Source organism: Streptomyces sp. NPDC054786, from assembly GCF_053611685.1.
Genome location: NZ_JBSHAW010000008.1, coordinates 101,617 through 197,829 on the forward strand (window position 1 = coordinate 101,617; position 96,213 = coordinate 197,829).

Sequence of the window (96,213 nt, forward strand, 5' to 3'; positions counted from 1 at the left end):
GGCGCCGCGGTCGTCTTTGGGGGCGCCCCCGGGGCGCGGGGGCCCGCCGCCGCCCCCCGCCCCCCCCGGCGGGGGGGCGCCCGGGGGGCGCCGCCCCCCCCCCCCCCCACTTCCGTGCCGTGCGCCGGGTCGGCGCGGCGGCATCCACAGGCTGTGGACAGAGCACAGGAACCCGTCGCCCGCCAGTCACTCCTCGCCATTTCACCTGGCCGCGCATTAACCCGTAGTAACTATGGAGCAATGGGTGACGTTCCCGTTACTTTCCGCATGCACGGTCGTGACCACGACCCGCGGCACCGGAGGGGTTCATGCGACGTATCACCACCAAGATCGGCATGCTCGCGGCGGCGGCACTGCTCGCCGTCGCGGCGGCCGGGCCCGCCCAGGGCAAGCAGGCGAGCGACGCCGCGCACCGCACCCAGGCCGAGACGGCGGCCTACTTCGTGATGACCGACATCACCCACGAGGAATTCGTCATCAAGCTCACCGACCCCCGCAAGATCCAGCACGCCCGGGACCTGCTGAGCGGCGCGTCCCACTCGGAGCCGCATGTCATCGGCAGGATCGACAAGCGCCCCGCCCCGTACAACTGGCGCTGGAGCTTCCACCTCCGCCCGGAGACGATCGACTTCTTCGACTTCGCCATCGAGGTCTGTGACGCCACCACGCCCTACGTCGAAGACCATCTGGACGAGGCCGGCGGCCCGTTCCTGCCCGGGCTGATCTGGTGCCCATGGACCTCGAAGCTGGTGCGGGAGGTGCCCCAGCCGTAAGGCCGGGGGTTTTGGGCCGCCGGCCGGGCCTCGCCCGCCGGCGGCCGCCCCGCATCCCTCCGGGAGCAGCGGCCCTCAGCCCCCCGGCGTCACCAGCCGCGCCTCGTACGCAAACACCGCCGCCTGGGTGCGGTCGCGCAGCCCCAGCTTCACCAGAATGCGGCTGACATGGGTCTTCACCGTGGATTCGGCGACGACGAGATGCTCGGCGATCTCGCCGTTCGAAAGGCCCTGGGCGACCAGCACGAGGACCTCGGTCTCGCGCTCGGTGAGGTCGGCAATGCGTTCCTGGGCGGGGGCACGAGGGGTGCCCAGCCGGGAGAACTCGGAGATCAGGCGCTTGGTGACGGTGGGGGCGAGCAGGGCCTCGCCGGAGGCGACGATGCGGACGCCCTCGGCGAGCTGGCCGGCCGAGGCGTCCTTGAGCAGGAAGCCGCTGGCCCCGGAGCGCAGCGCTTGGTAGACGTACTCGTCCAGGTCGAAGGTGGTCAGCACCAGGACCTTGGCGTCCGCGTCGGCGGCCACGATCTCGCGGGTCGCCTCCAGGCCGTTCATCTCCGGCATCCGGATGTCCATCAGGACGACATCGGGCTTGAGGACCGCGACCTTGCGCACCGCCTGGCGGCCGTCGACCGCCTCCCCGACCACCTCGATGTCCGGCATGGCGTTGAGCAGGACGGAGAAGCCCTCTCGGACCATCACCTGGTCGTCGACGATCAGTACCCGGATCACGCCTTGCCCCCCGCCCTGGTCTCGCCCGCCGTGTGCGACACCGGAATGAACGCGGCGACCTCGAAGCCACCGTCCTCGGTGCGGTCGGCCGTCATCTCGCCGCCCAGCATTTGTACCCGCTCCCGCATCCCCAGGACACCGTGCCCCGCGCCCGGGGATGGTTTGGCCAGCCGGCTCGGCGGACCATTGACGATGCGCACGCCCAGCCCGCCCAGCACATAGGAGACCTCCACCCGCGCCTCGGCGCCCGGCGAGTGCCGCAGCGCATTGCTCAGCCCCTCCTGCACGATCCGGTAGGCGGACAGCTCGACGCCCTGCGGCAGCGGCCGGGGCGCACCGGTGGTCACCGCCTCGACGGTCAGCCCGGCGCTGCGGACGCTGGCGAGCAGCGCGTCGAGGCTGCCGAGCGTCGGCTGCGGGGCCTCCGGATCGCTCTCGGCGAAGGCGTCCGGGTCCGCGGAGCGGACCACACCGAGGATGCGGCGCAGCTCGGCGAGCGCGGCAACGGCGTTCTCACGGATCGTCGAGAAGGACGTGGCGAGCTCGGGCGGGGTGTCCTTGACGCGGTAGGGAGCCGCCTCGGCCTGGATGGCGATCACGGACATGTGGTGGGCGACCACATCGTGCAGCTCACGGGCGATGAGGGCGCGCTCCTCCAGGAGCGTGCGCCGGGAGCGCTCCTCCGCGGTGGCGGTCCGGTTCTCGACGACCTGCCGGCGCTCCTCGCGCCAGGCGCGGATCGCGGCGGCGGAGACCAGCACCACTCCGCAGAAGATCGCCACCGGCGGCAGATCGCCGGTGTCCTTCCCCACGAGCGCCGTCACCACGGCCGACAGGGCAAAGGTGACCAGCCACATCTCGATGGCCAGCCGGGGCCGGGTGCGCAGCACCACGAGGACCATCACCGCGAGATGGGTGGCAAAGGCGGCGCCGAAGAGGCTGGCGAACGGAGAGGAGAAGCCCGCATAGACGAACGCCGACACCACGAAGGCGGACAGCGACAGCCAGTAGGCGCCCACCGGGCGGAAGAGCGTGAGCATCGGCCCCGCGGCGACCAGCGCGCTGAAGCCGGTGACCAGGACGGAGCGCACCGACCCGGGCTCGGAGCTGCTGGTCAGGTTCGCCAGGAAGACGCACATCGAGAAGAAGCCGACGGCGAAGTGCGGCAGCCAGCGCATCCAGTGCCGCAGCCGCTGCGGCAGGAACGGCACCCACCGGGACACCTTGGCGTCCTCCAGCGGCGGCATCGGGCGGAAGGCGAAGGCATCGACGAACAGGTCCTGGCGCAGCCGGTGCAGTGCGCCATGGGCTATCCGGGCCTCGGAACGCAGACTGCTCTGCGACTGGGTCGTGTCGTTCACGCTGACAACGGTAAGCAACGACGGGCCCCCGGGCGTCCCCACCAGTGGGGATCTGCCCGGATCCGCCTCAAGTACTACATGGTCGGTGCAGGAGAGCGACAAGTGTGTGACAGCTGGGACTGCCGGGGGTGACGGGGCCGTAGTGGCCGACGCCGGGCAGCTCGCGCAGGTCCGTGGTGCCGGGGCTGTGGGCGGCGTAGCGGCGGGAGAGGTCGAGGGGGACGTCGGGGTCGTCGGTGCCGTGCAGGATCGTGACCGGGACACCGGCGGGCGGATGGCACGCCGGGTCGGCCGCGGCCATGCGCGCCGCGAGGCCGGGCCCGGCACCGAGCAGCTCGGCGACCGCGCCGTTGCTCAGGCCCAGCGCATGGGCGCGGGCGAGGTCGGCGACCGGTGAGACGGCGAGGACGCGGGACACGGGGGTGCCCGGGCGGCCGGCGGCGAGCAGCGCGAGGTGGCCGCCCGCGGAGTGGCCGACCAGGACCGGAGCTTCGCCCCCGGGCACCTCGCGCACCGCCGCCGCGATGCCCGCCGTGACGTCCTCGAAGGTCTGCGGCGCCCCGCCGCCCGCACCGACCCTGCGGTATTCGGCGAGCGCGACCGGCAGCCCCCGCCCGGCGAGTTCGGCGGCGAGCGGCGACAGATGGCGGCGGTCGTAGGCCGCGCGCCAGAAGCCGCCGTGCAGGAGGACGACCGGCGGGCCGCCCGCCGTCCGGGCCCGCCCGCCGTCGGCCGCCCGCGGCAGGTACAGGTCGACGATCTGGTCCGGATGCGGCCCGTACGCCACGGTCCGGTCCGGCGCCACCGGGGCGAGCCCCAGCAGCGCCGCCTCCTCGTCCGCCACGCTCACCCGTCGGCCCCGGCCGCCCCGGACTCGACATCGGGCAGCGCCCGCAACACCTCGCCGAGCACCCACGCCGCCCGCTCCGCGTCCGCGAAGGAGGTGTAGAGCGGGGTGAAGCCGAAGCGCAGCACGTCGGGTGGGCGGAAGTCGCCGACCACCCCGCGCCGTATCAGCTCGTCCATCACCTCTCTCGCCGTGGGGACAGCTCCCTGCTCGACCGAAGCGGAGAGCTTGGAGGAGCACTCCAGCGACACCTGGCTGCCGCGCCGCTGATGGTCGTACGGCGTGACGGAGCGGGCCCGGCCCGGCGGCACGTAGGAGGTCACGCACTCCAGGAAGAAGTCGGTCAGGGCGAGGCTCTTGGTGCGTACGGCCTCGATGGACACCCCGTCCCAAACCTCCAGCGCCGCCTCCAGCGCGAGCAGCGACAGGATGTCGGGGGTACCGACCCGGGCGCGCGAGATGCCCTCGGCGGGGGTGTAGGCGGGATCCATGGCGAACGGATCGGCGTGCGAGTTCCAGCCCGGCAGCGGCGATTCGAACCGCTCCTGGAGGCTTTCGCGGACGTAGAGGTAGGCGGGCGAACCCGGGCCGCCGTTGAGGTACTTGTACGTACAGCCGACGGCGAGGTCGACGTGGTGCGCATCGAGGCCGACCGGCAGCGCGCCGGCGCTGTGGCACAGGTCCCAGACGGCGAGCGCGCCCGCGGAGTGCAGGGCGTTGGTGATGCCGGGCAGGTCGTTGAGCCGGCCGGTGCGGTAGTCGACGTGGTTGACCAGCGCCAGCGCGGTCCGCTCGGTGACCTCGTCGGCGATCCGCGCGGGCTCGACCGGGCGTACCGCGAGGCCGGTCATCCGGGCTGCGGACCGGGCGATATAGCCGTCGGTCGGGAAGGTGGTGGCATCGACGAGGATCTCCGTACAGCCCTTGCCGGCCATCCGGACACCGCCGACCACGGCCTTGAAGAGGTTGACGCTGGTCGAGTCGCCGACCACCACCCGGCCCGGTGCCGCCCCGATCAGCGGCGCGATCTTGTCGCCGACCCGCTCGGGCGCGGTCCACCAGCCGGACTCGGTCCAGGACCGGATGCGCAGCTCGCCCCACTCGCGGGCGATGACATCGGCGAGACGGCCGGGCACCGTACGGGGCAGCGCTCCGAGGGAGTTGCCGTCCAGGTAGACCCCGGCATCGCCGGAGGCATGATCAGGCGCGGAGTCGAGGACGAACCGGTCGCGGACCGCGGCGAGCGGGTCGGCGGCGTCCCACTCCGCGGCGCGCGCGGCCATGTCACGGGAGGGCGCGTGAAGGCCGTCGTCGCCGGGGAGTTCCGGGGTCTCAGACATGGCTGCGCGCCGTCCACAGCTCGGGGAAGACGTTCTTGCGGGCCCGCTTCTCCAGCCAGGCCACGCCCGCGGAACCGCCGGTCCCCATCTTCGCTCCCATGGCCCGCCGGGTCGCGACCAGATGGTCGTTGCGCCAGCGCCAGACCAGCTCGGCGACATCGGTGAGCGCCTCGCCGAGCCCGACGAGGTCGGACTCCTGCGACCCGGCGTAGATCCCGGCCCAGACGGCCTCGACGTCCGGGTCCGCCTCGTAGCGCTGTGCGGGGTCCCGCCGGAGCACGGCCTCGGGCACGGCGTGGCCGCGGCGGGCGAGCAGCCGCAGCACCTCGTCCCACAGGCTCGGCTCCTGGAGGGCCTTCTCCAGCTCGGCGTGCTCCCGCGAGGCGCCGCGGTGCGGCACCAGCATCGACGCGGACTTCTCGCCGAGCAGGAACTCCATCCGCCGGTACATGGCGGACTGGAAGCCGGAGCCCTCGCCGAGCGCGCTGCGGTAGGCGTTGAACTGCGCCGGGGTCAGCCGGGCGAGCGGCTTCCAGGCGGCGTTCAGCGCCTCCAGCTCGTAGGTGGAGCGGCGCAGCGCCTCCATCACCACCGGCAGATCGTCGCGGCGCAGCGCCTCGGCGGCGGTGTGCCATTCATGGACGATGACCGTGAACCACAGCTCCATGACCTGGGTGGTGACCAGGAAGACCATCTCGCCGGGGTCGTCGGAGAGCGGGTGCTGCAGGTGGGTCAGGACATCCGCCTGGACATAGTCCTCGTACGGGGTGGTACTGCTGCTGCCGATGCTGAGATCCGGGGCGAACGGCGGGTCGGACTCGGCGGCGCCGGCCGGTGCGGAACCCGCTGCGGGTGCGGTCGACGCGCTCTCCACGGAATCGATGGGAGACGGCTGCGACATGAGGGACTCCTCAAGTGCGAACTACCGGGTAGCGGTCCGCCCCTTCCTCGTCGGCTCGGGAGCCCCGGTCCCCTCGGGCGCGGGATGACCCGGCCCACTGGAAATCATCCGTGCTGGACAGCGACCGCGCAAGGGCCGACCGCGAGCACGCGGCCGGCCCGTTGATCTTGCCCGGCGCTCCCCGGCGGGGGAGCTGTGGTTCCCCAGGGGAACCGGCGGCGGCCCTCAGGTGAGGGTGTCGGCCGCGGTCGGCGAGGAGTCCCGCAGGAAGGTCGAGCAGCGCTCGTACTCCTCCTGCTCGCCGATCGCCTGGGCGGCGCGGGCGAGGGCGTGCAGCGCCCGCAGGAAGCCGCGGTTGGGCTCGTGCTCGAAGGGCACCGGCCCGTGGCCCTTCCAGCCGGCCCGGCGCAGCGAGTCCAGGCCGCGGTGGTAGCCGGTGCGGGCGTAGGCGTACGACTCGACGACCCGGCCTTGTTCGAAGGCGTCGTCCGCGAGCTGGGCCCAGGCCAGGGAGGAGGTCGGGTACTTCGCGGCGACGTCGGACGGTGCCGTGCCCGCGGCGAGCAGCTCGCGCGGCTCCGGGTCGTCGGGCAGATGGGTCGGGGGCGGTCCCCCGAGGAGGTTCTCGTGAATGGCCATGCTTCCCAGTCTGCCTGGTTGCCGGGGCGGGGTGGAGAGCGGCCGGGATCTTGCGCCCCGGCTTGTGCAACGGGACGGAAGGCGGATACTGGCCGGAGGCCGGCCCTCCGGGCGCCCGGGCCCGGTCCGTCGGCCAGGCCCTAAGAGCCCTCGGCCGGTCGCCCCGGTCCCCCGGTACCCGGCAGCCGCTTCACCTCCCGGGCCGTGACCTCACCCGGGTCCAGCGGCGGTGCACTCACCCCGCAGTGGTAGGTCGTCTCCGCCCGGCACGGCTCCGCGGCGCCCGGTTCGGCGCGCAGAACGTTGGTGCGCACGGTCAGCAGGCCGATCAGCCCGCCGGCCACCAGGATGCCCGCACACAGCGGCATCGCGCGCTGGAAGGCCGCACCGAATTCGTCCGCCGAGCGGTAGGCCTCCGGGCCGATGCCCGCCAGCAGCGGCAGTGCGGCCACCGCCATCAGGCTCGCGGCCCGCGCCGCCGCATTGTTGATACCGCTGGCCAGGCCCGCCCGGTCCACGTCCACCGACGCCAGCACCGTCGCGGTGAGCGGTGCGACCAGCGTCACCATCCCCGCGCCCAGCACCACCAGCGCGGGCAGCACATCGGTGAAGTACGAGGCGCCCTGGCCCACCCGCATCATCAGCAGCATGCCCGCCGCACACAGCAGCGGTCCGACGGTGAGCGGAATGCGCGGCCCGATGCGCTGCCCCAGCTGTCCGGAGCGGGCGGACAGCAGCAGCATCAGCACGGTGGTGGGCAGCAGCGCGGTACCGGCCTGCAGCGCCGAGTACCCCACCACGACCTGGAGCTGGAGCACGGCCAGGAAGAAGAAGCCGCCGAAGGCGGCGTAGACGCACACCGTCACCGCATTGACGGCCGAGAACAGCCGGATGCCGAAGATGGCCGGGGGCAGCATGGGATCCGCCCGCCGCCGCTCGACATGGACGAAGAGCACCCCGAGCAGCACCCCGGCCACCGCCGGAATGATCACGCCGGGCCCGGCGCCCCCGCCCGGTGCGGCGATCAGCGCATACGTCACCCCGGCCAGCGCCAGCGCCCCCAGCACCGCGCCCTGCACATCGAAGCCGCGGCGCTCGCGGGCGTCCCGCTCCCGGGTCTCGGGTACGTGCCGCAGCGCCACCGGTACGCACACCATCGCCAGCGGCACGTTCAGAAAGAACACCCAGCGCCAGCCGGCCCCGTCCACCAGCCAGCCGCCGATGAACGGGCCGATCGCCGCGGCCACGCCGCCGAGCCCCGACCAGGCGCCGACCGCCCGCGCCCGGTCGTCGGGGTGGAAGACGGCCTGGATCAGGGCCAGTGAGCCGGGGGTGAGCAGCGCTCCGCCAACGCCCTGCAGCGCCCGGGCCGCGACCAGCACCCCGGCGTCCGGCGCCAGCCCGCACAGCAGCGAGGCCGCGGCGAACCACACCACGCCGATCACGAACACCCGGCGCCGGCCGAAGCGGTCGCCGAGGGCTCCGCCCAGCAGGATCAGCGAGGAGAGGGTGAGCATGTAGGCGGTGACGGTCCACTGGAGGACCGCCAGATCCGCGTTGAGGTCCTCGCCGATCCTGGGCAGTGCGACATTGACGACGGTGCTGTCGAGCATCGCCATGCCGGACCCCAGCACGGCCGTCGCCAGCACCCATCGGCCCTGTGCCGTGGTCAGCCGGACCGCGCCGGGCGCGCTCGGTTCGCTCATACCGCGAGCATGCCCGTATCCGCGCCCGCTCGACCGCCCTGTGCACAAGGCGGTCAGCGCGTCCGGACACACAGCAGGCTCCGCATCCCGGCGGATGCGGAGCCTGGTGCGCAGCGAGCCGGCCGTGCGGCCGCCCCGCGCTTACTTGATCTTGGTGCCGGTGGAGCGCAGGTTGTCGCAGGCCTGGGTGACGCGCTGGGCCATGCCGGCCTCGGCCAGCTTGCCCCAGCTGCGCGGGTCGTAGTGCTTCTTGTTGCCGACCTCGCCGTCGACCTTCAGCACACCGTCGTAGTTACGGAACATGTGGTCCGCGATCGGGCGGGTGAAGGCGTACTGGGTGTCGGTGTCCAGGTTCATCTTGACCACACCGTTCTCCAGCGCGGTGGCGATCTCCTCCGGGGTGGAGCCGGAGCCGCCGTGGAAGACGAAGTCGAAGGGGGCGGTCTTGCCGTACTTGGCGCCGACGCCCTCCTGGAGGTCCTTCAGCAGCTCGGGGCGGAGCACCACATTGCCCGGCTTGTAGACGCCGTGGACATTGCCGAAGGAGGCGGCGAGCAGGTAGCGGCCCTTCTCGCCCAGGCCCAGCGCCTCGGCGGTGCGCAGCGCGTCGTCGACCGTGGTGTAGAGCTCGTCGTTGATCTCGTGGGTGACGCCGTCCTCCTCGCCGCCGGTCGGGGTGATCTCGACCTCAAGGATGATCTTGGCGGCGGCGGCCTTGGCGAGCAGCTCCTGGCCGATGGCCAGGTTGTCGGCCAGGTTCTCGGCCGAGCCGTCCCACATGTGGGACTGGAACAGCGGGTTCTGGCCCTTGGCGACGCGCTCCGCGGAGATGTCCAGCAGCGGGCGTACGTAGCCGTCGAGCTTGTCCTTCGGGCAGTGGTCGGTGTGCAGCGCGACGGTGACGTCGTACTTCTCGGCCACGATGTGCGCGAACTCGGCGAGCGCGACCGCGCCGGTCACCATGTCCTTCTTGTACTGGCCGCCCAGGAACTCCGCACCACCGGTGGAGATCTGGATGATGCCGTCGCTCTCGGCCTCGGCGAACCCGCGCAGCGCGGCGTGCAGCGTCTGCGTCGACGTGACGTTGATGGCCGGGTAGGCGAACTTTCCTGCCTTCGCCCGGTCCAGCATCTCGTTGTAGACCTCGGGAGTTGCGATGGGCATCTGTCCGCTCCTTGTGTATGCGGGTTGCGTTCTTGGCCCTGACCAGGGGGCGAGGACTTCGCCGAGCACATCTTCCCAGACTCGGCGAATTGCTCCACATTCCGCGCCCGGCCGTCCCGCAGTGTGGGCGGCCGGTTTCACGTGAAACCAGCCGCCCGTCGACAAAGCCGCAGTTCAGCGCGGCTTTCCCGGTTCCGCGTGGCCCCTCGGCCGACGTCAGCTCAGGCCGAGGTCGCCGAGCTGGTAGCCGGTGATGTAGGGGAGTCCGGCCTCCGCGATCGCGGACGCGGCACCCCGGTCGACGATCGTTGCCACCGCAACGACCTCGGCGCCCGCCTCACGCGCCGCCTCGACGGCGGTCAGCGGGGAGCCACCGGTGGTGGAGGTGTCCTCGACGACCAGGACCCGGCGGCCCTTGATGTCCGGACCCTCGATACGGCGCTGCATCCCGTGCGCCTTCTGCGCCTTGCGGACGACGAACGCGTCCAGCCGGCCGCCGCGTGCGGCGGAGGCGTGCAGCATCGAGGTCGCGACCGGGTCGGCACCGAGCGTCAGCCCGCCGACCGCGTCGTAGTCCAGATCGGCGGTGATCTCCAGCATCAGCTGACCGACCAGCGGCGCGGCCTCGCCGTCCAGGGTGATCCGGCGCAGGTCGATGTAGTAGTCGGCCTCCTTGCCGGAGGAAAGCGTCACCTTGCCGTGCACCACGGCCTTGTCCTTGATCTGCTGCAGCAGCTCGCCGCGCGCGTCGTCACTCATGCGCATGAGCTTAGGCGGTGTCCCCCGACAGGCTCCGCCAGCTCCAGGTCGTGGAGATCTCCAGCGGGTCGATGGGCGTGACCAGGCGCGGCAGGGTGTTGAGACCGTTCGGCGGGCCGGACTGCGGCTCGACGCAGACCGCGGCCTCCTGCTCGTCGTAGACCACGGCCCACTCGGCGCGGCTGCTGATCTTCAGCTCCAGCCGGCCCGGCCAGGTGAGGGTGGCCTCGACCCCTTGCGGCATACCGAAGCAGTCGTCCCAGGGCCCCGGCTGCGGCACGATCCGCCGGCCGGTCGGGAGATGGTCGTCGCCCCGCTCCTCCTGCCACCCGGGCGTGAAGTCGAGACGTGCGTCCTCGCCTCCCTCACCGAGATTCCGCCGGAACCACGGGTGCCATCCGGCCTGCGCGGGGAAGGAGTCGCCGGTCGCCTCGACGCCCATGGTGAGGGTGAGCGAGCCGCCGTCCGCGGCGAGCTCGACGAGCTGGGTCACCCGCCCCGGGTACGGCCAGGGTGCCGCCGGATCGGCGAGATCGTAGGTGAAGACCGCCTCCGTGGCGCTCGAACGCGCGGTCCGCCAGCGGAGGTTGCGGCCGGTGCCATGGATGGCGTGCGGCGCGGCGTTGAGCGGCATCTGGTGCAGTTCGGCCCCGTTGCGGAACTGCCCGTGCTCGATCCGGCCGCACCACGGAACCATCGGGAAGCAGCCGTACTTGGCGCCCTGCCGCAGCAGCTCCGTACCGCCGACACGGAGGCCGGCGATCCGGCAGCCGTTGTCCGGATGGACGGTCAGTTCGGTGTCTCCCGCGGCCAGCCGTACGCCTGGTGACGCCTGCGCCGACGCTGCGTTCTGCGTGGTGTTGTCGGTACTCACGGGACCGACCCTAGCGGTGCCCCGGCGCCCGGCGCGGGACGCCGGGACGGGCCCGCAGCCGGTCCGCAGCGCCCGTGAACGCCGGGGTCAGCGCCGCCGGCGCAGCACCCGGCCGACGACCACGGCGGACGCCAGCACCACCGCGGCGGCGGGCGCCGCCCAGCGCAGGGTCGCCGAGGCGGCGCTCTGCTCGGGCGCGGGCACCGGTGCGTACCGCCCGCGCGGCGGGGCGTGGTCGACCTCCTCCGCGCTCCGCCCGATCATCGTCCGGCGGGCGTGCGCGGCCTCGGCGGGCGCGATGCCGTCCGCATCGTGGCCGTAGGCGTGCTCGGGATGCGCATCGTGCACCGCATGGATTGCGTCCTCGGCGTCCCCCGCGTCGAGGTCCTCGGCGGCATCGTCGGGGTCCGCCGCTTCCATGGCGTCCTCGTCGCTGCCCGGATCCAGGGACGGCGGCGGCACCTCGGTATCGAACACCCCCGGCTTGGCCGCCTCGGCGGCGCCCCCGGCCGGACCGTCGTCGTCGGCCGGACCGTCGCCGTCGGCCGGAGCGTCGACGGCCTGCCCCGCCACCGGCCGCTGCCGCAGATCGGCCGCGAGGTTCTCCGCGAAGCGGTCCAGCAGCCGGCGGCCGGCGGTCTCGGCGGAGTGGTCGCTGACCTCGGCGAACCGGCCGTCGCCGTGGACCGTGCCGGAGCAGGCCAGCGTCGTACCGGGGCCGGGCTCGGTGGCCGGGGAGAGCCGTACGGCCAGGGTCAGCGCGACCGACCCGTCGCCCCGGGCCTCGGTGCCCTTCGCCTCGACGGTCACCGTGGGGGCCGCACCGTCGTCGCCGGGTCTGTCGTCCGCGGCGGCGCCGACCGTCAGCGTGCCGCGGTAGGTGATGGTGGAGCTTCCGATACGCAGCCGCAGCCGGCCCACCGGGGACCGGGGGGCCGCATCGGCGTCGAGCTGGACTCCCGGGACACAGCGCGCCACCCGCTCCGGCTCGGTGAGCGCCTGCCGCACGGTCCCGACGGGAAACGGAACGTACACCTCATGCTCCATGACATGGGAGCCTACCCAGCACCCCCGCACCCCGTGCCCGACCGCACAGAACTTTCTGCACAAAGGCCCCGGCCCCACACCGGACCCATGTCGGCCGTGCCCTCCCCCCGCACCGCCCCCGCGTCCGCCGCGCCCCCGGCACCGCTCCCACGTGCACCACGCCCTCCCCGCACCGGCGCCGCGCGGCCCCGGTCCCACCCGCTCAGTCGAGGTAGCGGGGATGCATCAGCGTCGACGCCGGCAGCCCGGACAGCCGGTCGCGGGCCTCGCCGCGCCGCCCGGCCTGCAGCTCCTCGCGGGTGAGGCCGGCCGGCGGCGGCGCATCGGATGCCAGACCGAACCGCGGCCGGTGCCGCGCGGCCAGCACGAAGCCCCAGTACCGGTCCCGGCCCGCCACCGGCGCTGCGGCGGGCACCTCGCCGTCCACCGGCGGGACGGGGTCGGCCGTGCGGTCCGGACCGCCGTAGAACGACGCGGGCCGGCCGGCCAGGCGGTACGGCACGGTCGCCAGGCCCACCGACCGGACCGTGGACTCCACCGTCCAGTACAGGCGCGCGCGCTCGACCGGCGGCCCGGCGTGCACCACCAGCCGCCCGTCGGGCGCCAGCAGCCGTGTCGTCAGGCCGTAGAACTCCTGCGAGTAGAGCTTGGTGCTCGCGGCGATCCCGGGGTCGGGAAGGTCGGAGACGATGACGTCGTACGGCGCCGGCCGCCGGCCGCGGGCGCACAGGCCCTGCTGCCGCAGCCAGTCGAAGGCATCGGCGGTGACCACATGCACCCGCGGATCGCTGAGCGAGTGGTGGTTGAGGCGGGAGAGACCGGGGTCGGTGCGCGCCAGCCGCAGAACACCGGGGTCGAGTTCGACGACGGTCACCGAGCGGACCGAGCGGTGGCGGAGGATCTCGCGCACCGCGAGGCCGTCGCCGCCGCCGAGGACCAGCACCCGCCTGTGCGGGCCGCCCGCCATCGCCGGATGCACCAGCGCTTCGTGGTAGCGGTATTCGGTCTCCGCGCTGACCCGGAGCCGGCCGTCCAGATACAGCGCCAGCGGTCCGCCGGAACCTTTCCTCCCCCGCCCCGCACCGGCTCCGGCGCCCGTGCCGCCGGTCAGCACCACTTCCTGGACGCCGGTCTGCACCGCGACCCGCGCCGAGGAGCCGTACACGGCCTGCCGGGCCGCCCGTTCGAACGGCGTGGCCAGCAGCATGCCCGCGGCCAGCAGCGCGAGGACCAGGGCGTTGGCGGCGAGCAGCGCCCAGCGGGCGCGGGCGCTCAGATCGTGGCGGAAGAGCCACAGCACCAGCACGCCACCGGCCACCGCGTTGACACCGCCGGTGAGCAGCGCGCCGGTCAGCTGGCCGAAGCCCGGCAGCAGCAGAAAGGGGAAGGCCAGGCCGCCGACGAGCGCGCCGACATAGTCCGCGGCGAAGAGGTCGGCGACCGCGCCGCCCGCGTCCTGCCGGCGCACCCGCTGGATCAGCGTCATCAGCAGCGGCACCTCGGCGCCGATCAGGATGCCGATGGCCAGGGAGAAGCCGACGAGCGCGGAGCGGGACTGGCCGAACCAGGCGAAGCAGGCGTAGAGCGCCATCGCGGAGCTGCCGCCGACCAGCGCAAGACCGGCCTCGACCGCGCCGAAGCCGACCGCGGCCCGGCAGCGCAGCCGCTTGGCCAGCAGCGCACCGATGCCCATCGCGAAGACCATGACGGACAGCACGACCGACGCCTGGGTGACGGAGTCGCCGACCAAGTACGTGGCCAGCGCGACCAGTTCGAGTTCGTAGACCAGGCCGCAGGCGGCGCAGACGAAGACGACGGCGAGGACGAGCAGCCGGCCGAGCCCGGTCGGCACGGGCAGCCGCGCCGGCGTCATGGCCTCCGGCGGCCCGGGGACGCCGGTGAGAACGGGCTCTGGCGGGTCGATCATAAAGTGAACGCTACGTGACGAACCTGTGGCTCTCCGTCACCCACACGAGTGCACTCTGCGGGCTACACGCGCCAGTTGGGGCATTTTCATTGCCCGGGGCGCACGTGCCACATCCGCACCACACCGGCGGATGGGACCGCGCACACCACACCGTCCGCGCCCCACCAGACATCCACGCCCCCGGCGCACAGCCCTCGCGCCCTCGCACCGCCCACGCCCCCACGCCCCCCCTGCCGACCGGACCGGCCGCTTTCACCCACGAAGGACGCGGCCTAGACCGCCGCGACCGCCGCCCGTACGCCCACGCGGGTACGGGTGGCCACCAGGCGGCCCTCCTGCGGATATGCGTGCCAGGTCCGCCAGCGGACCTGTCCCTGCTGGCACTGCGCCAGCATCGCGGTGAAGGCGTGCGGCGAGCCGGGGAACGTACCGGCAAGGCCGTGCGGATGCTCGGCCACCAGCGCGAGCAATTCCTGTGCACGCCCCGCGAAAGAGCCGCGTGACAGCGTCTCGACATGGGCGGCGAATTCGTATTCCCAGTCGCCGAGCCGCTTCGCCACACCCAGCGGCAACGGTGTGCTGCTGCCCGGCATGCAGGCGACCGTTTCGGAACAGGTGCCGCGTTCCTCCTGGAGAAGCACCTGGTGAGAGGCGCCGAGCAGTCTCAACTGCAGCGATGCGCCGTGAAGTTGGAGATCGAGTACGGCGAGGGCCGGCAGGGGTTCCCTGCCCAGCGCCCAGGCCAGGTCGGAGGCACGGGTATCGGTGTACGCCGTCTGCAAAGTGGTGAGCATGGGTCGGCTCCGCAAGCACGCAGTGGAATGGTGGGCCGGCCCGCCCGTTGAAGGCCTGGGATGTCCGCATGCCTGCCGGCTCGTGCCCACGTGGGATCGGAGAACGTGGGGGATTCTCCAGGGAGAGGGAATCATGAAAGCCCTGTCGCTCACAGCGCTTTTACCCATCTTCGCCGGGTTTCCATCCGCTCGGGGGCCCTGCAGTTCAGTTGTTCAACAACCAAGCGCCTGGCGGGTGTTGATGAATTCATCAGCACCCGCCAGGCGCATATGCGGAAAGCAACTACCCTTCCGTGCAAGTGGAGTTGAAAGGGCCGCCGTCTCAGGAGCCGCCGCCGCCACCGCAGCCACCGCCACCACCACCGCCACCGCAGCCGCCGCCTCCTCCGCAGGAGGAACCGCCGCCGCACGAGTGGCCACCGTGGTGCCCGCCACCGTGGTGCCCGCCGCCCAGGCCGGAGCCCCCGTCACCGCCGGCCCACCAGCTGCCGCCAGAGCCGCCGGTTCCACGTCCGCCGGCGCCGCCCCGCGAAGCCAGGGCCACCAGGCCGATCACCGCTGCGCAGATCACCAGGAAAATCACGATCCCCATCTGCCTCACACTCCTTTCGCTCCCCCGAAGCGAGGCACCCGCTCCGTCCGGCGCCCGGTGCGCCGCTCCGGCGCCGTCCCGCGCCGGGACCGTCCTCGTCGACGGCCGTCACTGTCTTTCGTGCGGGGCTGATGCCCGGCCCCCGGGATCTCAAAGCACAGTTGAGGAATTTCTGAGGGTTCTCACGGGAGATCGGCCCCTTACCTGCGCAGATGGGCAGTTCAGGGGCCGTCCGCGCCTCACTGGGCCGTCTGTGGGCCGTCATCTCCCGGAAGGGAGGCCCCAAAGATCCCGTCGATGGCACGACGGGCGCGCTCTCGGCTGTCGGGCATCAGATGGGCATACACGCGCAACGTGAGCGCAGGATCGGCATGCCCCATGTACTCGCTCACGGCCTTGATGTTCTCGCCCGCGTCAAGCAAGGCAGATGCGTAGAAGTGCCTGAGCGCGTGCATGCCGTGCTCGCGGGCTCCTACGTAGCGCTCCCCTTCCTCCGCCTCCGGAATGAAGCCCGCCTCAGCGAGCGCGGGCTTCCAGTCCTTGGCGTTGAAGTTGCTCCGCCACACCATGCCGCCTTGCTCAGCGGTGAAGATGAGCCGGGAGGACACCTTCGGCCCCTCCGGCGTGTCCCATGGCAACGTGATCTCTACGGGCTTACGGACATCCATGTGCGCCCGGAGAGCTCCCGCCACCGAGTCAGGCAACGGCACATCCCGCTTCTTGCCGCCCTTTGGGAGAGCGAACACCGGCCGTCCTTCAACGTGCTTGATCTGTCGGACCACATGGAGTGTGTGCCCGTCAGCGTCGATGGCGTCCTCGGCCAGCCCGAACACCTCGCCCTGACGCAAGCCGCACCCTGCTCCGACATCGACCATCGCCCGGTACGGCTCCAGAAGAGCCGCTCGAACGGCGAACACCTGGGCGGACACCCACGGGACTACCGGGTGTGCGTCGGCCTTGGGCAACCGCACGCTCCGCGCACTGCACGGATTGCGCGACAGCAGCGAGTCATCGACAGCAGCAGACAGAACCGACCGAACGTCCGCGAAGATGTTCCGGGTATAAGAGGGGCCCACGCCCGGCTTCGTTTCCAGCACGGCGAGCAACTCCCGGATGTGCTCGGGCCGGAAGGTCCCGACCGGCCGGGAGCCAAGCACCGGGTAGGCATGCAGCCTCAGCCGCCGGCCGAGTTCCTTCCGGGCCGACGGACTGGGCGTCTTACTGTCCAACCACTTCTCCGCGTACTGCCGGAACGTGATCCGTACGGACTTCGGATCGGTGTACTGACCGCGCGTCATGTCCGTCTCAATGGCACTGAGCCACTTCTCGGCACGCCGCTTCTGTCCATCGGGAAAGCTCTTGGACTTCTCGGAGCCGTCGGGGCCGACGTAGCGGGCTCGATAGCGGAGGCCGCTGCCGTGGCGGCCGGTCTTGACGCGGACGGTCTTGCCGTTGGCGTTGGCCTCGGTCTTGAACCAGCGGTCTTGGATATGGCCGGCCATTGGGCACTCCCAGGGCATGGAGGAGGGGCACGACCATCTGGTCGTGCCCCTGGCGTGGTTGTAGGTCAGGCCGCTTCGTCGGCGGCCATGCGCTCGGAGGTCCAGCTGTGGACCGCTGCGGGGTCGTAGCGCAGGTGCTTGCCTACGCGGAATCCGGGCGGCCCGGTGCGCTTCTTGCGCCACTGGTAGACGGTCTCCAGGGGGACGCCGAAGAGGGAGGCGATGTCCTCGGGGGTGAGGTATCGGTCGGGGAGGCCGCCCCGGAGGGCGGCGGTTGCGCTCGCCATAAGAGGTCTCCCTTGATCGCATACGGGACGGCGGTGAGGTCTCGCAGGCTCTGTCACGCCTCAGCCGGGAGCCTGCGTCTGTCCGAGGTGCGGATTTCTGCGTCATTGCGTCATCAGCGTCATGCGGGCTTCTGACCTGTGGTTTTGTGTGACGCAGTGGTTAGGGGGTGCGTCATCGGTGCGTCATGGGCTGCGTCATTGGATGACGCAGATGACGCAGGATGACGCAGAGCCCGCCGTCTGCGTCATGGCTGTAGCCGCAGGTCAGGGGCCGTTTTTCGGTCTGCATGACGCAGATGACGCAGCGTCTTCCCTCTTAGGACAAAAGAGGGGGTGTCTGTTGTGGTGCGGTGCGCCTCAAAGCGTGAAGAAGGAGCCGCTTCGCGGCGCGACCATCTGGCGGCGTTCCGCCGAACAGCAAGAGGAGCACGTCTGCCCGGTGGTGCTCCTCTTGCTTGTACGGGCGTTGCGCGGCTCGCGGGTCAGAACATCCGCTTCTCCTCGTGTGGGGGAGGGGTGGCCGGGCGGGTCATTTCGAGGTAGCGGCCCTCGCTGGTGCGGCCCGAGTCGATGAGGACACCGCGAGCGGCGAGGGTTGGCTGGAGGCGCTTGAGCCGGTCGGAGAGGACTTTGCCCGTGGTCGGCCATCCCTTGGGCAGGGGGCGCAGTTCGTCGCCGCTGTAGAGGCTGCTGAGGCAGTGGAGCCACTCGGTGGATGTCATCCGCTGCTCCGCGCCCGCCTCAAGGGTGTCGGCGTGCCTGAGGACGGTCTGCGCGAGGAGGTCGCCCTCGATCACGTCGTCGTTCAGGTCGTCCAGACTGGCCCGGTAAGAGGTGAGCGCCCCCAGGCCGGTTGCCGCATCGAGCTGCGCGCACAGGTGCGCGAAGTCGGCCATGCGCAGGTCGGTGGGGGTCTCCGCGTCGGCGGCGCGGACCTTGACCGTGAGGTCCAGGAGAGACCCGAGAACGATGGGCAGAACCTCTGCGTACTCCGCCCACAGTTCGGCCTCGGTGCGCCGGACGCGGGGCCGCTCCAAGCGCAGCGGCAGGAGCCGTTCCGCGAGGTCGCCCCGAAGGACGCCCACATCGATACCGGTCAGGAGCAGGGGGCGGCGGTAGCCGACGCGGAACACGTCCCCGTCGGTGAACAGGGCACGCTTGACGTTCTCGGCGCCGGTGACGATGCAGCACATGGCGTCGGACAGGTCCGGCGTCATGTGAGAGAGGTTGTCCAGGGCGGTGACCCACCCAGCCGCCACCGCCGCGATCAGGCTCTCCTCCTCCTTCGGCGCCCGTCGCAGGTCACCGCTCATGCCCTCGATGATCCTCAAGAGCATGCGTCCTGCGGTGGACTTGCCGGCGCCCTGGGGGCCGGTGAGGAAGGGGGCGGGGACGGGCACGGCCGGTCCGAGGCAGCCGATCAGCCAGGAGAGGGCCAGGCATTCGGTCTCCGCGTTGGCGAAGTTGGTCAGCCTCAGTAGCAGGTCGATACCCTTGCCGTCGGTGTCCTTGGCCGGCAGGGGCAGTTCCCCGGTGAGCTGGGTGCGCCGCCAGCACACCTCGCGCGGGTCGGGGACGGCGATGTCCCAGCCGATGGGGTGGATGCGGACGGACTGCCCGTCATCGCGGCCCAGGTCCAGCCACGTCGCTCCGTCGAATCCGGGGGCGACGCGGATGTTCACGGGCTGAACGTCCTCGGTCAGTGCGAGTGCTTCGATCAAGTCCAACGCTTCCTTGAGTGCGGTCCCGTTGAACACGCCGAGCCCGTCCTTGTACAGGCCGACCATGAGTTCCTGGCGGTGGCTGCCCGTCGTGCCCTGCGAGCGGATCGGGCGGGCCACGGGGTGGCCGTTCTTCTGCGCGTACACGGTGCCGTCGGCGGTGCGGAAGTACCGGAAGTGCTGCTGCGCGTAGTCGGTGATGACCTCGCGGGCGGGGTTCTTCTCGTCGTCGGACATGTCACAGTCCCAACCGGGTGCGGGCGTTGGTCCACGCGTCGGTGCAGTGCCGGGCGGATTCGCCCTTGGCCTGCGCGGCGGTGAACAGCCGCGCGGTGTGCGCCTCGGTCAGGCAGCCGCACCGGCCGTGGGTGGACAGCACGGCGAGGAACGTCCGGTACACGGTCGCGTGGACCGCGCTGCGGGCCTCGGTGATGCGCTGCTCGGCCATAGCGATGCCACGGTCCAGGTAGGCAGGCGTGCGGTGAGGGCACTCCCCGCCCCCGACCAATGCGGGCACGGTGACGGCCGCCGGTCGGACTGTGGTCGGCTCCTTCACGGTCAGCGCGCGCACGACGTCCGGCAGTGCCGTGAGGGTGCCGGTGCCGGGGCCGAGCCAACGGGCATAGCCCATAGACGACTTGATGTCGACACCAGGCCGCAAGGCGTTCGCGGACTGCATCGCACCCTGGTAGATCCAGTGCTCTCCCCGCGTGGTGGGCACGGTGCGGGTGGCGGGGAGCGTATGCCGGGCCCATGCGATGGCGTCGGCGTCGTCGAGGTCGACGACGGTCAGCCCTGCCCCACCGGGGTGGTAGGCCATCGCCTGAGTCTGTTGCCACACCGGCGCCCACAGGCGTCCACTCAGCACGTCGGGGTCGGTGGTGGCGGCGGCCCAGGCGTGGCATGGGTACGGGCAGGTGCAGGGGCCGGGAGTCTTCATGTTCGGCCGGCCGCCGCAGGCATTGTCGCGGCAGGCGGGGCAGTTTCCGAATGGGACCTTCCCCGCCCGCAGGGGAAGCACGGGCAGGCCGCCGGCTGCGAGACGGAGGGCGGTGCGCAGGTGTGCGTTCGGTGGCGCGGGCCGGTTGACCTCTCGCCGGATGGCGCTGAGTTGGGTCATGCTGGCGACCTCCAACAGGTCTGTTGTGGACGGTTGGGCAAGGGCGGCCCCGGACTTTGGCGAGACGGGGGCCGCCCTTGGTGTCACTGGTGGTTGTTCGTCTTGGCCCACACGCCGGTCGTGCGGCTGTGGACGTTGCGCTGGTCCTGGTGGACGGGGCCCTGGTAGTGGTGGTGGATGTCCGGGGCGGGCTTGGCGCGCTTGGCGAGTCGTCCGAGGGCGAGTACGAGGGCGGTGGGGGCGCCGAACACGAGACCGCACACCACCGGGTCGGCGAACTGGGACACGTACAGCAGGACGGCCGCTGTGCCGCCGACCATGGCGGTGGTGGCGCCGCCGGCGAGCATGAGCACGCTGGCATCGGTGGCGCCCTGGCTCATCGGGGGCCGTCCGGGCTGAGCGACGGGCGGGGTGTCGCCGTGTGCGGGGGGAGGGGTGTCGTCGCGGTAGGCGGTGGGCCGGTAGGCGTCGGCGATGATCCGCCGGGCCTCGGCATCGGCCTGAAGCTCGCTCAGACCGGCGCCCGTGGAGGCCGTTTGAGGGGTGGTGTCGGGGTGCATGCGGAATCCCTTCCGGCGCGTGACCAGGGAGGCAGAGACACCCCCTTCGGGGTGCCGTGTGGAGGGGTGTTTGAGGGGTCTGACCTGCGTGCCTCCCTGACTCCCTGAACGATCATTTGTCCAGGTCAGGTCCAGGGAGGTGGGTCAGGGAGGTGTTCAGGGAGTTCTCCCTGCCTCCCTGACCCGTCGGCGGCGCGCTCCCTGTCATCCGTCGGCGGAAGCGGAATCCTCGCCGTCGCGGTTGGCGAGGGCGCGGGTGACGCGGTCGCGGGCGACGACCATGACGCCGTCGGACTTGTAGGGCTCGGCGTCGGCGTCGTCCAGGACGCGCTTGAGGTCGATGAACGACCAGCCGCCGTAGGCGTCCGCGTTCCGCGTGGCGAGTCGCGCGAGCACGTCCTTGGTCCGCACGCGGGGTGCGTCGCCGATGACGGCGGCGATGTCGGCGAGCGGGTCGTGCTCTTCTTCTCGTTCGATGGCGTGCAGGGTGGTGACGCCGTCGCGCAGGGCCTTGGCCCGGTCGGTGATGTTCTCGGCTGCGTCGTCGTCGATGTAGTGCGTGCGCACGGTGATGGACGATTGTCCGGCCGGGATGGTGACGCCGTCGGAAGCGACGACCAGGGTTCCCCTATCCAGGCCCGGACGCAGCAGGTTCGGAGCCGCCCCGCCGTCGACGGCCTTGTCTCCCAGGGCCATGCGGGCCTGGGATTCGGTGCCCAGGGCGAGGGAGGCGCGGGTGTGGGCGCCCTCGCGGACCAGCTTGGGCAGGTTCTCGTTGGTGGGGTCCTGGGTGCCCTGCCACATCAGGACGTTCACGGCCCGTCCCTGGTTGTGGATTTTCCGGACGGCCATGAAGTAGCGGGAGTTGGCCTTGGACCCGCCGTAGGGGCGCTTTTCGGCGTCCTTGGCGGGGCACATGAACGCGACCTGCGCTTCGTCGACGAGCACGATCAGCGGCGGGAACACGGTGCCGGGCGGGGCCTGGATGCGTCGGTTCATCTCGCTCACGGCGCCCTCGACCATCTCGGTCACCTGGATCACGTGCTCATCCGTCGGCCCCTGGATCAGGGTCGTGGCGAGACCGTCGAACATGTTCCAGTCGCCCACGCCCTTGAGGTCGCCCATGAGGAACTGCACCGACTTGTCGAGCGCGAGCCACAGGGCCAGGGAGCGCAGGGCAACGGTCTTGCCCTGGTTCGACAGGCCCGTGATGAGCAGGTGGCGCTGGTAGAGGCTCAGCGCGGCGGCGTCGCCGCGCAGGTCCTGGCCCCAGGGGGCGCGGCCCTTGGCGTAGTCGGCGGTCATCGTCTCGTCGGTGACCAGCGGGGACGGGCCGATCGGCTCATCCAGCGCCCCGGAGTCGGCGACCCACAGCCGGACCGTGCGGGCCGCCTGCGGGATGGTGATGAACACTTCGTGTTCGTGCCGGGTGAGGTTCTCGGCAAGCTTGCGGCGCTTGCCCTGCACCTCATTGGTCGACACCCCGGAAGGCAGGGTCACGTCGACCTCGACACCGCATCCGGCGATCCGGATCGGTCCCAGCATGCTCGCGCCGGCGTCGCCCATCTCCTTGATGGCTCGCGCCAGGGCGGGCACTCCGAGGTCGCGCAGGGCCTTGACCACGATGGACGGGGTAATCGGCTCGCCCTCGTCCGACCGCGCGTTCGCCGGGAGCGCCCAGTTCGGTGCGGCCTGCTGCTTGCGGCCCACCGACCACAGGGCCAGCAGAGCCAGGAACGGGCCGATCGCCAGCGCCGGGCCCCACACCACCCGCACGATCCGGATCAGCAGGGCGATGAAGTCGACCGTTGCCGACAGCGGGGTGATGACGTCGCCGACGTGGCCCGTGTTGAGAGCCATGACGACGCCGAGGGCGACCAGGACACCGACGCTCATCCCGGCGCCTACGGCGACACCCTTGGCGGCCTCCACGGGTGAGTGCAGGAGGTCCATGCGGCGGTGGTGGCGGGCGGCGCGGAAGCGCTGCAACCGCTCCTCCCAATCTTCCGCCGCTTCCAGATTTCCCGCGGCTTCCGCCGCCCGGATCATCCGTTCGTAGCGGGCACCGGTACGGCCGTCCCAGGTGCGGCGGGCCACGATCCGGCCGCCGTTGAGGGTGTAGAGGCTGTGACGTGCCGCCGCGCGGACCGTCGCCCTGGTCGACTCGTGCATGGCGGCGGTCTTCACCGCACGTCCGGAGCGGACCCACAGCGGCACGGGCCGGGCCGGCGGCGCGTCGGGCACGACGGTGAGCACGGTGGGGGCGGTGTCGGGGGCCGGGGGGTCGGTGGACTTGTGGAGGTGGACGACGTTCTCAGACATGCTGGAAGTGCTCCTGACTGCCCCTTCGGGGGCGGGAGTAAGGGAGAGAGCCGGGGTGGCCGTGTCCGTGGAAAGAGGCGGCCACCCCGGCGCCGGGAGCGGGCTGGTCACCACCAGCCGGAGAACTTCTTCTGTGCCTTGTTGCGGGCGGCCTCGGTGATGAGCCGCTGACGCTCGCCGTGCAGGGCGGTCAGCTCCGCGTTCAGCCGCATCTCGGCAGCGGAGCCGGTGGAGTCGATCTGCTCCTCGGCACGGCCCGTGCTGCGGCCCCGGGCGGCGCGGTAGGAGCCGCCGGCCAGGGCGCGGGTCATGGCGCGGCGCTCGCGGCCGTTCATCGGCCACCACTCGCCCCGGCGGACCGCTTCCAGCTTCTTCTCGGTGGCCCGGATCTCACGGTCCAGGCGGCGCAGGTCAGAGGTGCCCATCAGGTACTCCTCAGGGATTCGGACGGATCGGGGTAGATGCGGCGGGCGGCACCGGCCGCGCGGATTGCCGGTCAGTCGTCGGTGTCGAACGTGGCGTAGGGGCCGTCGCTCACCTTGGGGGCGTGCATCACGCTGTCGGCCGCGGCGAACAGCGCGGCGCCCGCCGCGGCGGCCACGGCAAGGCCGGGGTGTCCGGCGTCGGTGGCGAGGCGGGCTGCGCCCTGCGCCGCGGCGTTCACCTTCAGCGCGTTCGCCGGGTTGTTGGTGGCGCTCATGATCCGGTCGTACAGGCCCATCTCGGAGGGTCCTTTCAACAGGAAGAGGCAAGTCAGGCAGCACGCTGCGCGTCGTCGGGGTACGCGCAGCGGGTGCACATGCCGAGGGAGCGCGGGATGCAGTACCCGGCATCGCGGCGGCAGTTGGGGCAGATGCGGCGGGCCGCGTTCGCCTTGGAGAGGGCGGCCCGCTTCGCGGGGGTCATCGGGCGGACCGGCTTGGCCAGGTCGACCCGGTAGAGGTAGGCGACCAGCGGCGCACGGCAGCGGCGCGGTCGTTCGAGCTGAGCGGCCACGTCCTGACCGCCAGGGCGTAGCCCCAGGGCCCGTAGTTGGCGGCGGGTGGAGTAGCCGTCCGGGGCGAGGCGCCACCGGAACACCGGCAGCGCCCCCATCACGCGGCCACGCGCTTCCACGCGGCCCGCAGGCGGACCTCGGAGGCGGAGTGGCCGGCCGCGCGGAAGCGCGTGGCCATCTCGCGGTAGGACAAGGCGGGGTACTCGCTGTGACGGATCTCGTCGACCAGCGCGTCCAACTCCGCGTCGGTATACGCGGGCGGCGCGTCCAGCGTGAGCGCCGCGACCGGCTCCGAAGGGCCCCAGACCGGCAGCTCCCACCGGGGCGTGCCGCCAGGTGTGACGGGGGTCGTCACGCTGGTCAGCGCCCTGCCGGTGTCCGCACCGTCCCGCGCTGTCTCCAGCGTCGACCATGCCCGCGAGAGGCTCTGAGCTGTCTTCGCTTGGACGCGTGCGACGCGGGCGCCCGCCGCCGTCACGGCCGTCAGCCGGGTCTCCTCGGTGACTGCCTGCGCCTTCAGCCGGGCGCGGGCCACGGCCGCTTCGTCGCGAGCTTCCTGCTGGATGCCGCGGATCGCGCCGAGCGCGCCTGGGGTGAGCGCGGTCCGCTCCCACAGCCCGTGCACCAGCCACAGCGCCTTGGCTGCGATGGGCAGCCACGCCACGGCCAGCCATGCGCCGGCGGACTCCTCGACCGTGAGCGCGTGCGCCACCAGGACGCCGGCAGCGACCAGGCCGAACAGCCAGCCGACGCCGGTCACCGCGCGGCGGTGGTCGCCCTGTGCAGCAAGCCGGCGTTCGTAGGTGAGGGTGGCCAGCCATCCGCCGTCGATCCCGAGACCGACGACCAGGGCGACGGGCCACGGCACCGCCGCCCCCAGCCACATCACCACCACGGCCAGGGTGAGGACCATGGACACCGTCGTCATCGCGACGGCGGGCAGGACGGTCTTGGTGGTCTTGGCGTTCATGCCGTGTCCCCCGTCCCGGCCTGGTTGGCCAGCTCACGGCGAGCGGCGAGCACCTTGCGCCGGGCCCGGCGGATGCGGCGGGCGTCCAGCTCGTTCGGGAGCCGGTCGAGCGTCATGATCTGCGCGTCCAGCAACTCGACCTCGGCGGAGATGACCGGCATCTCCCGCTCGATCTGGTCGAGTTCGGCGTCGGTCGGCTCCAGGTCGATCGCGGTGGCGGTGGAATGGTCCTGGGCGGGGAGAATGAGCTTCATGGGTCGTGGTTCCTCTCGAAGTGACGGCCCAACAGCGGCTCCGGTGTTCCAGCACCGGAGCCGCGCCGTCGTATGGGGTGGATTCAGACGGTGGCGATGATGAGCGCGGCGACCAGCAGCCAGAGGTGATGGAAGGACTGGTCCAGCGCGTAGGCGCCGGTGCCGAGCTGGGCGGCCGGGCCGCCCTTGGCGGTGACGGGGTGCGCGGGGTGGGCGGCGGTGCCGAGGCTGTAGAACTCGGCCTTGCCGGTGACCTTGGCCAGCCAGGCGAGGGTGGAGCGGCGATCGGCCCACCAGTGCGTCACGGCGTCCACGCCCATGCCGGCCACCAGGCCGACGGCGGTGAGGCTCAGCCCGAGCAGGGTGGCGACCAGGGCGAGTAAGGCGAGCTTGGTGGCGGTCAGGGTGGCGACGTGTCGGATGCCGGCCAGGCGGCCGATCCAGCCGGGCTGGCCCTTGGTGGCCGACTGGCAGGAGGTCTGCACCCAGTGGTCACCCACGCTGTGAGCGACGTAGAGGGCGATGAAGACGGCGGCAAAGGTGGCAACGTGCACGGCGGTGGACTCCTGTCCGAGTGAAGGTGAAGGGGGCGCGGGTGGGTGTTAGCTGATCTGGACGTATCCGCTGGTGACCCGGCGGCGGACGTTCAGCTGCGAGGCGCCCGTGATGCGCGCGCAGCCCGAGGTGACGTTGACGGTGAGGCGGCCGGTGGCCTGCGCCGTCGCGGCCATCCGGACGTTGCCGGAGGTGACGTTGAGCCGGGCGGCGTGGCCGCTGTAGGCGCCGATGCCGAGGTTGCCGGAGGTGAGGTTGGCGTCCAGCGGGCCGGTGACCTCGTTGACGATGACGCTGCCGCTGGTGGCCGTCACGTCCAGGTCGCCGACGCGGTCAGCGACCAGGGCGCCGGAAGTGCCGTCGTACTCCAGCCGCGCGAGCGTGCCCCTGATGGTGGTGTCGGCGCTGTGCGTGCTGATCAGCGCCACGGACTTGGCGGGCAGGTGGACTTCGGCGGTGATCGGGGTGACCGCGTCGCCGGCCGGGCCGGTGGCGGTGACCTCGCGACCGTTGACGAAGACCTTGCCGCCGGCATTGCCGGAGACGTAGACGTTGCCGCCCACAATCTGCACGCCGCTGCCGCCGGAGAACGTCATGGTGTTGCCGCCCATGCGGATGGTGGTGCTGCCGCTCATTCCGCCGGCCACGTCCGGGACGCGGACCGTGAGGTTCTGCCCGGTGAGGCTGACGGCGGTGTCGCGGATCGCGTCGGCGGACGGGCCTGAGGTGGCCTCGGTCTTCAGCACCACCCGGGCCTGCTTCAGCGCCGGGTCGACGACGACGCGGATGCTGCCCGCGTCCATCCTCAAGTCCAGGGCGATCGGGCCGCTGGCGTCCACGGGGATTGTGCGCTCGGCCATGGAAGAACTCCTGTAAAGCGAAGGGATGTTCCGGCTCCCCTCCACCCCGCCCGTACAGCGCTCAAGGCGCCGGACGGGCGGAGGAGGCAACCGGCCCGCTTCGAGGGGAAGCGGGTAGTGGGTCGGTGCTCCGATTCGCAACGGCGCTGCTCGTTCCGGGGAGTTCCGAAAGTCCCGGAAGTTGTCGCAGTTTCAAGGTGTGCCGTGCGGTTCTTTAGAGCCGATTGCGTGTCCCCCTACGCGGGGTGTGGGGCCCGGTTGTGACACCGGGCCCGGTCTCGATCGGCTGGTCTCCACTCGCCTCGGCCGGAGCTGACACGGCCGTCGCACTGCGGTGGATCACGCTGTGGAGTTGTCGTTCACTCAGCCGTTGGTGAAGCCCTTCCGGGTTTCGCGTTCCGGCGTGAGTTCAGATTGACCTAGGTCAATCTGCCTGTCAAGGAGGTTCGCCGAAGGATCTGAGATTGACCTAGGTCCGGTTACCCTCGGGGGCATGGATCTGAGCCCCGAAGCGCCCAAGCAAACGGCCAAGGAGATCGCTGCCGAGTACCGCGCGAAGATTGCGGACCCGAACAACGAGGACTACTCGCCAGGGAAGCGACTGCCAGCCGCTCGCCAGCTCGCCAAGAAGCTCGGCGTGCAGCTCATGACTGTGCAGAGCGCGTACAGCCAACTCCGGGATGAGGGCTTGGTTCTCACCCAGCAGGGGCGCGGGACGTTCGTACGCGACCCATCGGCGCCGCTCGGCACCGAGGCGGGCAGTAGCCCCGCCTTCGCCGCCCTGGCGGGAGAGCTCAGCTCGATCCATGACGCTCTGCGGCTTCTCGGTGAGCGTCTGGACCGGCTTGAGGAGATCGTGAGTAGCGAGACGCCACCTTCGCGGTGAGTACGTCGGCGCGCCTCAGCAGCCCTTCGGTCGTGGCCCGCGCCTCGCCCAAACTCGCTTTGATCAGCGCGAGTTCAGCGGAAGTGAGGCCCGCTAGCGCATTCTTTCGCTCATTGATCCCCGGCATGTGAATGAGCATGGTTCCGCGAACGGCAGAGGACCCGGACAGACTGTCCGGGTCCTCTTTCCTTGCAGGTCAGTGGTGTTGACGGTTCGTCATCGGGTTACTTCATCCACGGCATCCAGTACCGCAGCCCATGGAAGATCCCGTCCGGGCGGCGCATCACGGGGCTCGTACAGCGGCCATACGTCCGGCCCATAGATCAGCCGCACACCGGCTCCCCGCAGGGCTTCGAGGTGGCGCTGCCACGCCGGGTGGCGCGCGTGCGCCGCGTTCACACGGGGGAAGACGACAATCGGCAAGCCGATAGTCCCGATGGCTTCGCCCACCTGCGTCAGAGCCTGGTTGTCCATGAGTCCGCTCGCGAGCTTTGCGACCATGTTGGCCGACGCTGGAGCCACGACGTAGCAGTCAACAGCTGGGTGCGGTCGGGCCTCGCCGGGGAGGCGCGGTTCGTCACGGACGGGTAGGCCGGTCAGCTGCTCCAACCGCTCTGTCTCGCCGTTCATCCGAAGCCAGACTGCCGCCGTCGGCGTCAGCGTCACAGCCGTCTGCCACCCACGTTTCACCGCGGGCTCAACAAGGCCAGTACGGATCGACTCCACACCGCCGGCCGCCGAACCGACGACTCCCAGTACCCCGCGCTTGCTCGAACTCACTGCACCGCCCTGCACCGTTGGGCCATCACGAACACCTCGGACGAGCGAGAGCCGCCGCTCACGGGCGACTGTTTGATCAGGTCCCTCAGCGTCTCGCGCACCCTGGGATTGTTGCGCACGAGCTGCGGCGCCGTACGTTCGGCGGTACGCAGCTCGGTGAACGCCTGATCGCCATGCCCGGCGAGGGAGAGCGCGCGGCTGTAGTCGATGCGGTGCGAGACACTGCGCTCCTGCGGCATGTGGTCGACGTCGATCCGGCCGTTCTCGACCACGTACGACACGTTGTCCAGGTCAAGCTCGATAGACAGCCGGTGGAGGATCACGTTCGTGGGGCCGAAGCCGGTTTGCCAGTAGTTCTCGTCTGAACCGAGATCGTCAGCGAGTTGTTCGGCACGGTCTAGCAGGCGGGTTGCAGTCGGGCGGTCCTGGTGCCGCGCCGCCGCGACCGCGGCCCGTAGGTGGATCATCCCGAGCAAGCTGAGAGCAGACGGATCGCTCTCCGCTACCTGGGAGGCCAACCACGTCGCCGTGGTGTTGCCCAGCTCCATCGCAGCTTCGTACCGACCGTTGGCGAGCAGCGCGTGCGTGCCGGACCGGGCGGCTGAGGCGAGGACCAGAGGATCGTCGGACTCGTCCGCCGCGCGCATCGCCCGTTCAGCGGCCAACCACGAGACGTCAGATTCTCCGACCTTCGCGAGCGTCGTAGCCGCGAGGTGATGCGTGCGGGCCGAGACCGCCCAGCAGTCACGGCGGTCCTCGCCCCGGCGTCCCGCACGGTCCTCTAGCTCTTGCGCCGTCTGGAGAAGCGCCGGAAGGGCCGCGATCACGCTGCCGAGCCGCCCGCCCTGGTAGTCGTTCCAAGCGTGCTCCACACGCACCGCCACAGGGGCAGGAGTAGGGAGCTGAACGTCCGCCTCTGGTCCGAAGAGCAAGCGCGAGAGCCGCCGGGGGCTCATGAGCGCATCACGTACGGCCGGTACGTCGTCCTGGTGCTTCTCGTCCTCCACTAGAAGGGTCTGGCCAAGTAGGTCACCAAGCGGCACGCGCAGGATGCGCGCCAGTTCCGCGAGCATGTCGATTCGCGGCGGCTTCCTGCGGCCGGTCTCCGCCTTCGCGAGCCAGTCAGTGCTACGGCCGACCAGTCCGGCCAGCACCTCTTGCGTGTAGCCGCGACGCTTCCGGTAGAACGCGATGCGCTCGCCGATGCTGAGGTGATCTCCAAGACCACGCATTCGTGCTGCCTCCTGGTCATCGGGGCCTGACTCACGGTACCGAGCCGGATCGTGGAGTGACATGGGTCCCCACAATGGGGCTCAGGTAAAGGGTGGGTGAGCAAACGCCAGGGGACCCAGACAAGATGTCTGGGTCCCCTGGGTTGTTGAGGGGTGCTCGGCGAGGGGCCGCGCGGGCCGCGGTGTGCAGCTCGCGCAAGGTCCCTTCGGCCGCTACGGAGCTGGGGTTGCAGAGGCGAGCGTGTGACGCGCCGCGGTCGTGAACTGGTCACGAGTACGTTCGCGCGCTGCCTGGTTGCGCTTCAGGTCGTCGACGATCACCGCTGCTCGTTCAAGGAACCCTTCGAACTCTTCCAAGTCTGCGTTTCCGCGAGAGATCGCAGCCTCAGCGAGTTCCTCAGCCCGCTCGAAGCTCTCGAACAACGCGGCCGCTCCTTGGGGCACTCGACCGATCTCCTCGGGTTCCGCGACCATCTCTTGCATCTGCCTTGTGGCTTCGTTCATGGCCTCCGCAGCGGCACTCATCGCTGGCCCTGTCTCGTTCGCTATACGTCTGCCAGCCGGAACGTAAGACTCTAGGATTTTCAGCAATTCGGTAGCGATGTCTACGTCACGCCGAATGCTGTCGGCGAGCTCCTCCGCAGCCTGAGCCACCTCTGAGGGGCCCAGGATGTCGATCCTCCGAGCCCGCTCTGTCATGCGCCCAGCAGCTTCCTTCAGCGGGTTGGGCCCCGGCGACTCGGAGTCCCCCGGCAGACCCACGGAGTGAAGGATGCGAAGACACTCGTCCCAGGCCGCTAGGAAGCCTTCGTACGCCTGAAAACGCTGCTCCCGAAGCCAGTGGGCTTGATCGACGTCGGCTTGATCGCGAACTTGCTGCAAGGCAACTTGTGCACTGATCAAGGCCCCCTTCTTTGCGGCCCGCGCGCCAACGACTGTGCCAGCCAGGCCGAACGCCGCAGCCACCAGGGCGAGAACAAGTTCCTTCATGACCAGACATCTTCGCGGCGACGACCACCAGGCGGAACAGAGTGCCGCGCTTCTAGCCAAACCAGAGTCTGTAATCTGCCCTTGCGCACGCTTAGAGAGTGCCTCAGCCTTGCTTTGCCTCCTGGTGAGCAGGAAGGAGCGGGCTCAGACGCCGGGCCGTCTGTGGGCCGTCGAAGGAAGGCCGGCAAGGACCGACAACGACCACCAACGACGACTCCGCCGCAGGTCAGAAGCCCTACCTCGGGCGTCACCGCAGGCCCCCACGCCCGTACGTGAGTTGAGGAATTCCAGAGGTTCGACGGAGGATGGCGCCCATGGACCGACCGCTGCTGAACCGCCGCCTCGCCGAATTCGGCACCACGATCTTTGCCGAAATGTCGGCACTCGCCGTACGGACCGGCTCCATCAACCTCGGCCAGGGCTTCCCCGACGCCGACGGACCGGAAGAGGTCAGGGAGGCAGCGGTGCGCGCCCTGCGCGACGGCCGCGGCAATCAGTACCCACCCGGCCCCGGCATCCCCGAGCTGCGCACCGCCGTCGCCGCCCATCAGCAGCGCTTCTACGGACACCTCGGACTCTCCTACGACCCCGACACCGAGGTCCTGGTCACCGCGGGCGCCACCGAGGCCATCGCCGCCGCCCTGCTGGCGCTGCTGGAGCCGGGCGACGAGGTCATCGCGCTGGAGCCGTACTACGACTCGTACGCGGCCTGCATCGCGCTGGCGGGCGGCCGCCGCGTCCCGGTGACCCTGCGCGCGGACCCCGGGTCCGGTGCCTACCGCCTCGACCTGGACGAACTGCGGGACGCCATCACCGCCGACACCCGCCTGATCCTGCTCAACACTCCGCACAACCCCACCGGCACCGTGCTGTCCCGCGAGGAGCTCGCCGAGATCGCCCGCCTGGCCTGCGAGCACGATCTCCTCGTCATCACCGACGAGGTCTACGAGCACCTCGTGTTCGAGGGCGAGCACCTCCCCCTCGCGTCGTTCCCCGGAATGCGCGAACGCACCGTCACCATCGGCTCGGCCGGCAAGACCTTCTCCTTCACCGGTTGGAAGGTCGGCTGGGTCACCGCAGCTCCGGAGCTGGTCAGCACGGTCCGCTCGGCCAAGCAGTTCCTCACCTATGTCTCCGCCGGGCCCTTCCAGTACGCCGTCGCCGAGGCACTCGCCCTGCCCGACAGCTACTACACCCAGCTGCGGGACGATCTGCGGTCGAAGCGCGATGTCCTGGCCCGCGGGCTGTCCGAGGCCGGCTTCGGCGTCTTCCGCCCCTCCGGCACCTACTTCATCACCACCGACGTCCGCCCCCTCGGCCACGACGACGGCTTCGCCTTCTGCCGCGCCCTGCCCGAACGCGCCGGCGTCGTCGCCATCCCCAACGCCGTCTTCTACGACCACAAGGACCAGGGCGCGCCCTACGTCCGCTTCGCGTTCTGCAAGCAGGTGGAGGTTCTGGAGGAGGCGGTCAGCCGTCTGCAGAAGCTCTGAGGGGCCGCGCGCCCCGCAGACCGCTCCGCCGGACCGCCCCGCACCGTGACACGCAGACGCGGGCCCCCGGAGCCAACCGCTCCAAGGGCCCGCGCAGCGGGGTGGGTGGGGGACGGACGGGGCTCAGGCCTCGTCGTCACCCTGCTTCTTGTCGGAGTCGCCTTCGATCTCGGCCTCCAGGCCGAGCTGCTCGACGATCCACTTGTCGAATTCGATCGAGGCGCGGACCCAGCTGACCGTGCTCGACACAAAGTGTTCGAGCGAGACGCCGGTGCCGATCAGCATCGATGCCTCACCGATCAGACGGACCGTGCCGTCGTCATGGGTGTGGGTATAGGCCTTGGGCCACAGCGTCCGGCGGTTCCAGTCGTCGATCGCCTCCAGCAGCTTCGACTTGTCGTCGATGCCGTGGGCACGGTCGTAGAACGTACGGACGGAGAAGATCTGCTGCTCCTCCTCGCCCCGGAACATGAAGTACGTGCGGAACTGCTCCCACGGAGCGGCGAGGTCACCCTCCTCGTCGACGACGTACTTCAGCTCCATCTGGTCGAGGAGCTGCTTGACCAGGTCCTGGTCAGGCACGACGGGACCCTCAGGCCCCGAGGGCTCGGGTTCGGGCTGGCCCCCGAAATTCGGAATCGAGGACGGGTCGATGCTCACCGTGGAATTCCCTTCGTATGGTCCCTGCCATCCTCCCCCACATCCGCCCCGTCCTGGCAACCCGGGACGGAGCGGATGCGGGCAAGGTGTCGGTCAAGGAAATGATCAGGGACACGGCCGGGCCGCGCAGCCGTATCCCCCGGCACCGGTCAGGCCGCGGCCCGCCCGCCCGGCTCCACCGACAGCTGATCGCCGTCCACGTCCACCCGCACGGTGTCCCCGTCCCGCACGTCGCCCGCCAGGATGGCCCGGGCGAGCGGGTCGCCGATGGCCGTCTGGACCAGACGGCGCAGCGGCCGGGCGCCGTAGGACATGTCCGGGGCGGGGGCGTCGATGACCGGCTCCTGGCCGAGCCAGGCGAGCCAGGTCAGGGCACGGTCGGTGACGTCCAGTGTCAGACGGCGGTCGCCGAGGCGGCGCTGCAGGTGGTCGAGCTGGATCCGGGCGATCCGCTGGAGCTGGTCCGTGCCGAGCGGGTGGAAGACCACCACGTCGTCGAGCCGGTTGAGGAACTCGGGCCGGAAGGAGCTCCGGACCGTCTCCAGCACCTTCTCCTTCTTCTGGTCCTCCTTGAGCAGCGGGTCCATCAGGAAGGTGGAGCCGAGGTTGGAGGTCAGGATGAGGATGGTGTTGCGGAAGTCGACCGTGCGGCCCTGGCCGTCCGTGAGCCGGCCGTCGTCCAGGACCTGCAGCAGGACATCGAAGACGTCGTGGTGGGCCTTCTCGACCTCGTCCAGCAGGACGACGGAGTACGGGCGGCGGCGGACCGCCTCCGTCAGCTGGCCGCCCTCCTCGTAGCCGACATAGCCGGGCGGCGCCCCGACCAGCCGCGCGACGCTGTGCTTCTCGCCGTACTCCGACATGTCGATACGGACCATCGCCCGCTCGTCGTCGAAGAGGAAGTCCGCGAGCGCCTTGGCCAGCTCGGTCTTGCCGACACCGGTCGGGCCGAGGAAGAGGAACGATCCGGTGGGCCGGTCCGGGTCGGCGATGCCGGCGCGGGTACGGCGTACGGCATCCGACACCGACCGGACGGCCTCGGTCTGGCCGATCAGCCGCTTGCCGAGCTCCTCCTCCATCCGCAGGAGCTTCTGGGTCTCGCCCTCCAGCAGACGGCCGGCCGGAATGCCGGTCCAGGCGCCGACCACATCCGCGATGTCGTCGGGACCGACCTCCTCCTTGACCATGGACTCCTTGGAGGCCTCCTGCTCGGCCTCGGCGGCCGCCGCCTCCTCCAGCGCCTGCTCCACGCCCGGGATCTCGCCGTAGAGCAGCTTGGAAGCGGTGTCGAAGTCGCCGTCGCGCTGGGCGCGCTCGGCCTGGCCGCGCAGCTCGTCGAGCTTCTCCTTGAGCCCACCGACCCGGTTGAGGCTCTCCTTCTCCTTCTCCCAGCGGGCGGTCAGACCGCGCAGCTCCTCCTCCTTGTCGGCGAGGTCCTTGCGCAGCTTCTCCAGCCGCTGGAGCGAGCCGGCGTCGGTCTCGTTCCGCAGCGCCAGCTCCTCCATCTTGAGCCGGTCCACGGCGCGCTGGAGCTCGTCGATCTCCACGGGGGAGGAGTCGATCTCCATACGGAGCCGGGAGGCGGCCTCGTCGACCAGGTCGATGGCCTTGTCGGGCAGGAAGCGGGAGGTGATGTAGCGGTCGGAGAGGGAGGCGGCGGCGACCAGTGCGGAGTCCGCGATCTGCACCTTGTGGTGGGCCTCGTAGCGGCCCTTGAGCCCGCGCAGGATCGCCACCGTGTCCTCGACGGTCGGCTCGGCGACCAGCACCTGCTGGAAGCGCCGCTCCAGCGCCGGGTCCTTCTCGATGCGCTCGCGGTACTCGTCCAGCGTCGTCGCGCCGACCATCCGCAGCTCACCACGGGCGAGCATCGGCTTGAGCATGTTGCCGGCGTCCATCGAGGAGTCGCCGCCGGCGCCCGCGCCCACGACGGTGTGCAGCTCGTCGATGAAGGTGATGATCTGGCCCTCGCTGGACTTGATCTCCGCCAGGACGGTCTTCAGCCGCTCCTCGAACTCACCGCGGTACTTGGCGCCCGCGACCATCGCCCCCAGGTCGAGCGCGACCAGCCGCTTGTTGCGCAGCGACTCGGGCACATCGCCCTTGACGATGCGCTGCGCCAGCCCCTCGACGACGGCGGTCTTGCCGACGCCCGGCTCACCGATCAGCACCGGGTTGTTCTTCGTACGGCGGGAGAGCACCTGCACCACGCGCCGGATCTCGTGGTCCCGGCCGATGACCGGGTCGAGCTTGCCCTCGCGGGCGGCCGCCGTGAAGTCCGTACCGAACTTCTCCAGCGCCTTGTACGTGCCCTCCGGATCGGCGTTGGACACCCGCTGCCCGCCGCGGCTCGCCTCGAAGGCGGCCAGCAGCTTCTTGGCGGAGGCGCCCTGCTGTTCCAGCAGGGCGCCGGTGCGCCCGCCCTTGGCGGCGATACCGATGAGGAGGTGCTCGGTGGAGACATAGGCGTCACCGAGCTCCTTGGCGCGCTGGGTGGCGTCCGCGATGGCGGAGAGCAGATCGCGGTCCGGCTGCGGCGGCGCGACGGTCGAGCCCTGCACGCTGGGCAGCGCGGCGAGCTGCCGCTCGGCTCCGTTCCGCAGTGCGGCGGCGTCCGCCTCGACGGCGGACAGCAGGTCCATGATGTTCTCGTTGTCCTGCCCGGCCAGCAGCGCGAGCAGGAGATGGGCGGACGTCATGTCCGCATGCCCGGCGGTGACCGCCCGCTCGTTGGCGGCGCTCAGCGCCTCCCGGCTCTTGTTGGTCAGCTCGGCGTCCACGTCCTCGCGATCCTCCTCGACTCGTCCTGAACAGCCTCTTCGCCCAGTCTGGGCCCCGTCCGTGCAGTGACCGGCACATCCTGCTCATGCCGGCGTGCGATAAGTTGAGTCTATTCCACTCAAGGTTGCTTCAGGGAGCCGCCCACCGGGTCGCCTCGGCTTCCGCTGAATCCCGGGCCCCGAACTACCCTTGCCCCCATGGCCCATGACCTCAGTGCCCTCAGCCCGGAGTACCTCGCCTTCTGGGGCGAGTACCTGATGCCGACGCTCACCACCCTGCGTACGGACGGGACCCCGCATGTGGTTCCCGTAGGCGTCACCTACGACGCCGGGCAGCGGATCGCGCGGATCATCACCCGCAAGGACAGCGCCAAGGTCAAGAACATCCTCGCCGCCGGGGCGGACGGCGCCACCGTCGCCGTGTGCCAGGTCGACAAGGGCCGCTGGGCGACCCTGGAGGGCATCGCGCGGGTGCGTACGGACACCGAGTCGGTGGCCGACGCGGTGGGCCGGTACGCCGAGCGCTACGGCCGGACGCCGGCGCCCAACCCCGATCGCATCATGATCGAGATCTCGGTGACCAAGGCGATGGGGCGGGCCTGAGGGCCGGCCCCCGCCGCCCCCACGTCCGCCGAGCCCACCGGCCCCCTGGCTGAAAACGGACCCTCCCGCTCCGCTGTACGCCGTCCACCTGGTACTCAAGAGCGACGGGAACCGAACAGCTCCGTGCAACGACGGACGGCATCGGGCCTGCCCCAGGCAAAAGACGGCAGCTGGAGGCCTCATGGCGTCGGCATGGCACATCGTGACGACCGTTCCGCGCCGTCCCTCCCCCGCCCGGCCGCACCCGCACGCCGAGCTCTGCCCGCGCTGCGGCGGCCAACTGGCGGTCAACCAGGACGGCTGGAAGATCTGCCACGCCTGCGGTTACGCTTCGCCGCCCGGTACAGCCCCTCCTCCACGAGGCACCCGCGGGGGTATCGTCGCCCCCACAGTCGCCACGCCCCGGAGGACACGATGAACTCGGTCCGAGTGACGGCGATCGCCTGCCTGATGCCGCTGTCCGAGCTGGACGAGGATCCGTTCCTGGTCGATGACCGCAGCCAGCACGACATGTGCACACAGTGGGCGGCAGCCCGTGACTACCACCTGACCTGCCGGCTCAGCCTGCACCACCTGCGCGCCGACCACGGCGCACTGTGGCGCGATGTCGAAGAGGGCCTGGTGGATGTGTTCGTGACGCCCAACCGCCGGGCGCTGGAGAACGCCATCGACGGCACCGCCGAGTTCACCGAGCGGTGCGCCGCTGCCGGGGTACGCCTGGAGACCGCCGACCTCGACGAGCCGGTCTACACCCTGGCGATGAGGTCACATGTGCACCGCAGGCTGTCGATGCCGACGGCGGGGTACAACGGCTGCTGAGCCGGAGCGGCCGCGGACGACGGACGCACGCAGGAGGGACTCCCGCGGCGGCGGCGCACACCGCTGACGCGACAAGGGCCGGGTTTCCCCGGCCCTTTGCCATGTCACGCGCCGGGTGCTCACGCCCCGGCCGGCCGGATCACTCCGACCGCTTGGGCCGCCACACCACCAGCGCGCTGGTCTGCTGCACATCCTGATACGGCACCAGATCACGCCGATAGGAGGCGTGCACCGCCGCCTCCCGCTGCTGCATCGTGCTGGCCGCGCCCTCCAGGGCGCCCTGCAGCTCGATGACCCGCTGCTGCAGGGCCGCGACCTGGTTCTCCAGCTCGATGATGCGCTTGATGCCGGCGAGGTTGATGCCCTCGTCCTGGGACAACTGCTGCACCGTACGGAGCAGTTCGATGTCCCGGGCCGAATAGCGGCGGCCCCGCCCGGCCGTGCGGTCGGGCGAGACCAGCCCCAGCCGGTCGTACTGACGAAGGGTCTGCGGATGCAGGCCGGAGAGCTGAGCCGCGACGGAGATGACATACACCGGCGACTCTTCGGTCAGTTCATAGGGGTTACGACGCTGCCCGCCCCGGCTGTCCATCTCAAGCTCCCTTCGCGGCCTGGAACAGCTCCGCCCGCGGGTCCGGGCCCGCGGTCGCCTCGCGATAGGACTCCAGCGACTCCTTCGCCTTGTCGCTGAGGTCACCGGGGACCAGCACCTCTATGGTGACCAGCAGATCACCTCGGGTGCCGTCCTTACGGGTCGCACCCTTGCCCCGGGCACGCATGGTGCGCCCGTTGGGGGTGCCGGCCGGCAGCTTCAGCGTCACCGGCGGACCGCCCAGCGTCGGCACCTTGATCTCGCCGCCCAGGGCGGCCTCCGGGAAGGTGACCGGCACCGAGACGGTGAGGTTGTCGCCCTTGCGGCCGAAGACCGGGTGGGCGTCGACATGCACGACCACGTACAGATCGCCGGCCGGACCGCCCTGCTCGCCCGGAGCGCCCTTGCCGCGCAGCCGGATGCGCTGCCCGTCCGAGACGCCCGCGGGGATACGGACCTGCATCGTGCGGGCACTGGTCGCGCGACCGCTGCCCTTGCAGACCTCGCAGGGGTCCTGGGCGATCAGGCCCCGGCCCTTGCAGTCGGCGCACGGGTCGGTGAGCGAGAAGCCGCCGCCCGCGCCCCGGCTGACCTGGCCGGTGCCGACACAGGTCGGGCAGACCCGGGGGGTCCCGTTCTTGTCGCCGGTGCCCGAGCACGCCTTGCACGGCGCCTGGCTGGACATCCGCAGCGGGACCGTGGCCCCGTCGACCGCCTCGGTGAAGCTGAGCGTCACCTCGGACTCGATGTCCTGGCCGCGGCGCGCGTGGGTACGCGTACCGGCGCCGCCGCGGTTGAACAGGCCGCCGAAGACGTCCCCGAGCCCGCCGCCGAAGCCCCCGCCCCCGCCACCCTGACCCTGCGTGCCCCCGAAGAGGTCGCCCAGGTCGAAGTTGAAGGAGCCGCCGCCGGCCGGACCCGGCCGGTAGCCGCCGTTGCCGAACAGCGTGCGCGCCTCGTCGTACTCCTTGCGGCGCTTGCTGTCGCCCAGGATGTCGTTGGCCTCAGAGATCTCCTTGAAGCGCTCCTCGGCCTTGGCGTCACCCTTGTTGGCGTCCGGGTGGAACTCGCGGGCGAGCTTGCGGTACGCCTTCTTGATCTCCGCTTCGGTGGCGTCCTTCGGGACGCCGAGGACCTTGTAGTAGTCCTTCTCGACGAAGTCCTTGGTGCTCATCCCCGACGTCCCTCCTTCCGCGCGGATTTCCTGTCTGCCCTCACGTCAGCCCTCGTCCGGGCCACCGTTCTCCTCGTCCGAAGCCTTGACGTCCTCGTCGGAGGGGGACTTGGCGCTCTGCGCGCCCGGCTGCGGCTCGGCGACGGCGACCCGCGCGGGGCGGATCGTTCGTTCACCGATGCGATACCCGGGCTGCAGGATCGCCACGCACGTCGTCTCGGTGACATCCGGTGCGTACGAATGCATCAGCGCCTCGTGGATCGTCGGGTCGAAGGGCTCGCCCTCCTTGCCGAACTGCTGCAGACCCAGCTTGGCGACCACGGTCTCCAGCGATTCGGCCACCGACTTGAAGCCGCCGACCAGTTCGCCGTGCTCACGGGCACGGCCGACGTCGTCGAGGGTGGGAAGGAGCTCGGACAGGAGGTTCGCCGCGGCGATCTCCTTGACCGTGACCCGGTCCCGTTCCACCCGACGGCGGTAGTTCTGGTACTCCGCCTGGAGCCGCTGGAGGTCCGTCGTGCGCTCGTTGAGCGCCGTACGTACCTGGTCCAGCTGCGCCTGGAGCGCTACGTCCGGTACGTCCCCGGCCGGGGCCGAGCCCGCCTTGTCGGCGGACTCGGCCTGCGCCGCGTCTTCGGGAGCGGCGTCGGAGGGGACGTCGGGCTTCTCGTCGAAGCCCGGGGTCTCCTCCGTCACGCGGCACCGTCCTTCTTGGGCTTCTCGTCGTCGACGATCTCGGCGTCCACGACGTCATCGGTGGCGTCCTGGGCCTGCTCACCGGCGGAGGCACCCTCGGCGGCCTGCGCACCCTGGGCGTCGGCGTACATGGCCTGGCCCAGCTTCTGGGAGACGGCCGCGACCTTCTCGGTGGCGGTGCGGATCTCGGCCGAGTCCTCGCCCTTGAGCTTCTCCTTCAGCTCGGTGACGGCTTCCTCGACCTCGGTCTTCACGTCGCCCGGAACCTTGTCCTCGTTGTCCTTGAGGAACTTCTCCGTCTGGTAGACGAGCTGCTCGCCCTGGTTACGGGACTCGGCGGCCTCGCGGCGGGCGTGGTCCTCGTCCGCGTACTTCTCGGCCTCCTGGCGCATCCGGTCGACCTCGTCCTTCGGCAGCGAGGAGCCGCCGGTGACGGTCATCTTCTGCTCCTTGCCCGTGCCCAGGTCCTTCGCGGTCACGTGCATGATGCCGTTGGCGTCGATGTCGAAGGAGACCTCGATCTGCGGGACGCCACGGGGCGCCGGCGGCAGACCGGTCAGCTCGAACATCCCGAGCTTCTTGTTGTACGCCGCGATCTCGCGCTCGCCCTGGTAGACCTGGATCTGCACGGACGGCTGGTTGTCCTCGGCCGTCGTGAAGATCTCGGAGCGCTTGGTCGGGATCGTGGTGTTGCGCTCGATGAGCTTGGTCATGATGCCGCCCTTGGTCTCGATACCGAGGGACAGCGGGGTGACGTCCAGCAGGAGGACGTCCTTGACCTCACCCTTGAGGACACCGGCCTGGAGGGTGGCGCCGATGGCGACGACCTCGTCCGGGTTGACGCCCTTGTTGGCGTCCTTGCCGCCGGTCAGCTCCTTGACGAGCTCGGCGACGGCCGGCATCCGGGTCGAGCCGCCGACCAGGACCACGTGGTCGATCTCGGACAGGTTGATACCCGCGTCCTTGATCACGTTGTGGAACGGCGTCTTGCAGCGGTCCAGGAGGTCCGAGGTGAGCTGCTGGAACTGCGAGCGCGTGAGCTTCTCGTCCAGGTGCAGCGGGCCCTCGGCGGAGGCGGTGATGTAGGGAAGGTTGATCGTCGTCTCGGTGGAGGACGACAGCTCGATCTTCGCCTTCTCGGCGGCCTCGCGCAGGCGCTGGAGCGCCATCTTGTCCTTGCCCAGGTCGACGCCGTGGCCGTTCTGGAACTGCTTGACCAGGTAGTCGACGACGCGCTGGTCCCAGTCGTCACCACCGAGGTGGTTGTCACCGTTGGTGGCCTTCACCTCGACGACGCCGTCGCCGATCTCCAGGAGCGAGACGTCGAAGGTGCCGCCACCGAGGTCGAAGACCAGAATGGTCTGGTCGTCCTTCTCCAGGCCGTAGGCCAGGGCGGCCGCGGTGGGCTCGTTGACGATACGCAGGACGTTGAGGCCCGCGATCTCACCGGCCTCCTTGGTGGCCTGGCGCTCGGAGTCGTTGAAGTAGGCCGGAACGGTGATGACCGCGTCGACGACCTTCTCGCCCAGATACGCCTCGGCGTCCCGCTTGAGCTTCTGCAGGATGAAGGCGCTCATCTGCTGCGGGTTGAAGCCCTTGCTGTCGATGTCGATCTTCCAGTCGGTGCCCATGTGGCGCTTGACCGACCGGATGGTCCTGTCGACGTTGGTGACCGCCTGGCGCTTCGCGACCTCGCCGACCAGCACCTCGCCGTTCTTGGCGAAGGCGACAACGGACGGCGTGGTCCTGGCGCCCTCGGCGTTGGTGATGACGGTGGGCTCACCGCCTTCGAGAACACTGACGACGGAGTTCGTCGTGCCCAGGTCGATGCCGACCGCACGTGCCATTTCAATTCCTCCAGCTGACTTGAGTGGAACAGGCTCAACAGTGCAGTACCGAAGAAATCCTGTCAACAGACCTGAGTCTAGTGCGCTCAAGTTTTATGTCGCGCTTACCGTCACCAGGGTTCCACCCCAAGACGCGGAGGGTCCAATCAGGGTTGCCTTCGCGACGCAGATCACCGGCCGGGCGGCTTCATGGCGCAGCTGAGAATGGGTAACCTCAGCGCAGACCCGAAAAGTTACCGCTTAGTAGTTCCGCTCAGATTTCCGCTCTCGCAGGTTCGAGGAGCCCCCAATGCAACTCGCCGCGATCATTGTGTCGCTGGTCCTAATCGCGGTCGGCGTCGCGCTGTTCGGCCGTGCCATCCTGCAGATCTACCGCTTCGTACGGCTAGGCCAGCCCGTACCGGCAGGTACCCGCACGGACGACCCCGCACAGCGCACCCTCACCGTCGCCAAGGAGTTCCTCGGCCACACGCGGATGAACCGCTGGGGCGTGGTCGGTGTGGCGCACTGGTTCGTGGCGGTGGGCTTCTTCTCGCTGCTGCTGACGATCGTCAACGCCATCGGCCAGCTCTTCCAGTCCGACTGGCTGATCCCGGTCATCGGCGACTGGCTGCCGTACGAGGTCTTCACCGAGTTCCTCGGCCTGACGACGACGCTGGGCATCGTGACCCTGATCGTCATCCGTCAGCTGAGCAAGCCCGGCAAGGCCGGCCGCAAGTCCCGCTTCGCCGGCTCCAACTTCGGCCAGGCGTACTTCGTCGAGGCCGTCATCCTCATCGTCGGCCTCTGCATCATGACGCTGCGCGCGCTGGAGGGTGTGCAGCACGGCGTCGACAGCTACGAGATCGGCTTCTTCGCCTCGTATCCGCTGATCGCGGCCTTCAAGGGACTCAGCCTCGGCACGATCCAGAACCTCACGTACCTCGTGGCGGGGATCAAGATCGCGACGTCCTTCATCTGGATGATCACGGTCGCGCTGAAGACGGACATGGGTGTCGCCTGGCACCGCTTCCTGGCCTTCCCCAACATCTGGTTCAAGCGTGAGGCGGACGGCGATGTGGCGCTCGGCGCGCTGCCGCCGATGACCAGCCGGGGCAAGCCGATCGACTTCGAGGACCCGAGCGAGGACGACCAGTTCGGCGTCTCCCAGATCGAGCACTTCTCCTGGAAGGGCCTGCTCGACTTCTCCACCTGTACCGAGTGCGGCCGCTGCCAGTCGCAGTGCCCCGCCTGGAACACCGGCAAGCCGCTGTCGCCGAAGCTGCTGATCATGGCGCTGCGCGACCACGCCCACGCCAAGGCGCCGTACCTGCTCGCGGGTGGCGGCAAGGACGAGGAGGGCAACGAGCAGGCGACCGCCGAGCAGCTCGCCGACGTCCCCGCGTCCGCGCTGGCCGAGGCCGAGCGCCCGCTGATCGGCACCCTCGAAGAGAACGGTGTCATCGACCCCGACGTCCTGTGGTCCTGCACCACCTGCGGCGCCTGCGTCGAGCAGTGCCCGGTCGACATCGAGCACATCGACCACATCGTCGACATGCGCCGCTACCAGGTGATGATCGAGTCCTCGTTCCCGTCCGAGGCGGGCACGATGCTCAAGAACCTGGAGAAGAAGGGCAACCCCTGGGGCCTGGCCAAGAAGCAGCGCCTGGCGTGGACCAAGGAGGTCGACTTCGAGATCCCGGTCGTCGGCAAGGACGTCGAGGACCTCACCGAGGTCGAATACCTCTACTGGGTCGGCTGCGCCGGTGCCCTGGAGGACCGCGCCAAGAAGACCACCAAGGCCTTCGCCGAGCTGCTGCACATCGCGGGCGTGAAGTTCGCGATCATGGGCGGCGACGAGGCCTGCACCGGTGACTCGGCCCGCCGGCTGGGCAACGAGTTCCTCTTCCAGCAGCTCGGCCAGCAGAACGTCGAGTCCCTGAACATGGCCTTCGGCGAGGACAGCGAGGACGAGTCGACGAAGAAGCCCAAGTCGTCGAAGAAGATCGTCGCGACCTGCCCGCACTGCTTCAACACGATCGCGAACGAGTACCCCCAGCTGGGCGGCGAGTTCGAGGTCATCCACCACACGCAGCTGCTGCAGCACCTCATCGACGAGGGCAAGCTCACCCCCGTCACCCCGGTCGAGGGTCTGATCACGTACCACGACCCCTGCTACCTGGGCCGCCACAACAAGGTCTACACACCGCCGCGCGAGATCATCGCCAAGGTGCCGGGCCTGCGGAGCGAGGAGATGCACCGCCACAAGGAGCGCGGCTTCTGCTGTGGCGCCGGCGGTGCCCGCATGTGGATGGAAGAGCGCATCGGCAAGCGCATCAACAACGAGCGCGTCGACGAGGCGCTGTCGCTGAACCCCGACATCGTGTCGACGGCCTGCCCCTTCTGTCTGGTCATGCTCACCGACTCGGTCAACGGCAAGAAGAACGACGGCAAGGCGAAGGAATCCATCCAGGTCGTCGACGTGGCCCAGCTGCTGCTGGACTCCGTCAGGACCCCCGTCGACCCGGCGGGCGACGAGGAGCCGGAGGACGCGCCGGAGCCGGAACCGGTGAAGTAACGGCGCGGGTACCCGCGTTGGCCGACGGCCGGTCCCCTGTTCGCACGGGGCCGGCCGTCGGCAGTTCCGGACCACCGGTGCGGGCGGGCATTGCGGGACGGCGGACCGCCCGGGAGCATCGGGGGCCGCGGACGACGACACGACAACAGCGGTGCGGGCGGGGTGGGGACGGGATGCGAAGACGGATCATCACGGCGGCAGGGCTCGGGCTGGCCCTCCTCCTCAGCTCCTGCGGCCTGCTCTCCCCCGCGGACGACGCGCGCCGCCCCGCACCGCACCGCGCTTCGTCGCTGCCCGCCGCGCGCCCCGTCCCGGCCGGCCAGGGCAGCGAAGCCGACGGCGACTTCAACGGTGACGGCCACCCCGATCTCGTCCTCGACAGCCTGCTCGCCCCCGCCCGCGGCCGTGACGACGACCCGGGCATCGGCATCCTCTACGGCTCCGCGCACGGACTCGCCCCGGCCGCCCGGGAGTTGCTCACCCCGGCCCGGAACGCCGCCCCCACCGGCACGGCCGTCCCCGCCGCCTTCGACGCCGAGACCGTCTGCGACCTCGACCGGGACGGCTTCAGCGATCTCGTCGTCACCACCGACCCGCCCTACGACGGCGTGGGCCCCCCGCCCGTCCCCGTACAGCTGCTCTTCGGCTCGCCCCGGGGCCTCGGCGCCGCCCGCGCCGTGAAACTCCGCATCCCCGACCGGGCGCGATTCGGCAACGAATGGCCCGACCAGCCGGTCTGCGGCGACTTCGACGGCGATGGCGCGCCCGACCTGGCCGTCACCGCCTCCGGCCCCCGGATCAGCTATCTGCGGGGCCCGTTCACCCGCACCGGCGCCCCCGAAGCGGCCGGCGCGCCCCTCAGTGTCCCCGGCACCGCCCTGGCCGCCGCCGCGCCCCTCGCGCCGGCTCCCGACGTCGACCACGACGGCGCCGACGACCTCCTGGTACGCGCCGCCGACCCCGGCCGCCGCGCCCGCAGCCGCCTCGCCCTCGGCGGCCCCCGCGGCCCGCTCCGCGCCGGCCCGGCCACCTACCCGGCCGGCTACGCCACGGCCTTCGGCCGCTTCGCCGCGGCCGGCCGGGGGGTGACCTCCGTCACCGCCGACACCGGCGGTCTGCTGTCCGTCGGCGGCCGCCCCGGCAGGATCCGTACGGGTACGGGCGGGGTCCCCACCCTCGCCGCCGCCGATGTGCAGCACGACGGATACCCGGACCTCGTCGTCGGCGGCACCCGCCCCGCCCTGCTGAGCGGCACCGCGCACGGGCTCTCCGCCACCGCCCACCGCCTCCCCGTGCCCCGTCTCCCCGGTGCCGGCCGCCCGCACTCCACGGTTCTCGCCCTCGCCGACTTCGACGGCGACCACCGCGCCGACCTCGTCCTCCTCACCCGGCGCGACCGCACCCACGACAGGGTGACGGTCCTGCCCGGCGGCCCGTCAGGCCTCGCCGCGCGGCCCGTCCTCTCCTTCACCACGGCGGACTTCAGCGCTTCCTGACGGTCCCCCAGCTGATTGTGGCCCGTGGCTAATACACTTGCCCGGCACCGGGACGCATCCGAGCATGACGCCATGAACACAGACACGGGCAGGGACACGGCTGACGATCCGAGCGCTGTGGCACGCCCCGACCCACGGGAGACGCCGCCCGCCCCGCCCGTCACGGTCCGGCTCGCGCTCCCCACCGACGCCCCCGCGATCGCCGCCGTCCACCAGGCGTCACGGCAGGCCACCATGCCCTACCTGCCGCCCCAGCGCCGTACCCACGCCGAGGTCACCCGCTGGATCCGGGAGATCGTGCTGCCGCAGTGTCACACCGTCGTCGCCGCCCGTGGCCCGGAGCTCCTGGGCTACGCGGCCGTACAGGGCGAGCTGCTCGACCAGCTCTACCTCCGTCCCGATGTCCGGCGCGCCGGCATCGGCACCCTGCTCCTCGCCGCGGCGCGGCGGCACCGCCCCGAGGGCCTGTCCCTGCACGTCTTCCAACTCAACGCCGATGCCCGGGCGTTCTACGCCCACCACGGTTTCCGGGTCGTGGCCATCAACGACGGCAACGCCAACATGGAGAACCTGCCGGAGCTCACCCTCCGCTGGACCCCGCCCCCGGGCACCCGGTTCCCTCCGGGAACCCCCTAGGGGATGTCACAGGTCAGATGCAAACCCGGGCCCGATCCCCCTGCTCCGCCACCGAATCCACGCGGACCAGGTACTTTCGAGTACGTGGCTGGATTCAGGATGGGTCGCGGACGGGATGCCCGCCCCGCGCAGAACGGACAGCAGGGGCACCAGGGGCAGCAGGCGCCGTACGGGCAGCAAGGGCCGTACGGGCAGCAGCCCCCGCCACCGCATGGGCAATGGCAGCAGGCACCGCAGCAGGCACCGCGGCAGGCCCCGCAGCAGTACGGCGGCGTGCCGCAGGGGCAGCCGCAGCCGCACGGGCAGCACGGCGAGCCCGAGTACTTCGGCGACGGTGGCTACCCACCCCAGCAGCAGTCCTACGCGCCGTACGCGAACGACAACAACCCTGGTCACACCCAGCAGTTCAGCGTCGGCGACACCCCGGACGCCTACGACGCGCCCCAGGGCCGGTACGACGACCCCGACGGTGCGTACGCGTCCGGCGGCACCTACCGCGCCGGCCAGACATCCGCACCGCCGGCCGGCCCACGGCTGCACTGGAAGCAGCTGCTGTCCGGCATCGTGCTGCGCCCCGATGCCACCTTCTGGCAGATGCGTGACCACTCGGTGTGGGCCCCGGCGCTGATCGTCACCTTCGTCTACGGCCTGCTCGCGGTCTTCGGCTTCGACAAGGCCCGCGAGGATGTGCTGAACGCCACCCTCTCCAACAGCATCCCGTGGGTGCTGATCACCGCTGTGATGTTCATCATCGGCAGCCTGATCCTGGGCACGGTCACCCACACCCTGGCCCGCCAGCTCGGCGGCGACGGCGCCTGGCAGCCGACCATCGGCCTGGCCATGCTGATCATGACGATCTCGGACGCCCCCCGGCTGCTCTTCGCAATGTTCCTCGGCGGCGACAGCACCCTGGTCCAGGTCCTGGGCTGGCTGACCTGGCTCGCCACCGGCTATCTGCTGACCTCCATGGTCAGCAAGTCGCACGACCTGCCGTGGCCCAAGGCCCTCGGCGCCTCCGCGATCCAGTTGGTCGCGCTGCTCGCCCTGCTGAAGCTCGGCACCCTGTAAGGCCACACCGGCCACGGCAAGGGGTCCGCCCGGAGCACAGTCTCCGGGCGGGCCCCTCGCCGTAGTGGCGAGCCCAGCACCCCGCGGACACGGGCCCAGGCCCGTCCGATGGATCAGGGCCTAGGCGAACCGCTGCCCCGCCGACCCGTCGCACTCCTGCAGCCGCAGCGGCTCCTTCGCCGCCCCCAGTGCCAGACACAGCGACTGTGCGGCGGCGGGCCGGACCGTGCCGCCGTCGGCCCGTACGAACTGCTGGTTGGCCGCGCCCGAGCAGTTCCACAGCACCAGCCCGGCCCCGGCCCGGTACCCCGCGCCCGGCACATCCAGGCACCGGTCCTGGGTCAGCCCCACGTGCACCGACCGCTGATCGCCGTCATACCACCAGTCCTGGTTGCGCCGGCCGTTGCAGTCCCAGCCGCCGACCACCGTCCCGTTACGGCTGGATCCGCCGGTCGCGTCCACACAACTCCCCGTACCGGCGTTCTTCAGCGGCCGGTACGCCTCGTCCCAGGCCCCCGCGTACAGCTTCGGCTGCCCGGTGCTCGCCGGATCGGCGCAGGACGCCTCGCGCAGCCCCGACGCGTACAGCTGGGTGAGGCAGGACGCGAACGCGCGGTGCCCGCGGGCGTTGGGATGGAACGACTGCCGCACGGAGTTCGAGTCCGGCGGGACGGGGTTGGAGAGATTCACATACAGCCCGCGGGCCCAGGTGTCCTCCATGCACACCTCGTGCCCATGGAACAGCCGCGACGCGTCGAGGTAGGTCGCCCCCGCGTCCCGCGCGGCCTTCCGCACACCCCGCTCGAAGGCCGGCACGGCGGCATTGCGCCCCCAGCCCGCGTCGGAGGTGTAGCCCGTGCAGCCGCCCAGCAGCTTCCCCGGGAAGTGCGGGTTGTCCTCCACATCCGGCCCGATCGGACTCGGATACGACATCACCACGAGCCGGTAGTCGCCGTCCGCGTACCCCGCGTCCCGCATCACGGTCCGCAGATCGCCGGCCGTCCGCTCGATCTTCGGCCCCAGCCCGTCGACCCGCGCCTGCCAGCCCGGCTGGTACTTCGGCTCGCAGGTGCCCTGCAGCAGGAACCAGCGCACCACACAGTCCGTCATCACCGAGCCGAACTGCAGGTCGTCATTGGCGCCGGCCACCAGCAGCACCATCTTCAGCCGGGTGTTACGGGCCGCGATGGCGAGACTGTCGCTCTGCACCAGCTCATCGGCGTACTGCTTGCTGCCGCCGATCACGATATTGCCGCTGTACGCCCCCGAGCAGGCCGCGTTGTACGTCACGTCCGCCGCGATACCGGTCCGGTGGATCGCCGAGTCCGGCGACCGGTGGCACCAATTGTTCGGGCCGTCCGTGCCGGGCTCATACGTCCCGACGCCCTCCCCCGAGATCTCACTGTCCCCCAGCGAGATCAACGAGGTCTTCCGCTCCCCGAGGGGCCGCTCGGCCGGATCCCCGTAGAGCTTCGCCGCCTCCTGCGCCCGGATCTTCTCCAGCTCGGGCGCCAGCGGCTTGGCGGCCGCGGCCCCGGCCGGCGTCGGGCGCGATGCGGTGCCGGTGGCGGCACTCGCCCCGCCCGCCGCCACGGAGAACACCACGGTCAACGCCGCGGCCGAGATCGCCACGACACCTCTCAGCCGCCGCCCGCCCCCCGCCCGCGCCCGGTACCGCGTATGTGCCCCTGCTCCCGTACGCCACCCACGTAACGCCCACTGCCCGCGTCTCGCACGCACCATGGGGACTCCCCTCCGGTCTGCTGTTACCGCGGGTTGTACTCGCAGGTAGACAGCGGCGGAACACCCGGAACGGGATTGGCCGAAACCGGCGCAGGGGAAACCGCCGGACCGCCAACTCCCTTACCCGGGACGGCGATCGGCGCTCAGCCCGTCACCTCAGGCGTCGAGGATCTGCCCCTCGCGCCGCACCACCGGCGGGTGGACGCTCCACGGGAAGTTGATCCAGTCGTCCGTGCGCTTCCACACGTACTCGCACTTCACCAGCGACTGCGACTTCTCATAGATCACCGCGCTGCGGACCTCCGCCACGGTCCCCTTGCAGAAGTCGTGCACCAGCTTCAGCGTCTTGCCGGTGTCCGCGACATCATCGGCGATCAGCACCTTCTTCTCCGAGAAGTCGATCGCATTCGGCACCGGCGCCAGCATGACCGGCATCTCCAGGGTGGTCCCCACCCCGGTGTAGAACTCCACGTTCACCAGGTGGATGTTCTTGCAGTCCAGCGCGTACGCCAGACCCCCCGCGACGAAGACGCCGCCACGGGCGATCGACAGCACGACATCGGGCTCGTACCCGTCGTCGGCAATCGTCTGCGCCAGCTCGCGGATCGCCCCACCGAACCGCTCGTACGTCAGGTTCTCCCGCACGTCACTCACGTATCTCTCTCAGACCTTCTGTGTCCACACGCTCTGCCATGCGCCCGCCCTGTCGGGCGCGCCCCCCGCACCGAAGCGGCTGCGTCATACCTGCGTCCGGTGAAAGTTCTTGAACGACCGGGACGGCGTCGGACCGCGCTGCCCCTGGTAGCGGGAGCCGTACTTCTCACTCCCGTACGGGTGCTCGGCCGGCGAGGTCAGCCGGAACATGCACAGCTGCCCGATCTTCATCCCCGGCCACAGCTTGATCGGCAGCGTGGCGACATTGCTCAGCTCCAGCGTCACGTGCCCGCTGAACCCCGGGTCGATGAACCCGGCGGTCGAGTGCGTCAGCAGCCCCAGCCGTCCCAGCGAGCTCTTGCCCTCGAGCCGGGAAGCCAGGTCGTCCGGCAGCGTGATGACCTCGTACGTCGAGGCGAGCACGAACTCGCCCGGGTGCAGGATGAACGCCTCATCGCCCTCGGGCACGACCTCACGGGTCAGATCGGACTGCTCGACGGCGGGGTCGATGTGCGGGTAGCGGTGGTTCTCGAACACCCGGAAATAGCGGTCGAGCCGCACGTCGATGCTGGACGGCTGCACCATCGACTCTTCGTAGGGGTCGATGCGTACCCGACCGGCATCGATCTCGGCCCGGATGTCCTTGTCTGAGAGAAGCACGCAGATGAGGATACGCGCCCGCACCGCCCCCGCCGCACGACGAGGGGCCCGGCCCCCACCGGGGGAGCCGGGCCCTGCCACTCCTCGCTCCTACTGCTTGTCGCGACGTCTCTTACTGCGTATCGCTACGTCTCTTACTGGGTATCGCTACGTCTCTTGATCGCTACCGCTTGGCGTGCTCGACGGGCACCGAGTGCCGCAGCCGCGCACAGCGCGGGCAGCGCAACAGCCGTCCGGGACCGAGCCGGTCGGTGGTCTGCATCGGGAACGAAGCGGTGCTGAACACGTGGCCCTCGGCACAACGTACGACGGTGCGCTCCATCAAGTCCCTCTCCCAACTGCGTGGACAACAAAAGCCACATTAGGGGATGAACTGGGCGCCACCACAAGCGGCACTCCGACGCCCCACCGTACGCCTCAACTCCCGCGCCCCGCACCCGCATCCCACCCCGCGAACCCCACGCAACCCGCACCCCCGACACCCCGGCCCACACCCCGACCGAACGCCCGCCACACCCCGTCCGAGCACGCCAAATGCACCGCGAGGCGGCGATGGGGTAGAGTGTGCGACGATGTTCCGCCCTCGATCAGAGGCGGGATTACGCGGGTGTAGTTTAATGGTAGAACATGAGCTTCCCAAGCTCAGAGCGCGGGTTCGATTCCCGTCACCCGCTCCATAGTTGAGGCCCAGGTCAGCGACCTGGGCCTTCTTTGTTGTCTAGACCGCGCTAAGCGTCGCGCACCAGATCCGCACCAGAAGGCTTCTGAGCGGGCTTGTCGCGGGCGGCCCGCACGAGGGCGTCCAGCCCACTCGCGACTTCCTGTTGCCGCTCAAGATCCGAGTGCTGGTAGATCAACGCGGCCTTCTCCGACGACTGGCCGGCGCGGACCATCGTGTCCTTGAGCGTCGCTCCGGACCGCGTCGCCAGGGTGTGACCGGTGTGACGAAGGTCGTAGAAGCGGAAGCCTTCCGGCATGCCGACGAGCTCGCGAGCCTTGCGCCATTTCCGCCCGAAGGAGGACCGCCGGAACGGCTTGCCCTTCTCCCCCACGAACAGCAGTCCGTCCGGGTCCTTCTCCGCATACCAGTCGAGGTGACGTCGGAGGTCGGTCCGGAGGAAGGCCGGCAGAACCACAAGTCGCTTGCCCGCGTCCGACTTGGTGTCGCCAGGAGCACGACGGCCGGTCGTCAGCTCGGGGGCGGCCATGCGGACGCGGATGGTCATCGCGTCCAGGTCCACGTCCTTACGGCGCAGCTCGGCCTGTTCCTCCGGTCGCATGGGACCGTACGCACCGAGGAAGACCATCAGCCGCCAGCGAGGCCCGAGGGCGTTGGCGAGCGCGTCGACCTGGTCGACGGTGGCGATCTGGCGTTCGGCGGAGGACTCCTTTCCGGCGCCCCTGATGCGGCAGGGGTTGCGGCGGATCAGCTCGTCGTCGACCGCGGTTTCCAGGATGGCCTTGAGCAGTCGATAGGACTTGGCCACGGTCGTGGCGGCCCCGGTGGTCGACAGCCGCTCGGTTCGCCAGGTGCGGACACAGGGTGCGGTGATCTCGTCGAGGTCCAGGCCCTCGAAGGTAGGCAGGATGTGCAGGCGTAGGAGTCGGCGGTACAGCTCGTCAGTGGTGGCGGAGAGACCGCGCTCATCCACCCACTGGAGTGCGTACTCCTTGAAGTTCACCGCACCGGCGTCCGGGTCCTGCCAGTCGCCGCGCGTGAGATCCGCCTCGATCTGTGAGAGCCAGACCTCGGCATCCTTCTTGGTCTCGAAAGTCTCCGGTGTGCGGAACTCCTGACCATCCGGTCCCAGGTAGCTCGCGGTCCAGCGGCCGGACCGGTACTGACGCACCGAGCCGAAGCGCCGACGAGTGCCCTTGGCGTTCCCCATCAGGCGGCCCTCCCGAGACGTGAGCGACGACGGATGGGCTGAACCGTTTGGCCCTCGATGTACGCCACCAGGACGCTCTCCTTGATGCGCACGTGGCTTCCGACCTTGATGAAGGCGATCCGACGCTCGGCGATGAGGCGGCGGGGGAAGCGTGCGGTGGTGCCGAGGCGTTCGGCGGCTTGGTCGACGGTGAGCAGGAGATCAGTCACGCTCGTTCCCCTTCCTGAGCGAGGGCTTCCCGGGCGGTCTCGCGGTTGAGTTGGAGGTCGCGGGCGATGGTGTCGGCGAGGGCGGATTCGCCGGGGGTGTGGCCGTGGCCGACGTATTGCCAGTCGGTCAGGACGAGGACGGTGTCCGGCTCCGGGGGTTCGAGGCCGAGGGCTTCGCGTTCCTGGGCGGCGCGGAAGTCGGCGCGGGCCGCGCGCAGCTCGCCGAGGGTGATTGAGTAGCGGCGGGACTTGGAGGAGAAGTGGCCGCGGAAGCCGAGCATGTGGGCCCAGGCCCAGAGGCGGCGGTCCGGGTAGAGCGGGTCCAGGGCTTTGCACGCGGTGATCAGGCGGCGGGTGTGTTCGGGGACGTGGTGGCGGTCCAGCTCGGCGAGTTCGCCGATGCGGCGGTCGAGGGTGCCGGTGGTCTCGGCGGCCTTGGTCGCGTACTTCGCCACGTAGGAGGCCACCGCCTGTTCGGTGATGTCGGAGCCGTCGCCGAAGGCCTTGACCGGCCGCACGTCCAACTGCGTGCCCCAGCGGAAGGTTCGGGCGGGTTGGTCCCCGGCTGCTGGGGCCGTGACCGAGGTGTAGGAGTGTGCGGCGGCGGCGTGGATTGCATCGGTCAGTAGGTCGACGCTTGCCCAGGACGGCGGCGGTGTTCTGGGACCGTCCGGTCCGTCGATGCGGATCACCGAGTGGAAGTGGAAGGCGCCGCGCTTCTGGAACTCGGCGACCTTGCCGTAAGAGACGCGGGCGGATTCCTTGAGGTCGCGTTGGGTGAGGCCGGCGCGGGCGGCCAGTTCGCGGCGGAGTCGGGTGGTGAATCGTTGCCAGAGGTCTCCCGCGTGGTTGTTGAACAGGACGGCGGCGGCGTAGTCGTACGTCTCGGGGTCCAGGGCGGTGCCGAGTGCCGGATCGTCCGTGCGGTGTTGTGTGCCGCAGCGGCAGGCGCCTCGGTCAGGCCGGTTGTGCACGGGGCCGAAGGAAGGTGCGGTGAGGGTGGTGAAGACGCGGGGGTGGTCTCGGACGGTGGCGGGGAGGCCGCGGCGGTCGTCTCCGGCCAGGCCGGCGCGGATGAGGTGGTAGGTGTCTCCGGCGTAGGTCCAGGCGCAGGCGGGGCAGCGGGAGGCGCGGCGGTTGCCGCAGGCGAGGCGGAGTCGTCCGCCAGGTTCGGACGCGGTCGAGTAGTGGTGCAGGGTCTCGCCCGACGTGCGGTCCTTGGAGAGGGTCCAGCCGGTGAGGTGGACCGGGTCGGAGCAGCCGCCGGTGCGGTGGATCTGGTCTGCCCAGCGGTCGTAGTCGGGGGCCGAAGCCACCCTCAGCAGGTCGCCGAGGGTGGTCGGGTCGAGGAGCGTGTCAGGCACGGGCGACCTCCCGTGTACGGGACGGGCGGGCGGCGGTGCGGTCGGTCATGATGGGGCTTCCTTCCGGATCTGTGGTTCGGACGGAGCACGGCTCCCGGGCGGCGGAGACTTGGCGGTTGAGGCCGCCCGGGGCCGGTCAGCGGTGCGTGCGCTCGGAGGCGAGCAGCGAGCGGAGGACGACCGCGCAGACGGCGACGGACACCCCGCTGATGGCGACCGCGAGGAGCATCGAGACCAGGACGGCGCCGACGATCAGGACCACGGCCGTGCCGCCGCCGACGAGGGCGAGAGCGGTGCCGGGCGTGAGTTGAACCGCGGGGCGGGTCGAGGACTGGGCGACCGGGGCCGGCGGCGGGGTGTGCCGCACGGTGGCGGTCGGTTCGACGGAGGACGGGGTGACGAGTCCGGTGGGCGCCGGGTTGGTCGGGATCTTGGGACGGAACATTGGTGGATCTCCCTTCCGCGGGCGTTACTTGACGGCCATGTCGATGGCGGAGGCCAGGAAGCTGTCGGCGAGGAGGTAGCCGCCGAGGAGGAACACGGCCACGAGCCACCAGGGCGGGCGGATGAGCTTGATACCGAGGTATCCGACGGCGATCAGGGCGAGCCAGAGCGGGACGTCCATGGGGGCCTCCTCAGCCGGTCAGCGGACGGTGCAGCGGTGGGTGCGGGCGGCGAGCTGGGCGGCCGAGCGGCTGGAGAAGTCGGCGGACCAGCCGCAGCGGTCGGCGGTGCAGACGGCGGCGTGCTTGGTGCGGCCGTGGCGGTCGCGGTAGGTGCCGATCTGGACGGGGCCGATCCGCATGACGGAGTGGAAGTGGTCGCGGGCGGGCATGGTGGTTCTCCTTGCTGGTCAAGTGAGTTGGGCGGCGATGGAGTCCGCGAGCTGAGGCGGGACGCCGAGGCGGGCCCGCAGGGTGTCGGTGTCGATCTGGTCTCCGGTCCGGGCGCGGTGCTCGTCGGCGACCTTGCGGGCGTGGGCGACGAGCGCGGCCGGGACGGGCGCAGGTGCGGGTGCAGGCCGGGGCGGTTCGGCGGGTGGCTCGGCCGCGGGGAGGTCGGCGACCTCCAACTCGGGCGGTTCGGCCGGAGATTCAACTGTCGGGACCGGAGCAGGTATGGGAGCGGGTGCCGGAGCCATGTCGGCCAACGGGTTGGTGTCGGCGGCTTCGACCACACCCCGCGTATGAGCCAGCAGGGTCCCGCCAAGGAAGGCGAGTGCGGGCCATCCGGCGATGCCGAAGCGGAGCCAGGCGGGCGGGTGCCGGAGGTCGAGGAATCCTGCGGTCGCGACGTTGGCGCCGAGCGAGGCCACCAGGGCGATCAGGAACCAGCACCAGGCGAGCCGGGACGGGCCGTCGTTGCGGAGTCGCCGCCAGGCCGCGACCAGCAGCAGGTCGACGCTGACGGGGTAGGCCCACGCCTTCCAGCCGTCCTGCCCGGCAGCAGCGGCCAGGTCGTGGAGGTGGGCGAAGGAGAGCGCTCCGGCGATGACGGCTTGTACGAGAACGGGGTCCGGGCGGATGCGTCCCATGTCGGTTCTCCTTCCGGGATCTGGCATGGAGGGGGTAGGGACTTGGCGCGTCGAGGTGGCGCCGACCTTGGAAGGGAGGGTCAGGCAGTCGCGGAGGACGCCTTGGCGAGCCGCACGGCAGTCGAGGCCGACGGGGCGACGGCGGGCCGGAAGGGCGCGAGCGCGGGCAGGTCCGGCGTCCGGTCGGCGTACTTGTTGCAGAGGTTCACTGCTTCGCGCAGCGAGGTGTGCGGGGCGCGGATGCGTGACCAGCCACCGGTCGAGTCACCGGCTACCGCGACGCCGGGCACATCTGCGGGTATCTGGATGGCGGCCAGCACGGCGTCCGGGGAGATGTCGCCGAAGGCCATGTTGGCACTGGTCTCATCGTTGACGCGGTGCACAGTACGGCCGGTGAGCTGGGCCCGGAGCATCGTGATGCCCTTGCCGAGTTCGGAGCCGAAGCGCTGACCGCAGATCTCCAGGTAGATGCCGGCGGCACGGCCGAGCTGGGCCAGCCGGACGAGCGCGGTGATGATCCGGTCCCGGCGCTTCTCCTCGTCCTTGGAGGCGAAGAGGGCGAGTTCGGACACTTCGTCCACCAGGACCACGACGGGCGTGGGACGCAGGTCCTCGGCCAGGTCCCAGATGTCGGCGGCGATCTCCGCGTCCGGGACGTTCACGCTGATGCGCTGTTCCTCGCGGACGAGTTGGTAGACGTACTCCATGTGCGAGACCAGGGCTTCGAGCAGATCGAGCGCGGTGTCCTGGTTGTCGGCGAGGGCGGAGAAGCGGCGGGCCAGCGGGAACAGCTCGACGCCTTGCTTGCAGTCGATGCCGACGAGCGCGACGTCCTGGGCGGCGAGGCCGGCCACCAGATTGCGCTGGTAGACGGACTTGCCCGACTCGGTGGCCCCGATCGTGAGTCCGTGCGGGACGATCCGGAAATCGCGGTAGTGGACCGCCCCGTCCTCGCGCAGCGCGACGGGCACACGCATCGGAGTGCGGTCGATCTTGGCGGGCATCTGCACGCGCTTGAGCACGTCGTAGCCCGTCATCCGCAGTTCGACGACCCCGGAGCGGATCTCCCGGGCGGTGACGCCGTACATCCCGAAGGAGTGCCGCAGCCGATCGGTGGCGGCGGAGACATCGAATGCGTCCTGGCCGGGCCGGAGTTTGAGCCGCAGGACGAGCCCGGTACGGGTCGGCCGGAGGCGGAGGATGCGTGGGGCGCGCGACTCCGGGGCCGGGCGGTCGGTCATGCGGGCGAGCGCGAGTCGCCAGCGCGAGGGCGGGACGGTCAGGCCGCAGGCGTCCATGACCGAGGCATACCGGGCTAACACCCGCAGCGCGGCGAGGACGACCCCGAAGGTCATCCAGTACCAGGCGGGGCGCCGCCACCGCAGCACGAGAGCGGTGGCGACGACCAGCAGCAGTACGAGCGAGAGGCGGGCCATGATCAGGCCGCCTCAGCCTGCGAGCCACCGGCGGCGAGCGAGGTGACCGCCACGGCGCGGAACGCGATGCCGTGCCGCTTCTGCCCGTTGAACTCGTTCTCCCACGGCCGGGCGATCAGGCCGGTCAGCGCCACCGGGGTGCCCATGCCCAGCTCACCGGAGACCCCGCTCTCGGGGACGGTGACGGACAGGATCTCCACCGCGTCGTTGGCGGCGAACATCACGTCCACGGTCATCAGCTTCGCCCCGGTCTCGACGTCGAGGGCGACCTCACCGGTACGGCGGTCCTTGACCTTGATCTGCGGCTGCTTCGCGACCATCACGGTCGCGGCGGAGGTGTCGACGGGGATCTGGCGCACTATGGATCACTCCTCTATAGATGCTGAACTCCGTCACTCATGTACATGAGTGACATGAAGAAGAGTGCCCGACTCCTGTACATGAGTCAACCCGCCTCGACGAAGAAGTCGGGGCGGGCTGAGGAGAGTTGAGCGGGAGTCAGTCCGTAGCGGGGATGCGGTAGCTGAAAACGAACTGGTCAGCGGCCATGAGTGTGTCGCAGACCTCCACCACGCGGCCCTCCGTCGTCAGCGCCTCACGGACGAGATGCACGACGGGGGCACCAGGGCTGAGCGCCAACTCGGACGCTTCAGCCTTGGAGGCCGGCCGAGCCTGCAACGTCTCGACGAACTCAGCGAACTCATGCCCGTGGTCTTCGAGTCGGGCGTAAATGCCGCCACCGCCGGGATTCTCGGCAAAGAGTTCGGGGATGTCCTTCACGACATCCCAGGGCAGGTACGAGCTGGCCGTCTCGACCGGAGTGCCGTTACGGAAGTAGAGCCGCCGGCGGGCGAGAACCTGAGCGCCGGGCTCGACTCCGAGGCGTTCGGCCACGTCCTCCGGTACCTCCATGGGCCCGATGTACAGAACACTGACCTTGGCCGTGGCTCCCGACTGCGCCGACTCCGCCAGATACGCGGCCTTGCCGCCCTGCCGGTGCGAGCGTCGGAAGCGGTCGGAGGAGCGGTGCCGCACGGGCGGTCGGTCCTTCACGATCGAGCCCTTGCCATGGCGGGTCTCCACCAGGCCGCTCGCACGGACCTCCACCATCGCCTTGCGGATCGTGCCGCCCGCGACGCCGTAGCGCTCGACCAGCTCGGATTCACTCGGCACCATCTCGCCGGGCTTGAGGACCCCGGCCCTGATCTGCTGCACGAGGTCGTCAGCGATCTGCACGTATCGAGGTACGGCCTTACCCCCTCCTACCGCGGTTCCCATAGCTCTTCGCATCCTCCTATGCTCCTGTACATGAGTAACAGCGCCGCCGAAGCCCAGTCAACGCCACTGCACTCCGTGTCCGTGGCCGGAGTCGTGGTCCGCGAGGACGGCAAGCTCCTGACAATCCGGCGGGCCGACAACGGCGCTTGGGAACTCCCAGGTGGCGTGCTCGAACTCGACGAGGCCCCGGAGGCCGGCGTACGACGCGAGGTCTGGGAAGAGACGGGCATCCACGTCGAGGTGGACGAGCTCACCGGGGTCTACAAGAACACGACCCGAGGCATCGTCGCCCTGGTCTTCCGCTGCAAGCCGGTCGGAGGTGAGGAGCGGACCTCCGGCGAGTCGACGGCGGTCACCTGGTTCACGCCCGAGGAGGTGGCGGAGTCCATGTCCGAGGTCTACTCGATCCGGCTCCTGGACGCCCTGGACGGAGCGGGCCCTCACGTACGAAGCCACGACGGCAAGCGGCTGACGCCGACGCGATAAAACTTTCCCTACTTCATCAAGGCTCGCTCCGCTCGCTACCCGGCCCCGAGGTAGGGGCACTTCAGGAGCACACCACACGTTGGCGCAGGAGCGCTGACGTTCCCGGCCTCCTGAAACTGCAAGCAGTCAGATCACAGATCAGAGGTGCCGCGCACAGCGCGGCGGCGCCGGCCGTCGCCGCCGCACGGCTCCCTCCTCGTCTTCGCCGCCGGGGCCGCGCGGCGTCGACGCCCGCGCCCACAAGGGGCGAAAGACCAGGCCGGGGGTGGGGGCGGTCGGCTCCACGGCTTTACCCACCTCCCCGGTTCGGGCCCCGCGTCGAGCAAGACCAGGGGGCCACTCGTTCAAATTCCGGGCAGCTCACAAGCCTGCCCGAGTTGCCGGCAAGCGTACGGCCCCCTGATCATGCTCGACCCCAAACCGGGCAGGCCACCGGCCAAAGCCGCGCAGCCGTCCTCAGGTCGGTTTCGATTCACTAGCACCGGTGAACGAGTGAAGTAGCGATGTCGCGATGAGGCCGAGACCTTTGGCCATACGGACAGGGACCGCGTTACCGATCTGCCGCTCGATTGACCCGTAATTCCCTAGGAATTTATACCGGACGGGGAAAGTTTGAAATGCAGCCGCCTCACGCAGCGTGAGACCGCGATTCTCAGTTGGATGCACGAATGTCCCGCAGGCGGGAGTGGTGCATCTCGTCGTCATTGTTGGCGCTGGCTCATTCAGCTTAACTCGGCCGTATGAAGATGCCGCAGAGCGATTCGATAGCTTTTTATGACAAGCAAGCTGATGCTCTTCGGGGAGATCGAACCTATTCCCTCCGATGGGAATCGAAGCGAGCCGCCCAATTACTTCGGGCGTGCTTTTCCTGTAGACATCCAATGGATCCCAGGTCCGTCGATAGCGAGCCAGCCTTTCAAGCGCCTTACCTGCGGTTTTATTGACGCTTCCGAAGCGCGGCGGCAGCAATTCGAGGAGGCTTGTAAATTCTGCTATCCCGTCCCCGCGCACACCAAAAAGAATGAACCTTTTTCGCTTTTGCGGCACTCCGAATAAAGTGGCGTCAGTGACGGAGGATGAAAACTTGTAGCCCACCTTGGCTAGCCTGTCCAGCAAATCACCCATTCGGCGATCCCTCTGGAGGCCGGGGACATTTTCCAGCAAGACCAATTTCGGTAGAAGGCTTTCTACGAATCTGGCCACATCTAGGACCAAATCATTTCTACTCTCGTCGATCTCACCTTTTGCGAGAGTTGAGTACCCCTGACACGGAGGGCACGCCTTCAGGAGATCGAGGTCTCCCTGTTTCAAATTCACTGCCTGCATCATCCTCTCAGGCGTGACGTTTCGAATATCTTCACTGAAGAGGAAGACTCTGGGGTGATTTGCGCGGTAGGTTTCCGCAGCTTCAATATCGTTCTCAACGGCCGCGAGTACGCGGAAGCCGGCATCCCGAAGGCCCCGCGTAGCACCTCCGGCCCCAGCGAAGAGGTCGACGGCACTGTAGCTAGACATGACCGCGATCTTAACCCGCCACGGGGTAAAGAACTAGACGGCCTAGCGCCCCTCCTGATCGTGCATCAGACTGAGGTCGGCAACCCTGATGTGCATCAATGGTGGTTGCCCGGAGAGCGGTACGACTAGGGGGAAGGGGCCATGATGGACGAGCGGCGCACCGAAGGGCACACGTCCGGAGGCGAAGGCGAGCACTTGTTCGATGTGCCAGCCCAGGCAACAGGAGAGCACGATCGAGACACAGGCTCGGATCAGGGCAAACCATATGTTATGAGCATCAGTCGACTCACGGTCGACAAGCTTGGCATCAAAATGTACGACCGCGTTTCAGCAGTCCTCGCCGAGGTCATCGCGAACGCATATGATGCGGACGCCGAAAAAGTAAAGGTCCGGCTACCGTGGGGGAAGTTCCTTGCGGAGAGGGACGGGAAGCCGCCCGCTACGCCCTACGAGATTTCAATCTCGGACGATGGCCACGGAATGACAGCCGCTGAAGTTAATAGCCACTACCTAACCGTTGGGTCCGACAGGCGAAAAAGGTTCGGCAAGGATTCCTCACGCGACAAGGATCGTCCCGTCATGGGGCGCAAAGGAATCGGCAAGCTGGCCCCCTTCGGTATTTGCGAAACAGTAGAAGTAATCACCGCTGGCGGAGTAGAGACCGATAATGGCTACAAGGTGGCCCATCTGGTCCTCTCCCTCAACGAAATACTCGATGACACGGACAAGGACTATCATCCAGTCCCCGGCTCGATGAATGGCCTCTGGTCCAAGCAAAAAGGGACCACCGTTAAGTTACGGGACTTTCGTCGAAAGAAAGTCCCGACGGGGGATGAGCTTCACCGCCAGCTTTCTGCTCGCTTCGGAATCAAGCGAGCTGACTGGGATGTCGAGATCGCCAACACGGAGCAAACTCTGTTCCCGGAGAGCTTTCATCTTGGCGACCTGAAGATCGATATTCTAGAGAATACGCGCATGAGTCTCGATAACTATGCGGTGAAAACCGAATCCGGGGAATGCCTTCCGATTACTGGGTGGCTCGCGTACACCAGAAAGCCATACAAAGATGAGGCAATGGCTGGGGTGCGCATCTTCTCTCGCGGGAAAATTGTTTCACAGACCCGGGACTTCGGAATCGCCTCAGGCTTTCACGGCGAGTACAGCATTCGGTCCTATCTTGTGGGCGAGATTCACGCAGAGTGGTTGGACCAGGGCGAGGATCTCGTTCGCTCCGACAGACAGGACATCATCTGGAGTTCCGAATATGGAGATGCCCTTCGGAAATGGGGGCAAGGGGTAATCAGAGAGCTCGCCAAGCGGGGCAAATCCGCACTGACCGAGCAAACTTGGAATGATTTCCAAGAAGTATCGGGGCTGCAAGAAGAGCTAGCGGAAGAGGCTCCGGGCGACAAGGAATTCCAGGATTCTGTCACAGAGGCGGCGCGACTTCTCGTCTCGGACAAGGACCGCGAGTCAATTTCGGACCCAGACCATGTACGGAAGATTGTCACGCTGGCCAAGACAATTGCTCCGCACAAGTCCCTTCTTGACGCTCTCAGAGATGTATCGGCAGCTTCAAAGGATCCCTTTGACATCGTGATCGGCCTGTTTCAAAAGGCCCGCATCTCAGAGATGTATTCGCTCGGCCAAGTGGCTGCCGAACGAGTGCGAGTCGTTGATACCCTCTCGTCCCTGATCAGGGACGGTAATTCTCTTGAACATCCCCTCCAGGAGCTGATCGAACAGGCTCCCTGGCTTCTTGCTCCCGAGTGGACGCCTCTGGGAATGAACGAGTCACTGGAGCGGGTCCGCAAGTCCTTCGAAGCGTGGTATTTCAAGAAGGAAGGCGTGGCGCTCGTCACGACAGCAATCAATCGTCAGCGTAAGGAGCCTGATTTCGTATTACTCCATGAGACCGGAACACTCTGGATCGTCGAGATCAAGAGGATGGACTACCACCTCACAGATCCTGAGTACCTTACGGCGGTAGACTATCTGTCCGACCTCGACACCTTCTTGAACGAAAACCCAACCCTGGGCCAGCAGTTCCCGCTACGCAAACTCACGTTTATCGTCGATCACACAGATAAGCTGAGTAGCGTTTCTCGTTCCTCCATGGAGGGAGACAGCAGGATTGCGATCCGCGGATGGCATGAGCTGTTGGACGACACGCTTAGGGCTCATCGCGACTTCCTCGCGAAGGTCGACGATATTAGGCACACGGGGGAGGTCTCAGCCCCAAGTGGGGCTGGACCGGAGGAGCTTAGGTAGGGTTGCGGGGCGGCAAGCGTTGCTGCGTCGTTGTGCTCGTGAATACAGGTAGCCGGATGCCTCGCTACTTGATCTCAAGCTTTCCGACCAGCGAGCCTCCGTGGCTCTGTACTCCATGAAGCGTGCAACGAGCGGACACGAACTAACTGCGGCCGACCTAGAACCAACGAGTGCCGCAGCCGCAGTGGTTCGGTCCGGGGAGTACGGAGTGTGTTTGACATCCACCGGTGACATCAACGTCGACAGACAGTTGCGGCGTTGGACAGACCGAGATGGAGCGGGATTCGTGGACGAGTTCAGACGCAACCTAGGGGCGATCGAACTTGCAAAACGGTGGTCAGCCTGCCGCGCTGCACAACAGCGGAGTTCAACCTCGGTCGCCCGTGGCCGGCCGCAGGGCCACCTATGACCAGCCGAACGCAAGTCGGCGACCGCACCGCCATTGGTTCGCATTGAGGGAATATGTGCGCCAGGCTTCACGGTATCGGACTACTGTCGAAAACTGTCTTCACATAACCGCGCCAGTGCTCGGACCCGTGTCTGGTAGTCGAAACTCGGCCGCAATAGCCGGTTCATGCAGCTATCTACTTGGCGCGACGAGTCCTGGCGGACGCGGCCTACTCCAAGTTAACGGTGATCCACTCGCCTGCCATCTCAACATCAGCGCCCTCACGCAGCAGCCCCTCTTGACGACAGGAAGTCTCGCCGCTGCCCATGAAACCAACTGACATCGATGTAGACGACTTCTTCGAGTTCGTAGGTGACTTCAACAGCAAGTGGACTGACGACCACAAAGGAATCATATTAGCCACAGCCAAGAGAAAGCCTTACGAGGTCGCCGCTTATCTGGTCGACCATCGTCGTCCCAGTCTGGTCATCACCTTCCGGAAGGAAATGGCCGATGAAGAACGCTCCCGCATTTACAACCACATGCGGAAGTCCACTCAGAGGCTAGAGATTTCCTTGATAGCAGACATCGACGTGAGCTGGCACCGGCGCACAATACGAGTCACATGCCGAAAACCAGTTCAATGGCCCTCCGGCACAGTGAATCAAAGTATCTATGCCACCTCAGCCTCCGCTGCAAAGAAATGGTACCGACAGGCTCGGCGTCAAACAGAACATCTCATCAACCAGGCGCCGGACCACACTCCAGCGTTTCACAGCTCAGAAGTCTATGTGACACGCAAGATGATCAGCAGCGTACCGGCCCCCATACCGATCGCCAAGCCTCGGAAATCCGACGCTACCCCGCCTTCCGCCTGGCCTATTCCCCTCACCCCCGTCGCGCCACGCAACAGCACGCAGGCCCCGGCTGCCCGAAACCCTTCCCGGCCCGTCAAGGGGCCTGACTCTCCCACTCGCGCTACAACTCCGAAGAAAGTCGTGGAGAGCCCTCCGGCGCAGAATCACAGGCTCTGCCCCGTATGTAACAAGCCGGCAAGCGCTGGACGGATTCGACATCAACAGTGTGAGAGGCGCGCAATTTCCAGCCAGATGCCTAAGCATCTGGCCACTCCAGCCAAACCAAAGGCGATCTCACCGGAGGCCAGTTCCGAGTACCAGCGTCTAGTCCGCAGGGTCGAACGAAGCGAGACCTCCACTCACGGTAAGCGTCGCGATAGCGCTCGCCGAGACCCCATACGCCTGGATGAAGCCCGCAAGGCCGTGCTCCTGCGCTGCCAAGGTCACTGTGAGAATCCGGCCTGCGGCGGCGAGCCGAACGACCTCAGTGACGACGGACGCCCCATTCTCGAAGTGGACCACGTACAACGCATTGCCGAAGGCGGCCGCGACCATCCCATACAGATGGTCGCGCTGTGTCCTAACTGTCATGCCATGAAGGAGCGTGGATCCAACCGCCGAGCTCTCCAAGCGGTCCTCCGCGACATAGCCGCAAGCACCCACCAGCGCTGGAACAGTACGCCAGCCTAGCGGCTGTCAGATTGCGTCAGTTGAAGAGGAGCAACGAGACACGGCTGACGGTGCCCAATCGAACGGCAGGGAGCCCCAGATTGAGCATGGGGTTACCCTGCCGTTCGATGTGTTGCTGCTATCCGAAGGCCGCCGCCGGCAGCTGAGGGCCCTCGTCGCCTCCTTCGCAAGCGGAGGGAGCCGTTGGCGGCAGGCGGTGACCGCGGCTGATCGCTACACGACGCACGTCGCGCAGGGCTTCAGTCATGTCCTTTGCCAGAAGCCAGACCTCTTTTGGCTCCGGCTCCCCGTCGCCGAGTACTTCGAGCGCGTGCTCCAGGAGTTCGCCTGACATTTCCAGCTGCGCCGCTTCGGTGCTGTCGGCCAGGCGGGACAGGTAGCCGCCGCTGTCCTCGGTACTCAAATAGCAGGGGTTGCCCTCGGGTCCTGACCACGGGAGGAGCCGCAGCTCGTTGTGGGGCGTCATCCTCTGCTTGTCCTCTCCTCGGTCATGTGGTGGGTGGTGAAGAAGGCGTCGGCGCGGTCGCCGGGAAGTACCAGGAGCGCGGCCTCGACCACGCGTCCTGTGCTGTCGGAGGCCACGCGGGTGATCGCGAGCACTGCCATTGCCGAGCTGATGCGAAGGGTCGCCACTTCTTCTGCTGTTGGAGGACGGGCGCTGACTCGTTCCCGGACCTCGGTCAGTGGCGGGCGGAGCTCTGCCAGCTTCGCCTCGAGGCTCTTGCAGCAGTGCGATTCGGCGGGAACGTCGGTCGGCGACAGGTCGCGAGGGACGTAGATACGAGCGAGACTGTGCGGCGACTTCCCCTCGTGGCTGAGGCAGAGGAATTCGGTGAGTGGGCTGCTGGCCGACACCCGCAGCAGGCCGGTCAGTTGACCGTGTGCCTGGAGGTTGGTGGTGCGGACGCTGACGCGTAACGCCGACTCGGCCGAGGAACCCGTCCTGGACGTGCAACCACCGCCGACGTACGTGATTCTGCGGAGGGGGTGGCGGACGAAGTTCCCCTTGCCGTGGATCTTCTCGACGAGCCCTTCACCCTGGAGGACCGAGAGGGCGCTGCGCAGCGTCGCCGTACTGACCGCGTAGCGGGAAGCGAGCTGCGCCTCGGAAGGGAGACATTCGCCGGCCTTGATCCGGCCGGTCGAGATCTTGTTCCGAATGTCATCGGCGATGGCGTGGCGGCGAGTAGGCACGGACAGCATCACCACCTTCTCAGCGTTCGTACGGCTACGAGCCGAGTCCGGGAGTGCATGGTGAGCAGTTCGCCCGACTCGAAGCACAGACGCTTCGCTCCGCCGGGAAGCTGGAGCAGGTCGGTGACACGACACGAGTGACCGCCGATCTGGATGACGTCGCCGCGCTGCACGCTGTCAGCGGTGACCTCGATGGAGCCGGCTGGTCCACCGCCCGGTGCCCAGCCCCTCACTGGGGGCCGTCCGTTCGGCCACGGTCAGCCACCGAGTGACAGGAGCAACTGCACGCTTCGTAGAACACGGGGATGCCGATCGGTGCGGTAGCGGGAGAGGAATGCGCGCACTCACCGTGCCTACCGATGAGGCAGGAACTCGACTGGTAGGGAACGGCCTTCGTGTGCGTCACGCGAAACGGCTGGTGGGGAGGCATCAGAGAGCCTCCGCCGGCGCGAACCGGTGGTGCGCAACGCGATCGCGAGGCGCGACAGCCGGCCCGACGGACGCCGGCGATCGGTGGCGCCAGCTCATCGGGACGCACCGCTCATCGGTATGCGAGACGGTATGGCGGATACGGTTGAACACGCTGATCAGCTCCTATCGCTGATGGCCAGGCCCCCGGACATCGCCCGTCGCGGGGGCCGCTGTGTGCACTGCGGCCCATAAGGTGCGGCCGTTCAAGCTGTTGGCGAGGAGCCCGAATCGATCGGCCTCCGCGACTGCTTCAAGGGCCTCCCGCCATGACTCGGCGGAGAGCGATTCCGGTACCTCCGTTTCGATCGACGTAAGTCGGGCGTGCTGCTCCACGCGCGGGGTGAGCCCGATGGCGGACAACCGGGCTGCGATGTCTTCGGCGCTTGGTTCCGAAGCAGGCACAGGGCAGTCTCCGTCGCTCGACGATCACATGGAGTAAAGCTAGTTAACTAGGTTAGAGCTAGTGGACTAGATTTTCCATATGCCTGAGCAGCCGCCGTATCTCCGCATCGCTGACGAGCTCCGGCGCCGGATCGCGGAGCAGGAGTGGACGCCGGGAGACCGGCTCCCGTCGCGCGCCCAGATCGCCGACGAGTGCGGCGTCGGCGAGAACGTGGTTCGCCGAGCCCAAGAGCTACTGATCTCACAGGGAGCACTGGAAGGCCGCGCCGGATCCGGCACGTACGTCGCCGCTCCTCGCCAGCGCGTACGCATGGTCCGTTCCTCGGCTCGCGAGCAGCCCGACGGCTCCCCGTTTCGCGCGGACATGACGGCCGTGGGCAAGCTGGGGGATTGGGAAAGCCGGACCGAGGCAAAGCTCCCGGCGCCGGCTGAGATCGCAGCACGCCTCGGCATCGACGAGGGCGACCTGTGCGTCCGCACCGTGTACGAGTTCCTCGCCGACGGCAAGCCGGTGCAGCTGTCGACGAGCTGGGAGTCGTACGACCTCACCGCTGGCACCGTCGTCGTCCTCCCCGAGGGAGGGCCGCACGCAGGGGCAGGTGTGGTGAACCGCATGGCCGAGATCGGCATCACGGTCAGCCACGCTGTGGAGCAGCCGGAGCCGCGGCAAGCGAATGCCGAGGAGGCCTCGCTCCTCGGCATCCAGAAGGGCGCCTTCGTCACGCACATCCGGCGGACGTACTACAGCGACCAAGGGCGGCCCGTCGAGACGGCGGACATCGTCGTACCCGCCGCGCTTTGCGAGATCGTCTACGAGATCCCCATCAGTCGTTAGCGGTGCCGGGCCGGACGCTCGCAGCCCGATACGGCCGCACGACTAGCGCACCGGAAGCGCACCAGATGCGGCGGAGAACCACGGTCAGAAGTGGTTCGATCCGAGGGTTCGCAACAGTGCCCCGGAGAGCCGTTTCAGCTGGTCAGCGCCCATGACTACGGCAGACCGCCAGTGATTCCCAAGCTCAGAGCGCGGGTTCGATTCCCGTCACCCGCTCCATAACGAACCCCCAGGTCAGTGACCTGGGGGTTGCTTATTGTCTAGACCTCTTGCCCGGGCGGCGTTGCCCTCTACGTGCCCCAACTCTCCCGATCGCCCGGCCCGGACAGCGCGAGGCGCGCCAATTCCCGACCCTGCGGCCAGGGGTGTCACACCTCGCAAGATCCGTTTTTCGTGATCTGCGCCACCTTTTTGCGTAGGGTCGCAAATTTGCAGGGCTGAAAGGCGGTTGGCGGCCGATAGCTTCTACCGCCGCCTACCCCGGAGCGGTGAGAGTGCACAGGCGCCGGACCAACACACTGACGACTGTCCCCGCAGGACATCGAGGCAGGCCCCCGAGCTCTCCGGCAAGGTGCACAACCGACACCCCCTACAGCTCAGCAAGACCGATTCATCCATTCACCCTGACCAGGGGTCGACTTGTGCCCGGCCCGGATGTACACCGCTGAGGAAGCAGCGTACGTAATGCCGCCCACTGCACTCAGCCACGTGAACGGGCCTCCGAGTTCACCGCGGACCAACTCGTAGAAGGTGCCGCACACGAGCGCGAGCATCAGCACATTCCCGGTCATCGCCCCAGCCCGCATATTGACCATGCGGCGCCGTTCATCCTCCTCGTATCCGCTGAGTTGCGCAGCGACATCGCTGTGCCCTGCGGACAAGCTGACGGTCAATCCGTACCCGATGATGATCACTGGCAATGCGACGGCCATGGCGATCTCGCCACGCACCGCCATGATCACCGCCATCACTGCACCCGCGGCCACGGTCAGCGCGAGGACGGCCCACCGGGACGCCGCGCGAGAGGTGCTATGCGTCCTCGACATGGAAGATCTCCTCAACGGTGAGCCCGAAGTGTCGGGCAATTCGTATGGCCAGCGGTAGCGACGGGTCGTAGCGGTCCTGCTCAATGGCGTTCACTGTCTGCCGGGAAACGCCTAGTGCCGCACCCAATGCTTGCTGGGAGAGTCCCTGGGCGCCGCGCAGCCGGCGAACCTCATTCCGCATGGATGGAAAGTAAGCTTTACATCGAGTCGCGTCAACGGCCAGCCGTGCCTGCATCGCGATCCGCCACAGGCCCGAGGGCCGGCAGATCTCGCGAAACCGTCTCGCTCGTGTCCCATGACTGGCTCGACCGCTGAGGGCCTGTGGGCTCGCTAGCGCGGTGCAAGGCCAGCGACTGAAGGCGACGGGCGGCCGACACCAGCCCATCGCCTGGCCCGGACCGCAGCTGGATCTGGGCGTTGTCGATCTGGGCGTGTTCCCGGTACCAGGCGACCTCGCCCGGCCGGTGCTCCTGTACGTGCTCCTTGGCCTGTTCGATCAGCGGGCCGAGGTGGCCCTTGAGGGTGTCGATCAGCCGGAGGACTTCGTCGTACGGGGGAAGGACGATGGTGGAGCGCAGAGCTGCGGCGATGTCCGCCTGGATCTGGTCGATGCCGTCGGTGCCCGACGGGCGCAACTGACCTGGCATCGGCTGCTGATCGGCACGGGTGGCATCCATGGTGCAACTCCTCGAAGACGGTGGTGGTCGTCACCGCCGCCAGGGGCGAGGAGAGGCCGGCCTTACACGGCCCCTGGCGGCTGAGTACGAGTCAACCGCCGGAGCAACAGGCAGATCCGCAACCAGGTTGCGAGGTAGTAATCCCTTTGCGGGTGGGTCAGTTGACGGCCACGCCCGCGCGGCCGGCGAACGCCCGGACGCCAGGGAGGGTCCGGTCATGCCGGAGCAGACCGCTGGCCAGGTTCTTGACCGACCCGCGCCGGATCTCCTGTGGTGCGGCCCGTTCGGCCGCCAGCAGAGCCCGGTAGCACTGCTCGGGCTTGCCCCACTGGTCGAAGCACCGGGCCACGTCAGTGAAGAAGCGCCCCTGCCGTTCGGCGGTCGGCAGGGCCGCAGGGTTGATGGTCTTGGCCAGGTCGATCGCCTGGCCGGCGTCACCGAGCAGGTAGTGGACGGAAAGCTGGTGCAGCAGCACTTGCTGGGTACCGGTGTCCGTGCGGGCCTCGGGGCTCGTCCGGCCGACTTCGGCGGCTTCGGCGGCCTCGCCGATCAGCCCGTGCGCGGTGGGCCGATCGCCCATCTTGGCCGCCGTGTACGCGGCAGTGGCCAGCAGCGAGACACTCGCGGACAGCCGGGCGGTCTCGGGAGTGCTGCGATCCCCCCGCACGTCCTGCGCGGCCCTGACGGCGATATCAGTGGCGCGGGCGAGGTGGCCTTGGCGGCGCCACGCACTGGACACCATCCGGTGCGCCTCGGCGGTCGTGAGGGCATCGCCGCCGATCCGCGCAGAGGTCAGCGCACGGTCCGCAGTGATCGCCACCAGCCCGTCCTCGCCGAGCTTGATGCACAGCCGAGTGGCGATGTTGTAGAGGTCGGCGACGGCGGTGGCCGACAGCTCCGCCGGTTCCAGGCCCTGAGCTTGCGCGATCCTGCCGGGCAGGTTCCGGGCCAGCGTGTCGTAGCGGGCGGCTCGGAATTCCTCTCGGGACGCCTTCACTTCGGCAGCGACGCCGCCCGGTGACACCTCTCCGTGCTTCGGCACGGTGGCAGTGCCGTAGAGCAGGTGATCTTCCAGGGGCGCGAGGGTGCTGGCCTCGGCTGGAGAGGCACTGGCCAGGGGGGTGGTGAAGACCACCGCCGCAGCGGCCAGAAGTTCGCGGCGTCGCACGGGGTCGTCCCCCTCCTCTGGACCAAGATTGCGATCAACCCTAGCGGAGGCGGGCCGACGCCGAGTCGGTACCGGCGTCGGCCCGGGCGGCGCGGCAGCGAGAAGGGCGGACAGGGAAATGTCTAAGACATCGGAGATCTGACGGAGTGCATCCAGGCCGTTGACCGGGATGACGTCCCGTTCGACCTGAGACACCCAGCTCTCCGACCGGTCGATCATCGCAGCCAGGTCCCGCTGCGGCCATCCTTTGCGCCTGCGCGCCTTGGCGATCGTCTTACCGAGTGTGAGGTCACTTCCCGCCACTGGGCACGCCCCCGAGGTCCCGTATCCGCATCGCGTGAGCACGCAACGTTACTGGTGCAAGGGACCCATCTGTAGAGGACAGGGCAGCGAGAGTAGGCCAACTATCGGCTGGCCCACGTCCCGCTGCTACGGAAGGTGCGTCGATGTCGCACCCCGTACGCCACGCGCTACCGGGGCGTCGCCGTGGGACCCGTCCGCAGAGGCGCTAGTTGCACTGTCCCAGCGCAGTGGCGGCTCGGCACCGGCGACGAGGCAGCAAGCTCACACCGGCCCCTCGGCGACGATCTCGTCGATCAGTCCGCGAATCCGCCGCTCGATGTCGTCGCGGATCGGCCGCACGGCCTCGACGCCCTGCCCAGCGGGATCGGGCAACTGCCAGTCGAGGTACCGCTTTCCGGGGAAGACGGGGCAGGTGTCGCCGCAGCCCATCGTGATGACGACGTCGGACGCCTGCACCGCCTCGACGGTGAGCACCTTGGGCACCTCGGCCGAGACGTCGATGCCGGCCTCGGCCATTGCCGCGATGACGGCCGGGTTCACGGCGTCGGCGGGGGCGGACCCGGCGGACCGCACCTGGACGCGGTCGCCCGCGAGGTGCGTGAGGAACGCGGCGGCCATCTGCGAGCGGCCGGCGTTGTGGACGCAGACGAACAGCACGGAGGGCAGGGCGGCGTCAGACACGGGCGGGGCCTTCCTCGGGCAGCGGTAGGGCGGTGGTGAAGAAGCACCGTGCGTACAGTGCGACGTAGACGAGGCCGATCAGCACGGGTACTTCGATAAGCGGGCCGACCACGCCCGCGAGGGCCTGTCCGGAGGTTGCGCCGAAAGTCGCGATGGCTACCGCGATGGCCAGCTCGAAGTTGTTGCCGGCGGCGGTGAATGCGAGCGTCGTCGCACGGGAGTAGGTGAGTCCGACGGATCGTCCGAGTGCCATGGAGCCGGCCCACATCAGGGCGAAGTACACGAGCAGCGGGAGCGCGATCCGGGCGACGTCGAGCGGTTGCGAGGTGATCGCATCGCCTTGCAGCGCGAAGAGAATGACGATCGTGAACAGCAGCCCGTACAGGGCGAACGGGCCGATGCGCGGAATCAGCTTCGCCTCGTACCAAGCGCGGCCCTTGGTCTTCTCGCCGATCCGGCGCGTGAGGTACCCGGCGGCGAGCGGGATGCCGAGGAAGATCAGCACGCTGCGGGCGATCTCCCACACGGATACGTCGAGTCCGGACCGCTCAAGGCCGAGCCACCCGGGCAGCACGGAGAGGTAGAACCACCCGAGGGCCGAGAACGCGATCACCTGGAACACCGAGTTCAGCGCGACCAGGACGGCGGCGGCCTCGCGATCGCCACAGGCCAGGTCGTTCCAGATGATGACCATGGCGATACAGCGGGCCAGCCCCACGATGATCAAGCCGGTGCGGTACTCGGGCAGGTCGGGCAGGAACAGCCACGCCAGCGCGAACATGAGCGCCGGGCCGACGATCCAGTTCAGCAGCAGCGAGGGCAGCAGCAGCCGACGGTCGCGGGTGACGGTGTCGAGCCGGTCGTAGCGCACCTTCGCGAGAACCGGGTACATCATCACCAACAGGCCGAGCGCGATGGGCAGCGATACGCCGGTCACGGTGACCTTGGCGAGGGCGTCCCCGAGGCCGGGTACGACGTGGCCGAGGCCGAGGCCAAGAGCCATCGCGGCGAGGATCCAGACGGCGAGGTACCGGTCGAGGAACGACAGGCGGCCGGCGACGGCCTGCTCGGGCACGGCGCTCACAAGGCAGCCCCAGCGGCTTCAGCCGGGGCAGGGAGGGGCTCGCCGGCGGGGCGCGTCAGGATGCCCGCGAGGCGGTCCGTCATATCGGGCAGCAGCCAGTAGTAGACCCATGTGCCGCGCCGCTCACAGTCGATGAGGCGGGCCTGCCGGAGCAGCTTGAGGTGGTGCGAGATCGTCGGCTGTGACAGGTCGAACGCAGGGGTCAGGTCGCAGACGCAGACCTCGCCTCCGGCGCGCGAGGCGATCATCGACAACAGGCGCAGCCGCACCGGATCGCCCAGCGCCTTGAACACCTTCGCCAGCTCTTCGGCCTGCCCCTCGTCGAGGGGAGCTGTCAGCAGTCCCGGGCAGCACGCACCTGCCTCATCGGTCTGGCCGAGCACCACAAGCTCTTGTTTCGACATGCTTCTATGTTGACGTTTTTCGATCCAAGGCGCAAGCTTGCATCGAAAGATATCAATGCAAGCCGATGGGAGACCGCCATGTCCCGCGCACAGCTCGCCCTTCGCGTCAGCGACCTCGAAGCGTCGATCACCTTTTACTCGAAGCTGTTCGGCGCCGAACCGGCCAAGCGACGCGACGGCTACGCCAACTTCGCCCTCACGGAACCGCCGCTCAAGCTCGTACTGATCGAGGGCGAGCCCGGACAGGACACCCGCCTCGACCACCTCGGCGTAGAGGTCGAGTCCACGGACCAGGTGACGGCCGCCACGACCCGTCTCAAGGACGCCGGCCTCGCCACATTCGAGGAGAACGACACCTCCTGCTGCTACGCCCTCCAGGACAAGGTGTGGGTGCACGGCCCGGCAAGGAGCCCTGGGAGGTCTACGTGGTCAAGGCCGACGCCGACACACTCGGCAAGAGCGCCGATCCGTCCGCAGGAACCGGCAGTGACGCCTGCTGCGCGAGCAAGCCGGTCGACGCGAACTCTGTCGCGGGTTGCGGCTGCGGAAGCTGATGCCCGCCCCTTGCCCCCAGCAAAATCTGCGACCAGGGGACACCCCGGACGAGAAAGACCCGGCAGGACGATGCGGAGTCCCCTGGCTCGTTGCGCCGGCCTTGCATGCGCAACCCTGTCGGCACGGCGGGCTTTTGGGTGCCATCTTTCGTCATCGACCAGCGTCCAGAGCACTGCACGACAAGCGCCACGAATGTCCGTGCCCCATCCGTGCTCTTCAGACCGGTCAACAGCGGTCACGAGGGGCACCGTGGGGCACCATCGGACGATGCCACGAGGCAGCATGTCTGCAGGTCAGGGCCGGATCATTGCTCCAAGCCCCGTTGATTCCCAAGCTCAGAGCGCGGGTTCGATTCCCGTCACCCGCTCCATAGTTGAGGCCCAGGTCGGAGACCTGGGCCTTGTTTGTTGTCCGGGCCGGTTCAGGCGTCCCGCACCGAGTCCGCACCACTTCCCCCTCATTCGACTGGAGGGAGAGCGGTCGCGACGTTCAGGCGGTCACGCTGCTCGGTCTACCCGCCTGCCCTGGCGACTGCTCGCCGTCAGGCCGCGCAACGGGCGAAAGCCTGCACCCTGCCGGATTGGTTCGCCTCATTTTCGAATCGAATCGTCCACCGTCTGTCGCTCACCGCGCGGTTGCCCGTCACGTCGATGCTGGCGGAGGACACGAGCCAGCCACCGCTGACGGCAAAGGTGCCCCTAGGGCAGGTGACAGTGACGGTCTCGGTCTGGTTGGCCCCGACGGACCGGACCGGGCTCTCTGCGGTGACGACGCGGGGGTGGCCGGTTTCGTCATCGGCCAGTGCGGGGGACGCCAGACTGACGGCCAACGCGGGTGCAGCGGCCAGGGCGAGGAGCTTGGTGCGGGACATGCTGTGACCTCTCTGAGTGGTTCGTGCGTTCTCTACGAATCGAACGCACCAGCCCAGGCTAGGAATGGGGTGGACGGAACCGCCATCCGATGCGCCCCATTGGAGTGATGGAATGCGCACCATCGGTTACTGATCGTGGCGGCGCTGCCCGGGGGTCCGACCTCCAACTGACCGACACACGCGGCCCTGTTGACCAGAGCTCAGCGACCGTCGCGCCCAAAGGTCGCATCGAGGGGTGCAACAGCTCCCCCTGACACCAGCACACCGGCACCGGCCAGACGTCCTGACGCGAGCAGTGAGCAGTGATCACTGATTACTGACCGGACGCGGGGCTTCCTCGGACCGGTGTCGCGAAGCGGGCGATGCGAGCGATAGCGGCCCGCAGGCATTCGGACTGACTCGTCTACCGCCCGCAAACATCCCGTCCGACCCGCCGCCGACCCGGACACGTCGAGCCGTGGGCACGGCAGGGATGGCATGCGTGAGCCACGTCACTTGTCGGGGGTGCATAGCGGGGCAGGGGCCAGTGCCTTTATTGAGGGTGAAGGGGCGTGTTGAGGTGAGGGGGTGACGCTGATGGGGCAGTTGCGGGCCGATGAGTTCGACCGGTTCGTGGCGGCTCGGTGGTCGGCGTTGCTTCACCTGGCGCGGCTGTTCACCGGTGGAGACCGGCACCGGGCCGAGGATCTGCTGCAGGAAGCGCTCGTCAAACTGTGGTTTGCCTGGCCGAAGGTGGCCAAGGAGGCGCCCGAGGCGTATGTGCGCAGGGTCTTGGCCCGTGCTGCGGCTCGCTCGGCACGGCGTCGCTGGTGGGGCGAGCACCCTGTGGACCAGCTGCCCGACCCGCCCGAGGTGGCAGATGAGACCGCTGCCGTGGACGAACAGACCCGGTTGGAGGCTGTGTTGGCGTTGCTGCCGGCGCGGCAGCGGGCTGCGGTGGTGCTGCGCTACTACCAGGACCTGCCCGAGCGGGATGTCGCGGAGGGGCTGGGCTGTCCGGTGGGTACCGCCCGTTCACTGACGGCACGCGGCGTTGCACGGTTGCGTCAGCTTCTGGCTGAGGCAGAGCCGGTGGAGTGAAGAGGGAGCTATGGATCACTTCGAGCAGGAGCTGGCGCGGATGATGCGCGACGGCCAGGAGGACACGCTCTATGAGGACCGGCACCGCGACCGACTGCACGCCGGCGTTCGCGCACGCCGGCGGGCTCGAGCGGCCTGGACGGCCACCGGATCAGTGCTGACCCTTGCCGGGCTCGGAGTCGGACTGATGGTCCTGCCAAGCTCCTTCGCTCAGGACGGCCCCACCGGCCCTCAGCACCGCCCCGGCACCCCTGCCGAGTCGGTCCCGGTGCCGTCGACTCCTCGCCCCTTGCCGAGGGGGACGAAGGCACCGGTGCCGACCTGCACGTCAGCCACCCGGCCGGTGCCGATGCCGGCCTGCGCCTCAACTACCGGTCCGGTGCCGATGCCGTACCGTCCCTCAACCACCGGCCCGGTGCCGATGCCGTACCGCCCCTCAACCACCGGCCCGGTGCCGATGCCGTACCGCCCCTCACCCGCCGAGCCGGTTCCGACACCGACACAAACCCCGACCGCCAGGTAGCGCCTTGGCCGCGGTCAAGCGGTCCCGATGGGTGTGTACGAGAGCCCGGTGTCCGTACACCTGGGCGAGAGGGAGACGGCACGTCGTTCGCGCGCGCACCGCACTCCGGGCAACCAAGTCGGCCACGGGGTCCTGCCTCGGAACCCGCCGTGCGGGCGAGCTCCGCGCAGTACAGCCGCTACGTATTCGTCGATCCTCAAGACCGTCGCCTCCCTGCCCTGAGAGTGGCAGGAGGCGCAGGAGGCACCGTGCTCACCGCGTTCGCCCGAGCGTTCAAGACGCCCGACCTGCGCAAGAAGCTGCTGTTCACGTTGGGCATCATCGTGCTCTACCAGGTCGGAGCGCACATCCCGGTCCCTGGGGTGAAGTACGCGAACGTCGAGTTCTGCATGGAGCGGACCCACGCCAACAGCGGGTTGTTCGGCCTGGTGAACATGTTCAGCGGTGGAGCGCTGCTGCAGGTCACGATCTTCGCGCTGGGGACCATGCCGTACATCACGGCGAGCATCATCCTCCAGCTGCTGACCGTGGTGATCCCGCGGTTGGAGGCCCTCAAGAAGGAGGGGCAGTCCGGCCAGGCGAAGATCACCCAGTACACCCGCTATCTGACCGTGGCGCTCGCCGCCCTGGAGGGCACCGCCCTGGTGGGCGCCGCCCGCGCCGGTTCGCTCTTCCAGGGCTGTACGCGCCAGATCGTGCCCAACGGCTCGGTCTTCACCACTCTCACGATGGTCATCACGATGACCGCCGGTACGGCCCTGATCATGTGGCTCGGCGAGATGGTGACCGACCGCGGTATCGGCAACGGCATGTCGATCCTGATGTTCATCTCGATCGCCGCCCGCTTCCCGGGCGCGCTGTGGCAGGTCAAGCTCCAGGGCAAGCTCGCCGGCGGCTGGGTCGAGTTCTTCGCGGTGATCCTGGTGGGCCTGGCAATGGTCGCCCTGGTGGTCTTCGTCGAGCAGGCCCAGCGGCGCATCCCGGTGCAGTACGCGAAGCGGATGATCGGGCGCCGGTCGTATGGCGGTACGTCCACGTACATCCCGCTCAAGGTGAATCAGGCGGGTGTGATCCCCGTCATCTTCGCGTCATCGCTGCTCTCCATCCCGGCGCTCATCGCACGGTTCAGCGGGTCGAAGGCGGCATGGGCGACCTGGATCGCCACCACCTTCACCAAGGGAGACCACCCCGTTTACCTCGCCGCGTACGTCTTGTTGATCGTGTTCTTCGCCTTCTTCTACGTCGCCATCAGCTTCAACCCCGAAGAAGTCGCCGACAACATGAAGAAGCACGGTGGCTTCGTCCCGGGCATCCGGGCCGGTCGCCCGACGGCCGAGTACCTCAGCTACGTGCTCAACCGGATCACATGGCCGGGCTCGCTGTATCTGGGGCTGATCGCGCTCGTACCGACAATGGAGTTGGTGCTGTTCAACGCGAACCAGAACTTCCCCTTCGGCGGGACGAGCATCCTCATCATCGTGAGTGTGGGCCTGGAGACCGTGAAGCAGATCGAGAGCCAGCTTCAGCAGCGCAACTACGAAGGGTTCCTCCGCTGATGCGAATCGTCCTCGTCGGAACCCCGGGGGCGGCACGGGTACCCGGGCCGCGTACCTCGCCAAGAACCTCGCGCGATCCCAGAGGTTCATCCCCGCCCTGAAGAAGGTGCGCATCCGCCTGCCCGTCGGCCGTCACCCGCTCCACGGACGAAGGCCCAGTTCAGGGAGCTAACTCCCCGACTGGGCCGCTGAGTTGTCCAGACCGTGCTGAGCGCTTCGTGCCCGCTACGTGCCCGGTCGATCCTGATCCGGCCCAGCCACCGGCTCCTGCCGCGCAGCCCGCACCATGGCGTCCAGGCCACTGGCGACCTCCTTCTGCCGGTCCAGGTTCGAGTGCTGAGAGAAGAGCGCGGCTTTCTCGGAGGCGCTGCCATCGCAGCCGTCGAGGTGCTAATTCTCCCCGCATGCTCCGTCGGGATCGGCGGCAGCCTGGACGAGGTTCTGTTCCAGGCGTTCGAGGGTGTGCAGGGCAGCGGTTCGCTCGTCGGCGGAGAGGCCCGCCGTGGAGAGGTCCTCCAGGTGGCTCCAGACCTGCTCGACCTCACGGCGCAGGGCATGGCTGGCCGCCGTGGGTTCGATGAGTGAGGCGCGCTTGTCGGTGGGCGAGGGGCGGCGGCGGACGAAGCCGGCCTGCTCCAGGCGCCGGACGGTGCGGGTCATGGTGGCGGCGTCGGAGTCCATCAGCCGCACCAGGTCGGCCTGCCTCTGGGGGCCGAGCTCCCACAGGTGCATCATCACCAGCTCCTGGCCCGGATGCAGGCCGATCCGGCGCAGTAGTTGTCCGGCGAACATGCGGTGCAGGCGGGCCAGGCGGAAGATCGCGTGGCTGACCGGTCCGCCGCCGGCCGCGGCCGGTACCGGAACGGTGACCTCCTGCCCCGTCGCCGCGGGGCCCTTCCCGGTTTCCGGCGTGGACTGCGTCATCGGAACCTCACTTTCCTGCTTAGGCAGCATAAGCCTACCTTCCCGCGCGATACCTGGCGGCACCTACGCCGCCACCAGGGCGCATATGGGCAGACAGCAACGTGTTACGTGCTTCACATGGGAAAGCGGGAAGGGATTCGGGGTCGTTACCTGTTCAGACAGGTGATTTACTTGTTCAGGCAGGCATCTGCTGGTGCGGGCTCGTGAGCGCCCGGCCGCCGAGCACTACTCACCCGGAGGAAGAAACCCATGACCACTGCTTTCGACCCGATCGCCCTGGGCGGCAGGCCCCTGGCGAACCGCCTCGTGATGGCGCCGATGACCCGCAGCCGCGCCTACGGTCCCGGCGCCGAGCCGACCGAGCAGATGGCGACGTACTACGCGCAGCGGGCCGCCGCCGGGCTGATCGTCACGGAGGGCATCCAGCCCTCGCCAGTCGGCCAGGGCTACCCCGACACCCCCGGCCTGCACACGCCCGGCCAGGTGCGGGCATGGCGGACGGTGACCGACGCCGTGCACCGCGAGGGCGGTGCGATCTTCGCGCAGCTGATGCACACCGGCCGGATCGGGCACCCGAGCCTGCTGCCCGACGGGCTGCTGCCGGTGGGGCCGTCGGCGGTGGCCGCCGAGGGGCGGGTCTTCACCCACGAGGGGCCGAAGGAGTTCGTGACGCCGAAGGAGCTGAGCGAGGCGGAGATCCGGCAGACCGTCGCCGACTTCGCCGACGCCGCCCGCAACGCGGTCGAGGCCGGGTTCGACGGCGTGGAGCTGCACGGCGCCAACGGCTACCTGATCCACCAGTTCCTCGCACCCAACACCAACCACCGCACCGACGGGTGGGGCGGCACCACCGAGGGCCGGATCCGCTTCGCCGTCGAGGTCGTCACCGCCGTGGCCGAGGCGATCGGCGGCGACCGGGTGGGCCTGCGGATCTCGCCCGGGAACCAGTTCAACGACATCGCCGAGGACACCCCGGACGAGGTCTACCTCGCCCTGCTGGACCGGCTCGCCGGCCTGGACCTTGCGTACCTGCACCTGATGGAAGGGCCGAACCGGGACCTGACCCCGCGGCTGCGCAAGAGCTGGCCCGGCACGTTCGTCCTCAACCCGTTCACCTACCCCGACGCCACCGGCCCCGACGCGCTGGGTCTGATCGAGGACGGGAGCGCGGACATGGTGGCCTACGGGGCGCTGTTCCTGGCCAATCCCGACCTGCCCCGGCGCCTCGCCTCCGGCGGCCCGTTCAACGACCCCGACAAGGCCACCTTCTACGGCGGCGACCACCGCGGCTACACCGACTACCCCACCCTCACCGCCTGAGCGGCGACCGCACCGAGGCAGCCGCACAGTGAGTCATAGCGCGTGCGGTTGCCTCCCCTTCTCGCCCCTACCTGGGAGTTTCCGATGTCCACAGCAATCACCTTCTCCGAGTACGGCGCGCCCGAGGTGCTGCGGCCGTCGGAGGTCACCCCGCCGGAGCCCGGGCCGGGCCAGGTCCGCAAGCGGGTGCGGGCCGCCTCCGTGAACCCCCTCGACCTCAAGATCCGGTCCGGTCTGATGGCGAAGGCCGCCCCGGCGCGCTTCCCCGTGGTCCCCGGCCTGGACGCGGCCGGTGTCGTCGATGCCGTCGGCGAGGGAGCCGGTGCGGCCGTGGGGGACGAGGTCCTCGGTGCCGCCGTCGGCGGCAGCTACGCCGAGTACGCCCTGCTGGAGCGGCCGGTGGCCAGGCCCCGGGCCCTGTCGTGGGAGGTCGCCACCTCGCTGGTCACGGTCGGCGAGACCGCGTCCCGTGTCCTGCGGCAGCTGGGTGCGCAGGCCGGGCAGACCCTGCTCGTCCACGGCGCCGCGGGCAGTGTGGGCACCATCGCGGTGCAACTGGCCGTCGCCCGCGGCGTCCCCGTCGTGGGGACCGTCGGCGAACACGACGTCGAGCGCCTCACCGCGCTGGGCGCCACCGCGGTCCGTTATGGCGACGGCTGGGCGGAGCGGGTGGAGGCCGCGGCCCCCGAGGGAGTCGACTTCGTCTTCGACGCCGCCGGCGCCGGCGTCCTCGCCGAGTCCGTCGCCCTGACCGGCGACAGCGCACGCGTGATCACCATCGCCGACATGTCCGCCGCCGAGCACGGTGTCCGCTTCAGCGCCGGCAGCGCCGACCACGCCGAAGACTCCCTGCCGCAGCTGGTGCAGCTGGCCGCGGCCGGCGAACTCGACGTCCCCGTGTGGCGTACGTACCCGCTCGACCAGGCCGCCACCGCCCACCGGGACATCGAGGCCCGCCGCAACAAGGGCAAGGTCGTACTCCTTCCCTGAACCCCTGAACCCCTGAGCCGCCGCCTCGCCTCGCCGGAGCGGACAAGGCTGCCGGGCCGCAGTCGGCACCCCCGGCCGGCTGCGGCCCACCATCCAGTCCGCTCGCGACCTCATGCTGTCGCTCACGGTCCGAGTGCTGATGGATGAGCGCGGCCTTCTCCGACGACTGGCCGACACGGACCCTCGTGTCCTTGAAGGTGGCGCCGGAGCCCGAGGTCTTCTCGATCCGGCTCCTGGACGCCTTGGACAGGGCGGGCCCTCACCTGCGAAGCCACGACGGCAACCGGCTCACGCCGGTGCGATCGAACTTCCCTACGTCATGAACTTTCCCTACGTCATCAAGGCCGTTAGCCGTCCATTAGCGGAACGCCAACTCGATCTTCGAAGCTGATTGTCGTCCGGGAGCGAAACGAGAGAACAGAGCAACGGGAGTACATGATGAACACCGCCACCGCCACCGCCACCAACCGCTTCCGCGGCCGCGCCGGCCGCCGCATCGCCGCCACCATCGTCGTCGCGGCGGCGCTGGGCCTGGGGACCACGGCCTGCGGGCAGGGCTCCGGCACGGCGGGCGCCGCCGGCTCGGGCTCTTCGACCGCGTCCGACTCGCAGCACGCCTCGTCCTCGGCCGGCGGCTCCTCCTCGGGCAACTCCGGCTCGCAGGGCCAGAACGGCGGCACGTCCGCCACGGCGTCGTCCGCCGCCCGCACCGGCAGCGAGTCCGCCCCCGGCGGAGGCGGCGTCGCCCACGCGGGTAATCACCGCACGATCGTCGGCACGCTGGAGTACCTCGCTCCCGGCAAGCTGATCGTCAAGCCCCAGGGCGGCGGCACGGACCAGGCGTTCTTCGTCGCCAACGCCACAAAGATCCTCGGCGCGGCCGCGATCTGCTCCGTTGACGGGGGTCGGGTGACCATCGGCGAGGACGGCTACGGCACCTCGAAGTGCACCGTGGAGCAGTTGGAGAAGGCTGCGAAGACCAGCAGCGTGACCGTCCGCGTCACCATGAACCCCAAGTCCGGCGCCGGCGAGACGGTCGAGGAGAAGTACCACCCGTAAGCCCCCGCGCGACATCGCACCGCTCGCCGGCGCCGGGGGTTGTCGGCGAAGGCGGAGCTCTGGCGGGACAGCGCGACCACACCACATGGAAGCCCCAGGTCAACGGCCTGGGGCTGGCTTGTTGTCCCGACCGTTCTCGGGTGGCGTGCCATAACGCACCGGCTACCGGCCCGAGTTGATACGCGGCCCCAGTCCCGTCGGCGCGCCGTCCCGCTGCTTTCGTCACCGTTCCGCAACAGGCGTGAACCGCCCCAGCGGGTGCCCCGTACAGCCCGGTGTGCGCGGATCAGTGACCGCGGCGCCCCGAGACGAGAGAAGGAACCGAGATGGCCGGCGGCAACATCAAGATCAGCCCGGATGAGATGCGGGAGGCGTCGACCTGGCTGCAGAACCAGAAGGAGCAGATGCAGCAGAGCCTCCACGAGGCCAACACCAAGATGGACGAGATGGTCGAGGCGGCCTACGCGACGCCGGGCTCGGAGAGCAAGTTCCGCCCGTACTGGGAGGAGTACAAGAACGGCACCGAGAAGGCCATCGAGGGTCTGCAGGGTGTCAGCGAGTTCATCAAGCAGGTCGCCGACGCGTTCGTCGACACCGACGACCAGACGGCCGGCTCCATCGGCTGACGTGCCCCGCACAGTCCGGCCCCGCCCTCCCCGTGAGGGCGGGGCCGGACGGCCGGGACAGGAGAGGAGACACCGATGGGCAACATCAGCGTGCCTGTGCAGGACCTGAAGGACACCGTCAAGGAGCTCCAGAACATCGGGGATCTGATCGGGAACTCCGCGACGCTCTACAACGCCACCGGCGGGGCGGGGGACTTCAAGAGTCTGGCCGGCGACAGCACGCTCGCGGACGCCCTCGACGCGTTCGACAAGGCGTGGGTGGCAGGTCACGAGCGGGTTCACGACAACGTGAAGACGTTCGCCGACAACACGGACACGATCGCCGAGAACTTCATGCAGACGGACGACGAGACCATCAAGTCGCTGGACGAAGACCAGCAGGACGCGTGACCGAGGAACGTCACGCCGAAGGGAAAAGCGCCATGACGGAACCGACCACGGAGCAGCCAGAGGCGGCCGCGCCCGCGGAATACAGCCTGAGGTTCCCCGATTCGTGGTGGCATCTCGACCTCGACCCGAGCACCCGGGACGCGTCGATCCGCCGCCGTATCGAGGCGCAGGTGGAGAAGGCCCCGCAGCTGACCCGCGAGCAGCTGGACGGGCTGATCCGCAACACCCGGCGCATCGCCCGCGAGGCGCACGCGCAGGGTGCGCTGCGGGCGTCGGGGATGATCAGGATTCTGCGCGCGGGCAGCGGTCCTCTGGTGCTCAGCGCCACCACGGTGGTGCTCCGGATCTCCGTTCCGGAGGAGGAGTCGGAGGATCTGGCGGACCTCGTCATGGCCGCAGGCGTGCAGCTCGGCACCGACGCGGAGGGCAGCGGACTGCCGCCCGGCGAGGTGGAGTTGGTGGAGCTGCCCCACGTCGGAGCGGCCGGGCGGATCTCCCGCATCGAGGACGTCGATTACCACGGGACGCGGGTTCCCACCGCGGTGCGGCACACCCTCGTCCCGGTGCCCAACACCCACGACTACCTGGTGATCGCCAGCTCCACTCCCAACGTGGATCTGGCGGAGCAGTTCTACGAGGTCTTCGACGCGATCGCGGAGTCGCTCCGTTTCGACGGCCAGGCCGACACGACCAACGCAGCAGGTCCGGCGGCGGGAGTCGCCGATGGAAGCCCCATGGGCGAAACAGAACAGGAAAAGTGAGGTAGCGGCCATGGCGCGTCCAGCGGTGTCCGATTGGGAAGACGTGTTCGGGTTCTCGGACGACCCGACTCCGGGCGATGCGGACATGCTCGGAGACCTGGCCCGCCAGTACCGTTCCGTGGCGGACAACGCGGGCGATGCCCTGCCCCTCGTCTCCGGCCTGGAGGACAACCAGGTCGGCGAGGGCAAGACGATGGACAAGCTCCGGGACAAGCTGGGCGACCTGGCCAACCAGGTACGCAAGCTGCACAGTTCCTACGACCAGGCCGCCGGCGCCCTGGACACGTACGTGAATTCGCTGCGCGACCAGCAGCGCAACGCCGACAACGCCCTTGAAAAGGGCCGCGAAGCCAAGGACCGGCTCGAATCGGCCACCGACGTCGTCAAGGCGGCCGGCGCCGACATCAGCCACCTCGACGGCGCCAAGCACCCGCCGGACGACAAGGAAGCCCGGGCCAGCACCCGCCGCGCCCTCGACGAGGCCCACAGCAAACAGTCGGGGGCCCAGGCGCGGGCCGACGACGCCCAGGCCGACCTGGACGCCGCCCGCATGCTCGCCGAAGACGCCCGCCAGGTCCGCCAGGAGGACGCCGCCACCGCCGCCCAGAAACTGGACGACGCGAGGGACGAGTCCGTCGCGGGCTACAGCCTCTGGGACAAGATCAAGAAGGCGTTCAGCAAGGCCCTCGCCATCATCAGCGCCGTACTGGGCGTACTGGCACTGCTCATCCCCGGACTGCAGGGGCTCGGCATCGCCCTGACGATCGGTGCCGTCGTGGCAGGCGCCGCATCACTCGGCATCAATATGTCGATCATGGCCGAGACAGGCGACTGGGACATCGGCGAGATCGTCCTGGGCGTCGTCGGCCTCGTCGCGGGCGGCGGCGCGCTGCTCAAGGGCCTCGGAAGCGTCGGCTCGGCCCTCAAGGGCGTCGCGCGCAACGGGCTGAACAAGATCGGCTCCAGCTTCCGCTCCAACGGCCGTGGCGCGGCCGGCAAGAAGTGCGCGACCGACCCGGTGGACGTGGCCACCGGCGAGATGCTCATGATCAAGACCGACCTGGAGCTGCACGGCGTGCTGTCGCTGCGGCTGACCCGGACGTATCTGTCGACGTACCGCTACGGGCAGTTCTTCGGCCCCTCCTGGGCCTCCACCCTGGACGAACGCCTCGAAGTCGACGGCCGGGGGCGGGCGTTCTGGGCGCGCGAGGACGGCTCGATCCTCAGCTACCCGCGGCTCCCCGAGGCCGGCTCCGTGGACGACCTGGTGTGGCCCGAGGAGGGAGCGCGCCTGCCGCTGGCGGCCGAGGAGACGGCCGAGGGCGAGGTCACCTACTCGGTCGCCGATCCGCACACCGGTGTGAGCAGCTACTTCGCGGACCGTCCCACCTCCGGTGCCGACGACGACACCCGCGTGCACTGGCTGGTCCGGTGGCACGACCGGAACGGCAACGAGGTGCGGATCGAGCGGGAGGAGGACGGCTCCCCGACGGCGATGGTCCACTCCGGCGGCTACCGCGTGGAGGTGAACTGCGTCGCCGGCCTGCTGCTGGACGTTGCGGTCGCCACGCCCGACGGCCCCGTCGAGGTGATGTCCTACCGGCACGACGCGGACGGCAACCTCAGCCACGTCGTCAACTCCTCCGGTCAGGCGATGGTGTTCGACTACGACGACCGGAACCGCATCACCGCCTGGACCGACCGCAACGACTCCACCTACCGCTACGTCTACGACGACGCGAACCGCGTCACCGAGACCATCGGCCCCGAGGGCTATCTCTCCTCGCAGTGGTCCTACGACCCGGCCGAGCAGCGGAACCACTTCACCGACGCCTGCGGCGCCACGACGACCTACCAGCTCAACGACCTGTACCAGGTCGTCGCAGAGACCGACCCGCTGGGCCACACCGTCCACACCGAGTGGGACCGCTACGACCACCTCCTGTCGCGCACCGACGCCCTCGGCCACACCACCCGCTACGAGTACGACCAGGGCCACAACCTCACTGTCGTCCGCCTCCCCGACGGCAAGAGCTCCACGACGGCCTACAACAGGCTGAATCAGCCGACCGCGCAGACCCAGCCCGACGGCAGCGTCTGGCGGCAGGAGTTCGACGAGCGCGGCAACCTGACCTCCCTGACCGCTCCCGACGGCACCACGCACCACCTCACCCGTCATCCCACCGGCGCGACCGCCACGGCCACGGACCCGTCGGGAGGGCTGGTCAGGTTCGAAGCGGACGCGGCGGGGCTGACCGTGGGCGTCGACAGCGGCTCCGGAGGCACGGCGGTGGCGGAGCGCGACGCGTTCGGCCGGCTCATCGCCCTCACCGATCCGTTCGGAGCGGTCATCCGCACCGAGTGGACCGTCGAGGGACGGCTGGCGCGCAACATCGCCCCCGACGGGCGGGTCAAGCGCATGAGCTGGGACGGAGAGGGCAACTGCCTCTCGGCGGCCGACTCCGCGGGGGGCGCCACCAGGTACGAGTACACCCACTTCGACCTGCTCGCGGCCCGTACCGGGCCCGACGGGGTGCGCTACACCTTCGCCTACGACGCGGAGCGCCGCCTCACGCAGGTCCGCAACCCGCAGGGTCTCACCTGGGATTACGCCTATGACGCGGCAGGCCGTCTGACGAGCGAGTCCGACTTCGACGGCCGTGAGGTCACCTACACCCACGATGCGTCGGGCCGACTGCTCGCCCGCACCCACCCGCTGGGCGAGGAGATCTCCTTCCAGTACAACTCCGTGGGCGAGATACTCCTCAAGAACGTGGCGGGGACCACGACGTCCTATGAGTACGACCAGGCCGGATCACTCGTCCGCATGGCCTCCCCGGACTCGACGCTGGAGTTCGAACGCGACGCCATGGGGCGGGTCCTGGCCGAAACCGTGGACGGCCGCCGTACCGGTTTCACCTACGACGTCCTCGGCCGTCGCACCTCCCGCACCACCCCCACCGGCGCCGTCACCGAACTCACCTACGACGAGCTGGGAAACCGCGACAGCCTCACCGTCGACGGGCACCGGGTGGCCTTCACCCACGACGTACTCGGCAAAGAGATGGCCCGCGTCTGGGGCAGCCGGACCTCGCCCGTGGAGGCGACGAGCGACTGGGACCCGGCCGGACGTCCTGTCGCCCAGCGCCTCGCCACCTCCGCCGGCATCCTGCGCGAGCGCACCTACACCTACCGTGCGGACGATCGCCTCACGGCCGTCACGGACGCGAGGACGGGCCTGAGCCGGCAGCTGGAACTCGACCCGGCGGGTCGCCCGTTGGCCGTGACCGCCGACGGCTGGACCGAGTCCTACGCCTACGACCAGGCGGGCAACCAGACGTCGGCGACGTGGCCGGAGAGGGCCGGGCGGGCGGAGGCCCGCGGCGAGCGCACCTACACGGGCACCCGCATCCAGGCCGCGGGGGCGGTGCGCTACGAGTACGACGCCGCCGGCCGCATGGTGCTGCGCCAGAAGCGCCGTCTGTCGAGGAAGCCCGACACCTGGCGCTACGAATGGAACGCGGAGGACCAGCTCACCTCGTGCGTGACGCCCGACGGCACCCGCTGGCGCTACACCTATGACCCGCTGGCCCGGCGTACCGCCAAGTACCGCATGGCGGAGGACGGGTCGGTCGCCGAGGCGGTCCACTTCACCTGGGACGAGACCCGCCTCGCCGAACAGACCGACACCGCCAACGGCATCACCCTCACCTGGGACCACGACGAATACCGGCCCCTGACACAGCTGGAGCGCAGGCCGAGGACGCAGGAGGAGTACGACTCCCGGTTCTTCTCGATCGTGACCGACCTGGTCGGTACTCCCACCGAACTGGTGGATGAGCAGGGCGGCATCGCCTGGCGCTCCCGCGCCACTCTCTGGGGTGTCACCAGTCGCAACCGCGATGCCACGGCCACCACCCCGCTGCGCTTTCCCGGCCAGTACCAGGACCCCGAAACCGGCCTTCACTACAACTACTTCCGCCACTACGACCCGGAGACGGGACGCTACGTCTCACCCGACCCGCTCGGCCTCGACCCGGCGCCGAACCCGGTCGCCTACGTCTCGAACCCCTCCACCTCGTACGACCCACTCGGTCTGGAGGAGTGTGGACATACGGCCCAGATCTACGTCCTGGAGTCCGGCGGGGGTTACAGGCCGTGGCCCGTCAGGGCCGAGCACACGGTGCGGACACCGGGATCCGGCGAGGCCAGGACCGCGGCGGAAGGCACTCTCCCCAGAAACTGGGCGTACGGGAACGTCGTCCACACGGAACACCGTTTCTCCCGCATGGCCGGCGCCAGCACCGGCGACAAGGTCTCCATCCCGAACGACCCGTATCTCGGCCGGGCTCCGCTCGCCCGGGGAGAAGCCGTATTCATGCAAGGCACACGGCCGCCGTGCAGCAGCTGCAAGGGTGCGATGAACCGCATGGCCGGCGAACTCGGAGTCAACGTCCGGTACGCCTGGTCGGACAAGACCTGGGACGCGGGGGGAGGTCTGAAGTGGAGGGAGTGAACCAGGCGCGAACCCCTCCCGCCGGTGTCGTGGCGGGGAGATCCCCGAACGGCATGAGATCGGTTGATTCCGCCCCTTCGGAGTTGATCCCTCTCGTTCCCGGAAGGCCCTGCACCCGCACGGGGTGACAGCAGAAGAGGGCCCCACCGGAACTCACGTTCCCCGGTGGGGCCCTCTTCCTGCCCGGAGTCCCGGCGCGGTCGACGGTGAACCGCGGCACAGCACGATCCGTACACCGGCTGTGAACCGTCCGAATGAGGAAGCCGCCCGAGGTGGGCGCTGTCGGGCGTGGACATCGAGAACGGAAAGTGAGGTCGGGACGTGGCGCGGCCCCCTGAAACCGACTGGCAGGACGTGTTCGGTTTCTCCGACGACCCGACCCCGGGCGATGCGGACATGCTCGGAGACCTGGCCCGCCAGTACCGCTCCGTCGCGGACAACGCGGGCGATGCCCTGCCCCTCGTCTCCGGCCTGGAGGACAACCAGGTCGGCGAGGGCAAGACGATGGACAAGCTCCGGGACAAGCTGGGCGACCTGGCCAACCAGGTACGCAAGCTGCACAGTTCCTACGACCAGGCCGCCGGCGCCCTGGACACGTACGTGAATTCGCTGCGCGACCAGCAGCGCAACGCCGACAACGCCCTGGAAAAGGGCCGCGAAGCCAAGGACCGGCTCGAATCGGCCACCGACGTCGTCAAGGCGGCCGGCGCCGACATCAGTCACCTCGACGGCGCCAAGCATCCGCCGGACGACAAGGAAGCCCGGGCCAGCACCCGCCGCGCCCTCGACGAGGCGCACAGCAAGCAGTCCTCCGCGCAGGCCCAGGCCGATGACGCGCAGGCGGATCTCGACGCGGCCCGCATGCTCGCCGAGGACGCGCGCCAAGTCCGCGAAGAAGACGCCTCCGTCGCCGCCCAGAAGCTGGACGACGCCCGGGACGAGTCCGTCGCCGGCTACAGCCTCTGGGACAAGATCAAGAAGGCGTTCAGCAAGGCCCTCGCCATCATCAGCGCCGTACTCGGCGTGCTCGCGATGCTGATACCCGGGCTTCAGGGTCTGGGGATCGCGCTCACGATCGGTGCCGTCGTCGCCGGAGCGGCATCACTGGCCATCAATATCTCGATCATGGCCGAGACCGGCGACTGGAACATCGGCGAGATCGTCCTCGGCGTCGTCGGCCTCGTCGCGGGCGGCGGCGCGCTGCTCAAGGGCCTCGGAAGCGTCGGCTCGGCCCTCAAGGGCGTCAAGCCCGGCGCGATGAAGAACATCGGGTCCGGCGCCGCCCGTTCCGTCAGCCGGGAGGGAATCGGCAAGAAGTGCGCGACCGACCCGGTCGACGTGGCCACCGGCGAGATGCTGCTGACGCAGACCGACCTGGAACTCCCGGGCGAACTGCCGCTGGTGCTCTCCAGGACGTATCTGTCGACCTACCGCTACGGGCAGTTCTTCGGCCCCTCCTGGGCCTCCACGCTGGACGAGCGCCTCGAGGTCGACGGCCGGGGCCGGGTGTGGTGGGCGCGGGAGGACGGGTCGATCCTGACCTACCCGCGGCTCCCCGAGGCCGGCTCGGTGGACGACCTGGTGTGGCCCGACGAAGGCCCCCGCCTGCCGCTGGCGGCCGAGGAGACGGCCGAGGGCGAGGTCTCCTACGTCGTCCGCGAGTCGCGCACCGGCATCGTCCACCACTTCGCGGACCGTCCCACGGCCGGGGCCGACGACGAGACCCGCGTGCACTGGCTGGTCCGCCGGCACGACCGCAATGAGAACGAGGTGCGGATCGAGCGGGAGGCGGACGGCTCCCCGACGGCGATGGTCCACTCCGGCGGCTACCGCGTGGAGCTGAACTGCGTCGCCGGCCTGCTGCTGGACGCCTCCGTGGTCACGCCCGAGGGCCCGGTGGAGGTGGTGTCCTACCAGCGCGACACGGACGGCAACCTCAGCCACATCGTCAACTCCTCCGGCAAGGCGCTGGTGTTCGACTACGACGAGCACTCCCGCATCACCTCCTGGACCGACCGGAACAACTCCACGTACCGGTACGCCTACGACGAGACCCACCGCGTCACCGAGACCATCGGCCCCGACGGCTACCTCTCCTCGCAGTGGAGCTACGACCCGGCCGAGCAGCGCACCCACTACACCGACGCCTGCGGCGCCACCACCGTCTACCAGCTCAACGACCTCTACCAGGTCGTCGCCGAGACCGACCCGCTGGGCCACACCACCCACTCCGAGTGGGACCGCTACGACCACCTCCTCGCCCACACCGACGCGCTGGGCAACACCACCCGCTACGAGTGGGGCGTAGGGGGCGACCTCACCGTCATCGAGCACCCCGACGGCAGCCGCACCGAGGCCACCTACAACTCCCTGCACCAGCCCACCGAGATCGTGCTGCCGGGCGGGACGACCTGGCGGCAGGAGTACGACGCCCGCGGCAACCGCACCGCCGTCACCGGACCCGACGACGCCGTCACCCGTTACACCTACGCTCCCACCGGCGCCGTCACCACCCTCACCTGGCCGGACGGCACCGGGACCCGTGTCGACAGCGACCCCGCGGGCCTGCCGGTGCGCGTCGTCGGCCCTTCGCCGGCCTCCGGCCGGGGAGAATGCCTCCCGGACATCGGGACGACGTGTGTCCGGGACGCGTTCGGCCGTCCGGTGACGGTGACCGATGCCCTGGGCGGAGTCACCGGGCTGGAGTGGACGGTCGAGGGCCTGCTGTCCCGGCGTACGGCCGCGGACGGCAGCGTCGAGGAGTGGCAGTGGGACGGGGAGGGCAACTGTCTCTCCCATACCGACCCGGGCGGCGGCACGACCGCAATGCGCTACACGCACTTCGACCTGCTGGCCGAGCGCACCATGCCCGACGGCGTCACGTACGCCTTCGCCTACGACGCCGAACTGCGCCTCACAAGCGTCACCAATTCTCAGGGCCTGACCTGGGACTACACGCACGACAGCGCAGGGCGGGTCACCGCGGAGTCGGACTTCGACGACCGCCGCTTCAGCTACGCCTACGACGCGGCCGGTCAGCTGACGACCCATTCGACCCCGCGGGGTGAGGAGATCCGCCTCGAGCGGGACGTGCTGGGACGGGTCACCACGAAGGACGCCGCCGGTGCCGTCACCCGCTACACCCACGACGCGGACGGACGCATGATCCGCGCCGAAGGACCCGGAGCGACGCTGGAAATGGCCTACGACGCCGGTGGCCGGCTGCTGTCGGAGACCGTCGACGGCCGCACCATGCGCTACGGCTACGACCCCGCCGGACAGCTCGTCTCCCGCACCACTCCCACCGGCGCCACCTCCACCTACACCTACGACGCCGCCGGCAACACGACCGGCGTGTCCACCGATGGACACCAACTGAGCTTCACACGGGACGAGTTGGGGCGCGAGACCGAACGGTTCTTCGGCGCGGACGTCCGGCTCTCCACCACCTACGACTCCCTGGGCCGGCTCGCCCGCCAGCACCTGACCTCCGGTCACGAGCTGCGCCGTGGCCGCTCCTACGGCTACCGCCCCGACAACCACCTCACCGCCATCACCGAGGAGGTCACCGGCCGGACCCGCCGCATGGACCTCGACCCCGTGGGGCGTCCACTCACGGTGACGGCAGAAGGCTGGTCGGAGGCTTACGCCTACGACGCCGCCGGCAACCAGACCGCGGGCGACTGGCCCGGCCGGCGGGCCGACGACGACGGCGCGCGCGGCGAGCGCACCTACCAGGGCACACGACTCATCTCCGCGGGTGGTGTCCGCTACGAGCACGACGCCGCCGGGCGCATGACACTGCGTCAGAAGACGCGGCTCTCGAAGAAGCCGGACACCTGGCGCTACGAGTGGGACGCCGAGAACCGGCTGACCGCGTGCACCACCCCCGACGGCACCCGCTGGACCTACACCTACGACCCGCTGGGCCGCCGCACTGCGAAGTACCGCATGGGCGAGGACGGGGCGCCGGTCGAGGCGGTCTACTTCACCTGGGACGGCATCCGCCTGGCGGAGGAGTCCACCTCACGCACGGGCGTCACCGTGACCTGGGACTACGACGACCAGCGGCCGATGACGCAGTACGAGCGCCGGCTGACCGCGGCCGACGGGCAGGCGCTGCGGCAGGACGAGGTCGACTCCCGCTTCTTCGCGATGGTCACCGACCTCGTCGGCACCCCCACCGAACTCGTCGATGAATCGGGTGAGATCGCCTGGCACACGCGGGCAACCGTGTGGGGCACCACGAGCTGGAATCGCGACGCCACCGCCTACACACCGTTGCGCTTCCCCGGCCAGTACGCCGACCCCGAAACCGGTCTTCACTACAACGTTCACCGTCACTACGACGCAGACGTCGGGCGGTACATATCGCCTGACCCGCTGGGGCTCGTGCCGGACCCGAATCCCTACGCGTATGTGAGCGATCCTTTCCAGGTATGCGACCCCCTTGGACTGGCTCCTTGCGTCGTCTTCAGGAATCTGAACAAGAACGATGATCCCAGCCGAGGGCTGGTGGCGAAGAACCCGAACGCCAACTGGAAGCCGGCGGGGCACGTCATGAACGGAAGCCGCAAAAACGCCAAATCACAGTTTATTTCCACGACGAACAGTATGAAGGTCATCAACCAGTGGAAGGGTGAATACGGCGCCGTCAAGATCGACCTTTCCAAGTTCGAAGGCAAGGTCCACGACCTCACGACGCATGAGGGACGTGTCGCCGCTGGAATCAAGCCGCGAGGCAGGCCGATCAGGTACGCCATGGCTTCGCAAGAAGTCCTGCTCGAGGGGCGCGTGCCCGCGGACGCAATCACTTGGATCAGGAATGCTGGAGAATGATGACTGACTCTGACACGGCGGATGAGCTGACCGAAGCTCTTGACTCGCTCACGCTGCCTCTTCGGTCCAACGAGGGCCTTGACGAGGAAGCACTGGAGAAAGTATTCAGCGTACTCCGGCAGTGCGAACAGGAATGGGACGGGTGTTCCCTGATTCCCAGGGAGGCGCTGGCCGAACTCGTGGACCTGTACGCGGCGCTCAACGGGGTGTCTGATGCGTACCCTGAGCCTGCATGTTCGGCGATCGACCGTGCGGCCCGCGAACTCCAGGGACTGGCGCTGTCGGCGGTGAAGAAGCAGCGAGTCGAGGACGAGGTGAGCCTGCCGGCTGAAGCGCTCTCACTGGCCGACAGATGGGACAGTCTTCTCCGTGAAACTCGGGATCTCCAGGAGGTTCCGTCGGAGAAGCTGTCCGACTTCCTTGGCGTGCTGGACGCCCTGGCCGAAGAATTTCAGGACCAGGACGGAATCCCTCGCGCCCTCGCGCCCACATTGATCAGCTTGTTCCCTTCGTTCGTCGAAATGGCTTCCGAGTTCGATTCCGCAGCGCAGCAGGAAGTGCTGGATTCCGCAGTCGAGGTTCAGGAGCACGTCTGGGAATTCGTGAACGCGGACGCGGACGCTTCCTGACGGCAGATCCACGAGCACGTGTGGCCGGATGCGTCCGGGCATACCCGGAACGGAGAAGGAGCCCGGGCCCGGACCCGTCGTGGGGCAGCCCCGGCGGTCGGCGCGGATCTCGGGCACCGTGACTGACGGAAAGTGAGGTGACGTCCATGGCGCGCCCACCGGCGTCCGACTGGCAGGACGTATTCGGGTTCTCGGACGATCCGACCCCGGGCGACGCGGAGATGCTCGGCAGACTCGCGCGCAGCTACCGCTCGGTGGCCGACGACGCGGGGGACGCCCTGCCCCTGCTCTCCGGGCTGGAGGCCGAGCAGGTCGGCGAGGGCCGGGCCATGGACAAGCTCCGGGACAAGCTCGGTGATCTGACCGAGCAGGTCCGCAAGCTGCACAGCTCCTACGACCAGGCGGCCGGTGCGCTCGACACGTACGCGCACTCGCTGCTCGACGTGCAGCACAAGGCCGACAAGGCGCTGGAGGACGGCCGGGAGGCCAAGGAGCGGCTGGAGTCGGCCACCGAGGTGGTGAAGGCCGCCGGCGCGGACATCGGCCGGCTGGACGCCGCGCACCATCCGCCGGACGACCACGAGGCCCGCGCGAGCACCCGCCGCGCGCTGGACGAGGCGCGCAGCGAGCAGTCCTCGGCGCAGCGGCGGTCCGACGACGCGCAGGGGGATCTGGACGCCGCCCGGGCGCTCGCGGAGGACGCGCGGCAGGTGCGCGAGGAGGACGCCTCCGTCGCGGCCCGTGCGCTGGACGACGCCAAGGAGGAGTCCGTCGAGGGCTACAGCCTCTGGGAGCAGATCCGGAAGGCGTTCAGCCTCGCCCTGGGCATCATCAGCGGTGTGCTGGGCGTGCTGGCCATGCTGGTGCCCGGTCTGCAGGGCGTCGGACTCGCCCTGTCCATCGCCGGCATCGTGACCGGCGCGACGGCGTTCGGGATCAACATGTCCATGAGCGCGGAGAAGGGCGAGTTCAACGTCCTCGGCATCGTGCTGAGCAGCATCGGGCTGTTCCTCGGCGGCGGCGCCGTTCTCAAGGGCGTCGGTTCGATCGCCAAGTCGGTCACGTCCGCGGTCAAGGTGGGCGGGGCGAGCGGCGGCATCAGCAAGATCAACAGCGGGTTCAACCAGTTCCGGGGCGAGTTCAAGAAAATTCCCGAGGCCGTGGGGAAGGTCCCCAGGAACATCTGGATCTCCGGCAAGGACTTCAAGAAGCTCCCCACCGACATCGTCAACGCGGTGAAGGGGATCGGATCCAAGATCGACGATCTCGCGTTCCTCGCCAAGACGGCGCGGAACCCGACCGGTGCGGTGAGCTCGGTGCTGCAGAACGTCCTGGCGAACGGCTTCCGGTTCCCCGCGTCGTCCCTGAGGCTGCCGACCCTGGACGGCCTGCGGGGCCTCACCCACGCCTGGACCCGCACGGACGTGGCCGGCTTCGCCCTGGGCGTGGTCGGCCTGGGCTACGGGCCGCTGGCCTACACCGGTCACACCACCCCGCCGGTGCACGACGACAGCTACCTGCCCGGCACCCCCTGACCGGGACGCGTGCACGGGCGCCCGCACCCGCGCACCGGCCCGCACACAGCGCGAGGGCCCCGCACCGGTCGAAGCCGGTGCGGGGCCCTCGCGCATGCCGTCCCCGTCGGGTCAGCTGCCGGGCTTCGGCAACACCGTCTCCGGAACCTGGACCGTGCGCAGCACCCCGTCCCCCAGGTGCAGGATCGCCCGTCCGGGGCGGGTGGCGCCCAGGCGGCTGCGGGGGACCTTGACGCCGATCAGTTCGCCGTCGCTCATGTTCTGCGGCTTCAGCAGCAGGCCGCAGCGGTTGCGGCGGGCCTCGGTGTGCCAGCCGGAGAAGCCGGAGGAGAGCCGGTCGGTCTGCCCGGCGATCACCAGGCCCCGGCCGGTCTCGGCACCGGACTTGGCGATCGGCGTGAGAACGGATTCCGCCTTCGACTTCAGCAACAGGTCGGCGTCGTCCAGGATCACCACGGCGCCCTTCGGAGCGGAGGCCAGCGCCTGCTCAAGGGCCGTGGGGTCGATGTCGGCCTCGTCGAACACCGCGAGGACCCCGGGCCGTCCGGCGAGCCGGCGCAGCGGCGACCTGGCCGGCGCGCCGATGACGATAGGTGTCCTGACCGAGAGCAGCGACATGGCCAGCGTCGCCAGGACGGTGCTGCGCCCCGAGCGGGCGGGCCCGGAGACGAGGAACGTCGGCGTGACGGAGAAGTCGGGTCCGACCGCCGTGAGTTCGTCGCCGCCGACACCGGACAGGGCCCACCGTGCGGACGGCAGCGGCCGCGGCACGTACTGCATCGCCTGCTCCCAGGTGAGCCGGTCCGGCAGGGTGTCGACGCGGAACGGCCGGGTGGTGCCCGGGAGATGAGCCGACTGCTCGCGGCAGTGCGCGGCGATCTGCTGGAGCGCCGTGGCCTGCGCCTGGCCTTCCGGGTTCTGGGTGAGGAGCGCGATCTGCACCTCGGCCTTGTCGGCGGCGCGGAAGGCGCGGCCCGGCGGGATCTCGTCCGGCACGTTGCGCTGGGTGATGCCGATCTGCCCGTACTCGGACTTCTCGTTCAGCTTGAGTACGAGCTTGTCCTCGGTGGAGCCGTTGACCCGGCTGGAGAACAGCGCCCGGTCGCCGGTCATCACCAGGTGGATGCCGACGCTCGCGCCGTCCCGCAGCAGGGTCAGCACGGAGTTCAGCAGGTTCCCGGAGTCGTACTCGCCGAGCTGCTTGTCGAAGACCTCCCAGCGGTCGATGAACAGCAGGATGTGCGGCGGCCGTTCGGACTCCGGTAGGGCACGGCGCAGCTCCGCCAGGTCGGCGCTGCCGCGCGCGGCGAGCATCTCCTGACGTCGGCCCAGCTCCTCGGTCAGCCGGGCGAGCAGCCGGGCCACCCGGTCGGGCTGGGTGCGCTGGGTGATGGCCCCGCAGTGCGGCAGGCCCTCGATGGGCAGCAGCGCGCCGTTGCCGCAGTCGATGCCGTACATGTGCAGCTTGTCGGCGGAGTGGGCGAGGGCCGTGACGCCGGCGATGGTGCGCAGCGTCTGCGACCTGCCCTGCCGGGGCGAGCCGATGAGGTGCAGGTGCCCGAGCGTCGCCGGGTCGATCACCAGGGCCTGCCGGGCCTGTTGTGCGGGCAGGTCCACGACGCCGTACGCGACGGGCGCCAGGTCGTAGTCCGAGGGCGGGGGCGGGGGAAGTTCGCCGGTGACGAGGACCTCGGGCAGCGGCGGCAGCCAGGGGCTGTGCTGCGCGGGGATGCCCATCTCCCGGTCCGCGCCGCGGATCGCCTCGACGAGCCCGGTGAGGTCCGTCTCCACCTCGGCGGGGGCGGCCGCGGCGCCCCGCCCCGGCCGCAGCGGGGCGGCCCGCCCCCCCCACCCGCGCGCCCCCCCCCCCCGCCCCGGGCGCCGGGC

At 69.3% G+C, this 96,213-nt stretch carries 89 protein-coding genes, 1 tRNA gene and 2 pseudogenes; 27 read left to right on the top strand and 65 right to left on the bottom strand.

The genetic code is table 11. From position 1 onward, the window contains the following. Positions 1–308 precede the first annotated feature (308 nt). Positions 309–773, top strand: coding sequence for a BP74-related protein (locus tag ACWGI6_RS09415; RefSeq protein WP_393909411.1), 465 nt, complete (start codon positions 309–311; stop codon positions 771–773). Positions 774–848: 75 nt separating this feature from the next. Here the strand turns inward: ACWGI6_RS09415 and ACWGI6_RS09420 are convergent, their stop codons facing one another. The 27 genes from ACWGI6_RS09420 to ACWGI6_RS09550 form a co-directional block, all read right to left on the bottom strand. After that, positions 849–1,472, bottom strand: coding sequence for a response regulator (locus ACWGI6_RS09420; RefSeq protein ID WP_453267003.1), 624 nt, complete (start codon positions 1,470–1,472; stop codon positions 849–851). Between the two features lie 29 nt (positions 1,473–1,501). Further along, positions 1,502–2,818: a sensor histidine kinase gene (locus ACWGI6_RS09425; RefSeq protein ID WP_453267004.1), complete on the bottom strand. Its 1,317-nt coding sequence runs from the start codon at positions 2,816–2,818 to the stop codon at positions 1,502–1,504. A 115-nt stretch (positions 2,819–2,933) separates the two neighbouring features. Next, entirely contained in the window at positions 2,934–3,716 is a 783-nt protein-coding gene (locus ACWGI6_RS09430) for an alpha/beta hydrolase (protein ID WP_453266930.1), read from the bottom strand. Further along, the gene (kynU, locus tag ACWGI6_RS09435) at positions 3,713–5,053 is read right to left on the bottom strand and encodes a kynureninase (protein ID WP_453266931.1); all 1,341 of its coding nucleotides are present in this window, start codon (positions 5,051–5,053) and stop codon (positions 3,713–3,715) included. Before kynU ends, ACWGI6_RS09430 begins: the two co-directional genes overlap by 4 nt. Further along, positions 5,046–5,954, bottom strand: a complete 909-nt coding sequence (locus ACWGI6_RS09440) for a tryptophan 2,3-dioxygenase family protein (protein ID WP_453266932.1) — start codon at positions 5,952–5,954, stop codon at positions 5,046–5,048. The genes kynU and ACWGI6_RS09440 overlap by 8 nt, the downstream gene beginning before the upstream one ends. Positions 5,955–6,179: 225 nt before the next feature. Beyond that, complete coding sequence (locus tag ACWGI6_RS09445; RefSeq protein ID WP_393909415.1) at positions 6,180–6,593, bottom strand: DUF3151 domain-containing protein; 414 nt, start codon at positions 6,591–6,593, stop codon at positions 6,180–6,182. A gap of 140 nt (positions 6,594–6,733) precedes the next feature. Next, the gene (locus ACWGI6_RS09450; protein ID WP_453266933.1) at positions 6,734–8,299 is read right to left on the bottom strand and encodes an MFS transporter; all 1,566 of its coding nucleotides are present in this window, start codon (positions 8,297–8,299) and stop codon (positions 6,734–6,736) included. Positions 8,300–8,440: 141 nt separating this feature from the next. After that, a complete protein-coding gene (gene fbaA, locus ACWGI6_RS09455) occupies positions 8,441–9,463 on the bottom strand; it encodes a class II fructose-bisphosphate aldolase (protein ID WP_453266934.1) in 1,023 nt (340 codons plus the stop codon). A gap of 216 nt (positions 9,464–9,679) precedes the next feature. After that, positions 9,680–10,222, bottom strand: a complete 543-nt coding sequence (pyrE, locus tag ACWGI6_RS09460) for an orotate phosphoribosyltransferase (protein ID WP_393909418.1) — start codon at positions 10,220–10,222, stop codon at positions 9,680–9,682. 10 nt (positions 10,223–10,232) lie between these two features. After that, the gene (locus ACWGI6_RS09465) at positions 10,233–11,096 is read right to left on the bottom strand and encodes an aldose epimerase family protein (RefSeq protein WP_453266935.1); all 864 of its coding nucleotides are present in this window, start codon (positions 11,094–11,096) and stop codon (positions 10,233–10,235) included. Positions 11,097–11,183: 87 nt separating this feature from the next. Next, the gene (locus ACWGI6_RS09470; RefSeq protein WP_453266936.1) at positions 11,184–12,143 is read right to left on the bottom strand and encodes an SRPBCC domain-containing protein; all 960 of its coding nucleotides are present in this window, start codon (positions 12,141–12,143) and stop codon (positions 11,184–11,186) included. Between the two features lie 202 nt (positions 12,144–12,345). Beyond that, positions 12,346–14,070, bottom strand: coding sequence for a polyamine aminopropyltransferase (locus ACWGI6_RS09475; RefSeq protein ID WP_453266937.1), 1,725 nt, complete (start codon positions 14,068–14,070; stop codon positions 12,346–12,348). Between the two features lie 272 nt (positions 14,071–14,342). Continuing rightward, positions 14,343–14,864 (bottom strand): DUF2617 family protein, encoded by a 522-nt coding sequence (locus ACWGI6_RS09480; RefSeq protein ID WP_393909422.1) that lies wholly within the window; start codon positions 14,862–14,864, stop codon positions 14,343–14,345. Between the two features lie 322 nt (positions 14,865–15,186). Beyond that, positions 15,187–15,456, bottom strand: coding sequence for a hypothetical protein (locus ACWGI6_RS09485; protein WP_453266938.1), 270 nt, complete (start codon positions 15,454–15,456; stop codon positions 15,187–15,189). 239 nt (positions 15,457–15,695) lie between these two features. Further along, positions 15,696–16,958, bottom strand: coding sequence for a tyrosine-type recombinase/integrase (locus ACWGI6_RS09490; protein WP_453266939.1), 1,263 nt, complete (start codon positions 16,956–16,958; stop codon positions 15,696–15,698). A gap of 65 nt (positions 16,959–17,023) precedes the next feature. Next, on the bottom strand, positions 17,024–17,245 hold the full coding sequence (locus tag ACWGI6_RS09495) for a helix-turn-helix transcriptional regulator (RefSeq protein WP_453266940.1): 222 nt from the start codon (positions 17,243–17,245) through the stop codon (positions 17,024–17,026). 482 nt (positions 17,246–17,727) lie between these two features. Further along, positions 17,728–19,203, bottom strand: a complete 1,476-nt coding sequence (locus ACWGI6_RS09500) for an ATP-binding protein (protein WP_453266941.1) — start codon at positions 19,201–19,203, stop codon at positions 17,728–17,730. Between the two features lies 1 nt (position 19,204). Continuing rightward, complete coding sequence (locus ACWGI6_RS09505; RefSeq protein ID WP_453266942.1) at positions 19,205–20,086, bottom strand: bifunctional DNA primase/polymerase; 882 nt, start codon at positions 20,084–20,086, stop codon at positions 19,205–19,207. An 83-nt stretch (positions 20,087–20,169) separates the two neighbouring features. Further along, complete coding sequence (locus ACWGI6_RS09510) at positions 20,170–20,646, bottom strand: hypothetical protein (RefSeq protein WP_453266943.1); 477 nt, start codon at positions 20,644–20,646, stop codon at positions 20,170–20,172. A gap of 204 nt (positions 20,647–20,850) precedes the next feature. Then, positions 20,851–22,968, bottom strand: coding sequence for an FtsK/SpoIIIE domain-containing protein (locus ACWGI6_RS09515; RefSeq protein WP_453266944.1), 2,118 nt, complete (start codon positions 22,966–22,968; stop codon positions 20,851–20,853). Between the two features lie 107 nt (positions 22,969–23,075). Next, complete coding sequence (locus ACWGI6_RS09520) at positions 23,076–23,393, bottom strand: hypothetical protein (RefSeq protein ID WP_453266945.1); 318 nt, start codon at positions 23,391–23,393, stop codon at positions 23,076–23,078. A 71-nt stretch (positions 23,394–23,464) separates the two neighbouring features. Further along, positions 23,465–23,689 (bottom strand): hypothetical protein, encoded by a 225-nt coding sequence (locus ACWGI6_RS09525; RefSeq protein WP_453266946.1) that lies wholly within the window; start codon positions 23,687–23,689, stop codon positions 23,465–23,467. A 32-nt stretch (positions 23,690–23,721) separates the two neighbouring features. After that, entirely contained in the window at positions 23,722–24,063 is a 342-nt protein-coding gene (locus tag ACWGI6_RS09530) for an RRQRL motif-containing zinc-binding protein (protein WP_453267005.1), read from the bottom strand. Further along, the gene (locus ACWGI6_RS09535) at positions 24,063–24,935 is read right to left on the bottom strand and encodes a protein spdB (protein ID WP_453266947.1); all 873 of its coding nucleotides are present in this window, start codon (positions 24,933–24,935) and stop codon (positions 24,063–24,065) included. The genes ACWGI6_RS09530 and ACWGI6_RS09535 overlap by 1 nt, the downstream gene beginning before the upstream one ends. Then, positions 24,932–25,189 carry a DUF6284 family protein gene (locus ACWGI6_RS09540; protein WP_453266948.1) on the bottom strand — a complete coding sequence of 86 codons (258 nt, stop codon included), beginning with the start codon at positions 25,187–25,189 and terminating at the stop codon, positions 24,932–24,934. The genes ACWGI6_RS09535 and ACWGI6_RS09540 overlap by 4 nt, the downstream gene beginning before the upstream one ends. Positions 25,190–25,272: 83 nt before the next feature. Next, positions 25,273–25,743: a transcriptional regulator gene (locus tag ACWGI6_RS09545; protein WP_453266949.1), complete on the bottom strand. Its 471-nt coding sequence runs from the start codon at positions 25,741–25,743 to the stop codon at positions 25,273–25,275. A 48-nt stretch (positions 25,744–25,791) separates the two neighbouring features. Then, positions 25,792–26,604: a DUF4097 family beta strand repeat-containing protein gene (locus ACWGI6_RS09550; RefSeq protein WP_453266950.1), complete on the bottom strand. Its 813-nt coding sequence runs from the start codon at positions 26,602–26,604 to the stop codon at positions 25,792–25,794. Between the two features lie 493 nt (positions 26,605–27,097). On the opposite strand from ACWGI6_RS09550, the gene ACWGI6_RS09555 reads away from it, so the two are divergent. Then, positions 27,098–27,490, top strand: a complete 393-nt coding sequence (locus ACWGI6_RS09555; RefSeq protein WP_453266951.1) for a GntR family transcriptional regulator — start codon at positions 27,098–27,100, stop codon at positions 27,488–27,490. Between the two features lie 216 nt (positions 27,491–27,706). On the opposite strand, the gene ACWGI6_RS09560 is transcribed toward ACWGI6_RS09555, so the two are convergent. The 3 genes from ACWGI6_RS09560 to ACWGI6_RS09570 all read right to left on the bottom strand — a co-directional run bounded on the left by ACWGI6_RS09560 (position 27,707) and on the right by ACWGI6_RS09570 (position 30,492). Further along, complete coding sequence (locus ACWGI6_RS09560) at positions 27,707–28,270, bottom strand: flavoprotein (RefSeq protein WP_453266952.1); 564 nt, start codon at positions 28,268–28,270, stop codon at positions 27,707–27,709. After that, a complete protein-coding gene (locus tag ACWGI6_RS09565) occupies positions 28,267–29,502 on the bottom strand; it encodes a helix-turn-helix domain-containing protein (protein ID WP_453266953.1) in 1,236 nt (411 codons plus the stop codon). The genes ACWGI6_RS09560 and ACWGI6_RS09565 overlap by 4 nt, the downstream gene beginning before the upstream one ends. Positions 29,503–29,715: 213 nt before the next feature. Continuing rightward, a complete protein-coding gene (locus tag ACWGI6_RS09570) occupies positions 29,716–30,492 on the bottom strand; it encodes a hypothetical protein (RefSeq protein ID WP_453266954.1) in 777 nt (258 codons plus the stop codon). Positions 30,493–30,806: 314 nt separating this feature from the next. On the opposite strand from ACWGI6_RS09570, the gene ACWGI6_RS09575 reads away from it, so the two are divergent. Then, entirely contained in the window at positions 30,807–31,985 is a 1,179-nt protein-coding gene (locus tag ACWGI6_RS09575) for a pyridoxal phosphate-dependent aminotransferase (RefSeq protein ID WP_453266955.1), read from the top strand. A 123-nt stretch (positions 31,986–32,108) separates the two neighbouring features. Here ACWGI6_RS09575 and ACWGI6_RS09580 read toward each other — a convergent pair whose 3' ends face one another. Continuing rightward, on the bottom strand, positions 32,109–32,645 hold the full coding sequence (locus ACWGI6_RS09580; protein WP_393909425.1) for a YbjN domain-containing protein: 537 nt from the start codon (positions 32,643–32,645) through the stop codon (positions 32,109–32,111). Between the two features lie 149 nt (positions 32,646–32,794). Further along, positions 32,795–35,425, bottom strand: coding sequence for an ATP-dependent chaperone ClpB (gene clpB / locus ACWGI6_RS09585; protein WP_453266956.1), 2,631 nt, complete (start codon positions 35,423–35,425; stop codon positions 32,795–32,797). A 198-nt stretch (positions 35,426–35,623) separates the two neighbouring features. Here clpB and ACWGI6_RS09590 point away from each other — a divergent pair, with 198 nt between their 5' ends. Beyond that, entirely contained in the window at positions 35,624–36,028 is a 405-nt protein-coding gene (locus ACWGI6_RS09590; protein WP_453266957.1) for a pyridoxamine 5'-phosphate oxidase family protein, read from the top strand. A gap of 414 nt (positions 36,029–36,442) precedes the next feature. Further along, positions 36,443–36,847, top strand: coding sequence for a hypothetical protein (locus ACWGI6_RS09595; RefSeq protein ID WP_453266958.1), 405 nt, complete (start codon positions 36,443–36,445; stop codon positions 36,845–36,847). Between the two features lie 139 nt (positions 36,848–36,986). Here the strand turns inward: ACWGI6_RS09595 and ACWGI6_RS09600 are convergent, their stop codons facing one another. From ACWGI6_RS09600 to dnaK, 4 genes are read right to left on the bottom strand one after another with little or no spacing between them, the layout of a single operon-like run. Then, positions 36,987–37,439, bottom strand: coding sequence for a heat shock protein transcriptional repressor HspR (locus ACWGI6_RS09600; protein WP_393909429.1), 453 nt, complete (start codon positions 37,437–37,439; stop codon positions 36,987–36,989). A gap of 1 nt (position 37,440) precedes the next feature. After that, on the bottom strand, positions 37,441–38,613 hold the full coding sequence (dnaJ, locus tag ACWGI6_RS09605) for a molecular chaperone DnaJ (protein ID WP_453266959.1): 1,173 nt from the start codon (positions 38,611–38,613) through the stop codon (positions 37,441–37,443). Positions 38,614–38,658: 45 nt separating this feature from the next. Next, positions 38,659–39,309 (bottom strand): nucleotide exchange factor GrpE, encoded by a 651-nt coding sequence (gene grpE, locus ACWGI6_RS09610; protein ID WP_453266960.1) that lies wholly within the window; start codon positions 39,307–39,309, stop codon positions 38,659–38,661. Then, the gene (gene dnaK, locus ACWGI6_RS09615) at positions 39,306–41,156 is read right to left on the bottom strand and encodes a molecular chaperone DnaK (RefSeq protein WP_453266961.1); all 1,851 of its coding nucleotides are present in this window, start codon (positions 41,154–41,156) and stop codon (positions 39,306–39,308) included. The genes grpE and dnaK overlap by 4 nt, the downstream gene beginning before the upstream one ends. Positions 41,157–41,445: 289 nt before the next feature. Between dnaK and ACWGI6_RS09620 the strand changes: the two genes are divergently transcribed. From ACWGI6_RS09620 to ACWGI6_RS09635, 4 genes are all read left to right on the top strand, one after another. Beyond that, entirely contained in the window at positions 41,446–43,713 is a 2,268-nt protein-coding gene (locus tag ACWGI6_RS09620) for a heterodisulfide reductase-related iron-sulfur binding cluster (protein WP_453266962.1), read from the top strand. 173 nt (positions 43,714–43,886) lie between these two features. Next, positions 43,887–45,209, top strand: a complete 1,323-nt coding sequence (locus tag ACWGI6_RS09625) for an FG-GAP repeat domain-containing protein (protein ID WP_453266963.1) — start codon at positions 43,887–43,889, stop codon at positions 45,207–45,209. A 72-nt stretch (positions 45,210–45,281) separates the two neighbouring features. Beyond that, complete coding sequence (locus ACWGI6_RS09630; RefSeq protein WP_453266964.1) at positions 45,282–45,845, top strand: N-acetyltransferase family protein; 564 nt, start codon at positions 45,282–45,284, stop codon at positions 45,843–45,845. 99 nt (positions 45,846–45,944) lie between these two features. Then, positions 45,945–46,913, top strand: a complete 969-nt coding sequence (locus ACWGI6_RS09635) for a Yip1 family protein (protein WP_453267006.1) — start codon at positions 45,945–45,947, stop codon at positions 46,911–46,913. Positions 46,914–47,033: 120 nt separating this feature from the next. On the opposite strand, the gene ACWGI6_RS09640 is transcribed toward ACWGI6_RS09635, so the two are convergent. The 4 genes from ACWGI6_RS09640 to ACWGI6_RS09655 form a co-directional block, all read right to left on the bottom strand. Beyond that, positions 47,034–48,545, bottom strand: a complete 1,512-nt coding sequence (locus ACWGI6_RS09640; RefSeq protein ID WP_453266965.1) for a ricin-type beta-trefoil lectin domain protein — start codon at positions 48,543–48,545, stop codon at positions 47,034–47,036. A 267-nt stretch (positions 48,546–48,812) separates the two neighbouring features. Continuing rightward, positions 48,813–49,310 carry a phosphoribosyltransferase gene (locus tag ACWGI6_RS09645; RefSeq protein ID WP_393909437.1) on the bottom strand — a complete coding sequence of 166 codons (498 nt, stop codon included), beginning with the start codon at positions 49,308–49,310 and terminating at the stop codon, positions 48,813–48,815. Between the two features lie 84 nt (positions 49,311–49,394). Beyond that, positions 49,395–49,970 carry a dCTP deaminase gene (gene dcd / locus ACWGI6_RS09650; RefSeq protein ID WP_453266966.1) on the bottom strand — a complete coding sequence of 192 codons (576 nt, stop codon included), beginning with the start codon at positions 49,968–49,970 and terminating at the stop codon, positions 49,395–49,397. Between the two features lie 163 nt (positions 49,971–50,133). Next, positions 50,134–50,256, bottom strand: a complete 123-nt coding sequence (locus tag ACWGI6_RS09655) for a hypothetical protein (protein ID WP_267908576.1) — start codon at positions 50,254–50,256, stop codon at positions 50,134–50,136. 317 nt (positions 50,257–50,573) lie between these two features. Here ACWGI6_RS09655 and ACWGI6_RS09660 point away from each other — a divergent pair. Continuing rightward, positions 50,574–50,647: transfer RNA gene (locus tag ACWGI6_RS09660), tRNA-Gly, on the top strand. 51 nt (positions 50,648–50,698) lie between these two features. Here ACWGI6_RS09660 and ACWGI6_RS09665 read toward each other — a convergent pair. From ACWGI6_RS09665 to ACWGI6_RS09710, 10 genes are all read right to left on the bottom strand, one after another. Next, on the bottom strand, positions 50,699–51,859 hold the full coding sequence (locus ACWGI6_RS09665) for a tyrosine-type recombinase/integrase (protein ID WP_453266967.1): 1,161 nt from the start codon (positions 51,857–51,859) through the stop codon (positions 50,699–50,701). After that, positions 51,859–52,068 (bottom strand): excisionase family DNA-binding protein, encoded by a 210-nt coding sequence (locus ACWGI6_RS09670; RefSeq protein WP_453266968.1) that lies wholly within the window; start codon positions 52,066–52,068, stop codon positions 51,859–51,861. The genes ACWGI6_RS09665 and ACWGI6_RS09670 overlap by 1 nt, the downstream gene beginning before the upstream one ends. After that, a complete protein-coding gene (repSA, locus tag ACWGI6_RS09675) occupies positions 52,065–53,432 on the bottom strand; it encodes a replication initiator protein RepSA (protein WP_453266969.1) in 1,368 nt (455 codons plus the stop codon). The genes ACWGI6_RS09670 and repSA overlap by 4 nt, the downstream gene beginning before the upstream one ends. Before the next feature lie 136 nt (positions 53,433–53,568). Beyond that, positions 53,569–53,877: a SpdD-like protein gene (locus ACWGI6_RS09680; protein ID WP_453266970.1), complete on the bottom strand. Its 309-nt coding sequence runs from the start codon at positions 53,875–53,877 to the stop codon at positions 53,569–53,571. Positions 53,878–53,901: 24 nt separating this feature from the next. Next, positions 53,902–54,057, bottom strand: a complete 156-nt coding sequence (locus tag ACWGI6_RS09685) for a hypothetical protein (RefSeq protein ID WP_453266971.1) — start codon at positions 54,055–54,057, stop codon at positions 53,902–53,904. An 18-nt stretch (positions 54,058–54,075) separates the two neighbouring features. Continuing rightward, positions 54,076–54,267: a mobile element transfer protein gene (locus ACWGI6_RS09690; protein WP_018092383.1), complete on the bottom strand. Its 192-nt coding sequence runs from the start codon at positions 54,265–54,267 to the stop codon at positions 54,076–54,078. Between the two features lie 18 nt (positions 54,268–54,285). Then, a complete protein-coding gene (locus ACWGI6_RS09695; protein WP_453266972.1) occupies positions 54,286–54,966 on the bottom strand; it encodes a DUF2637 domain-containing protein in 681 nt (226 codons plus the stop codon). Positions 54,967–55,046: 80 nt separating this feature from the next. Further along, on the bottom strand, positions 55,047–56,402 hold the full coding sequence (locus ACWGI6_RS09700; RefSeq protein WP_453266973.1) for an FtsK/SpoIIIE domain-containing protein: 1,356 nt from the start codon (positions 56,400–56,402) through the stop codon (positions 55,047–55,049). 2 nt (positions 56,403–56,404) lie between these two features. Beyond that, complete coding sequence (locus tag ACWGI6_RS09705; RefSeq protein WP_030988949.1) at positions 56,405–56,761, bottom strand: SCO3933 family regulatory protein; 357 nt, start codon at positions 56,759–56,761, stop codon at positions 56,405–56,407. A 139-nt stretch (positions 56,762–56,900) separates the two neighbouring features. Next, on the bottom strand, positions 56,901–57,680 hold the full coding sequence (locus ACWGI6_RS09710) for a GntR family transcriptional regulator (protein ID WP_453266974.1): 780 nt from the start codon (positions 57,678–57,680) through the stop codon (positions 56,901–56,903). 18 nt (positions 57,681–57,698) lie between these two features. On the opposite strand from ACWGI6_RS09710, the gene ACWGI6_RS09715 reads away from it, so the two are divergent. After that, entirely contained in the window at positions 57,699–58,166 is a 468-nt protein-coding gene (locus tag ACWGI6_RS09715) for an NUDIX hydrolase (protein ID WP_453266975.1), read from the top strand. A gap of 456 nt (positions 58,167–58,622) precedes the next feature. Here the strand turns inward: ACWGI6_RS09715 and ACWGI6_RS09720 are convergent, their stop codons facing one another. Continuing rightward, complete coding sequence (locus tag ACWGI6_RS09720; RefSeq protein ID WP_453266976.1) at positions 58,623–59,681, bottom strand: DNA cytosine methyltransferase; 1,059 nt, start codon at positions 59,679–59,681, stop codon at positions 58,623–58,625. Positions 59,682–59,822: 141 nt separating this feature from the next. Here ACWGI6_RS09720 and ACWGI6_RS09725 point away from each other — a divergent pair, with 141 nt between their 5' ends. Continuing rightward, positions 59,823–61,952 carry an ATP-binding protein gene (locus ACWGI6_RS09725; RefSeq protein WP_453266977.1) on the top strand — a complete coding sequence of 710 codons (2,130 nt, stop codon included), beginning with the start codon at positions 59,823–59,825 and terminating at the stop codon, positions 61,950–61,952. Between the two features lie 1,497 nt (positions 61,953–63,449). Beyond that, positions 63,450–63,887 carry an HNH endonuclease gene (locus ACWGI6_RS09730; protein ID WP_453266978.1) on the top strand — a complete coding sequence of 146 codons (438 nt, stop codon included), beginning with the start codon at positions 63,450–63,452 and terminating at the stop codon, positions 63,885–63,887. Between the two features lie 118 nt (positions 63,888–64,005). Here ACWGI6_RS09730 and ACWGI6_RS09735 read toward each other — a convergent pair whose 3' ends face one another. The 3 genes from ACWGI6_RS09735 to ACWGI6_RS09745 all read right to left on the bottom strand — a co-directional run bounded on the left by ACWGI6_RS09735 (position 64,006) and on the right by ACWGI6_RS09745 (position 65,954). Continuing rightward, positions 64,006–64,353 carry a hypothetical protein gene (locus tag ACWGI6_RS09735; RefSeq protein WP_453266979.1) on the bottom strand — a complete coding sequence of 116 codons (348 nt, stop codon included), beginning with the start codon at positions 64,351–64,353 and terminating at the stop codon, positions 64,006–64,008. Further along, positions 64,350–65,090, bottom strand: coding sequence for a GntR family transcriptional regulator (locus tag ACWGI6_RS09740; RefSeq protein ID WP_453267007.1), 741 nt, complete (start codon positions 65,088–65,090; stop codon positions 64,350–64,352). The genes ACWGI6_RS09735 and ACWGI6_RS09740 overlap by 4 nt, the downstream gene beginning before the upstream one ends. Positions 65,091–65,675: 585 nt before the next feature. Beyond that, on the bottom strand, positions 65,676–65,954 hold the full coding sequence (locus ACWGI6_RS09745; RefSeq protein WP_453266980.1) for a hypothetical protein: 279 nt from the start codon (positions 65,952–65,954) through the stop codon (positions 65,676–65,678). Between the two features lie 79 nt (positions 65,955–66,033). On the opposite strand from ACWGI6_RS09745, the gene ACWGI6_RS09750 reads away from it, so the two are divergent. Continuing rightward, positions 66,034–66,789, top strand: coding sequence for a GntR family transcriptional regulator (locus ACWGI6_RS09750; protein ID WP_453266981.1), 756 nt, complete (start codon positions 66,034–66,036; stop codon positions 66,787–66,789). Positions 66,790–67,385: 596 nt separating this feature from the next. Here the strand turns inward: ACWGI6_RS09750 and ACWGI6_RS09755 are convergent. The 8 genes and pseudogenes from ACWGI6_RS09755 to ACWGI6_RS09790 all read right to left on the bottom strand — a co-directional run bounded on the left by ACWGI6_RS09755 (position 67,386) and on the right by ACWGI6_RS09790 (position 72,152). Beyond that, the gene (locus ACWGI6_RS09755; protein WP_453266982.1) at positions 67,386–67,757 is read right to left on the bottom strand and encodes a hypothetical protein; all 372 of its coding nucleotides are present in this window, start codon (positions 67,755–67,757) and stop codon (positions 67,386–67,388) included. Between the two features lie 61 nt (positions 67,758–67,818). Continuing rightward, positions 67,819–68,016 (bottom strand): helix-turn-helix transcriptional regulator, encoded by a 198-nt coding sequence (locus ACWGI6_RS09760; RefSeq protein WP_453266983.1) that lies wholly within the window; start codon positions 68,014–68,016, stop codon positions 67,819–67,821. A 31-nt stretch (positions 68,017–68,047) separates the two neighbouring features. Further along, the gene (locus ACWGI6_RS09765; RefSeq protein WP_453266984.1) at positions 68,048–68,512 is read right to left on the bottom strand and encodes a DUF6415 family natural product biosynthesis protein; all 465 of its coding nucleotides are present in this window, start codon (positions 68,510–68,512) and stop codon (positions 68,048–68,050) included. A 157-nt stretch (positions 68,513–68,669) separates the two neighbouring features. Next, the gene (locus ACWGI6_RS09770) at positions 68,670–69,680 is read right to left on the bottom strand and encodes an XRE family transcriptional regulator (protein WP_453267008.1); all 1,011 of its coding nucleotides are present in this window, start codon (positions 69,678–69,680) and stop codon (positions 68,670–68,672) included. A 126-nt stretch (positions 69,681–69,806) separates the two neighbouring features. Beyond that, positions 69,807–70,025, bottom strand: a pseudogene (locus ACWGI6_RS09775) (helix-turn-helix domain-containing protein); the annotation flags it as partial. A 219-nt stretch (positions 70,026–70,244) separates the two neighbouring features. Then, a complete protein-coding gene (locus ACWGI6_RS09780) occupies positions 70,245–70,664 on the bottom strand; it encodes an arsenate reductase ArsC (RefSeq protein WP_453266985.1) in 420 nt (139 codons plus the stop codon). Continuing rightward, the gene (gene arsB / locus ACWGI6_RS09785; protein WP_453266986.1) at positions 70,657–71,748 is read right to left on the bottom strand and encodes an ACR3 family arsenite efflux transporter; all 1,092 of its coding nucleotides are present in this window, start codon (positions 71,746–71,748) and stop codon (positions 70,657–70,659) included. Before arsB ends, ACWGI6_RS09780 begins: the two co-directional genes overlap by 8 nt. Continuing rightward, complete coding sequence (locus ACWGI6_RS09790; protein ID WP_453266987.1) at positions 71,745–72,152, bottom strand: ArsR/SmtB family transcription factor; 408 nt, start codon at positions 72,150–72,152, stop codon at positions 71,745–71,747. Before ACWGI6_RS09790 ends, arsB begins: the two co-directional genes overlap by 4 nt. A gap of 78 nt (positions 72,153–72,230) precedes the next feature. On the opposite strand from ACWGI6_RS09790, the pseudogene ACWGI6_RS09795 reads away from it, so the two are divergent. Further along, a pseudogene (locus ACWGI6_RS09795) lies at positions 72,231–72,706 on the top strand (ArsI/CadI family heavy metal resistance metalloenzyme). A 542-nt stretch (positions 72,707–73,248) separates the two neighbouring features. On the opposite strand, the gene ACWGI6_RS09800 reads toward ACWGI6_RS09795, so the two are convergent. Next, the gene (locus tag ACWGI6_RS09800; protein WP_453266988.1) at positions 73,249–73,578 is read right to left on the bottom strand and encodes a hypothetical protein; all 330 of its coding nucleotides are present in this window, start codon (positions 73,576–73,578) and stop codon (positions 73,249–73,251) included. 576 nt (positions 73,579–74,154) lie between these two features. Between ACWGI6_RS09800 and ACWGI6_RS09805 the strand changes: the two genes are divergently transcribed. Beyond that, a complete protein-coding gene (locus tag ACWGI6_RS09805) occupies positions 74,155–74,658 on the top strand; it encodes a SigE family RNA polymerase sigma factor (protein ID WP_453267009.1) in 504 nt (167 codons plus the stop codon). Between the two features lie 771 nt (positions 74,659–75,429). Further along, positions 75,430–76,737, top strand: coding sequence for a preprotein translocase subunit SecY (gene secY, locus ACWGI6_RS09810; RefSeq protein WP_453266989.1), 1,308 nt, complete (start codon positions 75,430–75,432; stop codon positions 76,735–76,737). Between the two features lie 390 nt (positions 76,738–77,127). Here secY and ACWGI6_RS09815 read toward each other — a convergent pair whose 3' ends face one another. Continuing rightward, positions 77,128–77,661, bottom strand: coding sequence for a MarR family winged helix-turn-helix transcriptional regulator (locus ACWGI6_RS09815; RefSeq protein WP_453266990.1), 534 nt, complete (start codon positions 77,659–77,661; stop codon positions 77,128–77,130). 249 nt (positions 77,662–77,910) lie between these two features. On the opposite strand from ACWGI6_RS09815, the gene ACWGI6_RS09820 reads away from it, so the two are divergent. The 10 genes from ACWGI6_RS09820 to ACWGI6_RS09865 all read left to right on the top strand — a co-directional run bounded on the left by ACWGI6_RS09820 (position 77,911) and on the right by ACWGI6_RS09865 (position 94,326). Next, the gene (locus ACWGI6_RS09820) at positions 77,911–78,981 is read left to right on the top strand and encodes an alkene reductase (RefSeq protein WP_453266991.1); all 1,071 of its coding nucleotides are present in this window, start codon (positions 77,911–77,913) and stop codon (positions 78,979–78,981) included. A gap of 84 nt (positions 78,982–79,065) precedes the next feature. After that, positions 79,066–79,971, top strand: a complete 906-nt coding sequence (locus ACWGI6_RS09825; RefSeq protein ID WP_453266992.1) for an NADP-dependent oxidoreductase — start codon at positions 79,066–79,068, stop codon at positions 79,969–79,971. A 438-nt stretch (positions 79,972–80,409) separates the two neighbouring features. Next, positions 80,410–81,030: a hypothetical protein gene (locus ACWGI6_RS09830; protein ID WP_453266993.1), complete on the top strand. Its 621-nt coding sequence runs from the start codon at positions 80,410–80,412 to the stop codon at positions 81,028–81,030. 326 nt (positions 81,031–81,356) lie between these two features. Next, positions 81,357–81,656: a WXG100 family type VII secretion target gene (locus ACWGI6_RS09835; RefSeq protein ID WP_328385900.1), complete on the top strand. Its 300-nt coding sequence runs from the start codon at positions 81,357–81,359 to the stop codon at positions 81,654–81,656. 75 nt (positions 81,657–81,731) lie between these two features. Then, the gene (locus ACWGI6_RS09840) at positions 81,732–82,046 is read left to right on the top strand and encodes a hypothetical protein (protein WP_328385899.1); all 315 of its coding nucleotides are present in this window, start codon (positions 81,732–81,734) and stop codon (positions 82,044–82,046) included. Positions 82,047–82,078: 32 nt separating this feature from the next. Continuing rightward, positions 82,079–82,807 carry a hypothetical protein gene (locus tag ACWGI6_RS09845; protein ID WP_453266994.1) on the top strand — a complete coding sequence of 243 codons (729 nt, stop codon included), beginning with the start codon at positions 82,079–82,081 and terminating at the stop codon, positions 82,805–82,807. Positions 82,808–82,817: 10 nt separating this feature from the next. Continuing rightward, complete coding sequence (locus ACWGI6_RS09850) at positions 82,818–87,323, top strand: RHS repeat-associated core domain-containing protein (RefSeq protein ID WP_453266995.1); 4,506 nt, start codon at positions 82,818–82,820, stop codon at positions 87,321–87,323. Positions 87,324–87,644: 321 nt separating this feature from the next. Then, complete coding sequence (locus ACWGI6_RS09855; protein WP_453266996.1) at positions 87,645–92,162, top strand: DUF6531 domain-containing protein; 4,518 nt, start codon at positions 87,645–87,647, stop codon at positions 92,160–92,162. Beyond that, a complete protein-coding gene (locus ACWGI6_RS09860; protein ID WP_453266997.1) occupies positions 92,159–92,791 on the top strand; it encodes a hypothetical protein in 633 nt (210 codons plus the stop codon). Before ACWGI6_RS09855 ends, ACWGI6_RS09860 begins: the two co-directional genes overlap by 4 nt. A gap of 146 nt (positions 92,792–92,937) precedes the next feature. Beyond that, a complete protein-coding gene (locus tag ACWGI6_RS09865) occupies positions 92,938–94,326 on the top strand; it encodes a putative T7SS-secreted protein (RefSeq protein WP_453266998.1) in 1,389 nt (462 codons plus the stop codon). A 111-nt stretch (positions 94,327–94,437) separates the two neighbouring features. On the opposite strand, the gene ACWGI6_RS09870 is transcribed toward ACWGI6_RS09865, so the two are convergent. Next, positions 94,438–96,213 (bottom strand): FtsK/SpoIIIE domain-containing protein (locus ACWGI6_RS09870; protein ID WP_453266999.1); only part of this gene is annotated, 1,776 nt, incomplete at its 5' end.

Excerpts from the sequence above, each read along its gene's own strand:
- ACWGI6_RS09700 (WP_453266973.1), bottom strand. The coding sequence starts at position 56,402 with ATGGCCCGCCTCTCGCTCGTACTGCTGCTGGTCGTCGCCACCGCTCTC.
- ACWGI6_RS09625 (WP_453266963.1), top strand. The coding sequence starts at position 43,887 with ATGCGAAGACGGATCATCACGGCGGCAGGGCTCGGGCTGGCCCTCCTC.
- ACWGI6_RS09840 (WP_328385899.1), top strand. The coding sequence starts at position 81,732 with ATGGGCAACATCAGCGTGCCTGTGCAGGACCTGAAGGACACCGTCAAG.
- ACWGI6_RS09475 (WP_453266937.1), bottom strand. The coding sequence starts at position 14,070 with ATGATCGACCCGCCAGAGCCCGTTCTCACCGGCGTCCCCGGGCCGCCG.
- ACWGI6_RS09415 (WP_393909411.1), top strand. The coding sequence starts at position 309 with ATGCGACGTATCACCACCAAGATCGGCATGCTCGCGGCGGCGGCACTG.
- ACWGI6_RS09735 (WP_453266979.1), bottom strand. The coding sequence starts at position 64,353 with ATGACGCCCCACAACGAGCTGCGGCTCCTCCCGTGGTCAGGACCCGAG.
- ACWGI6_RS09450 (WP_453266933.1), bottom strand. The coding sequence starts at position 8,299 with ATGAGCGAACCGAGCGCGCCCGGCGCGGTCCGGCTGACCACGGCACAG.
- ACWGI6_RS09865 (WP_453266998.1), top strand. The coding sequence starts at position 92,938 with ATGGCGCGCCCACCGGCGTCCGACTGGCAGGACGTATTCGGGTTCTCG.
- kynU (WP_453266931.1), bottom strand. The coding sequence starts at position 5,053 with ATGTCTGAGACCCCGGAACTCCCCGGCGACGACGGCCTTCACGCGCCC.
- ACWGI6_RS09575 (WP_453266955.1), top strand. The coding sequence starts at position 30,807 with ATGGACCGACCGCTGCTGAACCGCCGCCTCGCCGAATTCGGCACCACG.
- ACWGI6_RS09765 (WP_453266984.1), bottom strand. The coding sequence starts at position 68,512 with ATGGATGCCACCCGTGCCGATCAGCAGCCGATGCCAGGTCAGTTGCGC.
- ACWGI6_RS09540 (WP_453266948.1), bottom strand. The coding sequence starts at position 25,189 with ATGAAGCTCATTCTCCCCGCCCAGGACCATTCCACCGCCACCGCGATC.
- ACWGI6_RS09755 (WP_453266982.1), bottom strand. The coding sequence starts at position 67,757 with ATGGCGGTGATCATGGCGGTGCGTGGCGAGATCGCCATGGCCGTCGCA.
- ACWGI6_RS09750 (WP_453266981.1), top strand. The coding sequence starts at position 66,034 with ATGCCTGAGCAGCCGCCGTATCTCCGCATCGCTGACGAGCTCCGGCGC.
- ACWGI6_RS09730 (WP_453266978.1), top strand. The coding sequence starts at position 63,450 with ATGCCTAAGCATCTGGCCACTCCAGCCAAACCAAAGGCGATCTCACCG.
- ACWGI6_RS09740 (WP_453267007.1), bottom strand. The coding sequence starts at position 65,090 with ATGCTGTCCGTGCCTACTCGCCGCCACGCCATCGCCGATGACATTCGG.
- ACWGI6_RS09590 (WP_453266957.1), top strand. The coding sequence starts at position 35,624 with ATGGCCCATGACCTCAGTGCCCTCAGCCCGGAGTACCTCGCCTTCTGG.
- ACWGI6_RS09635 (WP_453267006.1), top strand. The coding sequence starts at position 45,945 with ATGGGTCGCGGACGGGATGCCCGCCCCGCGCAGAACGGACAGCAGGGG.
- ACWGI6_RS09595 (WP_453266958.1), top strand. The coding sequence starts at position 36,443 with ATGAACTCGGTCCGAGTGACGGCGATCGCCTGCCTGATGCCGCTGTCC.
- ACWGI6_RS09695 (WP_453266972.1), bottom strand. The coding sequence starts at position 54,966 with ATGGGACGCATCCGCCCGGACCCCGTTCTCGTACAAGCCGTCATCGCC.
- ACWGI6_RS09515 (WP_453266944.1), bottom strand. The coding sequence starts at position 22,968 with ATGTCTGAGAACGTCGTCCACCTCCACAAGTCCACCGACCCCCCGGCC.
- ACWGI6_RS09500 (WP_453266941.1), bottom strand. The coding sequence starts at position 19,203 with ATGTCCGACGACGAGAAGAACCCCGCCCGCGAGGTCATCACCGACTAC.
- ACWGI6_RS09800 (WP_453266988.1), bottom strand. The coding sequence starts at position 73,578 with ATGTCCCGCACCAAGCTCCTCGCCCTGGCCGCTGCACCCGCGTTGGCC.
- ACWGI6_RS09485 (WP_453266938.1), bottom strand. The coding sequence starts at position 15,456 with ATGGGGATCGTGATTTTCCTGGTGATCTGCGCAGCGGTGATCGGCCTG.
- ACWGI6_RS09535 (WP_453266947.1), bottom strand. The coding sequence starts at position 24,935 with ATGAACGCCAAGACCACCAAGACCGTCCTGCCCGCCGTCGCGATGACG.
- ACWGI6_RS09715 (WP_453266975.1), top strand. The coding sequence starts at position 57,699 with ATGCTCCTGTACATGAGTAACAGCGCCGCCGAAGCCCAGTCAACGCCA.
- ACWGI6_RS09510 (WP_453266943.1), bottom strand. The coding sequence starts at position 20,646 with ATGCACCCCGACACCACCCCTCAAACGGCCTCCACGGGCGCCGGTCTG.
- pyrE (WP_393909418.1), bottom strand. The coding sequence starts at position 10,222 with ATGAGTGACGACGCGCGCGGCGAGCTGCTGCAGCAGATCAAGGACAAG.
- ACWGI6_RS09685 (WP_453266971.1), bottom strand. The coding sequence starts at position 54,057 with ATGGACGTCCCGCTCTGGCTCGCCCTGATCGCCGTCGGATACCTCGGT.
- ACWGI6_RS09490 (WP_453266939.1), bottom strand. The coding sequence starts at position 16,958 with ATGGCCGGCCATATCCAAGACCGCTGGTTCAAGACCGAGGCCAACGCC.
- ACWGI6_RS09825 (WP_453266992.1), top strand. The coding sequence starts at position 79,066 with ATGTCCACAGCAATCACCTTCTCCGAGTACGGCGCGCCCGAGGTGCTG.
- ACWGI6_RS09725 (WP_453266977.1), top strand. The coding sequence starts at position 59,823 with ATGATGGACGAGCGGCGCACCGAAGGGCACACGTCCGGAGGCGAAGGC.
- ACWGI6_RS09665 (WP_453266967.1), bottom strand. The coding sequence starts at position 51,859 with ATGGGGAACGCCAAGGGCACTCGTCGGCGCTTCGGCTCGGTGCGTCAG.
- dnaK (WP_453266961.1), bottom strand. The coding sequence starts at position 41,156 with ATGGCACGTGCGGTCGGCATCGACCTGGGCACGACGAACTCCGTCGTC.
- ACWGI6_RS09480 (WP_393909422.1), bottom strand. The coding sequence starts at position 14,864 with ATGCTCACCACTTTGCAGACGGCGTACACCGATACCCGTGCCTCCGAC.
- ACWGI6_RS09815 (WP_453266990.1), bottom strand. The coding sequence starts at position 77,661 with ATGACGCAGTCCACGCCGGAAACCGGGAAGGGCCCCGCGGCGACGGGG.
- ACWGI6_RS09470 (WP_453266936.1), bottom strand. The coding sequence starts at position 12,143 with ATGGAGCATGAGGTGTACGTTCCGTTTCCCGTCGGGACCGTGCGGCAG.
- dnaJ (WP_453266959.1), bottom strand. The coding sequence starts at position 38,613 with ATGAGCACCAAGGACTTCGTCGAGAAGGACTACTACAAGGTCCTCGGC.
- ACWGI6_RS09440 (WP_453266932.1), bottom strand. The coding sequence starts at position 5,954 with ATGTCGCAGCCGTCTCCCATCGATTCCGTGGAGAGCGCGTCGACCGCA.
- ACWGI6_RS09805 (WP_453267009.1), top strand. The coding sequence starts at position 74,155 with ATGGGGCAGTTGCGGGCCGATGAGTTCGACCGGTTCGTGGCGGCTCGG.
- ACWGI6_RS09845 (WP_453266994.1), top strand. The coding sequence starts at position 82,079 with ATGACGGAACCGACCACGGAGCAGCCAGAGGCGGCCGCGCCCGCGGAA.
- ACWGI6_RS09555 (WP_453266951.1), top strand. The coding sequence starts at position 27,098 with ATGGATCTGAGCCCCGAAGCGCCCAAGCAAACGGCCAAGGAGATCGCT.
- ACWGI6_RS09690 (WP_018092383.1), bottom strand. The coding sequence starts at position 54,267 with ATGCCCGCCCGCGACCACTTCCACTCCGTCATGCGGATCGGCCCCGTC.
- ACWGI6_RS09445 (WP_393909415.1), bottom strand. The coding sequence starts at position 6,593 with ATGGCCATTCACGAGAACCTCCTCGGGGGACCGCCCCCGACCCATCTG.
- ACWGI6_RS09520 (WP_453266945.1), bottom strand. The coding sequence starts at position 23,393 with ATGGGCACCTCTGACCTGCGCCGCCTGGACCGTGAGATCCGGGCCACC.
- ACWGI6_RS09835 (WP_328385900.1), top strand. The coding sequence starts at position 81,357 with ATGGCCGGCGGCAACATCAAGATCAGCCCGGATGAGATGCGGGAGGCG.
- ACWGI6_RS09620 (WP_453266962.1), top strand. The coding sequence starts at position 41,446 with ATGCAACTCGCCGCGATCATTGTGTCGCTGGTCCTAATCGCGGTCGGC.
- ACWGI6_RS09550 (WP_453266950.1), bottom strand. The coding sequence starts at position 26,604 with ATGGCCGAGCGCACAATCCCCGTGGACGCCAGCGGCCCGATCGCCCTG.
- ACWGI6_RS09850 (WP_453266995.1), top strand. The coding sequence starts at position 82,818 with ATGGCGCGTCCAGCGGTGTCCGATTGGGAAGACGTGTTCGGGTTCTCG.
- ACWGI6_RS09495 (WP_453266940.1), bottom strand. The coding sequence starts at position 17,245 with ATGGCGAGCGCAACCGCCGCCCTCCGGGGCGGCCTCCCCGACCGATAC.
- ACWGI6_RS09630 (WP_453266964.1), top strand. The coding sequence starts at position 45,282 with ATGAACACAGACACGGGCAGGGACACGGCTGACGATCCGAGCGCTGTG.
- ACWGI6_RS09505 (WP_453266942.1), bottom strand. The coding sequence starts at position 20,086 with ATGACCCAACTCAGCGCCATCCGGCGAGAGGTCAACCGGCCCGCGCCA.
- ACWGI6_RS09760 (WP_453266983.1), bottom strand. The coding sequence starts at position 68,016 with ATGCGGAATGAGGTTCGCCGGCTGCGCGGCGCCCAGGGACTCTCCCAG.
- ACWGI6_RS09570 (WP_453266954.1), bottom strand. The coding sequence starts at position 30,492 with ATGAAGGAACTTGTTCTCGCCCTGGTGGCTGCGGCGTTCGGCCTGGCT.
- ACWGI6_RS09830 (WP_453266993.1), top strand. The coding sequence starts at position 80,410 with ATGAACACCGCCACCGCCACCGCCACCAACCGCTTCCGCGGCCGCGCC.
- ACWGI6_RS09420 (WP_453267003.1), bottom strand. The coding sequence starts at position 1,472 with ATGGTCCGAGAGGGCTTCTCCGTCCTGCTCAACGCCATGCCGGACATC.
- ACWGI6_RS09710 (WP_453266974.1), bottom strand. The coding sequence starts at position 57,680 with ATGGGAACCGCGGTAGGAGGGGGTAAGGCCGTACCTCGATACGTGCAG.
- ACWGI6_RS09860 (WP_453266997.1), top strand. The coding sequence starts at position 92,159 with ATGATGACTGACTCTGACACGGCGGATGAGCTGACCGAAGCTCTTGAC.
- ACWGI6_RS09720 (WP_453266976.1), bottom strand. The coding sequence starts at position 59,681 with ATGTCTAGCTACAGTGCCGTCGACCTCTTCGCTGGGGCCGGAGGTGCT.
- ACWGI6_RS09565 (WP_453266953.1), bottom strand. The coding sequence starts at position 29,502 with ATGCGTGGTCTTGGAGATCACCTCAGCATCGGCGAGCGCATCGCGTTC.
- ACWGI6_RS09530 (WP_453267005.1), bottom strand. The coding sequence starts at position 24,063 with ATGGGGGCGCTGCCGGTGTTCCGGTGGCGCCTCGCCCCGGACGGCTAC.
- ACWGI6_RS09680 (WP_453266970.1), bottom strand. The coding sequence starts at position 53,877 with ATGTTCCGTCCCAAGATCCCGACCAACCCGGCGCCCACCGGACTCGTC.
- ACWGI6_RS09525 (WP_453266946.1), bottom strand. The coding sequence starts at position 23,689 with ATGGGCCTGTACGACCGGATCATGAGCGCCACCAACAACCCGGCGAAC.
- ACWGI6_RS09790 (WP_453266987.1), bottom strand. The coding sequence starts at position 72,152 with ATGTCGAAACAAGAGCTTGTGGTGCTCGGCCAGACCGATGAGGCAGGT.
- fbaA (WP_453266934.1), bottom strand. The coding sequence starts at position 9,463 with ATGCCCATCGCAACTCCCGAGGTCTACAACGAGATGCTGGACCGGGCG.
- ACWGI6_RS09820 (WP_453266991.1), top strand. The coding sequence starts at position 77,911 with ATGACCACTGCTTTCGACCCGATCGCCCTGGGCGGCAGGCCCCTGGCG.
- ACWGI6_RS09600 (WP_393909429.1), bottom strand. The coding sequence starts at position 37,439 with ATGGACAGCCGGGGCGGGCAGCGTCGTAACCCCTATGAACTGACCGAA.